Source organism: Pedobacter miscanthi, assembly GCF_032678605.1.
In the GTDB taxonomy this organism is placed as follows: Bacteria; Bacteroidota; Bacteroidia; order Sphingobacteriales; family Sphingobacteriaceae; genus Pedobacter; species Pedobacter miscanthi_A.
The window spans coordinates 1-115,343 of the sequence record NZ_JAVTSU010000008.1 but is presented as its reverse complement, the minus strand read 5'-3'; the positions used below and the strand labels follow the sequence as shown (position 1 = coordinate 115,343).

Sequence of the window (115,343 nt, the reverse complement as noted above, 5' to 3'; positions counted from 1 at the left end):
ATGTCCGGGCGATTTTATAGCAATGTAAATGAGCTTCACGAGGGGCTGTCTTCCCTTAAAGATTTGGGGTTTATAAAATATTCGGTTCCCTTGTCTATAAAAATAGCTTCTGGACGTCAGATTTTTACAACATAAACCAACACTTTAACGTGTTTATGCTGTTATCAATTATTGTTAATTAAATTATTATAGTCCTTTTCTGTATCAATATCAATTTTTCCCATTTCAAAATGGATGGAAACCGCATCATCAATATGTTTTTGAATTAGGCTTTTAGCACCAGATTGGCCATTTAATTTTAACAATTCCTCAAAATAGTTTTTGTTGAATAAAACGGGTGTCCCTAAGGTTTGCGCATAAGCACAAGTCACAATGTTTTTATGGCTCTTTTGCTTCGTTTGAACTAAAGTTTCGAATATTTCTGAGGAGATATGTACCTGATCTGCCACAGCTATAATTGCATTTTCAATTTCTAAATTTAGAATTAGAGCAGTTTTTAAGCCTGTAGCGATACTGGATGACATTCCCTTCTCCCATTCCTGATTATTCACATAAGTAATTTCAGGATGGTGCGAACTTTTTATAATCTCTGCTGCGTAAGCTCCAAGCACAACAATAACCGGTCTGAAGGTTGTTTTTAATGCTTCTTTAATTACAATATCGAGCAAAGTAAAGCCATTGTAAGTCAACAGTTGCTTGGGTTTCCCCAATCTGCTTGAATTACCTGCCGCCAATATAATAATAGCAGTGTGCATTAGTTTGTTTTTATTTCGTAAAAATGAATGGGATTTTTCTTTTCCCTAAGCAAACCTGCTGATGCACCCGAAAAAATCGTTTTTATTTCAGCGATAATCGAAATTGCAATTTCTTCGGCAGTTTCGGCACCAATATCAAGCCCTATCGGTCCGTATATCCTGGATTCCTCTTTAGGTTGATCTATTTCCTCCAGCATCCTGATTAGCTTGCTTTTAGGGCCTAAAGTGCCGATGTAGGGCGCATTGGTAGCTAAAAGCAGATTTAAAAGTTCAACGTCGTAATTGTAATTATGGGTCATCAATACAAAAGCAGTTTGTCCGTCGATTTCAATCTGGGGTAAAATTTTTTCAGGTTTTGCAATTAAAATTTGTCTGGCTTTAGGAAACCTTTGTAATGAGCAATGGGTATGCCGGCCATCGGCAACAATAATTTCCCAGCCTAAAATATCTGCCATTTCAACCAGGGGTTGTACATCGTTTCCGGCGCCTGCAATAACCAGCTGGATAGGAGGCGGTATAAATTCTAAAAACGCATCGAAGTCTTTACCATCAATGTGATAGGTTTCAAATCTGGATAACTTAAGCTTTAAAACATCAAAGGCATCATTTTTAATAGTACCCGAAATTTCATCCTGTATTTTTTCTAAAATATCTTTTGCCCTGAACAACATTATTGAGCCAGGCTGTTTTTTATGTTCAAGAGCGAAAAGTGTTACGATTACACAGTCTTCCCTTCGGCTGTTGGCCGCTTTTAATATTTCTATTGGATTGAGGTCATCATCAGCAAAAATAGGCTCGAAAAGGATGTGAACAATCCCATTGCAACCTAACTGAATGCCAAATTTTGCATCATCTTCATCTGTGGTATCGTAAGTTACGAGTTTATTTTCCCCCTGATGAATGGCGGCAAGGGCTTTACGAAGTGCATCTCCTTCCAAACAGCCACCACTAATGGCACCTGTTAACATACCATCCTCGGTAATAAGCATTCTGGCTCCTGGTCTCCTATAAGAAGATCCTTCAACTTTTACTACAGTTGCAAGAGCCGTTTTTCGGTTCTCTTTTATTGCACTCTGGTATGCTGCTATAATGTCGGCTATTTCTTTCATTAAATACCTTTTAAATATTACCCATATCAAAAGGGAGTTTTCTGATGCGTTTACCTGTGAGGTCGAATATCGCCTCGGTTAATGCCGGCGCAAATGGAGGTAATCCAGGCTCGCCAATCCCACCAGCATCAAAGTCGTTTTCCATAATATAGACTTCAATCGGTGGAATGTCTGTTATTCTTGGCATTTTATAATCATAAAAATTATGTTGTTCTACCAGGCCATCTTTGAACGTAATTTCATGGATGGTGGCAGCCCCAAGCCCCATTATAATGGCACCTTCAATCTGGGCGTGGATAATATCAGGGTTTACGTACCAGCCACAATCTACTACAGCCCATACCTGATCGATCTTTAATTTTTCGCCTTTCTTTTTCGATACTTTTACAACCTGGGCAACAGTAGTACCAAAACATTCGGTTATTGCAATCCCAAAACCTTTGTTTTTACCTCTGTTTTTCCAACCAGACACTTCTTCGATTTTATCGATTAGTTTTGTTGTGCGTTCCTCTTTCAGGTATTGCCGCCTGAATTCGAGCGGATCTTTACCAGCCTTGTGTGCCAGTTCATTCATAAAACTTTCGTATGCAAAGCCGTTTGTAGATGCATACACTGACCGCCAGAACATAGTAGGGATGGGTGTTTGGAACAGCACATCTGCAAAACTGATATTTTTAATGGTTTCAAAGTATGGTTTCAGCCATCCTTCAGAAGTGCTTCTGTTCGCCTTGCCATTATCTCCGGCACGGAAGTGGTCATTATTCTGACCGGCCATTCGAAACTTAACCGCACTAATATTATTGTTTTCAACTGTTCCCTGGCACCTGTAAGATATACCCGGCCGAAAAGGCCCTTGTGTAGCATCGTCTTCCCTGGTCCAGATTACCTGAACAGGTAATCCTATTGCTTTTGAGATCACAACGGCCTCATGAGGGTAGTCCATCAGCGCTTTTCGGCCAAAACCTCCACCAAGAAAAGTCATGTTTACAATAACCTTATCAAAGGCGATGCCCATTTTTTTACTGATATAGTCCTGAATCCAGTTGGGTGCCTGAACAGGTCCCCAGATTTCTACCGTATCGCCCCGGTGGTGCGCGATACAGTTCAGGGGTTCCATGGCACAATGCGATTGATACGGTGTTTCATAAACAACGTCCAAAATATCTTTTGCCTGGGCAATAATGCCATTGGGATCGCCCTGCGTTTTAAGTGGCCTTCCTTCGTCGGTATTTAATACTTCACGTTGTTTGCGGTAGATATCAGGCGTGTTTACATGTTCAAATCCGCTATCATCCCATTCTATCTTTAAAGCTTTTTTACCTTGTAGTGCTGCCCAGGTTGAAGTTGCAATTACGGCGATGCCTTCTCTTTCCATATCGTAAATCCCCATCGCAACTTTAATTACATTGATTACCCCGGCAACTTTACGGGCTGCAGAATCATCAAAGCTTTTAACCTTGCCACGCAAACGCGGATTGCGTTCAACGGCAGCGAAAACCATTCCGGGTATTCTTTTGTCAATTCCAAAGATGGCCTGCCCATTTGTTTTCATTGGCGTATCCTTGCGGTGCAGGGGTTTGCCAATTAATTTATAAGCGGAGCGGGGTTTTAGCGCCACATCTTTGGGGGCCTGTAGTTTTGCTGCATCAACCACAAGTTCTCCATAATGGAATTTTCTGCTTGTTGGTTTATGGATAATGTGGCCTGATTCTGCATAACATTCGCTGGTTGGTACCGACCATTTCGCCGCGGCAGCCATAATCAGTACCTCCCGGGCAGAGGCGCTTAGTTTTAAGAGGTTTTTATATGCACCACGGATGGTGGAGCTTCCTCCGGTTAACTGACTTCCGTATTTCTTTTCATTCCCCTGTGCAAACTGAATATCTACAGATGCAAGGTCAACTTCGAGTTCTTCTGCAATAATCTGGGCGATGGAATGATATACCCCCTGGCCCATCTCGGCACGGTGGCTTACCAGGGTGATATGCCCTGATGGCTTAATCAATATCCAGGCAGTAAGCGCTGTATAAACATCCGCAGCCACTGTTTCCTGCTCCGTCATCACCATGGCCATGGCAGCATCAGGCAGATATAGGCCTAGGAAAAAACCTGCACTACCTATTCCGGCCGTCTTTAAAAAATTTCTTCGCGAAACTTGTTGCGTGCTCATAATATTTTGTATTTGCTAAAAGAAGATGTGATTACTTTTTTGGCGCATAAGCGCCTGTCGTTAGCCAGGTTGTCCAGGCTTTTTTAAATTCTGCATGGCTCATTGGCGGTAAGGTTCTCCCTTCTCCCGGATTCCAGCCTGCCAGCACGAGTCCGTCATCTGCATGTTCGAGCAGCTTTTTTAAATCCTTATTTCCGTTTTGCTTAGGATCTACGAGTTGCCTGGCGAGCTGATACGGAGATCTTCCCTGAAAAACCATTTTCATATTGGCCGGTGGTAAATGCCAGTCCGGGTTGCCCGGAGGGCTATTTTTGCCCGGTATATTGGCGGGCTGGTGGCAGTTTGAGCATTTCATTGCATAAACACCTTTTCCATCAGTACCCCGCTGAGGGTTCATGGTATGCAGATGGCTGTCATCTCCCTGTAGGGGAATATTCCCTGATGGGTGACAATTCATACATCGGGGGCTCATGAGTACACGATACACTTTCTCAAAGGCTTTTACTGATGCAACACTATCTTTAACCAAAATAAGGTTGGTTGCGGGCTCATAACGTGTTTTATCATCGTGTAATGCAAAAGCCATAAGGCTTACCAGTGAAAGAATAATTCCCATTGTATAAAACATTCGCATAAGGCCGGTATTACCTTTTAATAAGTTATTTAGTCTTATCATTTTGCGGCCCCTCCTTTTTTAGAAAGTGCGGCAGCCATGTGAATGGCCTTCCGGATTCTCGGATAAGTTCCGCAGCGGCAAATATTTCCTGACATGGCCAGATCAATGTCTTCATCTGTTGGATTTGGTTTTTCTCTCAGTAATACCGCTGCAGACATGATCTGACCCGAGTGGCAATAGCCACATTGTGGTACATTGGCCTCATTCCAGGCTAGCTGTAAAGGATGATCGTTGTTTTTGGATAATCCTTCGATGGTAAGAATCTTTTGGCCCTGGGCGCGCGAAACCTTGGTTACACAAGATCTTACCGCTTCCCCGTTAAGGTGCACAACACAAGCGCCGCATTGTGCAACGCCACAGCCAAATTTAGTTCCGGTTAGACCAACCAGATCGCGGATGGCCCATAACAGGGGCATATCGGGATCTGCATCGATCTCAAAATTTTGATCATTGACGTTTAATGAAATCATGAGAATAATTTATGTTTTGTTACGTTTCCAGGCCCAGTAACAACCTGTATTTTGGTTCTGCTGAACAGTAAAACGATTCGTTTAATTTCCGTTACCTAATTTACAAATAAATCGCTTAAGTGTTTGTCAAGTAGTGATTTTGGTACACAATCAGTAATTAAGGTAATTGGTGCTTTCAATTTTACTACATCGCATAACCATCTTATTTGAAATTATTGAGTTAAATGGTATTCAAATTTTATTTTGTAGTTTTAGTAATATATATATTGCTTATTAAGATGTCTTTTTTGATTAATATCCGGTATGATTTGGTTAATAAACAGTCGTTTTTGAGTTTAGTATTTGTTAATTTCGTTTATGTAATTTTTGTAAATTCCTGTAATAGAGGTAGTTTTTGTGTTTTTAGGATAGTGGATGAAGGTTTGTTTTAATGGCGAACTATTTTATTGAAGGCCACTGAGCGGTAGGTGATTTTTTTGTTTTTCGGCTTAACATCAGGGTAAAGGTTAAGCAAATAGGCTATTGAACTTAATCCATCTCTAACAATAAAACAAAACTAATGAAAACAAACAAAAAAAATTACCTTGGCTTATTTGCCGCTACCTTACTCTGTATTTCAGTTTTTAGCTGTAAAAAACTGGTCAGCGAAAACATCCCGGAAACTGATATGAAAAAATCAGATCAAATGCACGAATTCAATTTCGGCGGAAACAAAATCCTCATCAAAGAAGATAAAGGGACTTATTATCTCTCAGATGATATCATCCTAACCGAACAGCAGTTTAACCTTTTAAAAGCCAATAATAACGCAGCGATGTCTACTACGGCAAGGGCATTAATTATGAATTCGCTGGTAAAACGGTGGACAAATTCAATTGTATATTACAGCCTCAGCAGTCTCGGTGCAGATACCGCCTCTTCATTAAAAGCAATGCAGTACATTACAAGGGTATCGCCACTTACTTTTGTGCAACGCACTTCTCAGGCAAATTACATCAATTTCGTAAAATCTACCGGAAACAGTTCTTCTGTAGGGATGGTTGGCGGAGCGCAAAACCTTAATTTATACAATTATAATACGCCTGGTATTATTATCCACGAAATATTTCACGCTTTGGGCGTAATGCATGAGCAATGCAGAACCGATCAGAGCAGCAATGTGGTTATTCACCCCGAAAATATTCCTGATGATAAAGAATTTAATTTTAACCAGGTTTCGGTAAGCAGTTACAGCAATTATGGCACCTTCGATTTCGAATCCATTATGATGTACGAGCCTTATGCCTTTTCGAGTAATGGCCAGCCTACCATTACTAAGCTTGATGGCTCTACCTATCAAACCAGTTATCCGGCGGCCAATATGTCGCCAACTGATATTGCAGGAATTAACCAGCTCTATACGGGCTTTACTTATACCGGTCTAGCGGCAAATGCCAATTATGAAATTGCTTTAGCGCTCGATAATACCAAACTGTTAAATGTGCCCAATAGTGCTACGGCCGATGGTACACAGGTAATTATCTATACCGATGGAAATTCGAACAATGCCAGGTGGAATGTAACCAAAAATGCCGATGGGTATTATACCCTTGCGCCTTTACATGCACTGAGCAAAGCACTTACCGTGGTTGGTAATGCTGTTGCAAACGGAACAAAACTGGAAATAAGAACCAATACCGGTGCTACTTCGCAGCAGTTTAATATCACACCAGAAGCAGGTGGTTATTATATTATATCACCACGCAGCGTGCCTTCGAAAAATGTAGATGTTCCGGGCAGTAATACGGCTAACGGCACCTTACTTAATATTTGGAGTTACGGCGGTGCAAACAACCAGAAATTTAAGTTTAATACTTTTTAGAAATAATCTTCGTTTAAACCTGTTTCATATCATGCCCCTAAAAAGTTAAATGCTTTAAGGGGCATTTTTATTTCGCCGAAAGGATATTATGGCGATCATAAGCGGCTGATATAGAATGATAATAGATTCTAACTATTTCGTTATAGAATTAAATGATTGTGATTAGTTAACCTGATTTTCTAAATTTATATAATTCCTGATTAACAGGAATGTTTAGCTTGTTATTAACAAAACATTATCAATATGGAAAAAGAATCAAATGACATCAGCAAATGCCCGTTTCATAACGGTAGCATGAAGAGCAATGTAGGTGGCGGTGGTACCAGAAACAACGATTGGTGGCCAAAACAGTTAAAATTGAACATTTTGCGTCAACATTCCTCCTTATCTAACCCAATGGATGGGGAATTTAATTATGCCGAGGCTTTTAAAAGCCTCGATCTGGATGCGCTGAAAGCAGACCTTCATGCCCTGATGACCGATTCGCAAGATTGGTGGCCAGCAGATTTTGGTCATTATGGTGGTTTGTTTATCCGTATGGCCTGGCATAGCGCCGGTACTTACCGCGTTGGTGATGGCAGGGGTGGGGCAGGAGCAGGCTTACAACGTTTCGCTCCGTTAAACAGCTGGCCTGATAATGTAAGTCTCGATAAAGCCAGGCGTTTGCTTTGGCCAGTTAAACAAAAATATGGACGTAAAATTTCATGGGCAGATTTATTGATCCTGACTGGAAATATCGCATTAGAATCGATGGGTTTTAAAACCTTTGGGTATGCTGGCGGAAGAGAAGATGTGTGGGAAGCGGATGAATCGGTATATTGGGGTTCGGAAACCACCTGGTTGGGCGGCGACCTTCGTTACGCACATGGTTCTGACGGTGCAGGTAAGGCACATGGTGTAGTGGTTACTGATGATGATGCTGATGGAGATATTCATTCGCGGAATCTGGAAAAACCCCTTGCTGCAGTACAAATGGGTTTAATTTATGTAAATCCTGAAGGACCGGACGGAAACCCTGATCCGATTCTTGCCGCAAAAGATATTCGTGATACTTTTGGCCGCATGGCGATGGATGATGAAGAAACCGTTGCGCTTATTGCGGGTGGCCATACTTTTGGTAAAACGCACGGTGCTGCCTCAGCAGATCATGTAGGTAAAGAACCTGAAGCTGCGGGTATCGAAAGCCAGGGTTTGGGTTGGAATAACAGTTACGCTTCTGGTAAAGGTACAGATGCCATTACCAGCGGATTAGAGGTAACCTGGACCACCACACCAACACAATGGAGTAATAATTTCTTCGAAAACCTGTTCGCTTTTGAATGGGAATTAACAAAAAGTCCGGCCGGTGCGCACCAGTGGGTCGCTAAAAATGCAGATGCCATTATTCCTGATCCATTTGACTCATCGAAAAAGCACCTGCCAACCATGTTAACTACCGATCTTTCTTTAAGATTGGATCCGGCATACGAAAAAATATCAAGACGTTTCTTGGAAAATCCAGATCAGTTTGCTGATGCCTTTGCACGGGCCTGGTTTAAATTAACCCACCGCGATATGGGGCCAATAGCCCGTTATCTGGGGCCTGATGTTCCACAGGAAGAATTGCTTTGGCAAGATCCTGTTCCGGCGGTTAATCATGCATTAATTAACGATAGTGATATTTCTGCCTTAAAAGAAAAAGTGCTGTCGAGTGGTTTAAGTATTGCCGAACTGGTTTCTACTGCCTGGGCTTCTGCTTCAACTTTCCGTGGTTCTGATAAACGAGGCGGTGCCAATGGTGCACGTATCCGTTTGGTGCCACAAAAAGATTGGGAAGTAAACAATCCTGCTCAATTGCAAAAAGTATTAAATGTGTTAGAAAAAATCCAGCAGGAATTTAACGGTTTGCAAGCCGATGGTAAAAAGGTATCGCTGGCCGATTTAATCGTACTGGCCGGTGCTGCTGCGGTAGAAAAGGCTGCCGGACATTCAATTACTGTTCCTTTTACACCAGGCAGGGCAGATGCTTCGCAAGAACAGACTGATGTAGAATCGTTCAGTTATTTAGAACCAGTTGCTGATGGGTTCCGCAATTACCGTAAATCGAAATCGCCGGTTTCAACAGAAGAATTTTTGATCGACAGGGCACAGCTGCTTAATTTAACCGCTCCCGAATTAACCGTGTTAGTGGGTGGTTTACGTGCTTTGGATACCAATTTCGATGGTTCTAAAAATGGTGTTTTAACAGATAAACCTGGTCAGTTAACCAATGCTTTCTTTGCGAATTTATTGGATATGGAAACCCAGTGGAAAGCCATTGCCGATGATAAGGAGTTGTATATTGGTAGCAGCCGTTCAACCGGACAGCCAAAATGGACTGCCACCCGTGCGGATCTTGTGTTTGGTTCAAATTCTGAATTAAGGGCAATTGCTGAGGTATATGCAAGTTCGGATGCACAACAAAAATTTGTAAAAGATTTTGTAGCCGCATGGAATAAAGTCATGAATGCAGATCGCTTTGATGTGAAATAATTTTAGCATAAATACGCTCATTTGATCTAATCGAATGGGCGTAATTTCGACTGTGGTCGAAATGTTTAATATTATTTAGGAAAGTCCATATTGACAGGTCCAATAGTAAGGTCGTCATTGCGAGGAACGAAGCAATCTTAAAGTACGCTAAATGCGATCGTTGTAAGATTGTTTCGTAAGGCGAAAAAGCCTTCTCGTAATGACGATTTATTGCAGAATATCGCCATACTAGAATGTTTTTGTTATTTATATTGACGATATAGCCTCCTTTTTGTATGGATTCAATTAAAATCAATACCTAATATCGCTCATTCGAATAAATCCCAGCGAGGTTTCCGACGCACAAACCATATCAACTTATCAGGATATCCTCAACAAACGCGAAACGGAAATAGAAACCTTAAATTTTGCGGTAGCTAATCTGGGTAGGCTTTCGGTCCAAGAGTTACCCATTACATCAATGCCCGGTGAAATGACGAAGCTTAAATCAGCACTTTTTAGGGCAAAATCATAATTAGAGATTTTTGATAAATCTTGATCCTCGTCATAAAATTTATCTGATTTTTTGAACTAAAATTAAAAACGGTCTTAAAATATGCATGACATAACCATGACGTATGATCTGTTCTGATTTTAAGAACTGATTTTTGTTCAAATTTTTTAAGATATGTAAAAGTAATCATACTGTAATGTTAGCCATACAGCTAAGTAATCTCCCGATCACGAAATTATATTTTTGATTTTGTGGTAAAATGGTTAATATTGAGTAGATAAATCGTTTTATCCATAACCAAATATAATGAAGAGCCCAGGTGCATTTACTCCCTTTTGTGCGGTGTATAACTGTGTAGTTTACATTGATGTATGTTTATCCTTTTCTAAAAATGTAATCCCTGGTTACATTGCCGTGTATTGCCCAAAGCCTTCTGATTAAATTATTGATGATTTCAGTCAATTGTTCTCTTTTTGAATAATTGATAAAACGTTTTACCCGTAATGGGGTGAATTATAAACTATTAACCAATCATTAACTAAAGCTAAACTAAATGAAAATCAATCTACTCAAGATTTCAGGGCTTTCTGTGCTTTTTCTGCTCAACAGTCCTGCATTTTCAATGAATCCGGTTACTGCCAAATTAAGGCATTTTACCGGGCCTGATGCGCCTTTCTGGCTCATTCAGAACCGGAAAGTAATCTCCGGAACCGTATTGGATGAAAAAAACATGCCCATTCCAGGGGTCGGCATTAAAAACATTACATCAGGTAAAACGGCAGTAACAGACGAGGCTGGTAAATTCAGTATTGAGGCCAATACAAAAGATGTACTCCGTTTTTCTTACGTAGGCTACGAGAACAAAGATGTTACCGTAGGTGAACAAAGTAGCATCAGCGTTAAAATGGCACCTGCTGAGGCCAGTAAACTGGATGATGTAGTGGTAATCGGTTACGGTACCGTGAAAAAGAGCGACCTTACTGGTTCGGTAGGTGTGGTAAAAGCGAGCGAGCTGCAGGAACGCCCTGCACCATCGTTAAACCAGGCACTGGCCGGTCGTATTGCGGGTGTGCAGGTAAATACCAACTCGGGTAGGCCAGGCGGACAAACGAACATCAAAATCAGGGGTTTCAGTTCCATCAACACCAGTAATAACCCACTTTATGTGGTAGATGGGGTAGCTTTACCGGTAACTACCCAAACACAGAACAGCAATGCCATCGATTTTATCAATCCTAGCGATATTGCATCGGTAGAGATATTAAAAGATGCGTCTTCAACGGCAATCTATGGTGCCAGGGGTGCAAATGGTGTAATTTTGATTACCACTAAAAAAGGCTCAACAAATTCGCAGCGCGTTACCTACGATGCTGATTTTGGCATTAATACCCTGGCGGCACATCATGTTAAAATGCTCGATGCCAATGAATATGTAAAAGTTCAGGATCTGGCTTACGATAACATTAAGGTGTACGATCCGGTAGGCTGGGCAGCAGGAAATTATGCCTCTACACCAGTTCCTAAGGCAGCAAGGATTGCATTACCACAGTTTTTTGATAGTAGTGGAAATCCATTGTACAATACCGATTGGTTAAAAGAATCTACCCAGAACAAACTTTCGCAAAACCACCAGTTAGGGTTCACAGGTGGAAACGAGAACAATACTTATGGTATTTTTGTAGGTTACCGTGATGACGAAGGACTTTTGTTAAATTCTTATTTAAAACGTTATTCGGGTAGGTTTAATTTCGAAAGTAAAATTAAACCGTGGTTAAAAGTTGGCGGTAATTTAAGCTATAACAACCAGGATGAGAATATTGTAGATCAGGGAACTGGCGGACTAAACTCCGTACGGATGATCACTGAAGCATTTCCTTTCCTGCCGATCAAATTAGCAGATGGCAAATGGGGCGATAATAAATTAATCCCATGGGCTGAAGGAGGTTCTAATCCGGTACACATTTTAACTGATCAGCGGTACGGTATGATCACCCAAACTTCTTTAGGAAGCGTTTATTCTACCATTAGTTTCAGTAAAGACCTCGAATTCCGTACCCAATTAGGTGCCAATATTGTTAGCCGTAACATCAATGAGTATAACGCCAAACAATTATATGGTATTTCGGATGGGCAGAACGGAACCGCAAACGTAACCAACGATAGAGAAACTTTCTGGTCGTTGGAGAACTATTTAACCTATAACAAACGTTTTGCCGAATCTCATGCCATTAATGCTTTATTGGGTATTTCGTGGCAGGCTACCAATTTCTTCAGCAACACCAGTCATGCCGAAAATTTTGTGACCGATTTTTACGAAAACAACAATATGGGTTCGGGCAGTAAGTCCATTACCGTAGGTTCGAGCCGTAACAGATCTGCTTTCAACTCTTATTTTGGAAGGGTAAACTATACCTTCCAGGATAAATACCTGTTTACCGTTACCGGTAGGGTAGATGGATCGTCGAAATTTGGCGATAACCATAAATTTGCATTTTTCCCTTCAGCTGCATTTGCCTGGAAAGCATCTGACGAAGATTTTCTTAAAGGAAACAAAACCATTTCTAACTTAAAATTAAGAACCAGTTATGGTTTAAGTGGTAACTCTGAACTTCCAGCGTACCAATCATTAGCCACTCTGGCAAACAACTCGGCTATTATTAACGATAGCAAAGTAACTGGTATCGGTATCGGCAGGTTGGCCAATCCGGATCTGGTTTGGGAAAAAACCGCACAGTTTGATGCTGGTTTGGAACTGGGTTTATTTAACAACCGCATTAATTTAGAAGCCGATCTTTATTACAGAAAAACAACCGATATGTTACTGGATGCCCCGGTACCACGTACAAGTGGTTTCTCGGTAATCAGGAAAAACGTGGGTTCGATGCAGAACAAAGGTTTAGATTTGGGCATTAACACCGTTAACATTCAAACAGATGATTTTACGTGGAAAACAACCTTTAACATCTCCCTTAACCGAAACAAGGTGCTTTCTTTGGCCACACCGGATGATATTTTTGGGGTAGGTAACCCGAATTTCACCAACCAAACGGGTATCATCAGGGTGGGAGAACCGGTAGGTTCATTCTGGGGATTGGTACGTTTAGGTACCTGGAGCGAGGCTGAAAGGGCTGAGGCTGCAAAATATGTGAGTTATCGTGGTGGTAAAACACTTTTGCCAGGCGATATTAAATACCTGGATGTTAATGGAGATCATGCCATTACCGATGCCGACCGTCAGATTATTGGTAACGGAACACCAAAAGGATGGGGATCATTTTCCAACTCTTTCCGTTATAAAAATTTAGACCTGATCGTTGAACTTCAATATTCTTATGGCAACGATGTACTGAACATGACGCATCACTCGGGTGAAGACAGACAGGTACAAGCCAATAGTTTTGCAAGTGTATTGGATGCCTGGACACCTCAGAACCAAAATACGCCGATTGCGGCCATCAGGGATCAATCAGCAGGTTATGTTACTAACGTAGATACACACTGGCTGGAAGATGGTTCTTTTATCCGCGGTAAAAACCTTTTGCTTGGTTACACCTTTAACAAAACACTCGTAGAAAAATTACGTTTAAACAGGCTACGTGTTTATGCCTCTGTTCAGAATTTCTTCCTGGCCACCAAATATACCGGTAACGATCCGGAGGTAACCACTTATGGGAATGTATTTGCGCAGGGCCAAACCTTTTTCGATTATCCAAAACCTACAACTTTCATGGTGGGCTTAAACATCGGATTATAATATTAACTAAAGAAAGGATATTAAAATGAAAATAAATATAAAAAATATCGCTGCCCTGTTATTGCTTGGTGGTGCCGTGATCGGGAATTCGGGTTGTAAGAAATTTTTGGATGAAACCGATCCTACCAATCTTTCGCCTAATAGTTTTTATACCTTGCCAGAACATGCCGAAGCAGGTATTGCGGCCGTTTATTCAGAAATCAGGTTTATCGGTAATGGTGCCGGTATTTTCTCGAACAACTGGCAGATGCTGGATGCCCCAACAGGGATTCAAACGACTGAAACAGCGCAGAACTCGGATCTGAACAACTTATATTCGTTAATTTATGATGGATCAAACCTGCATGTTAACCAAAACTGGAACGGCTTCTATAAAGTAATTGCCCAAACTAATTTGGTATTGGATAAAGTTCCGGGTATTAATCCGATGGATGCTGCACAGAAAAAAAGAATTTTGGGCGAAGCCTCTTTCATCAGGGCATGGGCTTATTTTTACCTGGTGCGTTTATGGGGCGATGTGCCGTTAATCACCAAACCAATCAGCAGCCCGAACGATCCTAATTTTGCCCCTTCAAGAACACCACAAGAACAGGTTTACAAACAAATTGTCGACGACCTGGTTTTGGCAGAAGCAGCGGGATTGCCTTACATGGATGGAAGCGGACGTGTTTCTACCGCGGCCATTAAATCAGAACTGGCTAAAGTTTATTTAACTATGGCTGGTCAGCCGCTAAACAAAGGTGCTGCCTATTACAGGTTAGCCGCTGATAAAGCAAAAGAAGTGCTTGATTATGCTACTGCAAATACGGGTAGTTTGAGTTTATTTCCCACTTATGGCGCCATACACGATGCCAAAAACGATAACAAATTAGAGCACCTTTTCGGGATTCAGTACAATGATGCGGCCGGTGCTGGCAACCCTTTACAATCGTCTTACCTGCCATTACACCAGCCATTGGTATCTAAAATCGACGGGATTGGAACATCTCTTCCAACACAGAGTTTTTACGGCTCATATGAAGCTGGCGATTTAAGGGCAAAAAACAGGGATGGTTATTTCTTTACCGATTATTATACCGATGGATTTAAACTGCCTTTGATTAACCGTGGTAAACCTTATATTTTTAAACACTTTGATGTCATTGCAAACGGTACATTGGGTGTAGAAGGTACCAGCAGGAGTGATTTAAATATTCCGCAGATCCGTTTTGCCGAAACCCTGCTCATTTATGCCGAAGCACAGAACAGGGCCGATGGTACGCCAAATATAGCAGCATACACGGCAGTAAATGCGGTTAGAAGAAGGGCGTTGTTAGGTGACCTTTCCGGTTTAAGTCAGACCCAGTTCGAAGAAGCAGTATGGAGAGAGCGCTGGCATGAACTATGTTACGAGGGTATTACCTGGTTCGATATGGTACGCCTTCGTAAAGTGTATAATGAGGACACCAATGGTTTCGATAATTTTGTTGGCCACATTAATAAAAGTGTAAACCAAGCTTTGCAAACCAAACATTTATTGTTCCCGATTCCTACACCAGAAATTAAGAACAATCCTAACTTAACCCCAAATCCGGGTTATTAGTAAATATTTTTCATGGTTGGTATCAAACTGACCATAAATAAATTTTCGTTAAAAACGGGTGCCTGGTATATTCGGGTACCCGTTTTTGTTTATAAGATCGTCCTTTAGATCCGATAGCTATTGCATGGAGTGTAGTCTCGACGAAGTCGGGAGAAAAATCTTAATGGTCGGTGTCTCACCGACCATATAAAGTTTGCCTCATCCTCTGTTTTCTCTGTGATATTTTCTTTGTGGGCGCTGTGGTAAAATATTATCGGCAGCACTTTGTAGGTTTGAGATTCTTCGCTGCGCTCAGAATGACAGCTTATAAAAATCGGTCGTCATTCCCGCGCCTGCGGGAATCTTAATGCAACCTGCAAAGCTTACCACGGCATTTTCCTAATGTTCGGTGTCTCAACAACCATCAATAACCTATATTTTCCCCAACTTTCCATTAATAAAAGCAAGTTCATCATTGCTGATCTCAAAGTCCATCGCTTTTGCATTCGATATCGCCTGCTCTTTATTTCTGGCTCCTGCAAGCACAACAGTAATGCCTTCCTGCAAGGTTGTCCAGCGTAGTACCAATTGTGCAACACTTGCATTTTTTGCTGCGGCGACCGGTGTTATATTTTCCAAGAATGATTTTACTTTTTCAAGGTCAAACTGAGTGAAATAGCCGTTACGGTGATCATTGGCTTTTAGTTTTTCATTATTGAAATATTTACCGGATAAAAGTCCTCTTTCCATCGGACTATAAGCAATAATACCCATATTATTTTTTAAGCTGTAAGGAATCAGGTCTTTTTGAATCGCCCTGTTCAGCATGCTGAATGATACCTGGTTTGATGCCGGCTGATGTATTTTTGCTGCATTTTCTAAAAGTGTTACATCAGCATTAGAAAGCCCTGCGGCAAGAATTTTTCCATCTTTAATTAACTGTGTTACTGCTTCCATGCTTTCTTCGATAGGCGTGGTTGAATCAGGCCAGTGCTGTTGCAAAAGGTCGATATAATCGGTGCCTAAACGTTTAAGGCTATTTTCTACTTCTTTAATAATGGATGCTTTGCTGGAGTAACGATAAACCGGTACAGCTTTTCCATTGTTTTCCGCATCAAAAAAATGTTCGCCTTTCCCGTTATTGCTTCCGTCCCAAACCAGGCCGAATTTGGTGAGCAACTGTATTTTAGTTCTGTCGTAGCCCTTAATCGCTTCACCAATTATTTCTTCACTCAAACCAAAGCCATAAAAGGGTGCAGTATCAACGGTGGTGATCCCATGATCTATTGATGCTTTAACAGCTTCGATAGAATCTTTTTTCTCATTTCCACCCCACATGTTGCCGCCAATGGCAAAAGCCCCGTACGAAATGGCTGATAATTTGAGCGTTGTATTTCCTAATTTTCTATATTCCATGATTTATGTGTTTTTGTGAGGACAAAATTTCGTAAATATGTACTATTATCAAAATAAGTTAAATAGGATTGAGGTATTATAATAATGATAGGTTCTGTTTTCGAGGAAAGAAAAGATTCTTCGCTGCGCTCAGAATGACAGCGAATAATAAAGCACTAATGCTTTCGTGGCTACCCTTCGACTACGCTATCAATGACAGATGCTAAAGAATGGTCGTTATTCCCGCGCCTACGGGAATCTTAATGCAACCTGCAACCCCTGCTAAGGCATTACGATTGCCAGTTGAGCTGACAATGACGATTCTACGCACTGTCATTAAACCTCCAATGTATTTGCAAAATTCTACGCGCTACCATTGCAATTTTCCGTGTTTCTGTGCTTCCGTGGCAACAATTACAGAAAACGAATGTAGTATGCCTTATCTGTGTGAATCTGTATTGTTTGTGGTTAAAAATTTCAAGAGAAATATTTGGCTGCGCTCAGTTAAATGAAATATTTGTGGCTTAAATATCTAAACCCTGAAATTAATTACATCGTTGTAAATTCAAACTGACGCGGTTTTTGGCCTTATCCGGATTATAGTTTTTTATATCTCGCCTCACTCGTTTTTATATTAGATAAATAAGTCTAACCAAATATCCTATGTTTAATAATCAACCAATATACCCATACGGTGGTATTATTCAACTTTTTTCTGGCTGAGGTGCCAATTTTTCGAGATTCATTTTGTCAATTTTATTTAGCTATAATTCATTCAATAATAAGGTTTTATCGCATATAACAATTGGCAGGTTCTTGTACTGATAAGAACTAAAAACAGAGAACCATTAACTAAACTAAACATATGAGTAAAATTTACAATCGAAGGGGTATATTATTATACCTCAAACGTACCTGTACGGGCAACGCAAAAATTTTGTCCATTTCATTCCTACTCCTTTTTACTGGTTTTAGTGCTTTTGCACAAAGCATCATTGTAGGTACCGTTAAAGACAATAAAGGGGTAACCTTGCCTGGCGTTAGCGTAAAGGTGAAAAATACACAGATTGGCACCCTTACTGATGTCCTGGGTAAATACACCATTAAAACTGAAAGTACAAATCAAACACTGGTGTTTACTTTCATTGGTTTCGCTACAAAGGAGGTTCTTGTAAATGGCCGCACAAGTGTTAACATTACCTTAGAAGATGCTTCGCAAGGGCTTAACGATGTAGTGGTAATTGGTTATGGTACGGCGCAGAAAAAAGACGTAACCGGTGCCGTTTCGAGTATTAAAGCTGCACAACTTGAAAATGAAAACCCAAACAGTGTTACCGATATCCTCCGTGGAAATATTCCGGGTTTAAACGTGGGTTTTAATAACAGCGCCAAAGGTGGGGGAGATCTCCTGGTACGTGGAAAAACCACCCTTACCGGTACCACCACGCCGCTAATTGTATTAGACGGGGTTATTTACATCGGTCAATTGTCTGATATTAATCCCAATGATATTGAATCGGTAGATGTACTGAAAGATGCCAGTTCACTGGCTGTTTATGGTGCCAAGGCAGCAACGGGGGTGGTAGCCATTACCACAAAAAAAGGTAAAACAGGTGCACCAACCATTAACGTAAATGTAAACTTTGGTATGGCTACCCTGGCCCAGGATCAGCAGGTATATGATGGTCCCGGTTTTTTAAACTGGCGTGCCGATGTACAGCGCAGTGGAGGGGTTAATCCGCCATATATTTACAACGATCCGAATAATCTACCAGAGGGCGTAACCTTAATGCAATGGTTAAACGGACAAACTAGCGCAAATCCGACCGATCTTTGGTTAAGCCGCCTTGGGTTATTGGCCAACGAGAAAGCAAATTATCTGGCCGGAAAAACAACAGATTGGTATAATATGCTTTTTGTTACCGGGCAGCGCCAAGATCATACCTTGAGCCTTAGCGGAAAAAAAGAAGAAGTTTCTTATTACATGTCTTTAGGCTACCTTAAAAATGAAAGTATTATTGCCGGTGGCGGTTTCAGCACTTTCCGTACCCGCTTAAATCTCGAAGGTAAAGCAGCAAAATTTTTAACCCTTGGCATGAACCTTCAATTTGCCGATCGTGACGAAGGTGCCATTGAAGCACAGTTTTCGCAATTGCCTGATTTATCTCCATATGGCGATTTTTATAATGCAGATGGCTCTTTACGAAGAATCCCGACTGATGATAACGGCCTTAATGCCCGTAATCCTTTTCTTGATCAGACATATAACTCAAGGCTTCAAAAACAAAGCACCTTATTCGGCAGCATTTATGCCAAAGTACAATTGCCCTTTGGTATTACCTATCAGGCCAATTTTAGTCCAGGTTTAGATCAGTACCGTACCTTTAACCACTTATCTTCAAAAAACCCAAATGTGGCTACTCCGGGTGGTTCGGCAACAAGGGCAACTGAAACGAGGTACAACTGGCAACTGGATAACCTCTTAAAGTGGAACAAAACTTTTGCTACTGATCATAATGTGGATGTAACCTTGTTGGTGAACGGCGAAAAATATTCTACCTGGTATACCCTTGCAGGTAACGAAGGTTTTGCCCCAACAGATGTGCTGGGTTATCACAATATCCAAAGCGGAAACAAACCAACCGTAAGTAGCGATGATAAAGTGTACACCGGAGATGCCCTATTAGCCAGGGTAAATTATTCGTATAAGGGCAGGTATGCTTTAACAGGTTCGATCCGAAGAGATGGTTATTCTGCTTTTGGAGCAGCTAAAAAACGGGCTAATTTTCCGGCTGCTGCGGTGGCCTGGACGGTAAGTGAAGAAAGTTTTTTGAAACCGGTTAAATGGATCGATTTCTTAAAACTTCGTTTATCATATGGTATCAACGGAAACAGGGAAATCAGGGATAATAATAATGTAATTGATCCTTATGTTGCCTTACAAACTTTGGATGGAGGTAAATACCAGGCGGTAAATAGCAGTGGCACGCCGATAGAGGTAAATACGGTAGTAAACAGTTCCAGACTGGCAAATCCAAATTTAGAATGGGAAAAAACCAAATCTTTAAACCTTGGTTTAGATTTCGGATTTTTGAACAACCGCATTAGTGGGTCGCTTGAGTTGTATGATAAGAAAACTTCAGACCTTCTGATAAGCCAAACATTGTCGTCTGCAGGTGGCTATGTAAATGTTAATGCCAATCTGGGCCGTGTAAACAACAAGGGTATTGAGTTTGGCATCACTACTAAAAATTTTACAGGAGGGAACATTACCTGGAGCAGTACAGCAAATTTTTCACTTAACCGTAATAAAATAGTGGCTTTGGCAACACCGAATGATGACCCTGGAAATGGCTGGTTTATCGGAAAAGATATCGATGTAATTTGGGAATATCAGATTTTAGGGGTTTGGCAGGAAAACGAAGTACCAGAAGCCAATAAATTTAATAAAGGCATTAAACCGGGCGATTTTAAATTATTGGATGTAGATGGTAATTATGTTTACAATGATGTTGATAAACAGTTTATCGGTTATAAAAGCCCAAGATTTAACTGGTCATTCCGAAATGATTTCAATATCTATAAAAATTTCGATTTTTCATTCCAGTTAATATCGAGCTGGGGGCAGTTAAGGGCCGATAACCAAACTAAAAACCAGCCTGGAAGTGTGGGTTTTGGTCGGTCGAGTTCATATGTAGTACCTTATTGGACCCCAAGCAACCCGATTAACGATTATGCCCGCCTAAACTCAGGTTTAAGTGGCGTAAGCTTTAATTCTTATCGCAAAAGTTCGTTCATCAGGTTAAATACCATTGCCCTTGCTTATAGCCTGCCAAAAGATTTTTTAGGAAAACTAAAGATACAGAGTGCAAAAATATATGCTAACGTAAGCAATGCAGGCGTATATGCACCCAATTGGAATCAATGGGATGCGCAAACGGCAGACAACAATGGAAACCCTGTTCCAACACCAAGAGTTTATACTTTCGGATTGAATGTTACCCTTTAAAAATGACGAAAATGAATATCACATATAAAAAAATAATTCCATTTGTTGCCCTCGTTGTGCTGTTGTCAGCAAATGGATGTAAAAAATCAAACCTCGATTCAGAATTACTATCGAAGTTGGAACCTCAAACAGCCTTAACAAGCGTTGCCGCCATGAAAGCTGCCATCGCTGGTATTGGAGCCAATGTACGCAAAGAATTTACAGGCGATATGGCCCCAATTGTTACCGAATCTATCTTTTCGGAGGTAGCTGTTGATGGAACTACCGATAAAAGTACACAAGCACAGGATATGGATACCAGGGTAACTCCCGACGCCAATTTGGATAACCCGGATTTTAACAGGATCGGTTTCTACTGGACAGAAGGTTTTAGAGGCGTACGGATGGCAAATACCGTAATAACCTATATTGATAATGTAACCTATAAAGATGAGGCAGAAAAAAATGCCATCCTTAGCGCCGCCTACTTTTACCGCGCCTATTACTATTACCGTTTGGTGCACCAGTTTGGCGATGTACCTTTAAATTTAAAAGATATTACTGCTCCAAAACTGGATTATTATTCAACCAGGCGCGATGTAATATTGAAAAAAATGCAGGAGGACCTTTTATTTGCCGAAAAATGGTTAAAGGATGGGGTAGACCGTGGCGATGTAACCAAAGGGGCCTGTAGCCATTTGCTTACTAAAATTAACCTTGCTTTGGGTGATTTTGATGCCGCCATTACCTCTGCCAACAATGTAATTAATAGCGGTACTTATAGCTTAATGCGAAACCGTTTCGGCAGCACGGCCGGCGATGCCACCAAAAATGTGGTGTGGGATCTGCACCGAATGGATAACAAAGCTATTGCAGCCAATCGTGAAGCATTGTTTCTCACCATTGATAGGGAAACTTTACAAGGTGCTACCGATCTTGGATCGCAGGTAATGCGAAACTGTGTGCCGGCATGGCATTTTGCCAATTTAAAAACGCCGTCGGGTGCTACGCAAGCCATTGTTGATGGGGTAAATGTAGAAATACCTTTAACGCTAATGTATGGGAGGGGTATTGGGCGCTATCGTGGCACAGCCTATAGCACCAAAAACATCTGGACAGATAATACCGATTACCGCCATGCACCAGGTATGTGGATGAACATGACTGATCTGGTATACAATAATCCTGCACTTAAAACTTCTGCTAACGCAACCGAAAAGGCATTATACGGTAAACCGCTGGTTGATATGACGCCTGCTAATGTAAACAACATGTTTTTAAATAAAGGGTTGGATACCATCCGCCACTTCTTCGGTTGGCCGCATTATAAAACATTTATCAACGCTACCAATGCACTTGCCGTTGATAAATACTGGACGCCACCAAGAGGTACCAATACCGACTGGTACATTTTCCGATTAGCCGAAACTTACCTGTTAAGGGCAGAAGCCTATTACTGGAAAGGCAATTTAGCATTGGCTATGGCCGATTTAAACCAGGTACGCTCCAGGGCAAACGCAACATTATTAACCGATGCTTCGGCCATTACCATCGGAACGATTTTGGATGAACGCGCAAGAGAACTTTATTATGAAGAACCGCGTAAAACCGAGCTTACCCGTATAGCTTATATTTTTGCTACTACCGGAAAACCTGCTTATAATGGTAAAACCTATAATATGGCATCGTTTTCTGATAATAATTTCTTTTACGACAGGATTATTGAGAAGAATGATTTTTACCGCAACAAAGTTCAAACTATAATGGGGGTAAACTTTAAAATTTCCCCTTACCATGTGCTTTGGCCTGTTCCGGGAGCGGCGCAACGTTTTAATACCGGTGGGCGAATTAATCAGAATAAAGGATATACCGGATACGAAAGCAATGTTCCGGCTTTAGATAAAATTCAATAACGCAATGTTGTTCAGTTGAGGGGTAAATCAATAAAGATGTCATCCTGAGGGATAATTTATGGTATAAAAATCAATATGAATGACAGAGGAACTCATGATGGCAATATTCCTCGATAAATCGTCATTGCGAGAAGGCATTTTCAGCCGGCAAGCAATCTTACAACGATCGCTACTAGCGTGCGCTTTAATATTGCTGCCCCGTAAAACGGGACAGCTTGTTCCTCGCAATGACGACCTTATTACTGAAGTAGCGCTTAGAATTTTGCAAATACATTGGAGGTTTAATGATGTGCTGGAACGGTTGCTTACTGTTCCGGCCATTTTAAAATCTCTGCCAGCTCTCCGCTCCCGTAACGCATCAATATCCCGTACCTATGGAAAATAAACCTGTTACATTAAAACTGATTGCAAAAGAACTCAAACTATCCATATCAACTGTTTCCAAATCTTTAAAAGATTATCCTCGGATAAAAGAGAGTACCAAACTCCGTGTAAAAGAACTCGCAGCACAATTAAATTTTACGCCCGATATTTCTGCATTAAGGCTAAGAGACCGGAAATCGCGCATTATAGGCATTATTTTGCCCAACCTGTCCGATCATTTTTTTACCCGTAGTATTTATGGTATGGAACAGCTGGCCACTACAAATGGTTATAATATCATCATTAGCCAATCGCACGATAATTTTGAAATGGAAGTGAGCGCTGCAGCCACACTTTTAGGCTCGAGGGTAGATGGTTTGATTGTGGCCATTTCAAAACAGACTTCTGAATTTACCCATTTAGACCAGTTTGAAAAAATCGGGATCCCTGTAGTGTATTATACCCGTAACCCTAGTTTTAACCTCAACTGCCACAAGGTTTTGGGAAACACCCATCAGGGCTGTTATATGGCAACAGAATATTTGATTAACAGGGGGCACAAAAAAGTGGCTTACCTCGGTGGGCCAAAAATGGTTAACTTTAGTCACGACCGCTTTTCTGGTTATATCAATGCCCTAAAGGATAACCATATCCCTTTTAATGCCGACCACGTAGCCTATACCGATTTTGATGATGAAAATACACTGGAAGCCATTAAAAACCTCTTCAGTGATCCCCAAAACGGGCCGACGGCTCTGGTGGCTTTTAAAGAAAAATTACTTTTTGATACCATCAAATTTTTAAGATCGGTTGAACATCCCGGGCATAAAAAATTGGAGTGTATTGGTTTTGGCAACGATCCGATTATTGCCTACCTCAGTTCACCCCCAATTGCATCGATAGAAGAAAACCCCGAATCGCTGGGCGAACAAGCTGTTGCTTTATTGGTTAAGCTCATTAATGGAGATATTGATGCCAAAGATTATAAAAAGGTTATTGTTAACTGCAATTTAAAGATTCATCAGCCGATGTAAGTTGTTGTAAATTAGTGTTGTTGGTTTTAGAAACAAATCATTATTTCAATCGTTGTAACATCGAAAAAACTGCATTTTCATGCTTTTAAGATTCTATTAGTCTGTTTAAATTTACGTTAATATGTAAGTTAGTATGTCAGATAACTGCTAACTAAAACGATAAAAAATTTCTTAACAAAAAAATGGTAATGAACTATCAAGGATAGGGCGTTGCGCTTCGCGAAAAAAACACTAACCAAATTTAAATCTAAAAAAATTACAATGAGTCAAAAAATGAATTCGATGCATTTTATTGCATCCCTATTGCTTGTACTTTCCCTAAGTATTTATGGTTGTCAGAAAAAAAATATAGAGGAGCCGGCTCCTGGAAGTCTTAGTTCTCCCGAAACACTTGCAGCTGCTAATCCGGTTGTATCAGCAGCAGTATACCCGAGCAATATTAACACCGGATTTACCCATGCAGACGGTGCTTACACTTATGGCGAAGCCAGTGCTGATTTTGGCGGAGCCAATTTAACAGGTTGGAACGAAAGTAGGGCCTATATTTCAGGCAACTGGGCAAGGGCTACACTTGCGCCTAATTCAGTATCAAATGGTTTAATTGCCGGTGCCGATATTTCTGACGGTTCTGCTTATGAAGCTACTTTTAAAGTACGTTTCCATAGCCAGTTCGATTGGAGCAGGGGTGGTAAAGTTGGTTTTGGTTTCCTGATCGGCGAAGGAAATACCGGTTGCGATATTGCCAGTGATGGTAACGGCGGAAGCTTACGTTTAATGTGGTACAATACCGGTAGCCGTGTATTTTTTCAACCTTACGTTTACCATCGGGATATGGCCGGCCCTTGCGGCGATACCTTCGGAAAATCTTATCCTTCGTCAGGCAGTCTGGTTAAAGGCGATACCTATACCGTCCACCTTTATGTAAAAAGTAATACCGGATCAAGCAAAAACGGCTGGGTACAGGTGCTCATTAACGGTACAACTGTTTTGGATCAATCCATCCGCTGGACAACCAACGATGCACAACGTTTGATTAACAGGTTATCATTCCACAATTTCAGGGGTGGAAAAGATGTAGCAGTATGGGGTTCGAGCCAAACCAGTTACATTTATTTTGATGACCTGGTAGTGAATAAGATCAATTAATTATAAGGGATTTCCCAAAAAGAATAATCGTCATTTCGACTGGAGCGCAGCGAAACGGAGAAATCTATGGATTAAATTGTAGATTTCTCCAATACGGTCGAAATGACGATACTATAAAACTGTTAAGGGATAATCTATACCCTTACCTCTTTACCACTTCAACTTTAACACTTTTATAAGTATTCTCCACAATTGTATTGCTAAAAGGAGCAACATTCTGTATTACCGGCGAAGGATACCTCTTCGTATCAAATTTACCTGTCCAGTCTGCATCCTTACTATCGCCAATTAATATGCCTGTTGCAGCATTTGATATTGCGTTGTTTTTTATTACACAATCGCTGGCAGCAATATAAAAACCGATTTCTTCTTTTCCTTTTGCCATTCCGTACATCAATCTGATGGCTGTTTGAATACCATCGATTTTATTGTTAATAACCTGGTGACCTGTACCGTTAATACGGATACCACCCGTACCACCTTTAAAAGTATTATCGGCAATGATGCAATCATGCCCACCACGCATCACGAGTTCTCCGTCGTTATCTTCAAAATAATTGTTAAGGTATTTATTGCCGCTGCTTTTGTTACTGATGACTTCATTTTCGCCATTGCAATGGACAAACTTGTTTTTGCGCACCGTAGTTTCTGGTTTCTGGTTGCCTAACAATACCGGATCCTGACCGATCTGAACACATTCACCCCCATTTCCATTTGCCCAGCTTACTTTATTTTTATCCCTGAAAATATTGTTTTCAATCAGCGTGAATTTTGGATAGCTATCTTTGGTGATTCTAACCTGCACATCCTGATTATCGATATTAGAGGTGAAACTACAGCCCTCAATCATGTTGTTGCTCCCACTACCCGAAATGATTACCAAAGGTGTAAATTGAGCTTTAACCTGGTTTGCAGAAAAATTACAATTCAATACCTGGCAGTTATTACTGGTACTCAGTTCTATCAATACACCTGTTTTACTTAAAATACAATTTTTAAAGTCGACACCCTTAATCAGTATGTAATCTCCGGATATATGGAATACAGGTTTGTTTACATTGCCTGAAAAAATAACCATTCCAGGTTTTTCTGCCCGGATAATGATCGGTTTTGCGGAAGTTGCATTAGTGTTGATGTTTAATGCCCAATCGGTATAATTTCCGTTTTTGATCTCAACTTCATCTCCGGCAAGTAATAAAGGTTGAATGGCTTTAAATTCCTGTTCTGAACCAACATGGTACACTTTGGCAGTTATTTTTTGTATAAAAATCAAGAAAAATAAAACGCAGATGGTTAGTTTCTGAATCATGGATAATGGTTTCCTCAAACATACTAAAGCAAAGGATGATATTGCATTAATAAATCGTTTTTATCAGCAATTTTACAGCATCTGAGCGCCTTATGGTATATTTTTACACTTATGAGTAGGATTGGCCTAAAAAAATAAAAGGTACGACAGGTCTTTTTTAATTTATTAGGCTTATTTTTGCGGCAATTATAGAACCATACAGGTTATTATTTATGCCTGTAAACCTCGACAATCATTAGAAAACAAATCATTATCAATGACAAACGACAAAAAAGAAATATTCGAAAGCGTAGCACAACGTTTAAAAATTGAAGGTTTTAATGTAGTAAACCGTGATGAAACCCGTCCGTGGGGTGGTTTCTTTGTAATAGACGAAGCGCAGGCACAACAATTTGCCGATACTTATTTTGATGGATTAAATGTTGAAGACCTTAAAATTGGTGGTAAATTAAGCCCGAAAATTTTAATCGTTGCCCCAAATACACGCCTTTCATGGCAATATCACCACCGCAGGGCCGAAATCTGGCAAGTGGTAACCGGTACCGTTGGTATTAAAACCAGCCAAACCGATGAAGAAGGTGAAGTGAAAAAATATGCACCGAAAGATCAGATTAAATTACAACAGGGCGAACGCCATCGTTTAATTGGTTTGGATGATTGGGGCGTTGTAGCAGAAATCTGGCAACATACCGATGCTTCAAACCCATCAGATGAAAGCGATATTGTACGTGTTCAGGACGATTTCGGCAGATAATAAAAAAATCAATAGAGAATCCTGTTCTGTTGCAATGGAACAGGATTCTTTTTATCTAAACGCTTAAAAATAAGCGCTTTTCTTTGCGCTAAAAAACTAAACGCCCTCAAAATTCGTTTATAAAGCATACACATCATACATGATTATCTTCATTTTTTTTCTTTGTCATTGGTTCCTATCCCTGTTTAGTCAAACCTTTTTTCTTCACCGTTACTCATCACATAAGATGTTTAAAATGGAGCTTTTTTGGGAGCGGTTTTTCTATCTGGTTTTACTGATTTCGCAAGGTTCATCATTTTTAAACCCAAGGGCTTATGCTATTCTGCACAGGATGCACCATGCTTACAGCGATACTGAGAAAGACCCGCATTCGCCACATTTTTTTAAGGATGTTTTCGGGATGATGATTGCTACGAAAAACATGTACATGAATTACCTGCAATTTAAAATACAGCCAGAACCAGCTTTTCAGGGTAATTACCCAGAATGGCCTATTGTTGATAAAATAGGAAATTCATGGGCCTGGAGAATTGCCTGTGGCTTGTTTTATATTGGTTTTTATATTGCTTTTGCCAACCATTGGTGGCTGTTTATCTTATTGCCAATCCATTTTTTAATGGGGCCTTTGCACGGTGCGATTGTAAACTGGTGCGGACACAAATACGGTTACTCGAACCACGATAACGACGATCATAGTAAAAACTCTTTACCATGGGATTTCTTGTTAATGGGCGAACTTTTTCAGAACAACCACCACAAAAAACCGAACAGCCCTAATTTCGCTACTAAATGGTGGGAATTTGATCCAACATACCCGGTAATGAAAGTTTTGCACTGGATGCGGATTATCAAAATCAGGAAGGTTTAATCAGAAAGTTTAAAGCTCAAATACTGAAGTTGAAATGTCAATGTTGCATTGATCAATTTGTCATCCTGTTGCGATAGGTATTGGATGCAATGACGGATCTTTTTTATCATTCTCTTCCTTATCCATGGTTTGTGTCCCGACACAGACCATTTTAGTTTAATAGCGAAAATCCTTTTTGTTTGCAGCAACCTCGAATACTGCACGACAGCACCTCAAAAAGATTGAAGCAAATGGCAGGGCTTTCGGAACCGAAACGAGCAGGAAGCTGCTTTTCAAAAAAAAAATCTTTAATTCTTTTTGCCACGAAACATAGAAAACACGGATAACTCAAGCTTTATCACCCTCTACCCAGTCGAAGGGCAATACTGATTAAGTTTAATAAATCCTTTTTGCTTATCTTCCCGTATATAAGGCAATCTGTTTTAAAAATTAAGCCCCAGCTGATGATCAATTTCCTTAAAATTATTTTCTCTGCATTATTTGTTTTTATGTGCTACAAAGTAATTACCACTTCGTTAGAAAGCAACCTGTTTGATCAATGGGATTTTCTGGGTAGCATACCCTGGATGCGTGCCACCCTTTGGGATTTTTACGCTAACATCTTCATTATTACCCTTTGGATGTTTTATAAAGAAAAAAGCATTATTCTTAAAATCTCTATTACCATTTTGTTCGTATGTTTAGGCAGCATAGCAACCTTAGCTTATGTTTTAGTGCATTTATTCAAACTAAAAGATGGCGAAGGTGTTAAAGAATTGCTGGTAAAAAGGTAGAAGGCAAAGGTGTAAGGCTGAAGGTAAACCTAAAGCGGAATGCATTTCCTTAAACCTTATGCCCTAAACCCTAAACCTTTTATGGATTATAAACATCTACTTTTCATCGCCCTCATTTCGCTTATTGCCTGTTGCTTTATAATGGCCATGGTTTGGCTCTGGGCAAAGAAAATTAAAAACGCAGGGGTGGTTGATGTTTTCTGGGCATTAAACTTTCCGGTAATTACACTGATCACTTTCTTTTTATCTGATGGCTACGATCCACGTAAAATTTTAATCTGCGGTATGTTTTTACTGGCCGAATTGCGGCTGGGTATCCACCTTTGGCAACGCGTTATTGGTCATTTAGAAGAAGAGGAGGGGCGCTACCAGCAACTCCGTAAAGAATGGGGCGATAAGGCTGAGCGGAATTTCTTTGTGTTTTTTCAGTTCCAGGCCATATCGAATGTGATTTTGGCGGTGCCGTTTTTTATCATCACCGCAAATCAATCGCAGGCCATTTCGATTTTAGAATTTATTGGTGCTTTGGTTTGGGTAATTGCTTTTTTTGGAGAGATGATTGCCGACCGGCAACTCGCTGCATTTAAAAAGGATCGCAGCAATAAAGGCAAAGTGTGCGATACCGGATTATGGCATTACAGTCGCCATCCAAACTATTTTTTCGAATGGTTAACCTGGATGGGCTATTTTATTTTTGCGCTCGCCTCACCATGGGGAATTTTGGCCATTATCAGTCCTGCGATAATTTTATATTTATTAACAAAAGTTACCGGAGTGCCAAACAATGAAGAACAAAACCTGCGGAGCAAACCCGTGGCTTATAAAAAATACCAGGAAACAACGAGTGCCTTTTTTCCGTGGCCTAAAAAGAAATAGTCAGGGGTCTGAAAGACCGGGGTTGGCTGCCAATTAATTTCCAGCATCATTAAAACTGTAAAATCAAAAATAAACAATCTGCCTTTAGGTATTTTGCGTATAAAACAACAATACCGGACCTCCGACTTCGGACTTCCGACCATCAAACTTCAAACTTTATGTGGTACGATAAACTTTTAGAAAACGATAAACTTCCGGATACTGCTTTGCGTATCGGCATCAGAAAATTATGTAAACAACGCTTAGATGATGAAACACTTGGCGATGAAGAGCTACAGCAAGAAAAATTTATGGACCTGGTTGCCGAATTAAAGCAATCGCCGATTGCCGTAAATACAGCCGATGCCAATGAACAACATTATGAATTGCCAACCGAATTTTTTCAGTATTGCTTAGGTAAAAATTTGAAATACAGCAGCGGTTACTGGAAACCAGGCGTAAAAGATCTTGATACTTCTGAAGATGATATGCTGGCCTTAACCTGCAAAAGGGCAGATTTGCAGAACGGACAGAATGTGTTGGAACTCGGCTGTGGTTGGGGATCACTTTCTTTGTATATGTCGGCCAAGTTTCCGGAGAGCACTTTTACCGTGGTCTCTAACTCGGCCACGCAAAAAATCTTTATCGATGAAACGGCGAAACAACGTGGTATACAGAATTTAACGGTTTTAACTGCCGATATGAACACTTTTACCATTGCCGACACCTTTGATCGGGTGGTTTCGGTAGAAATGTTTGAGCACATGCGCAATTACAAATTTTTACTCAATAAGGTTGCTTCCTTTTTAAAACCAGATGGCAAACTGTTTGTACATATTTTTACGCATAAAACCCTCGCTTATAAATTCGAGGTGATAGATGAAACCGATTGGATGAGTAAATACTTTTTTACCGGGGGCATTATGCCATCAAACCATTTGTTTTTCTACTTTAACGACGACCTGAAAATCGATAAACACTGGGTGGTAAACGGAACCAATTATGGCAAAACATCCGAAGCCTGGTTAAGCAATATGGATAAGCATAAAAAAGAGATCATGCCTATTTTAGAAAGTACTTATGGTCAAGATCAGGCGGTAAAATGGTGGGTGTACTGGCGCTTGTTCTACATGTCCTGCGCCGAATTGTTTAATTATAATAAGGGGAACGAATGGATGGTATGCCATTATTTGTTTCAAAAGGTTTAAGATAAAAGCGTAAGGTTTAGGGTTTGTGGGCACATCCGTCTCAAATCTAATATCTCATATCTCACATCTCAATTATCAAATCTATCAAAATGCAAAAACTCGCCATTATCGGCTCCGGAATAGCAGGCATGGGTTGTGCCCATAAGTTGCAGCACCAATACGACATTACCCTTTTCGAAGAACTCGATTATATCGGTGGGCATACCAATACCATTACGCTCGAAGAAGATGGGAAACCCATTTACCTGGATAGTGGCTTTATGGTTTTTAACTATCAAACCTATCCAAACCTGACAGAGATGTTTGCTGAAATAGATGCCCCGGTAATTAAAACCGATATGTCTTTCAGCGTGCAGTTTCTGCCAAAAAAATTAGAATACAGTGGTTCGAGTTTAAACCATCTTTTTGCACAGCGGAAAAACCTGTTCAATATTTCTTATTTAAAAATGTTGATGCAGATTAACCGTTTTAACAAACAAAGTGTAGAGATTTTGGATAAACCTGAATATCAGGATTACTCTATCGGGCGATTTTTTAAGGAATTTGGTTATAGCGACGATATGCTTTGGCAATACCTCATCCCGATGAGTGCAGCTGTTTGGAGCGCACCAATGGAACAGATTTTGGATTTTCCGGCGGTTACCCTCATTCGCTTCTTTCAAAATCATGGTTTTTTAGGCCTGGATACCCAGCATCAATGGTATACTTTGCAAAACGGAAGTCAGGCTTACCGTGAAAAATTAATCGCGCCATTCCGCGACAGGATAAAAATCAATAATAAAATTGTTGCCGTAAGGCGTTTGGAGAATGGTAAAGTTGAAGTAGAAAATCAAAAAGGGGAGAAATTCGAGTTCGATAAAGTAATTATGGCCAGTCATGCCGACCAGACTTTCGAGATTGTAAAGGATAAAACTGTTTTAGAAACCGAATTGCTTTCTAAATTCAAATATCAGTTAAATAAAGCTGTGGTACATACCGACGAAAAGCAGATGCCAGAAGCAAAACTAGCCTGGAGCAGCTGGAACTACCGGGTAGAAAAACAAGGCGACAGATTTTTGCCAAGTACCATTTATTGGATGAACAATTTGCAGGGCGTTTCTGAAAAGCAGAATTATTTTGTTTCTATTAACCCAACCGGAACGTTAAATCCTGAAAAGGTGATCAAGGAAATCGATTATCACCATCCTTTGTTTGATGTTCCGGCCATGCAGGCACAGGAACAATTATACAAACTAAACGAAACTGGCCCGATATATTATTGTGGAAGTTATTTTAAATATGGTTTTCATGAAGATGCATATAAAAGTGCGGTGGATTTGTGCAAGGGGCTGTAATGGAATATCTCTTTTAAAGTTACCGTCATTTCGAGCGGAGTGAAGCGTAGTCGAGAAATCTGTCTAGATAGATCTCTCCATTTCGCTGCGCTCCAATCGAGATGACGAATCGATGCAATACAACCAACAAAAAAATGTAAATTGTAGTAACAATGGAATTTAACTCAAACATATTCACCGCTAAAGTGATGCACCATCGCCTGGCGCCCAAAAGACATTCTTTTTGGTACAGGGTGTATATGTTCTACATTGATCTGGACGAGCTGGATTTGCTAACAAAAAAACTTCGCTGGTTCAGCAGGAATAAATTTAACCTTTTTTCTTTCCGTGATGCGGAGCACCTCCAGTTGCCAAAAGAGAATCCCGATAAAACCAAAAATACCCGCCAACACTTAGAAGATTATTTAAAACAGAATGGGGTAGACGGTGGCGGACTTAAAATAAAACTGTTGACCAACCTCAACGTTCTGGGCTATAATTTTAATCCCGTTTCGTTTTTTTATTGCTTCGATAAACAGGATAATCCCGTTTGTTGTGTGGCCGAAATCAGCAATACTTACCACGAAATGAAACTTTTTTTCTTCGGAAAAGATGAGCTGGATGGCGATACCTTTAAAAAAATCACCATTAAATATTTTTACGTTTCACCCTTTATCGATCACGATAATGCTTTCGATTTTAAATTAAAAGTGCCGGGTGATAAGCTTGATATTAAAATTGATGATCTTGATAAAGATGGTAACCGGTTTTTTATCAGTACCTTAATGGGAGAGGAAAAGCCATTAACTAATTCCAATATGCTGAGGTATTTTCTCTCTATACCCTTAATTCCCTTGCAGATAATGGGCATGATTCACTGGCAGGCCTTTAAACTTTGGATAAAAAAAATACCATTTCATCCGAAAGGCGAAAACCCTGAGCTGCAACGTAACGTATATAAACCCTATAAACCACAAATCAAATAGATCAAAGATTATGAATACGCTTACCGCTACCAGAACATCAACAGGTTTTTTCGAAAGGGTGGTGCTCAATGCACTGTCTAAAATGACATTGGGGAAATTAGAACTTTCACTGCCAAGCGGCGAAACTTTGATTTTTGGAAATGGTGAACATAAAATTGAAGCACATATTCAGGTTAATCATCCCGATTTCTTTAAATCTATTGCGCTTTATGGTGATATTGGCTTTGGCGAAGGTTACACGTCGGGCCTGTGGGATACCACAAACATTACCAATGTAATTAAATGGGTAATCCTGAATATCGAAAATGCCCCCTCAGTTACCGGGAGTAAAGTGAAATCCATTGCTTTGGGCATTTTCAAATGGGTTAATAAAATTTATCACGTACGCAGGGCCAATTCGCTGGCCGGATCGCAGAAAAATATTTCAGAACATTACGACCTGAACAATGATTTCTTCGCGACTTTTCTGGATAAAACCATGACTTATTCAAGCGGTTATTTTAATCCCGAAGATTTAACTTTAGAAGAATCGCAATATGCCAAATATGATCGCCTGGCGAAACAGTTAAAAATTAAAGCTACTGATCATGTTTTGGAAATCGGAAGTGGCTGGGGCGGAAATGCAATTTTTATGGCCAAAAATTATGGCTGTAAAGTTACTTCGGTTACCATTTCTAAAGAACAACAGAAGTTGGCCATGGAGCGTGTTAATGCCGAAGGATTGGCTGATAAAGTTTCGGTTATCATTCAGGATTACCGTAAAATTGAAGGTGCTTTTGATAAAATTGTTTCCATTGAAATGCTGGAGGCTGTTGGGCACCAATATTTGGAAACCTATTTTGAAAAATGCCAGGAACTTTTAAAACCGGATGGAATTTTTGCCTTTCAGGTGATTACCTCACCCGATTGCAGGTATGATAAATTAAGAAATGGTGTAGACTGGATTCAGAAACACATTTTCCCGGGATCACTTTTGCCTTCGGTAGGCGCAATGAACAAAGCCATAAATGAAACAGGCGATTTAACTCTTGTTGATTTAAAAGACATGGGCCTAGATTATGCACGCACACTTCATTTCTGGTTTATCGAATTTAATAAAAATCTCGATGAGGTAAAAGCACTTGGCTTTGACGAAACCTTTATCCGCAAATGGAACTATTACCTTAATTATTGCGAAGCAGCCTTTGCCATGCGGAATATTAATGTAATGCAGATGGTGTATTCAAGGCCGAATAATATTTCGAGGTAGAGGTGTAAGATGGATCATTGCGATTAGTCTGAAGTCCTGAGTCGATTAACCGGTTTAAACAATTAACCATTAGTTATGGACGATGGGTTATTAACCAATGCATTATTGACTGATGAACCAATCTATTTACCGATAAAACCACGTCATTCACCGAACAAATCATAGGGTTGGTGTAAAAAGTATAGCGTATAATTGTAACAAATTGCAAATTACGCAGACTAATTACAAAAAGACTAACTCTTGACATGAAAAAACTTTTACTATTAACCTTCATCCTTGGACTATTTTTTAAAGCACAGGCCCAATTTCCTGGTGGCTTTGGTGGTGGGGCTAAAAAATCTACTGTTACCGGACGTATTACAGCTACCATACTCGATTCATTAACTAAAAAACCGATTGATTACGCAACAGTATCATTGGTTGCCGTAAAAGATAATAAATCTGTAAATGGCGGTGTAACCGACGAAAAAGGAAAATTAACCTTACAAAATGTTTCGCCTGATGCTTATAAACTGATGATTGGCTTTATGGGTTACAAAACAAAAACTATTTTGGTTACCACAACACCGTCTAAACCGGATAATAGCATTGGAACCATTTATATTTCAGGATCGGAAAATACTTTAGCTGATGTTCAGGTTCAGGGAACCAAAGCGGTTATCGAAAATAAAATTGATAGAATGGTGTATAATGCCGAGGCTGATGGAACAAATGCCGGTGGCGATGCAACCGATGTGATGCGTAAGGTACCGATGTTATCGGTTGATATGAATGGTAATGTGCAGTTACGCGGTGGCGCAGTTCGTGTTTTAATTAATGGAAAACCTTCCGGAACCATGGCAAGCAGTGTTTCTGATGCCTTAAAAATGATCCCTGCAGAACAAATTAAAAGTGTTGAGGTGATTACCAGTCCGTCGGCTAAGTACGATGCAGAAGGTTCGGGTGGTATCATTAACATCATCACTAAAAAATCAAATGCACAAGGGGTGAGCGGTTCAGTAAATGCATCAGCAGGTACGCGTCAAAACAACGGAGCATTTAACATTACTGCAAAAACTGGTCGCTTGAGTGTAAATGCCAACCTGGGTACAAACCTTGCTTATGCACAAAATTCGAGGGTAGTTATCGTAAATAATACCACTGTAATAGATCCGGTTACCAATACTGTTACGCCTAATAATGTATCACAAGATGGTTATTCTAAATGGAGCCGTAAAGGTTACAATGGTAGCTTTGGTGCAGATTACGATTTTAATGCCTATAATAACATCAGCACAACGGTAAAAATGAACAGCTTTTCAAACGGTGGTCCTGGTGCAGCTAATTATATCATTAATGGTGCGCCTGCCAACAATATCAGCGATATGGATATGACTTTTAATAACCTTGACTGGAACGTTGATTACAAAAAGACAACTAAAAAAGAGGGCGAAGAATTTAGTATTTCAGGCCAGCTTTCTTCAGGCAGAACCCCATTGCACTTTAGTAATATTTTGTTTTCAGACCTATACCCTAACGGAGCGGCAACCTCAAGCTCAAATACCGGTAAAAACAAAGAATATACTGCTCAAACCGATTATACTTATCCATTTACCAAAAGCACTATTTTAGAGGTTGGTGTGAAAGGCATTTTCCGCGATATTTCGAGTACTTATGATAATGGTGGAGCACAGGATTTCGATTATAGCCAGAATGTGGCATCAGCATACGGGGTAATCAGTTTCGATTTGGCGAAAAAAATTAAGTTTAAAGGAGGTTTAAGGGGTGAGTACACAAAAATCGACTTCAATACCAGAGATAATGGAATAGAAACAAACGATTACCTGAATCTTTTTCCGAGTGCGATTATCTCAAAAACCCTGAAAGGAAATGCAACACTGAAATTGAGCTATAACAGAAGAGTTCAACGTCCTAGCCAATCTTATTTAAATCCATTCAGAAATACGAGTGATCAATTTAACATCATACAGGGTAATCCACAGTTGAACCCTGAATTAAGCGATAACTTTGAATTGGGTTATTCTACTTTTATCAAAGGATCGGTAATTAACGCTTCTGTTTTTTACCGCCGTACAGGTGGGGTAATCGAGAGCTCGATTTCTTCTACCAGAGATGGAAATACGAACAAAACTCTTACCTCATATTTAAATGTGGGCAGGGCGCAAACTTATGGTGTAAACGTTTTTGGATCTTACAACCCAAAGCCAAAATGGACTTTAATGAGTAACATTGGTTTAAATACTTATGAAGTATCAAATGCTGAAACAAATGTAAGTACAGGTACTTTCCTTAATTATAACATTTTTGCCCGCTCTGCTTATGGTTTCGGTAAAGGTTACAATTTTGAATTATTTGGTGTAGTAAATTCGCCAAGAAGAACCTATCAAGGTAAAACAGATGCAATGATTTTTTATGGTGCATCATTCAAAAAGGATATACTGAATAAAAAAGGCTCAATAGGTGTAAATACGCTGAATCCTTTTACAAAAGATCTTCATATCCAAACGGTGAACAACTCTGTTACGCCTACGGGAACAGTTTTTCAGAGTCAAAATATTTACTATCCGTTACGTTCCTTTGGTGTTAACTTCAGTTATTCGTTCGGTAAACTTAAATTCACCGAGAAGAAAAAAATCAAAAACGACGATATTAAACAAGATCAGCAACAAGGTGGTATGGGCGGCGTTCAACAGTAAAAACCCAATCCAAATATAAATTTTAAGTCTTTCCGGTAATCCGGAAAGGCTTTTTTGTTTTAATGGAGGTTGTTTAGCACTTAAATGATCTAAGGTGACTTGGTTGGTCACAAAAATGAAGCATGTTTTATTTGGTAAGTTTCATTGAAACCACCTTATTACTGATCCTCTCTATGTGATATACTGCCTGGTAAATTTGCAATTTTGTTGTCATCCGGTTTGCGTGTTTATGCGGGATAAGCATTTTGTAATGTAAAAAATACTTACAAATTGGCTTTGGGTAGCTTGTTTTGTGCGTTTTTATGACGCTAAAAACTTATATTGCATTTAACTAACAAATCATTACCCTAAATAATTCAGCTATGAGAAAAATCTTTACCTCACTCGTTTTTCTGTGCGTTTTACTCACTGGTTTCAATACTTTGGCCCAGGTAAAAACCATAACAGGAAAAATAACTGCTTCTGATGATGGTGGTCCGTTACCAGGGGTAAGTATAAAAATTAAGGGAACCACAACAGGTACTTCAACTGATGGGAATGGTAATTTTACTGTCCAGGTGCCTTCGCCCAGTGCCATATTGGTGATTAGCCTGATTGGTTATAAAACACAAGAGGTTACCGCTGGCAATAAAACCACTGTTAATGTAGCCCTGGCCTCAGATGCTCAGGAATTACAGGAAGTAACGATTTCGACTGCCTTAGGTATTACACGGCAGGTTAAATCTTTAGGTTATGCCGCACAAAGTGTTAGTAGCAGCGATTTAAACTATAACCACCAGCCCAACTTACTGAATGCATTGCAGGGAAAAGTTGCAGGTGCGACCATATCAAGTACTGGTGGCGGCCCTGGTCAGGGAGCAAGTATCCGGATCAGGGGTGTTAACTCTATCGATCCGAACATTTCCGGTGATCCTTTATACGTGATTGATGGGGTACAGATTGATAACTCTACTTCTACTGTTGGTGCCAATCCTGATGGAAGTGCATTTGGCTCAAGAGGGGTAACCAACCGGGCTTCAGATATCAATCCGGAAGACATTGAAACCATCAACATTTTAAAAGGTGGTGCAGCTACGGCGCTTTATGGCTTACGCGGCGCAAATGGTGTTGTGGTCATTACCACAAAAAGAGGCAAACAAAATGGCGTTAGTGTTAATTTCAACAGCAGCTACGGTTTTGACCAGGTATTGAAATCGCCTGCAGTACAAACTGAATATACGCAGGGTGTTTTAGGGGTTTATACCAATCCGCCAGGAGGTATAGGGCCAGCCTGGGGACCAACCATTGCCGAAGCGAAGCTGATCGATCCTACGCATCCTGATCAATTGTTTAATAACTACGACCGTGCTTTTGGCACCGGTCAGCAGGTTAAAAATTCCTTATCGGTTACCGGAGGAAGTGACGCCATTAAATTTTTCTCTTCCATTTCTCAGCTTTATCAAAAAGGGATGATGCCCAATACCGATAACAAGAATTTTTCAGGCAGGTTAAATACCGATTTCATCATCAGCCCGAAATTTAAAGCATCGGTTAATATGAATTTTACCAATTCTGGTGGTTATACTTACAGTGCAGACCGCTTTGGAGAAGGTTTGGCATACTGGTCGCCACGTTATGATGTTGCCGATTATCAGAATGCAGATGGATCGCAAAAATATATAGGAACAAACAACCCGATATGGGGTACCGCAAATAACAGGTTTAAAGGTGATGTTAACCGGTTTATCGGAGGGACAAGCTTGAGTTATGACCCTACAAAATGGCTTAATTTTTCTTACCGTTTAGGGGTAGATACTTACGGTGATAACCGTGTGCGTACTGCCCGTGGCCCAATGTATGCTACCGAGCCCGTGTACGATAATTTGCAGGGTTTTTATGGAGAGTACAATACCAAGTTCAGAACCATCAACAGTACCTTTGTAGCTACTTTTAGCACAAAACTAACCGATGATATTACGGGTACCTTAAGATTGGGGCAAGAACTTTACGATCGTAAGTCGAAAGAGATCGGTACCCTGGGCAGTATTTTGGGCGTTTACAATTTCTTCAATCTAGCTAACGCAGGTGTACTTACGCCAACCCAAACCCTGAAACAAAAAAGACTGATCGGTTATTTTGGAGAAGCCACTTTTGATTATAAAAATTACCTTTTCTTAACGGTAACCGGAAGAAACGATGTTACCTCAACACTGCCAAAAGCAAGCAGATCGTTTTTTTACCCTTCGGCAAGTTTAAGTTATGTATTCTCCGATCAGTTTAAATTACCTGCCGCCATTAGTCAGGCCAAGTTGCGTTTATCTTATGCCAGGATTGGTAAAGATGCCTCCGAATATTCAACTTTTACCGGATATACACCTTATATTCAACTACCAACCGGAACCGGCGGTTTAACCATAGCCCCTAATCTTGGTAATCCCGATCTCCGTCCCGAATTTACCAATACTTACGAGGCCGGTTTAGAAATGTCGTTCTTTAAAAATCGTTTAGGTTTTGATTTTACTTACTATTATTCATTAAGCAAAGATCAGATTATCCAGACACAGATTTCATCTGCAGTAGGTTATGTAACCAAATCAATCAATGCCGGCGATATTCGCAACAGGGGAGTAGAATTGGTGTTAAATGGTAAACCCATTGTATCAAAAGATTTCAGGTGGGATGTAAACGTTAACCTTTCGGCCAACAGAAACATGGTATTGAGTATGCCTAACGGAATTTCAGAAATTGTTTATGGCGCCGCAAGAGGGTATGGCAATGCCGGGGTAACCATGAAATTGATCCAGGGACAGCCTTATGGTAATATTTATGGCAGTTACTTTAACCGCTATTATGGTAGCACGCCAGAAGATCCTGTTGTACTCGATAAAAATCTTCCTTTGCTGATCAGTGCAAACGGATTTCCAAGCATTTCCGGTGGAAAACAAAAATTACTGGGTAATTCGCAGCCAAAATATATTATCGGCATGGGGAATACATTCAAGTACAAAAATTTTAGTCTAAATGTATTGTTCGATGCCCGTTTAGGATTCGAAAAATACAACTGGTTAGAAGATTTTTATTCGGCTTTCGGATTACCTGATTATACTACTGATAGAAGAACGGTGAAAGTGTTTGATGGTGTATTGGCCAATGGTCAAACGAACACAAAACCGGTTTATATGGGGCAGCGTTTTGGACCAGATGGAGTTGATTATGGCGAGGGTTACTATCGTATTTATTACCGTAACGTTTCAGAACCTTTTGTAAGTGATGCTTCATGGGTACGTTTACGCTCTGCCAGTTTAACTTATAACCTGCCCGAAAACTGGCTGCCTGCAAAATCGATCAAAAATGCTTCTCTATCCGTTACCGGAAATAATTTATGGCTTTGGACGAAATATTATGGTGTAGATCCAGAATCAAGCTCTTATGATTCAGGTAGTAATAACGATGGTTCTGCTGGTTTTACCTATCCATCAGCCCGTACAATCATGTTTACCCTTAATGTTGGTTTTTAAATAGAAATACGATGCAAAAAATTATAAAATATACATTGTGCTCAGCTTTAATTGCAACACTAGGTTTGCAAAGCTGTAAAGACAGTTATTTTGATTCACTGTCTGATAATCCCAATCAGGTTCCGGTAGCTACATTAAGCACTTTACTGGCCACATCTACCTACAAAGCTGGTAACAATAATTACTTTATCGGAAGTCTTGTTGCCCCATATGTACAATATATCGCCAACCCTACAGCAAATGGCTCCGCAGATACTTATCAGGCTATTGATTTTACTCCTACCTGGGATGCCCTTTATTTTGCCATGGCCGATGCCAATGAACTGAAAAAACTGGCTGTTGCGCAAAATTCCAGTGAATATAAAGGGGTAGCTGATGTGCTAATAGCGTATAATCTTACCTTAGTGAATGATCTTTGGGGTGATGTGCCATTTTCTCAAGCCTTTAACATCGATAACCTTACACCTAAGTACGATAAACAACAGGAGGTTTACAACCAGGCGATAGCACTTTTAGATGAGGCCATAGCAGAGCTTGCTAAAACAGATGCAGTGATTAAGCTGGCACCCACCAGCGATTTAATTTATGGTAAATCGACTACCGAAAGGGCAAACTGGTTAAAAATGGCTTATGCTTTAAAAGCCAGGTTGTTAAATAAAATCAGTAAAACCAGTGGCTACAATCCTACAGCAGTATTGGCAGCACTCAGCAATTCTTTTGCCGCAAATGGAGATGATGCCAGCATGGCTACTTTTAAAGAGCGTAATCCATGGGCCAATGTGGCTTTATCAAATTCGCAACAATCATTGGGTGGCTGGCTTTCTGAACAACTAATCGATGCTTTAAATGGTGCAACTTTTACAGTTTTTGATCCAAGGATTGAAAAAATTACTGACAAAACAGTAAATAACATTTATATCGGAACTGTAAATGGTGCAGGTAATAGGTTGCCGGGGGCAAATACAACAAAGGATGAATGTTATATCTCGCGAAACTCTCCATGGACCAGCGATACTTCACCAATATTCATCGTTACTTTTGCTGAACTTAAATTTATAGAAGCCGAAGCCTATTTCAATACCGACAAAACCAAGGCTTATGCGGCATACCTTGCCGGTATAAGTGCCAATATGGATAAGTTTCAGGTTACTGCAGCAAACCGTGATGCGTATCTGGCAAATCCTGTGGTTAACGTTGGTGCCGCAGCCTTAACCAAAGACCTGATTTTTAAAGAAAAATATATTGCCACCTACTTAAATCCTGAAGCCTGGAATGATGCCCGTCGTTTCGATTACAAGTATAAAGACTTTGGAATGCCTGCTAATGCTGCCCTACCAACGTTCATTCGCCGTTTAGATTATACCCAGGGAGAAAGAAGTAAAAATGGCAACAATGTTCCTGTTGATGTACCAAGAACAACTAAATTGTGGTGGGATCAGTAAGATAAAGCAAATGGCGTTTGGCGAAAAGCGTTTTATACACCTTTCGCCAAGCGCTATTCGCTAACCGCCAAAACCCTGAAGGAATGAAAAAATCGCTACTTGTCCTTTTTATTTTACTTTCTACCGCCAAAATATTCGCGCAGTCTTTTAGTTTAAAATCTGTTTTATCCTATCCTTTTCCAACACAATTAGTGGCATCTCAGGTAGGTGCTAAAATTGCCTGGGCAGCAAACGAACAGGGGAAAAGAAATATTTATATAGCAGAAGCACCTAATTATGAAGCGGTAAAAATCACCAATTATACCGAAGACGACGGACAGGAGTTAACGAGCTTATCTATTTCAGCTGATGGCAAATGGATTGTATTTGTCCGTGGCGGAGATCATGGCGGACGAGATGGCGGCCCTGTTAATGCAAGTTCATCGCCAATTGCACCTAAAGTACAGGTGTTTTCCGTTCCTTATGTTGGAGGAAAAGCCGTGCTGATTGGTGAAGGAGATAATCCGGTAATTTCGCCGGATAGCAAAGAAGTGCTGTTTATGAAAAGCGGTCAGGTGATGATGAGTCCGGTAGACGGAACATCGGCAGCCAAAAATTTATTTTATGCCAAAGGAGTAAACGGAGCCTGTAAATGGTCGCCGGATGGGAAAAAGATTGCATTTGTTTCCAACCGCGTTGATCATTCCTTTTTAGGGATTTATACCGACCAGCAAACCCCTATTAAATGGCTTTTGCCCTCTTTTTCTAAAGATAATACGCCGGTATGGTCGCCGGATGGGAATGATATTGCTTTTATAAGAATGCCTGGTATTGGCGGCGAAACCGACTCCATTTTAACTAAAAAGCATCAACCCTGGGCCATTTGGACCGTTAACGTAAATACCGAAAAAGGAAAACAGATCTGGAAAGCACCTGAAACCTTACGTGGCTCATTCCCTTCAATCGATGGGGGAGCGAATTTGTTATGGGCTGATGGAAAGATCATTTTTAGCTCCTATGAAGACGGTTGGCCGCATGTTTACGCCATCAATCCAGATGGATCAAAACGATTGTTGCTAACGCCTGGTAATTTTGCTGTTGAGAACGTTAAGTTAAGTGGTGATAAGAAAACACTGGTTTTTGCAGCCAATACAGGTAAAGATACCGACGATCTGGATAGGAGGCACATTTATAAAGTTTCTGTAGCTGAGGCTAATATGCAGCCCTTAACTTTTGGTAAAGGCATAGAAGCATATCCGGTTATTGCAGGCGATAATCAGACTTTTTTCTGTCTGAGTTCTACCGCTGAAAGGCCGCTTTTGCCCGCGATGATTAATACTAAAAAAACGTTAAAACTGATCGGCGAATCGCTAATACCCGAAGATTTCCCAATAAAAGATATGGTTATTCCAAAACAGGTGAGCTTTAAAGCTGCTGACGGAAGTACCGTTTATGGCCAGCTGTTTTCACCCAAAAAAGCGGTTAAAAATCAACCTGCCATAGTATATGTTCACGGTGGACCGCAACGGCAAATGTTTTTGGGCTGGAACCCGATGGATTATTATTCGATAGATTATGCCTTAAACCAATACCTGGTTAACCTGGGCTTTACCGTACTGTCAGTAAATTACCGGTTAGGAATTGGTTATGGTTACGAATTTCATAAACCAGTACATGCTGGTGCACAGGGTGCTTCAGAATATCAGGATATTAAAGCTGCGGGTGAGTGGCTGTCCAGGCAGGCTAATGTTAACAAAGATAAAATCGGGATTTATGGCGGTTCTTATGGCGGATATTTAACCGCGCTTGCACTTGGAAAGGATTCTAAATTGTTTGCTGCAGGGGTTGATATTCATGGCGTAAATAACCGGTTTACAACTGTAGATCAGGAAGGCCGAAAACCAGCACCTGATGCTCTGCTTGCTGCAAAAGTAGCAGAAGAATCATCACCAGTAAGTTATGTAAACACTTGGACTTCGCCCACATTGATTATTCATGCTGATGATGATCGAAATGTTGCTTTTAACCAAAGTGTTGATCTGGTTAAACGTTTTGAGGATAAAAAATTTGATTTTGAATTTCTGGCCATTCCTGATGATACCCACCATTGGATGAAATTCTCGAATGGTTTAAAAGTAAGCGAAGCAACTGCTGATTTTTTGAAAAGAAAGTTGATGGATAAGAAATAGTTTTGATTAGTCCTTTTTAGAGGGGCATTTCGGCTGCGTTTCACTTCGCTCGAAATGACGGTAACTTACAGGGAGCTGTCCCTCGCATTGACGATCTTTTGCAGTTACTCTAAATCATGATTACCCCTTTTTAATCCGCTTCAAAATCATTAAACTCAATGGGTTGAAAGAATACCCGGAGATGTTATTTTGCAGCATCACTACCGATTGATCGTAGAATAGCGGTACAACAGGCGAATAATCCATCACCATCTGGTCCATTTTGCGGTACATTTCAAAGCGTTTTTCGTCATCCGTTTCATAATAGCTTTTCTCAAAAAGCTGATCAAATTCCTTGCTGTAAAATGCAGTATAATTCGGCCCGTAAGGCACTTTATTTTTGGAATAGAACATCGAGAGGAAATTTTCCCCATCGCCATAATCCGCCAGCCATGAACCGCGGAAAAAGTTAACATGGTTTTTCGACATCAAATCTCTTAAACTGGCACTCGGACTTACATCTATTTTCACCTTGATACCTATCGCAGTTAATTCGCCCTGGATAAATTCAATCAGGTCTTTATAAGTGGTGGTGGTGTTTAAGGTTACCTCTGCCATACCTTTACCTTCTGGAAAACCTGCTTCTGCCAAAAGCTGAGCTGCTTTTCTAGGATTATAGGCATATCCTTGTACGGCCAAACTATCAAAACCTGGCATGCCTTTGGGAATAAAGCCTGAAGTTGCCGCAACACCGATCCCGTTGCGGAGATATTTGATCAGGCGGTCGCGGTCGATGGAATAATTAATCGCCTGCCTGATTTTTTTCTGGCGTAATGGAGAGTTTTTTACGATAGACAGGTTCGTATCAACCAGGATCCCAACATATTCCGTACAGAGGTACGGACTTTTAGTCAGGGTGAATTTTCCTTTATATTTTGAGGTCATTTTACCGCTTTTGGTGAGAATATCATCACGATAGCTTCCATCAACATTGTAATAAAAATCAAGATCTTTTTTCAGAAAACTCATGAAACCACTTTGTTTATCCGTAATGAATGTGGCTTTTACTGCATCAAGATAAGGTAAAGCTTTTCCTTTTACATCTTTTTCAAAATAATGCGGGTTTTTTAATAAGACTAATATTTCGCCTTCCTTCCAGTATTTAAAAGTAAATGGACCAGTACCAATCGGATGACTTCTGAAATCCTTGCCATAATGTTCTACCACTTCTTTGGGTACTACGGAGCAATATTGAGTGGTAAGTAAACTCATAAAAGGTGGAAAAGGACGCACCAGTTTAATCTGGAAAGTAGAATCGTTTAAGGCAATAAAGTTGTTTTTGTCCTTTACTTTATCACTAAAAATCCATCCGCCCGATGAGGCTACTTTTGGATCAATCAGCCTGTAAAAACTATACACAAAATCGCTCGCAATAACTTTTCTGCCTTTTCCATTTTTAAATATCGGATCGTCGTGAAAATATACATCGTTACGAAGGTTAAAAGTGTAGATAAGCGCATCTTCCGAAACCTGCCAGCTTTTGGCAATACATGCGACAGTTTGTAAAGAGGAATCGATCTGTACCAAACCGTTAAAAATCTGGTTGGTCATCCAGATGGCATTCTGGTTACGGGCAAAAGCTGGATCAATAGAGGTTAAGCCCTGGTCGAGGTTAATATTGAATACTTTTTTATCTTTATGGTCATCATTTTCCTTGCATGAAAAAGATAAGGTGACACAAAAAAACCAAAATATATACTTAAATGAGTCTCGCATCGATCAGGAATGTTATTTTTGCACAAATTAATAAATTTAATGCAGATGTCTTTTTTAAACGATTTATTTATTGGCCTCGATGCTGCTAAACAGGAAGAACTACAGGAACGTTTAGATTTAGTGGAGCATAAGATTAAATTTATGGATAAAATGCCGGTGGCCTGTTTAGATACCGGTAATAATCCGGGTTATCTTTTATCAGAAGAAATTGCGTTGGCAGGTGGTATGCTGGAAACGGACATTTTAAGCGCTGTTTTTATTGTTTATTATCAGCCCGGCAAAACCCTTACCGATTTAATGCGTGAAGTACCTGCCGCATTAGACACGGACTGGCAGGCCGTAAAAAACAACCGTATTATCTTGTTAAACGACGATGTGGAACGGGAAAGAACAGCCGAAAATGCGGTTTCGTTAATTGAAGATATTGCCGAGATGTTACACCCGGGCTCGTTTATTTTTGGCCATGAAGGTGATAAGTGGATCAGGTTTGGAGCTTAAATGAGATTTGAGATGTTAGGTTGTAGACATGAGATGTAAACGGGCGGAAAAACGAAATTCAAAACTTGCGCTCGTTTGGAAACGAGCGTTAGCTAAACCCTTTAAATGTTTTCATAAAGGGCTTGCGCTCGTTTCCAACGAGTGCATAAATAGTAATACGATTTTATCGTTATTAAACGATAAGCTATTCAATGCCCGTTAAAAACGATCGTTAGCCGCGGGGATGGCGTTAAATGAATTTTAATCTGCCGGATAGGTTTTCAAATTTCCAACCTTCAAACCTCCCTTATCTGGTATTCCTCTATTTTCCGATAAAGTGTGGTTAAACCGATCCCCAGTAACCTCGAAGTTTCAGTTTTATTTCCCTTGGTATGGATAAGCACCTTTTGAATGTGTTGTTTTTCGATCTGTTGCAGGTTATAATCGTTTTCTATGGGTGCAAATTCGAAAAATTCTGGTGGAAGGGCAGTTGCGCTCAGCGTATCACCATCTGATAGAATGACCAAACGTTCGATTACATTTTTAAGCTCCCGGATATTGCCTTTCCAACTGTGGTCGCTTAATATGGACAGTATTTTATCATCCAATTTTGGAGTCGAATGGTTTACCTTATCTGCAAATTCTTTCAGGTAATGTTTTGCCAGCGCGGGGATATCGGCTTTACGTTCGCGGAGTGGGGGTAAAATAATGGTAAAAACCGAAAGCCGGTAATACAGATCCGACCTGAATTTTCCAGATGCTGCATCTGCTTTTAAATCCTTATTCGTAGCCGCTAAAATCCGTACGTTTACCTGTTGCGTTAAGGTATCGCCTACTTTTATAAAGGTCTGGCTTTCCAATACGCGTAATAATTTTGCTTGTAAATCGAGGCTCATTTCGCCGATTTCATCGAGCAGCAAGGTACCGCCATTGGCTTCTTCCAACAAACCTTTTTTATCTTTATTGGCTCCTGTAAAAGCCCCTGCTTTGTATCCGAATAATTCGCTTTCCAGTAAATCTGGACTAAAACCGCTGCAGTTTAAGGCAACAAAAGGCTTTGCAGCTCTCGGACTTTCGTAATGAATGGATTGCGCGAAAACTTCTTTTCCTGTTCCTGTTTCTCCTAACAAGAGTACGGTAGTATCGGTTGCACTTACTTTTTTAGCTAAGTCGATGGCTTCCTTTAAGGCTTTCGATTGTCCTATAATGGTTTCGAAACTATGTTTCTTAGCGATTTTGCTTTCCAGGTCAGAAATCCTGCGCTGCAGGTTTGATTTATCCATTGCTTTATATAAAAGCGGAATAATTTTATCGTTATCATCACCTTTAACCAGGTAATCAAAACCACCATTTTTAATGGCTAAAACGCCATCTGCAATGGTTCCGTAAGCGGTAAGATTGATCACTTCTACGTAAGGCTTTAGCGCTTTAATCTCTTTAACCAGTGCAACACCATTTACATCGGGCAGTTTTACATCACTGATTACAATGCTTACATCGTTATTCTTGAGTAATTTAAGTCCTTCTTTTCCAGTACCTGCCTGCAAGGTTTTAAAACCTTCAAGTTCTATAATCCTGGAAAGTAAACTGCTGATTTTCTTTTCATCATCGATGATGAGTACCATGCCATTCATAGGTAAAAATTATGCTGCAATATTAAGTATAAATATACCGAGGCAGATAAAATTCAGATAAAAAACTACTGAGGAGTTAACTGGTTGTGGATTTTCCCCGATATATGTCCTCGCAGAACAAAACGATGTTAAAACTATTGGCCTGTGACACAGACCACAGATGGAGAATTTCCTCTTTCCGTTAGGGCACAGATTGTGGAATGTGGGTTTAGGGCTCCCAACCCCAACACCACTCTCCAAACTAAATTGTACCTTTTTCGTTTCCGTGGCGTTAATTAAAAGCTTTTTGAGCATATTTGATGTGCAAAACAAATGCTATGTTTAAAAGATTAACTGCAATATTCATATTATGCTTTCCTGCAATATTTTGCGCGGCCCAACAGGTACGTCCCGCAAAAGCTGCTGAGATTTATAGAGAACTGAAAACTTTAAAACACCTTCCAAAGGTTTTATATTTAGCTGCACACCCAGATGATGAGAATACTGGTTTATTGTCGTGGCTGATTAACGACCAGAACGTAGAAACAGGCTATTTATCGCTTACCAGGGGAGATGGTGGACAAAATCTTTTGGGTACCGAACAGGGTGCAGCTTTGGGACTGATCAGAACGCACGAGCTTTTGGAGGCCCGCAGGTTAGATGGCGCCCAGCAGTTTTTTACCCGCGCCATTGATTTTGGTTTCTCTAAAAATACCAACGATACCTTTAAACAATGGGATGCTGATAGCATTACCGCTGATGTGGTTTGGGTGATCAGAAAATTCAGACCAGATGTAATTATCTGCCGTTTTCCACCTACCGCTGCTGCTGGCCATGGTCAGCATGCCGCTTCTGCTGTAGTTGCAGAAAAAGCTTTTAAAGCCGCAGCCGATAAAAATATGTTCCCTAACCAGCTTAAATACGTTTCAGTTTGGCAGCCTAAAAGACTCCTTTGGAATACCTTTAGGTTTGGTTCAGTAAATACCACTGCCGAAAATCAGTTGAAAGTTACTGTTGGCCAGTATGATGCACAATTGGGCATGGGTTATGGCGAATTAGCTGGTTTAAGCAGAAGTTTACACAAAAGCCAGGGCGCAGGAACGCAATCTGTAGCTGGCGTACGTTCAGAGTATTTCACCAATGTTTTAGGTGATCCTGCCAAGAGAACGTTATTTGATGGAATAAACCTTAACTGGTCGGAAAAAGGGATTGGCGATATCGATGAACTGATTGATATTGTGCTGTTATCTTTCAATTACAATCAGCCCGATAAAAGCCTGCATGGATTATTGATGCTGAGAAAGAAAATCGCGGAGTTACAGGATGCACCACTCAGAAAAGATAAGCTTGCTGCTATTGACCGTATTATTTTAAGTTGTGCGGGTTTTATGGGTGAAGTGGTCACCAACCAACCCGAAGCCATAGCAGGCAATGGCTATAACTTCCGCTTAAATTTAATTGCAAGATCGGCTACTCCGGTAAAGGTAGAAAGTGTTAATTGGATAAATCAAACCGATAACCTGAACAGAAACCTGTCTAACGATTCGCTGATTACCATAGAACGTAAAATTCAGATTCCTGCCGATGCAGCGCTCACCGAACCTTATTGGTTAGCTAAACCTGCAAAAGATGCTGCTACTTTCAGTGTAGTCAACGATACTTTAATCGGTTTGCCAGAAATGCAGTCGCCCATTAATGTGTTGTTATCGTTAAAGATTGAAGGTGAAAAATTTATGGTGAGTTTACCTTTATCCTATAAAAAATTAGATCCTGTTAAAGGTGATATTGTAGAAGCCCTTAGGGTTATCCCACCACTCGACTTAAGTTTTGCCGAGCCCGTTTATTTCGCAAAAGAAAAAGAAGCCTTAAATGTTACGCTTCGTTTAAAGGCAAATAAAAACATCAATTATGGCAAGGTAAGTTTCAAAATTGGTAACCAGTTAGTGAAAACTTTCCAGGGGATCAATCTTGCTGAAAACACCATTACCACCAAAGATTTCCAGCTTTCGGTTGAAGATCTGGCAAAAATAAAAACCAGTCAGAATAAACTCGAAGCTGTTTTCTCTTCTGAGGCGAATGAATATTCAAAAGGGCAGGTACTCATTCAATACCCACATTTGCCAACCTTGCAATATTTTGTTCCGGCTGCTACCTGGTTAATTAAAGGTGATGTGAAAATATTGGCTAAAAAAATCGGATATATTGAAGGTGCTGGCGATTTAATCCCTGAGTTTTTACGTCAGGCTGGTTTACAGGTGGATGTACTATCTGAAGCCGATATCCTAAACACTGCAAAATTGGCAAGTTACGATGCCGTGGTAACCGGAGTTAGGGTAATTAATACCGAAAAACGCATTAAAAACTGGCAAACAGCTTTACGCAGTTATGTAGAAAACGGTGGAACCATCGTAATGCAATACAATACTACGCAGGATATGGCTTTACAGGATTTCGGCATTTATCCATTTACCGTTGGAGGCAAAAGGGTAACCGAAGAAAACGCTGAAGTTAAATTTCTAAACCCTAGCCATAAACTTTTAAACTACCCGAATAAAATTACGGCCGATGATTTTAAAGGCTGGGTACAAGAACGTGGCGCTTATTTTCCTGATCAATGGGATGCTAAATACGAGCCACTTTTCGAAATGCACGATACGGGTGAAGAACCGCTTCAGGGATCAACGCTTTACGCAAAATATGGCAAAGGAAATTTTATTTACACACCTTTAGCCTTTTTCAGACAGTTGCCTGCTGGTAACGTTGGTGCAGCCAGGTTATTTTTTAACTTTTTGTCTGCTGGGAAGTGATGAAAAATCAATTTAAAAAATGGAATACCTGGTATGTACTACTCGCACTGGCGCTGGTATTCCAAATTGTGTTTTATTACCTTTTTACTAAATTCTGGGCATGAGTAATATCGATTGGGCAGTATTGATATTTACTTTGCTTGCTGTGGTAACTTATGGCGTTTTTATCGGTCGTGGGCAAAAAAGCAATGCATCTTACTTAAAAGCCGATAATAAAATGCCCTGGTACATTGTGCTGCTGGGTATTATGGCTACACAGGCCAGCGCCATTACTTTTTTGTCGGCGCCAGGGCAGGCCTATACCGATGGCATGCGTTTCGTGCAATATTATTTCGGTTTGCCTTTGGCAATGATTGTGATCTGCATTACCTTCATCCCGATTTTTCAACGGTTGAATGTTTATACGGCTTACGAATATTTAGAGAACCGTTTTGATAAAAAAACAAGGGTACTAACCTCACTGCTCTTTCTTTTTTCGCGTGGTTTATCAACGGGGATCAGTATTTATGCCCCTAGCATCATCCTTTCCAGTGTTTTAAACTGGAACATCTATTTAACCAATGTTTTAACAGGTGGAATATTATTGATTTATACCTACGTTGGTGGTGCCAAAGCTATTGCCCATACACAGAAATTGCAGTTTTTAATTATTTTAGGTACAATGGCTTTTGCCGGATACCTTTTAGTGCAGAACATGCCCAACGGGATCGGTTTTAAAGATGCGCTTTATCTCGCAGGCAAATCGGGCAAATTGAATGTAATTACTACCGAATTCGACTGGAAAGATAAATACAACATCTGGAGTGGATTGATCGGCGGATTTTTTCTTGCACTTTCCTATTTCGGAACCGACCAGAGCCAGGTTGGCCGGTACATTACCGCAAAAGACAATACCAATGCAAAAATGGGCCTGCTTTTAAACGGATTGGTTAAAATCCCAATGCAGTTTGCCATCTTACTGATCGGTGCCTTATTATTCGCTTTTTTCTCTTTAAAACCTGCGCCCATATATTTTAATGAGCGTTCTTACCAATATTTAAAAGAAACACAACCTCAGCAGGCAGCTGCTTTCGAAAAAGAGCATAATGCATTAGAACAGAAATTCAGTCAGCAATCAAAACATATTCTTGAAGAAAAAGAAAAACAATCACCCGCGTTAAATACTTCGATAGCAGATTTTCGGTCGACCCAAAAGCAGGTGAAAGAGCTGCATGGCAAGGTAGAGGCCGCCATTAACAAATCAAATTACAATGCCGAAAAAACGGATACCAATTATATCTTTTTATACTTTGTAAAAAACACCTTACCAATGGGGATGGTCGGACTGCTTTTTGCCGTGATTTTTTTGGCCAGCTGGGGTTCAATTTCTGCAGCGCTCAATTCTTTGGCTGCCTGTTCCTTAAAAGATGTGCACCTCATTTTTAATAAAAAAGAAGTGGATGACGAAACCGAATTGAAATATAGTAGACTACACACTTTGGCCTGGGGCATTTTCTCTATTGCCGTTGCCATGTTTGCCACACAGATGGGATCGCTGATTGAAGCTGTAAACGTGTTGGGGTCACTTTTTTATGGCCCAATACTGGGGATTTTCCTGGTGGCCTTTTATTTTAAAAAGATAAACGGACCATTGGTGTTTATTGCCGCAATCCTCTCCGAAATTGCTGTTATCGCGGTATACGAATTTGATATCGTTTCCTTTCTTTGGTTAAACGTAATCGGAGCCTTTGCGGTAATTATATTTTCAGCGCTAGGTCTTTTATTTTATCAGCCTAAAAACACCGTTTCCAGATAGTTTATTTTACTTCAGGAAGATAATTGACATTTAGCTCCCTGTCCAAAATTCGATACCTTTATTTTTACCAATTAAAATAAATTACGCGAAATATGAACGAAGCCTGGGTTGATAGATGGAACGACCGTTACAGTACAGAGGAGTTTGCTTATGGCGAACAACCAAATCACTATTTAAAAACAGAATTAGAAAAGCTTAACCCCGGTAAAATACTCTTTCCTGCAGAAGGCGAAGGCCGAAATGCTGTTTTTGCTGCCAAACTGGGTTGGGATGTCTCAGCCTTTGATATCAGCATTGAAGGTAAAAATAAAGCACTCCAGTTGGCAGAAACTAACCAGGTAAGCATCGATTACCAGGTTGGAGAATTGGAAACCTTAAATTATAAGCCTGAACAATTTGATACCATCGCCCTGATTTATGCGCACTTTCCGGCAGCAATTAAATCATCTTACCATAAAACCTTTAGTAATTATTTAAAGAAAGGTGGTGTAATTATTTTTGAAGCTTTTAGTAAAAATCACCTTGGTTACCTGGCGGAAAATGAGAAAGTTGGCGGGCCAAAAGAAATCGACATGCTGTTTTCTATTGATGAAATAAAATCAGACTTTCCTGATTATGAAGTCATCACTTTAGAAGAAAAGGAGATTGAACTGAGCGAAGGTTTGTTCCATAACGGGCAGGGTTCGGTAATCAGATTTGTAGGTAAGAAGAAATAAAAAATACCTGTGAAATAATAAAACCATTTAAGCGTTTTTAGACACTGGGATTATAGTTTTATTCAACCTAAAGCCATAAATTCGTAAAATCAAAAAACAACAAAAACAGATAAATATAATTCTATGAAAACGATGATTAAATCAATCGCGTTGCTATTTACAGCAATTACCGTTTCTGTAAGTGCAATGGCTCAAGATGCTCAGCCTAAACCTAGTCCCGCAGCTACAGCAACAGGAAAAGTGAAAGCTGCAACCATCACCATTAACTACAGCAGCCCTGCTGTAAAAGGACGTAAAATCTGGGGAGGCTTGGAAGCTTTCGACAAAGTATGGCGTGCCGGTGCAAATGAAGCTACAACTTTCGAAACCGATAAAGATATCGTGGTAGAAGGTAAACCTTTGGCAGCTGGTAAATACAGCTTCTTTTTAATCCCTAAAGAAAGCGGAACATGGACGGCAATTTTTAACAAAGAACCTAAACAATGGGGTGCTTACAAATACGAAGAAGCTAAAGATGCTTTGCGCGTTGAAGTTAAAACCAAAGCATTAAAAGCTACACAAGAGCGTTTGGTTTACAAAATAACCAAAAGTGGTTTCTCTTTGGATTGGGATAAAATCTCAGTTCCGGTGACCATTAAATAATAAAGAAATAATTTATTTAAAGCCGTTACGATGTAAAATCGGGACGGCTTTTTTTATGCCTTATTTTTTTGGAAAATGAAGGGGCAGTATTTCTTGTAGGTCTGCAGTCCCGCCAGCTGCTATAGTCCCGATGATTGTATTGTTAGTCGGGATTTGCAATCCCGTCTTAGAAACTTAGGATTTCTAATCCTAACAAACGGTTAAAACCTGGGAACCAGGGGTTGGATACCAGTCCTGACCAGCAACCTTTGTAAAGAACCTAACACATAATATCAACTTCATGTTAAAATGTTATTTTAGGCCGAATTACAATCAAGCATCCTATAATGAAGTTTTCCATTAAATTATTGGCCTTACTGCCGTTTATTTCATTAAACGTTTTAGCACAACAAAAAACACAGAATTTTTCCATTAAAACCGCAAAACCTGTAGATCAGGTGAATGTTTTTTTAGGCTCTTCTGCCGATCACGGGCAAATGTCGCCAGCGGCTTCTGCACCTTTTAGCATGTTAAGCATTGGTCCGCAAACTTATCCAAAAACGCATACCGGCTACGAATACTTGGCGAAGAAATTTGAAGGCTTCACCCATAACCGTTTTGAGGGGGTAGGTTGCCAGGGATCAGGTGGCAATATTTTTATTAAACCGTTTTTAGGTAGCGATCCGGCACAGTCGGAATTGATCAAAGTTTCTGAAAAGGCAAGCCCAGGTTATTACGAAGTTGGTTTCGGGAATAAAATCAAAGCAAGTTTTACCGTTTTGGGTAAAGCCGGAAAACATGCCTACCAGTTTCCAAAAGGAGAAAAAGGTTTTTACCTCGATTTAGGCTATGCATTTAACGGTGCTTTTGTCGCCGAATCACACGATGTAAATGGAAATGCCGTAAGTGGCTGGGTTACCTCAAAAACAACTTGTGGTGCCGGTAAATATAAAATATTCTACTACCTCGAAATTGCTGATAACGTATCATGGAAAGTAATCGATGATCATAAACTGATCGCAACATTGAAAAACGATCTGGCTTCAACAGGCATTAACATCGCACTTTCTTCCGTAAGTGCAGCCGCGGCGAAAGCTTCAATCAATAAAAATCCTTTCAATGCTGTAAAAGAACAAAGTAAAGCCGATTGGAATGCAAATCTTTCTAAAATAGCCGTAAATGGTGATTTGGAAAGTGCAAAACTGTTTTATTCCCTTTTGTACCGCACTATGCAGTCGCCTTATGTGATTTCAGAAGAGGATGGAACCTACCGTAATACCAAAGGTGAAATTAAAAAAGATAAGGAAATCCGCTATAATGGTTGGGCAATATGGGACAATTACCGTACACAGTTGCCCCTGCTTTCACTAATTGAACAGGATAAATACACTGGAATGATTACCTCCATTGCCGATCTTTATCATTCGGGTAAAAAAGATTACGCCGGGCAAAATGAGCCTTCCAATACGGTACGTTCTGAGCATGCCATAGTGGTATTGCTGGATGCCTACCGGAAAGGTTATCCGGTAGATTTTAATGAAATTGCCGATTCTTTGGTGAAAGAAATAAATGGTCTCGATTATAAATCGCCGGATAAAGCCTTAGAATCAAGTTATGATAACTGGGCACTTTCTGAAATCTTCAAGGTTTTAAATAACAGGGAGAAATCGGATTTTTACCTGGATAAAGCACTGGAGTATAAAAAATACTGGAATAAAGATTTTAAGGATATGACTAAAAATGATGTAGACCGCATGCAGGCCCGTGGGTTATACCAGGGAACCATATGGCAGTACCGCTGGTTTGTTCCTTACGATTTTAAAGGCTTGATGGAGTTGGACGGTGGAGAAGAATCATATCTGGCCAAACTGGATGAGTTTTTTGCCCGTGATTTATATAACCACGCCAATGAGCCCGATTTGCAAGTGCCTTTGATGTACAATGTAACCAAATCAGGTTATAAATCGCAATATTGGATGCATCAATTGGCCGCCGATACTGTGATTCAGAATTATTTTAACGATAACAGCCGTGGGATTGGAAGTTACATCGGTAAAATTTACAGAAACCAGCCTCATGCTTACCTGCGCACTATGGATGATGATGCCGGGGCGATGAGTGCCTGGTATGTATTTGCAGCAAGCGGGTTTTCGCCTGCTTGCGTGGGTTGGCCGGTATATTACCTCAATGTGCCATTATTTCCTTCGTTAAGTTATCATTTGCCAAAAGGAAAAATATTCACCATCGAAACGGAGAATTTTAGCCTCAAAAACAAATACATCAAGGCTGTTTTTCTTAACGGGAAACCATTTAAGAGAAATTACATTACCCAGGATGAAATTAATGCAGGAGGGGTATTAAAAATCGTTGCTTCAGCCGTTCCGGTTAAAATTTCGGATACAGAGAACTGGATTTCGCGCCTTGAAAAATAATTTTATAAAAAATAGTGTAAAAGGGCAAACTTATTTTATTTAATCATGTTATCCTAGTATAAATTTAAGATCATGGCACCTTTAAAATTAAGCGAAGAACAAAATGCAACACTAGGCAACAAAAACACCTTAGAATCAGTTAATGAACAACCTTTAGAGCTTCATCCGGAAGCATATAAGGTAAAAGGTCCGTCACCTGATAAGATGAAGACGGTATCGTCATCATTAAGGAATTATGCCCACGGTTTATACGGTTTGTTGTAAAAAATGCCCTCAAAAAAAAATCTCATCATACCAGATTATACAAAGCAGTTAAGGATAAAAACTTGACTGCTTTTTTATGTAAGTTAGTTAGCCAAAATTAATTACAATTTTAACCTATGAAACAGAGTGCAGGAATCTTACTTTTCAAAAAAACAGGCGAAAGTCTCGAGTTTTTTCTTGTGCATCCTGGCGGACCATTTTTTGTAAGGAAAGACGAAGGTTTTTGGACCGTACCTAAAGGAGAACCGGATGGAGAGGAGCAACCTTTAATTGCAGCTATCCGTGAATTTGAAGAAGAAACAGGAAAAACTTTATCGGGTGAGTTTATCGAACTAACCCCTATTGTTCAAAAAGGTGGCAAAAAAGTGTTATGCTGGGCAATAGCCGGCGATCTGGATCCCGAAAACCTGGTAAGTAATACTTTTGAAATAGAATGGCCACCCCGCTCGGGTAAAATGCAAAGTTTTGCCGAAATAGATAAGGCTGCATGGTTTAATTACAACCAGGCAGTTAAATACATTAACGAAAAGCAAATAGCCTTTCTTGATGAATTGATAGCTAAGCTAAGCCGTTAATATAAAGTGTGAAATTTCTTTTTCTGCTCCATTAACAATCATCGAAAGCTGGTGGTCTCCCAAATGAAATTTTCTTGTCGTAATCAATACAAATTTCTGCTTACGTATAATGTTAACCATTTGACCTGAGGGATAAATGCGTTCCGAAATTTTATATACCTTTTTGGTATTCTGGCCATTTTGCTTCTTATAATAAATGGCATATTCCAGTCGTACCCGCTGTTCAACAGGATTTTCATTCGTAATTGAAAATGAAAATTCCAGACTTTCACCAATTTTAATCTCTGGCGTTAGAATTTTAAAATCCGTTAACAAAATTCCTTTATCATCTAAACCATAATGTTTAAGAATATCGGCATGACCTTGTTTAAGTAAAGTGCGACTCCCGTGTTTTATAATGGCATCTGTTTCGCTACCTAAACCCGACCATTTTTTTGCTATATCCACCACCACCTGCGGATGATCTTTCGCAATATCGTTTAAGCTGTTGGCTACACTGCGCCTTACGTATTCAGATGGATCTGTTTTAAGGTTTTCTAAGATGGGCAAAATAGAACCTGGGTCTTTTTTAAGAAAAGGAATACCCATTGCCCATGGTAAACGCGGTCTGCTGCCCTCGCTGGCCAATCTCCGTACTTTATAGCTTTCGTGTTGCGACCATTGCTGCATCCTTAAAATCATCTCCTTTTCGTATTTCAAAATAAAAGGGCGTACCGCAAATTCACAGCTCACAAACTGAGTTACTAATTCTAATGCTTCAACAGAGGTTTCAAAATCATTGATGCCGTATGTTTCGATGTAATCCGGCAGGAACATGAAAGCTAAACCATCTTCGCCAATCCCCTGCATCCTCAACTGTGCAATTGTTTTATTGATCAGTTCGATGGTTTTTGGATAATCTTCAGGTAAGAAACCGTGTAAAACCCTTGAGGTATGTTTCATCCGTTCTTTCAGTTCTTTCGATTCAAAATCCTTACTAAAAATTTCTTTAATGAATCTTTGTTTATCAAAGCCCGGGATGGTGACTGTTAAAACTTTGGTTAAGCGATCGTAAAATGCAGGAGAATATAAGTTTTTAAGCAGGCTGGCCATATGCTGGGTAATTTTTAGTCGGAATCACGATATACAATTCCGCTAATTTACTAATATTGTTAGTATTTGAGGTGCGTTACTCAAAATAATTATTTACAATGTCATTTTTACCAATTGTTCAATAATTTCAGCTTTTTCTTTGGCACATTTGTTATCATAAAAACTACGGAATGAATACGACAAAAATAGGCTGGATCGGCTTGGGCAACATGGGGATCCCAATGGCCGAACAATTGATAAAAGCAGATTATAGCGTTGCGGTTTATAACAGAAGTAAAGCTAAAGAAACCTCATTAAAAGAAATGGGTGCATTAGTTGCCGCAACACCGAAAGATCTGATCAGCCAAACAGCCGTATTGGTACTCATGGTATCGGATGACGTTGCAATTGATCAGATTTTTAATGGAGCGGATGGACTTTTCAGTGCGGATATTTCAGATAAGATCATCATCAACATGAGTACCGTTTCTCCGGCAATTTCAAAAGAGATGGCGGTATTATGCAAAGAAAAGGGTGGTTACTATTTAGATGCTCCAGTTTCTGGAAGTGTAAAACAGGCAGAAACAGGTCAGTTGGTGATTATGGTTGGTGGCGATATCACTGCTTTTGAACAAGTAAAACCAATACTCGAAAAAATGGGTAAAATGGCGGTGCGTTTGGGCGATACCGGTGCGGGTAATGTTGCAAAATTAGCAATCAATTCGTTATTGGCCTTGTATACACAGGGTTTGGCAGAAACGGTAACCTTTGCCAATCAACAAGGCATTGAAACCGTAGACCTGCTAAATTTGATTAACAATGGCGCTATAGCCAATATTTTTACCAAAATTAAAGGTGATGCCATCATAGCAGATAACTATAAGCCAGCTTTTGCCCTTAAACATATCGTAAAAGATTTAAATTTAGCTAAAGCCATTGGACTTGCTTCTCCTTTAGCTAAAACCGCACTTACTACTTTTGAGGCTGCATCTGAAAAATATGGAGAGGAAGATTTAATTGCAGTGATTAAACAGATAAAAGGGTAGAAAGATAAGTATCCTCAAAACAACGTCATTTCGAATGTTAATTTTTGGTATAAAAAGCCAATATAAACGGCAGAAAATTTCTATATGGAAATATTCTGCCGTAAATCGTTATTGCTGAGAAGATTTTTTTATCCGGCAGTCTGTCCAATTTTCGGTGAAGCAATCTTAATCTATGGGTTATAAGGATTGTAAGATTGCTTTCCCGAAATTCGGGATTTCCTCCTCGTAATGACTACTTTTTTATGGTGATTTCTTTAAATTTTCAAGCCGCCAAAAGTGCTGATCATAATAATCGCCAATACAATTAAGGTAATTACCACGTAAAGTTTATCTTTTTCCAGGATAAAGGCGAACAGCGAGAATACAATCCTCATGATTGGGGTAATGATCAATAACAATACGCCAAACTGGATAATAGCCATGGGCTTAAAAGTAAAAAGCCCCATAAAAATGCCTTCGAAAGTGATAAAATTGCTTTCCTCACCTTTAAAGAGATGGTAATCAGGCCTGGCTTGTGTACCATTTTGTGCCAAAAAAAGTATGCCGCCCAGTAAAACAACCAAACTGGCGGTAATTACCCCAAACCTTAACAGTTTGCCTACAATTTTTTCTACGTCGCGATCTTGTATCAGATGTGTTGAGATGATGTTTTTCATTTTTCTTAACTTAAAATTTGTGATGGTAACCATTGTAAATCATTTCCAGCGCCACGAAAGTGATGGCGATGCAAAAAATAATCCTTAAGGTTGAAGGGTTGATGCGGGTAAGCAATTTAGCGCCTGTAAAGGCTCCACCCAATACACCAAGTACCACAGGGAACGCGATACCCGGATCCATATAGCCCCTTTGCAGGTATACCACTGCACTTGCCGCTGCGGTAACGCCAATCATGAAATTACTGGTGGTGGTACTTACCTTAAATGGGATTTTCATGGCCGTATCCATGGCCAGTACTTTTAATGCTCCTGAACCTATGCCCAACAAGCCCGACATTACACCGGCCACCGTCATAATCGAAAAACCAGCCCCAACATTTTTAAGTTTATATTCAACTGTGCCTGCTTGCGTAGGGTAACTGCTGTTGAGTTTCAATAGGGCAGAAAGTTTGCTGCCTTCTGTTAAAGCCTCCTGGTTCTTTTTTCTTAAGGTCATTGCCGCAGAAAATAAAAGTACCGCACCAAAAAGAATAGCAATGGTATTGGTTGGCGTATATACAGCAATTAGAGCACCTATTACGGCTCCAACTGTAGTGGCGATTTCTAAAAACATGCCCAGCCTGATATTAGTAATCCCTTCTTTAATATAGGCACTTGCCGCACCCGATGAATTGGCAATGGATGCCAGCAGAGCAGCACCGATAGCATAACGGATATCAACATGGAAAACAAGGGTAAGCAAAGGAATTACGACTACGCCGCCGCCAAGTCCGGTTAACGAACCTACCAGGCCTGCAAGGTATGCCCCAAGGATTAAAATCAGGGTGAAAGTTAAAATTGACATGATTTGATATTTTAATGATTGTTGTTCAATATGGTGTTGGTAATTTCGTGTGCAGCATCAGCATTGCGGTTATTTATAGCATCAAATAATGCCTGGTGTAAATGGTGGCTCATGGCAAAATGAGTGATGCCGGACGGTGCCCTTTTGGAGAAAAAATCGCGGATAATCACGGTGAAACTTTCATAAAGATCGCTTAATACCCCGTTTCCGGAAGCCCGGGCAATGGCCAGGTGAAATTCGATGTCGGCATTCGTACACGCCAGCCTCGATTCGTTTTCGATAGCCAGTTTTCGCTTTTCAAGCGCCTCACCAATGGTTTTTATGTCTGCATCAGTTCGGTTAAGCGTAGCTAAACGAACAATCTCTTGTTCAAGCAAGGCCCTAACCTGGTTAATTTCCTCAAAATCAGAACTGCGTAATCGTTGTTCAATAGGTTCGGTCGGAATGGCGTTAACCTTTGTTCCAAAACCCTGCTGAACAGTAAGGATTCCGGATAAAGTCAACAATTTAATAGCCTCCCTAATGGTAGAACGACCTACACCATATAATTCCATTAATGCTGGCTCAGAAGGAATTTTTTCTCCCACTTTAAATTTGCCTTCTTTAATGTTGTTCCTGATTTTGTTCGATATCTGCTCAAAAAGCCTGCTTTCCTGATTCATGGTTTTTAATTAACAGTACAAACATACGATGTTTTAATTAAACATCATATGTTTTGTGTCCGGCAAATATCATTTTAAACTGATCTGGAGTTTAAATCTGATCACTTGTTTTTCAAAATCATCTTTTTAGGATTTTGAAAACTTGCTATTTTTACTTAATTTGTTTTTTAAGTGCTTCATCCGGCATCGGTTAGCATTAAATTATTAACAGGCGATTTTTAAACATCCCTATTATATTTGATTAAACTATGGCTATAATCTCAAAGATCAGATCCATCTTTAAACGTACTGTCGAATTCCTTTCCCCATCAGATAAATTACCTCGCATTGCCGGGAAGTTGATCGTTGCTTTTGTGGTTGTATTTCTATCAGTGATGCATGTGGTATACCTGTATCAGCATATTAACCCTTTATACCTCATTGCTTACCTGTTATTTTATATCGCCTGCGGAGTTATCATTTCTATTCTGATCGTTTGGTTATTAAAGCTGATTCCCCGTATCCCTTCAACTTATCAGGTGGCCATTATATTTGGTTATCTGGCTGCTTTTTATTTTTTCCATCTTCCTTCAACTTATGGCTGGTTCTTAATCTTGGCCATGGTCATTTTACCTGTACTGATTTTAACGGGAATTTACCAATGGAAAAAAGGAAATTTGTTTCCATTAGAAAATGCGAAACGGATTTTCTGGTTTGCTGTACTGATCGTTTCTTCACTTGCCTTCGTTTCAGGACTTGCCATTTTCTTGAACCAGGGGAGTAAACCAAAGGATATTGTAAATTATAAACTTAAAGGAGAATTACCAAAAGCACTCGACTTACCCGATCCATCTTTAAAAGGGCCTTACAAAACTTTTTTTATGACTTATGGCAGTGGAAAAGATAAGTGGCGGAAAGAATTCGGTAAAGATGTGGGGGTAAAAACAACCAGCATAGATGGATCACGTTTACTGACTTCGTGGACAGGCGTTTCTGGAAAACTCAGGACGTTGTATTTTGGTTTTGATCAGAAATCTTTACCTATGAATGCGCTGGTTTGGTATCCACGTAAAAAAAAGGGACCCTTGCCTGTGGTGATGATCATTCATGGAAACCATTTGGGGCAGCAGCCTTCCGATCCCGGTTATGCTTTTTTAGGGGAGTTGTTGGCCAGTCGTGGTTATATGGTGGTTTCGGTTGATGAAAATTTCCTGAACCTCTCTCTAACCGATCTGGACGTATTTGGTGGTGGCTTAAAAACCGAAAACGCGGCCAGGGCATGGCTACTTTTAAAACATCTTGAACTTTTGCGTAAGTGGAACAATAGTCCGGGCAATACTTTTTATAAAAAGCTGGATATGAATAAAATTGCCATCATTGGTCATTCAAGAGGAGGAGAAGCGGTAACCCATGCAGCGGTATTTAATAAACTTAATCATTATCCCGATGATGCCCGTGAGCGGTTTAACTTTAATTTTAACATTGGTGCGGTTATAGCCATTGCCCCTGTTGATGGTCAGTATAAACCTGGTGGTACTTTAACAGTTGCAAAGGATATTAATTATTTTGTGATTCAGGGTGCACTGGATATGGATATGCAGACTTATGGTGGTTTGGCCACAATGAAACGCATTCAGTTTTCTCCTGGTTTCAGTGGTTTTAAGGCTGGACTTTATTTAAGTGCGGCCAATCATGGTCAGTTTAACACTGTATGGGGGCGGAGGGATGATACAGGGCCAGGTATTAATAGGTTTAACCTAAAACAGTTGATGGGTGAGCAGGAGCAGCAAAAAATATTAAGCATTTATATCAGTTCATTTTTAGAGGCAACCATTAATGGTAAAATAGGATATCAACCACTCTTTATGGATGCCAGGTTTGGTAGGAACTGGCTCCCTAAAAAGATTTATATGAATCAGTTTGAGCCGGCGCAAAAAACATTACTGGCCGATTTTGATGAAGACGTGAATGTTAATTCTGCAACCATTAGTGGCGGGCAGATTACCACAAGTGGTTTGAGGGAATGGAAAGAGCAGCAGAATAAATTTTTATGGGGTATGCAGGTTACCAAAGCTGCTTATTTAGGATGGGATAGCTTAAAAACCAAACATCAGCATGGTTTTTTCTCACTTAAACTTTCCAATCCGCTTTCGTTATCTGGCAAAATGTTGAGTTTTTCGCTCGCTAGTGGAAAGGAAAATGCTGATGGCCATGCAAAACCGATTGATTTTACGATTCTTTTGGAAGACGGTAAAAAACACCAGCTCACTTTTTCTTTAAGTAGCTGTAGCCTGCTGCAGCCGCAAGTAGCTAAAAACCTAAGTAAATTTGATGTTTTTAACGATTATCCCAATTCGGAAGCTGTGCCGGATTTTTTCTATTTCGATATTGATAAACTTTTAGGCGCTGAAACAAAATTCGAGATTAAAGACCTTAAAGAAATTAAGTTTATTTTTAATAAAACGCGGTCAGGAGATATCATTCTAGACGATCTTTCATTGGTGGATAAACCATAACTTCAACGCTATATCTTTTGCTGTTGAATAAAATCTTTTTCATGTTATCCAACAGCAAATAAGGTTAATCGAGGTAACTCTCTCTGAATAATGATGGCCATTGATTGCTGGATAGATTACCACTATATACAGGGCCCGACTGCAGGTTCTGTCCTGATTTTAATGTTGAATCCATTTCAAGGTAAGACATTAACAGCTTTGCAGGTATCCGTTCGTACAGGCCGGGATAAATACGTTTAAATAAACGGGTCTTGTTTTCTATATTCTGCAGCCTGAAGAAGATATTCCTGTTGTTAACATCAGTCAATGCGTTACGGAGAAAATAAGAATGAAATAGAGCGTCTAGTGCAGGATACCAGGCGCAGCCTTCTTCAAATTCATATTTATCTATAATCAGCACGGTTGAATGCTCGATGGCCAGGATATTAAAAGTGTGCTCTATATAACTAAAATCATCACTAATATAGGTACTGCCCGTTCTGCCCAGCCATATGTTGGCTTGTTTTTGGTTTTCATCAGTAATATAGCCATTTACTAAGCCTTTAGCTACATATATAATTTTCCCATTTGCAGCCAGGTTGTTGGTTTCAAAAAGAGTGTCTCCCTGGTGGATGTTTTGAAAAGTAGTATGCCGGTACAAAAAACGGAGGGCCGCCCTATCTTTCTTTCTGTCTAACAGTAGAAGAAAAACCTCTAAAAAACATTTAGTATAACCTAATTTCATCTTATTTAATTAATTGAGGTAACATATTTCATTTGTTCAGTATTGTAATACGGTAATCTTCAATCCCATGCTCGGGATTTTCGGCTAACATTCATGTTCTAAATTGTTTTAGCATAGCCGCTGCTTAAAATATTATGTTGATCTTTCACTAAAATCAGTTATCGCTAAATTCTATATCTAAAATCAATTTTCCTCTGATTTTGATCAGTGCCTATCTTGATCTTTCTCATGTGTAATTTCTATCTGTAAGAATAGATGTTATGGCTATTCATCATTGATTTCGAAAAGGTAGCAGGCGCTAATTTTTCATCATAATCAATGAGTTAATGTCAAGTACAATAATGTTATTGCCGTCCTTTTCAATCAGCCCTTCTTTGGCAAAATCGCCTAATACACGGCTCAGGGTTTCGGTTGCAATGCCCACCAAACAGGCCAGGTCGTATCTGGGAAGAATAAACCTGCCGTTTTCAGCATCATGTCCATGTTTGGTTAGTTCAATAATGGCCTTTGCAATCCGTTTGCGTACCGAATAATAAGCAATATCCAATAGTTTCTCATCGCGTACATTTAGGGTTTGGGCCAGGTCTTTTGCAAAAACACTGAATATTTCTGGGTAGTCGGTAATTAAATGCTGCACTTCGGCAAAAGGAATGGTTAGTATTTCGCTGCTATCAATGGCTTCGGCAATTTCCTTGTTTTCGGTACCCAGTAATGTTCCCTGCAGCCCAAAATATTCGTGAGGGCCATAAATACCGGTAATCAATACATTGCCGGCCGTATCGGCTACATAAGTTTTTATTTTTCCCGATAAAATGTAATGCAAGCCCAGTGCCCGTGGTTCTCCCCTATAATACAGTACCTGATTTTTCTTGAAATGCCTGGGTAAACTTCCTTCAAACCTTGAGCGTAACCACAAAATATCGTCTCTGCTGCTTTGTATATTTCTTAGCTGTATGTGTTGTTTTAAAAACAATTCGTGCTGCAGCCGTTTCTTTTTGAGCCTAACTTCTACCTGGTTAAGCAGTTCCCCGTCATCAAAAGGGGGCATTAAGTAGCCATCGGCACCCAACTCCATCACCCTGCGCGCCAGGTCGTAATCTTTATTGTTTAATACCATGATAAAGCTGATTCCTGCCGTTTCCATAAATTTGTTCACTACGCGTAGCATCCCAAATCCATCTATTTCTGGTACGTTTATTCCTGAAATAATTACATCTACGGGATTTTTTCTGATCATGTCAATCGCCTGTTTACCGCCATCTATCGATTTTACATTGTATTTTCCGATGGTGAGTATTTCGGTGATTTTTACCCTTAAATCAAAATCCTCCAGTACGACCAAGATTTTAGATCCCTCCATTTAAATTTTATATTTAATCCTAAAGTCAGTAATTTCCTTCTGGATAAGTAAAAAAGGCTTTACACCTTATTTCCGGACCTTGTTTTTGCATTTTAAAAGCTTCTGTTCGGGATTAAACATAGACCGCTTAAAAAATGAGATACAATTGTCGACGGTAAGGACTATGGTAAAATTGAGCGTAACTTTGTTTAAGTCCTTCATTTTTCGAATAAAACGGGATGAGATTGATAAGTGAGGAGATATTGTTGTATAGCAAACTAAAAACCTTCATTTATGATTGTTTAAATAAAACAGCCTCCAAAATAGGATGCTTTGTTTAAAAACATCCGGCTGGAAGAATATTTTGATTTCGCCGTGGAATAAATAAATCGACCTGTTAAAAAAACGGCGTATTTTTTTAACCGAAGTTTCTGAGAAAAGCATTTCTTAAAAGTTTGTATAGGAATTAATAGACAAATATCCAATAAAAATCAGCATAAATATGCATAATTAGATTGATAATTGTCAAATTAATTATTGATTGTAGTCAAAAGGAGTAAGCTTTGTATACTTAAGTAATCACAGAAGGAAAGCTTTTTTAGCGATTAATATGATTTTATGTCGCACGAAATTTGCCTGGCTGATAAAAGTTAATGTTTTTTTGCTTTTGATTGTATAAAATTTCTGTGTTGGTGGTAGGATTTGATTGTATTTAATACATTGTTAATCAGCGTTTTATTTTTTTTTATCGAAAATAACAAACCTAATATTTGTATCGTACGAAAAATATCGTACCTTTGGGGTATGAAAAATATACAAATTGAAAATAGCCTGCCCGAACCTACTAAAGCTGAACTAGAAATTCTTCAGGTATTGTGGGAATTTGGGCCGTCGACCGTTCGGTTTGTAAACGATAAGCTGAATGAACAAAGGGAGGTTAATTATACCTCTACTTTAAAGCAAATGCAGATTTTAACTGAAAAAGGAATTTTAAAGCGTGATGAAAGCCAAATGAAACACATTTATATTCCGGTAGAGGCAGAAGAGAAAACCAAAGTTCAGTTGTTAGACCGTTTTGTAAATACGTTATATAAAGGCTCAGCTTCGCAGTTAATGATGCAGCTTTTGGGTAATGAGAAAACATCGAAACAGGAAATTGAAGAGATTAAGCGGCTATTGGATGGCATGGACTAATTGATAACCAGATATTAAATAACTAGAATAATGGAATTTAAATTAACTCATCTTTTACCTGAAAACTGGCTTCATGCCCTGGGTGCTACCTTATTTCACTCGCTATGGCTTGGTGTAATTTTAGCTTTGCTGGCTGGTTTGGTGATGTTTAGCACACGTAAGGCGAGTGCAACGTTGCGTTATAACTTGCTTACAGCATGTTTGGGTTTATTTGTTATTGCAATAGGTTTTACTTTTTATATAGCCCTTCAGAATCCAGTTTATCCTGCGCAATCGCAGGTGATTCATCAAAAAGGCATTAATCTGCCCCAGGCAATAACAGATCGGCAGGCGGTTGCAAACGTACAGCACGATGTATATTCGGGCCTAAACAATTTACTTAATTTGTGGAATGCTTATGCTTACCAGATCGTACTGGTATGGTTCCTGATGATCTGTGGAAAAAGTATCCAACTGGTGGTTGGCCTTAATGGCGTGCATTATTTGCGCAATAACAAAACCTATGCTGCCGGTAAAAAATGGGACGAAAAATTAGCCGAGCTTGCTCGAAAACTAGGTTTAACGCAGCAGGTTAAGGTGGTGCAATCGGGTATTGCGCAGGTACCCATGGTGGTAGGGCACTTTAAGCCTTTAATCCTGATCCCTTTAGGCTTACTCAATGGTTTATCCAATGCAGAGGTAGAGGCCATTCTCTCTCACGAACTGGCTCACATTAAACGTAAAGATTACCTGGTAAACGTATTACAAAGTTTTATAGAAATCGTTTTCTTCTTTAACCCGGCGGTACTTTGGCTATCGCAATTAATAAAAACAGAACGCGAACATTGCTGCGATGATTTGGCCATCGCCTGTGTAAACGATCGCAAAAATTATGTTCAGGCCCTTATCGTGTGCCAGGAATTTAAGCAGCGTGCACCTGCTTATGCCATGGCGGTTACGGGCAGGAAAGGTAGCCTGCTACATAGAGTAAGCAGGATGTTATTTAACACCAATTCAACTTTAAACAAAATGGAAAAAACAATATTAACCATCGCCCTGGTATCGGTAGTGGTTTGTACTGCTGCGTTTAAGAGCGTAGGTAGTGCAAAAACAGTTACCAAAAAAGAAATAAGCACTTCGGTACAAGTTGTACAGGATACAACTAAAAAAACTAAACCGGCTGAGGGAAAATCAGCAGATCAACTGGAAAAAGAAATCAGTGCGAAAATGGACCATCAATTAAAACAGTTGGATGAAAAGCAAAAGCAGCAAGAAACCAAGGAAGACTTAAAAGCCCGGCAAGCTGATGAAAGAATGAGGAAAGATGATGCTAAGCGTGCAAGAGAAGATGCTAAACAAGCTGTTATAGATAGCAGACAAGCTGTTATAGATAGCAAACAAGCCGAATTAGATGGTAAACAAGCTGCTGCAGATGCTAAAATTGCAGAAGCTGACTCAAAACAAGCTATTGCTGATTCAAAACAGGCAATTGATGATGCAAAACAGGCTGCTGAAAATGCAAAGGAATATAGAAAATGGGCAAAAGAATATAAATCTCAAGGATATGGAACAGTTCCGAAAATCCCACGTCCGCCGAGAGCTCCAAAGGCTGCTATAGCAGTACCAGCTACACCTCCAACTCCGCCTACTCCGCCAACACCTCCGGTTTATAACGAAGGGGCAAGTACCAGGACTGGTTCGCAGCGTACGGTTACCTCAAAAACGGTTACCAATGGCGATGGTCATGATTACACAAGCGAAATTAACCAGGAACTGATGAAAGATGGTATCATCAGCAGTACCAATAAACTATCTTACAAACTCAATAAAGATGAACTGGTTGTAAATGGCGTAAAACAAAATACCACTGTTCAGCAAAAATACAAAAAGAGATTTCTGAAAAATGACAGCCATTCGCTGATGTATAACTTTCTGATCGAAAACAACAAAAACTAAATCTAAAAGCGCTAATCCAATCCCAACCATCATGAAGTTTACAATCATGGCTTTTTTAGCCTTTTGGATGAATATTGCCCTTACTTTTGCTCAAGCCCAACCTCCATCCAGAATTTATGGTCGTGTATTGGATGCTGAAGGAAAGAACATTGAATTTGCTACTGTAGCCCTGCTTAAAGATTCGTTATTGTTTAAAACTACTTTCACCGAGAAAGATGGTACGTTCAGTTTTGATAAGCTGGCTTTTGGAAAATACCTCATTAAAATATCGGTAGTTGGATCGCCTGTTTATAAAACGGATACATTATTATTGAACGCCGGCCATATTGTTATTGCGCTAAAGGATATCAAAATGGCTACAGGAGCAACCAATTTAAAAGAGGTAAATATTTCAGGACAAAAAGCTTTTGTAGAACGGAAAATAGACCGCACGGTGGTTAATGTTGATGCGCTGATTTCTAATGCAGGAACTACTGCTTTGGATGTACTGAGTAAATCGCCGGGCGTAAGTGTAGATCAGAACGGGGCTATTTCCCTTAAAGGCAAAAACGGGGTGGCCATTTTTATTGATGATAAGCCAACTTATTTATCGGGTTCCGACCTGGATAATTACCTGCGTTCGCTGCCTTCTTCATCGCTTGATCAGATTGAATTGATGACTAACCCACCTGCAAAATACGATGCTGCAGGAAATGGCGGTGTGATTAATATCAAAACCAAAAAAACCAAAACCGGGGGATTTAACGGCGGAATTAATCTAAGCTTAAATCAAGGCCAACTCACCAGATCGAACAATAGTTTTAATTTTAATTACCGTAAGGATAAAATCAATGTTTTTGGAAATTTAAGTTATAACCTCAATAATAGTTTTACAGATTTAGACCTGAATAGGAAATACAAAAATGATGATGGTAGTGCCAAATCCTACTTTAATCAGAATTCTTATTTCCGTAGGAATGGTAATACGTTTAATTTAAAAACAGGACTTGATTATTATGCTTCTGACAAAACCACCTGGGGTATCGTGCTTACGGGCATGAACCGGATTTCTAAACAGGTAAACAACAATACCAGTAACTTATCCAACGCATCAATGCAGCTCGATTCGATAATCAGGGCAGAAAATATCGACCAGATTAAATATCAGAATGCAGGAGTAAATTTAAATTACAGGCATAAGTTTAAGCAGGCAGGACGAGAGCTGACATTTGATGCAGATTACCTGCTTTACCGTAACCGGACGGATCAGACTTATTATAATTTCAGTTACCTTCCAAGCGGAACTTTAAAATACCAGGACATTTTAACCGGTAATTTGCCTTCAAATATTGATATCTATACTGCGAAAATAGATTATTCTCATCCGCTGGAAAATAAGTGGAAACTGGATGCAGGTGCAAAAACGGCCTATACAAAAACCGATAATATTGCCGATTATTTTAATACGGCAGGTGGGAAAACGAATGTAGATTACGAAAAAAGCAATCACTTTTTATATGAAGAAAATATTAATGCCGCTTATTTAAACATGAGCAGGGAGGGAAAAAGGTTTTCGCTGCAGGTTGGTTTAAGGTATGAAAATACAATTTCTAACGGTCACCAGTTGGGAAACCTAATTAAACCCGATTCGAGTTTTAAAAGAACGTATAACAGTTTGTTTCCAACGGTTTATTTTTCTTATAAACTGGATTCTGCAGGGAATAATGAGTTAGGCTTAAATTATGGTCGCAGAATAGAGAGGCCATATTACCAGGATCTTAACCCTTTCTTTTCTCCACTAGATAAGTTTACGTACTATGTAGGTAATCCTTTCTTAAAACCATCGTTTACGCAGAGTTTAGAACTATCACATACTTATAAAAATAAAATTACCACCACTTTGGGTTACGGTTGGGTGAGGGATGAGGTAAATGAAACCATCGAGATTGTAAATGGAACATATTACAGCAGACCGGCGAATGTGGGCAAAACAACGGTAGCCAATATTTCGGTAAATGCAGAAATCGATTTAACGAAATGGGTAAAACTGAATGCCTATGTGGAGTACGCAAAAATAGTTTCGAAAACAGATTTTTACACCGGTTTTCTGGTTACTCATGGTAGTTATTTAAAAGCAAGTCCGAATTTGCTATTTAAAATTAGTCCTACCTGGAATGCAGAGGTAAATATGCGTTATCAGAGTAAACTATCTAATGTACAGTTTTTCTTAGGCGAAGTGCACGAATTTGGTGCAGCGGTACAGAAAAAACTTTCAGCAAAAAGCACCTTAAAATTAACAGCGAACGATATTTTCAGAACCCGGGTATATAATGGCGTAATTAATAACCTGGCAAATACAGAAGCGAACTGGGTTAACCGTCAAGATTCGCGGTCGGTTTTGGTGAGCTACAGTTACCGTTTTGGTAAGGCATTTTCTACACCAGCTAAACATGAATCATCGGGCGCAGATGCGGAAAAAAACAGGGTGAAGAATTAATTAAATAGTGAGGGCAGGTAAGTTTAATTCGAAAAATAAGACAAAATCTAGGGCAATCAATTTCCGTGTTCTCTGAGTCTCCGTGGCAAAAAAATAAGAATGGTTCGTGGGGACACGAACCATGGCTGTATAAATTGTGTCGTCATTGCGAGAAGGCTTTTTCAGCCGACGAAGCAATCTTTATAACTGGGAGAATAATCAGAAAGATTGCTTCGTCGTTCCTCCTCGCAATGACGATTTTTCGATTTTAAACAAATTGGTTCAACACCAGCACACCAATAAGCCCTAATACAGAAACCAGGCTTTCCATCATTGTCCAGGTGCGAAAGGTTTCTTTGAGGCTCAGGTTGAAATATTCCTTAAACATCCAGAAACCGGTATCGTTTACATGCGAAAACATCAAACTTCCGGCACCCACTGATAAAACCATTAACTCTGGTGGGGCGCCTGGGCCAATTAAAGGCAATACCATTCCGGATGCCGTTAGGGCTGCCACAGTAGCTGAACCTAAAGTTACGCGGAGTGATGCGGTAATTAACCATGCAAGTAATAAAGGTGATAAATTTAACCCTCCGGTAAGCTGTTTTACAGTTTCGCCCATGCCACTATCGATCAGGATTTGCTTAAAAGCGCCACCTGCGGCAATAATTAAAATAATCATGGCGATACTTTTAACCCCCTCGGCGCAAGACTCCATGGCTTTTGCAATGTTCGTTTTTTGAACAACTAAAGCAATAGCAACCGAAATTAAAAGTGCTGCGGTAGGATCGGCCAGGAAAACGAATAAGGGTTTGCCGGTGTAATCTATTTTAAAACTGCTGCCTATCGTTCCGGCAATGATTAAAAACACGGGTAATAGCGCAGTAATAAAACTCCTGGTTGCTGATGGCAGGTTTTCATCTTCATCGATTTTGAAATCCTGAAGACCTGTAGTTTGATCGCGTTTAATAATGAGCCTTGGGAAATAAATTCCCGCAATAATGGCTATCGGAATGCTTAAACACAGGCCATAAATTAATGTTTTGCCTATATCCGCGTGGAAAATTCCGGCTAAAGCCACCGGACCTGGATGTGGCGGTAAAAAGCCATGTGTTACGGAAAGTGCCGTAGCCATTGGGATACCGATATAAAGTTTTGAAATGCCTGTGGCGGCCGAAATGGCAAATACCAATGGGATTAACACCACAAAACCTGCATTGTAAAATAAAGGTATGCCAACCAGTAAACCGGTTAATAACACTGCCCACTGGATATTTTTTTTACCAAAAGCCCTGATTAGGATAAAAACGATCTTTTTTGCCGAACCACTATCTTCAATCAATTTTCCCATCATGGCACCAAGCGCTAGTACCATCACCATACTGCCCAGCGTACTGCCAATTCCGTTGCTGATGGATGCCATTACCTTTGTAGCGGGCATTCCCAGTAATAGCCCGGTTATAATGGCTACGGCAATTAGGGCTATCATTGGATTGATCTTTTTTAAAATCAAAATGAATAACAGGAGGATACCGAAAAGAAGAATAAGTAACGACATTTGGTTAGGTATTAGGTTAATGTTTTTTACCACAGATAAACACAGATGTTATACCTGTATTCATGATTTTTATGGCTAGTTTAGTTTTAGCGCATCACGGTTATTTTTTAACGGTAATGGTTCTTCCGGTAACGAGGTTAAATTCGTAAATCCGGTATAGGCCATCATCGCTAATCTCTATATTTTCTACCAGTCCTGTTTTGCTGAAGGTGTCGGTTACCATATCGCCGATTTTTACATCCTGAAGAATATCGCTTGGCGTATCGTTGTTTAATCTGATCATAAAAGTAAAAGTATCGATTATTCGTAAAACATGTCAGTTTTTTTAAACCAGTGTATTGAATTTTGATTCGATGTGGTTTCTGGCTTCTTTTTGAAATTCTTCTGGTGTCTGTTGCGTCTGTTTTTTAAAGAAACGACTGAAGTAGGGCCTGTCTGAAAACCCCAGTTCGTAAGCAATTTCCTTTATGGTTTGCTCACTATGGATAATTTTTCGTTTCGCTTCCAGTATAATGCGGTCGTGGATGATTTGCATGCCGGTTTTGTTCAGTTTTTCTTTTAAAATCTGGTTTAGTCTTTTAGAACTGATTCCGATTTTCCCCGCGTAGAAATCTGTATTTCTAACCTGCTGATAATTGCTTTCGAGTAACATCAGAAATTCGTAAACCCTTTTTTGTTGTACATCATGGCTGGTAAATTCATGCTCCTTTACCTGAATCAGTTTCAATAAAAATACCTTTAACAATGCTTTGGTGATGATAAAAGTATTACCCGCCTTCTGGTATTCATCTTCAATCAACTTGTAAATATTGCTTAATTCGGCTGCCGTTCCCTGATTTAGCCTTAAGCAGGAAAACTCACCCTGAACATTGAAAATCTTAAACAGATCGAGTAAAAATTCTTTCTCTTCTCCTTCCAGCACCGATCTTTTAAAAGAGATTAACACCCCATTTTTGCCAGCTTTGTTAAGCTGATGTACACGGTAGGGTGGAATAAGGTAAATCCAATCGCCCTTGCTATCAAATTCTGAATGTTGCAGGGCATGTAAAGGCTCCTCATTTTTAAGCCACACAATTTCAAAGAATTCTTTTCTGCCCGGATCGTTAAGGTAGCTGGGAGGACAGTTGCTTAAATCGCGGATATAAATAATAGCCCTTTCTAACTGGGTGCTTTCGGTTGATAAACTCATGATGGTTAAAGTTAAAAACTTAATTTTTTAGCGGTTGGATTAATTGATAATTATGGTGGACTATTCGGAAACAGTGCTTTTATTATGGCTAATGCATGACTTTTACCTGTGTAGATTTCCTGATTGTCCCATATAAGTGGCTGAATGTGTAACCCTTATTTTAACAGGCGACTATACCTTTGAGCCATTAAAGTAAAAGCAGAAATGGAATTAAAAGCATCAGCAGGAATGGTCAATAATCAATCACTAACGAATGAGCTGGATAACCAGCAATTGGCCTGGGACCTGCAAATGAACCTGGACCGAATTATTGAGGAAAACACCCAATTGGCCAAAAAGATACAGCTTGATCAGCTTATTCCTTTCATCTATCACATCCAGCAGGCAAAGCGGATTTTTGTTATAGCGGCTGGGCGTTCGGGTTTTGCCATGCAATCAGCCGCGATGCGTTTAATGCATCTTGGACTAACGGTATATTATGTTGGCGACACGACCAGTCCGGCTATTGAACCTGGCGATTTATTAATTGCGGCATCTGGTTCAGGAACAACAGGATCTATTGTAAAGGCCGCAGAAAAATCGATGAAAGCAGGGGCAAATGTAGTGGGCATTACCACCAATGCTGAATCGTTTTTGGCAAAATGGTGCAACCACATGGTTTTGGTTCCCGCTGCCGGGAAGGAAGACCACAGCAAAAAAATATCTACGCAATATGCCGGCAGCCTTTTTGAACAATTTCTGCTCCTGCTTAACGATGCTGTTTTTCAGTCACTCTGGAAATTAAGTGCTCAACCTGCAGAAGAACTGTGGAAAAGACATGCAAATCTCGAATAACAAATCATTTAATTATATATCAATACCATCATGGCAAAATTACAAGTAGCAATAGATTTATTAACAACAGAAGAAGCATTGGCGTTAGCAGCAAAAGTTGCACCCTATGTAGATATTATAGAATTGGGAACACCATTGATTAAAAATATGGGTTCGACAGTAATTACTGCAATGAAAGCAGCACATCCTGATAAACTGGTTTTTGCAGATTTAAAAACGGCAGATGCGGGTGAATTAGAAGCTGATATCGCTTTTAAAGCAGGAGCTGACCTCGTTACCGTAATGGGTGCGGCAGGAAACGCAACCATTATTGGAGCCGTTAAAGCCGCAAAAGCGCATGGTAAAGGCGTGGTTGTAGATACCATTGGTTATCCTGACCGTGTTAAAAGGGCTCAGGAAGTTATTGCTTTAGGCGTTGAGTTTGTAGAACTGCATGCTGGTTTAGATGAACAATGGACTGCAGGTTATTCTATTCAGGTTTTAATTGATGAGGCAGCAAGGGCTGGTGTTCCGGTTTCTGTTGCCGGCGGTGTAAATATTGCTAACATTGCCGCTGTAATAAAAGCTGGTGCAATAGTGGCTGTTGCAGGTGCTGCCATATATGGTGCCGAAGATCCTGCTGCTGCTGCAAAAGCGCTCCGCGAAGCAATTGATGCTGTATAGGACAAATTTCATTAACTTAGGTTTTTAACCACAGATGCACACAGATAAACACGGATTTTTATATCTGTGTGCATCCTTTTTATCTGTAGTTAAATTAATGAGATTAGATGTTAAAGCCAGTTTCGCTAATCGCTCTCCGTTTAACCCTCCGTCCTCAATATCTTTAATGGTGGCTGATTTAGAATGCTTCTGGTACTTAATACACCTGTAATTACTACCAGTAATACAATTGAGCCAAACAATAACAGCGTTGGCACCAATGGCGGAACAAATGTAGCATCAAAAGTAAACTTTGCCATTGCCCAGCTTCCACCAATGGCTAAAATTAAGCCCGCAGCAGCGGCAAAAGCCCCTAAAAAGAAATATTCTATCGCGTTGATGGCCAGGATTTGTTTTCTGCTAGCGCCCATGGTACGCAGTAAGATACTTTCCTTGATGCGTTGGTTTTTACTGGTTAATACCGAAGAGATTAAAACAATCCAACCGGTAACCATGCTAAAGCCCGCCATAAACTGGATCACAAAACCGATTTTGCTCAATAATTCATCTAATAATTTTAAAACAAGATCTAAATCGATTACAGATACATTCGGGAATTTCTGCACCACTTCACCCTGGAAACGGGCAGAAACTTCACCAGATGGAACCTTGGTCATCAATACATGAAACTGTGGTGCCTCTTCTAATACTCCTGATGGAAAAACCACCCTGAAATTGGTCTGCATCCGGCCCCAGTTTACTTCCCTCAAACTGCCCACAACCGTTGGGATCATCATTCCTTGCACATTGAAAAGGATTTTATCATTGAGTTCTACATTAATCTGTTGCGCAAAACGCTGATCCAATGAGATGTAAACCGTTTCATTTGGTTTTATTTTTCCGATCCATTTACCTGATGTGATCTTTTCTGCAGCAGTTAAAGTATCCTGATAAGTAGCCCTGATCTCGTTGCGGTAAGCCCTTCTGTTATTCGTATCTGCACTGGCTTTCTTTCCGTTAATTTCTTCAATTCGCATCGTAATTACAGGTACCTGATTCATTAAAGGCAGTTTAAAAGCTTTCGTTAAACTGTCTAAGCCTTCTTTTTGTGTATTCTGAATATCGAACATCACCATATTGGGCTGGTTGGCGCCCGATGAAAGGGTAACCCGGCTCATTAATATGCCTTGCACAAAAAATAAGGTGCAAATAAATGCAGTAGATAAACCGATGGAAACCGTGAGCATTAAGGTTTGGTTATTCGGACGATAAAGGTTTGCAAAACCCTGTCGCCATAAATAGCTCGATGAGTTTGGCAAGAGTTTCCTTACCAGGAACATCAGTAATCTGGAGAGTACAATCAGCAATATAAAGGCGATACCAATGCTTAGGGTAAAAGCCAGTGTTTGTACCCAGGTTTTCATTTGTAAATGGGTAAAACCGGTAATAAAGGCTACCATAAGCAGGTATACGAGCCAGGTTAAAGGATCTTTTGTCCTACCAACTTTTTCAAAAGATACCCTGATCGCATTTAACGGCGAAATCTTTCGTACGGATAAGAGTGAAGGGAGGGCAAAAAGGATGGAAATAATGAGGCCCAGTAAAATACCCTGACCAACTGCGAACCATGAAACCTGCATGGTGATTTCAACGGGTAAAAAATCTTTTAACACCAGGGGCAACAGGAACTGTACACCTGTGCCTAAAATAGCGCCAAGGATAGAAGCAATTAAGCCGATAAAAAACACCTGAATGAGGTAAATTAAAAAAGCATGTCTTGATTTTAAACCTAAGCACCGCAAAGTAGCAATGGCACTTAGTTTCTCCTGAATATACACATGGATGGCACTGCCCACGCCAACACAGCCCAACAGTAATGCAATAAATCCAGATAAGGCCAGGAAACGGTTTACATCTTTAAAGGATCTTCCCGTCTGCTCTTTCCGTGATTCTACCGTATCAGCTTCGAAACCTTCTTTTTCAAATCTTGCATCCTGTTTTTTAACCCAGGCATCAATACCCGATGGATCGTTATACCTGAAATAAAATTTATTGTTAATCCGGCTCCCGGTTTTAATGAGGTTGGTTTTATCCAGTAATTTTAGTGGAATATATACCGTTGGAGCGATGCTGGAGCCGATGCCGGTTTGTCCGGGAGCTTTGGTTAAAGTGCCCAGGATTTTAAAATTAAGATCGCCGATTTTTACCGAATCGCCAACCTTGGCATTGTACTGCAACATTAAAGTTTGATCAACCAAAGCATTTCTTCCCGACTGGAAATTCTTGGCTGCAGCCAATGGAATGGTCTCTATGGTGCCGTAATAAGGATAATTGCCTTCAAGTGCTTTCATCTGCACTAAACGACTGCCTCCACCTTTCTGGAAATAGATCATCGAAGCAAATGTTTTTTCCTGCGAGCGTTCGTTACCTAAGGTATCGAGCATTTTCTGCATCGCTTTGCTTACGCCTTTGCGGCTATCCAGCACCAAATCGGCACCGGTAAGCTCTTTCGCCTGTGCATCAATATCTCTTTGCAGGTTATCTTTAAACGAATAAACGGCCACGAGTGCAGCAATACCCAAAACAATAGAAGAGATAAAAAGAAATAAACGTGCACGGTTTTTCCGGCTATCACGCCAGGCCATTTTAAACAGCCACGAGAATTTAATACGTTGTTTCGGCAGGCTGTTAGGCATAAGTAGGATTTTCGTCTGAAATGATTACGCCACCTTTAATTTTAATATTTCTTGAAGTTTTGGCTGCAAGTTCAAGGTCGTGTGTTACAATGATCAGGGTTGTTCCGGCATCTTTATTTAAATCGAAAAGTAGTTTAATTACTTTTTCGCTTGTTTCTGCATCGAGGTTCCCGGTTGGCTCATCGGCAAAAAGAATGGCCGGTTGGTTAGAAAATGCCCTTGCGAGTGAAACCCTTTGTTGTTCGCCACCCGATAACTGGATTGGGTAGTGATGTGACCGATCGGCAAGGCCAACTTTATCCAGTAGTGTTAAGGCATGTGTTTTGATGTTTTTTGCACCCCTCAATTCTAAAGGCACCATCACGTTTTCGAGTGCGGTTAAAGTAGGCAAAAGCTGAAAATTCTGAAAAATGAAACCTACATATTGATTTCTCACCGCAGCGCGTTCATCTTCATTTAGTTTTTCTAAGGCGATACCACTCAGTTCTACTGTGCCGCTACTTGCCCGGTCTAAACCTGCACATAAGCCAAGCAGGGTGGTTTTACCGCTTCCGGATGGACCTGTAATGGCCACCGTCGATCCGGCTTCGATAGAAAAATTGATGTTATCCAAAACAGTGAGCTCCCGCCCGGCACTTTGGTAAATTTTGCTTACATTTCGGATGTTCAATATGCTTTCCAATAGCTGATTTTTTTAGGGTTTGCGTATAGATTTTTGCCAAACATAACACGGCGATGCCTGTTAAGATAATGGTTTAACGATAATTAGATATACTTTTATTAGATATGTTACGAAAACGATTAATGGGCCTATTTGTTTTGAGCCTGATCCTCTTAAGCTGTGGAAACCAGCAAAGTAAAAGCAATAAGGATAAAACTTTAGATTCGGCTGACCATAAGGCGTCTGTTTCAACAGCTAAAAAGAAAAATATCCTCTTTTTTGGTACCAGTTTAACAGCAGGTTACGGGCTAGATCCAACAGAAGCCTATCCGGCCTTGATCCAGAATCGGGTTGATTCTTTAAAAATGCCTTACAATGTAATTAATGGCGGCTTAAGTGGCGAAACTTCTGCCGGTGGCAAAGGAAGGATAGATTGGTTGCTTAAACAACCTGTTGATGTTTTTGTGCTCGAACTCGGTGCCAATGATGGTTTACGGGGATTACCGGTAGCACAAACGATCAAAAACCTACAGGATATTATTGACAGGGTAAAAGCCAAGTATCCTAATGTAAAATTGGTAATGGCGGGTATGCAGGTGCCACCGAATATGGGCGCTAAATATGCTTCGGATTTTAAAAACATATTCCCTGATCTGGCGAAAAAAAATCAAATGGCACTGATTCCATTTCTTTTGGATAAAGTGGGTGGAATTCCTAAATTAAACCAGGCCGATGGTATACACCCAACAGCAGAAGGGGATAAGATTTTGGCAGAAAATGTTTGGGTAGTATTGAAGGGATTGTTATAATTTTCTCGTTTCTTTAACCACAGAGGACATAAAGAGAAAAGCGCCGAGGACACAGAATTTGGGTGGGTATACTAATTTTCGCTTTATTTTGAGCAATTAGATTTATTCATAAACATTAATGGCGATGACTTATTACAATATCGTCATTGCGAGGTACGAAGCAATCCTACAACTGTGGGTTGATATTTTATTAACTCAATCTTATAAATAGCGATTGCATTAAGATTGCTTCGTACCTCGCAATGACGAAGTTTCTATAAAAATGGAAGGATTAGCGTTATACTTTTCACTCCTGCCTAAAACTTTTAAGCGTTCCGTTATTGTTAAACTGGATATCGTAGCGTTCGCGGCTGCCATTAATCGATCTGGGGTTCCAGCGCATACCATTATCCCAAATGGTAATATAGGCATCAGATGTTGGCTTTGCCCCTTCAACCTGAGCGGCTTTTACATTATAATTTTTTATTACCTGTTGTGCATCTGCAAAATGTATTTCACTTAAAGGAAATGTTCTGCGTTCCATGTTCCTGGCTATCACTGGTTCTGGTTCCGACCATTTACCATCTTTATAATGATATTTATCTACATATTTAGGATTGCCCGGATGCTGTAATGCCAGGTTGATCGAACCATCCTCATAGAAATGAATCGATTCATATACTATAATTTCTTTATTTCGATACTGCGGCAATTTTTTTAGTTTGTTTTCTGCCTGTTCGAGTTCTTTAGCGCTTAATAATCGTTTTTTAGCTTTTATTGCCGGTATTTCTATCCCAATGTTTGTTTTTGCTCCTTGCGGGAGTTTCATTTCTTTTAAAAAATCATTTACCCTTTTCTGTATTTTCTCAGCCGCCACAGGGTCTTTCTGTTGTTTTAACAATTCAATATCATGAAACATTTCTTTTGCTTTCAGCTCCATTTCAGGCGTATTAACGGTGTCGCCATTTATCACTATCGTTTTCTCCTGTCGGCGCTGTACAGAAGTAGTTGTACTGGTTTTAGTGGTTCCTGTATACTCACCATTTGTACCGAAGTGATTTTCCTTATTATATTTTTTAACCAGCGAATCGTTGGGATGAAAGGTTTCATCTACACTTTGGGTAATTTGCCTGCAGCTCAAAGTAAGCAGGCTGAAGAGTACAATGAGGCTATAAAAATGCTTTATGTTTTTCATCAGAATTCTCCTTCAACTTGATTTAAATCTTTTTCAAAAGCAGCTTGCTGCGGATCCTCTTTGAGGTAAAAAATAGAAACATATTCCTGCCTGGTGATATCCAGGTCGAGCAGATTTACAATTTTTTTGATATTTATCCTGTGTTTTTGGTTAAACTGATCTGCAAATTCGAGTTCGAAATTGATCATGGGTTGCTCGTTGATGTAGGTTCCGGTTTGGTAGGCTTTTAACAGTCGGGCATTAGTCTGCGTACCTCTAAATTTAATCAGGAAAAATTTATCAGGTTTGCCGATAAACTTTCTGAGGATAAAAGCTCCGAAAGTGCGGTAAAGTAGCAGTGTAAACGCACAGGTTAATAAAGGATGGCCAATACTCATAAAACGCCAGCCCATGCCCTCACTTTCCGAATAATAAGAATAAACATAATAAGCAATAACAATTGCGGCAAAGCTTAGCCAGGCCAGGTTAGTAAGCGCAACGATTATTTTTCTGATACCTACTTCTGTAGTGGCAAAAATAAAATAAGGGGCATTTTTTACCTCTTTATCTAACAAAATACCAGTGGTTTTACCCACTTCATAACGGCGTTCGTATGGTTTTGCATCATTTACCTCAGTTTTTTGTGTAACAGTGCTGCCCACCAGGTTTTTAAACTGCAGGGTAAGTTCATAGGTATCGTAAGCTGCTCCCGGTTTCGAAATTTTTGCCGATTTTAATATTTTAGCCTCTCGCGGTTCGCCGGTAGTTTTAAGTTTTTCGATGTTCCGTTTAATCAAAAAGGTACGGATTATCCATTTCCGGTAATAACCAATCAACAACACGGTCCAGAAAAATATAGATATGGCAAGCAACGAAAGCGAATACCACGGATTGCTGTCCGTTAGGTTGGGCATGTTCTCGCTTTTGATGTTGTAATATAACAACATGGGGAATGGGATAGCGAAAAAAAACATGTAAATGCTCCAGAATATCGAAAGTCCTTTGCTGATGTTGTGATTCATTATTGCTTATTTAATTTAATTATTTTGTATTGTTCAAAACTCTGGTCCATAGCAGAAATAGATGATTTTTGGATCGCTTGCGGGTAAACCCAGTAATGATCGTAACTCTTTTTAGGTCATGGGATGGATGTTAGGTTTCTCAGTTTATCATACGCTATGGTGAATTATTTTTTCAATTTCCGTTAAAATCTCTGTTTCAAATCCCTCTTGTCTTATCTGGCTTTTGCGGTTAGTACCAAATGGCTGACTAATGGCGAAGCTTTTACCATATTTATTCTGTTTATGCGATAAGGCATAATGCAGCAGTCCATCTTCTTGTATGTGAAGGATAAAAACATCTTCAAAAGGCATAATTTTACGGGTAAATAATCCAGGGATTTTTTTGTACACCTGCCGCGTGTACTGATCGAAAATATAGGTAACATTAAAATGGAAGATAAAATCATAGAGCGCCGTAAATGCTGATACCAAACCAACGGCCATTACGCACCATTGAATATCACGGTAGAGATGGAGCATAGGCGTTACCACAAATATCCCTGCAGCAAGGAGCGCAAAAAACAAAATCTTGCTTTTATAATCTCGTTCAGGTTGAAAACTCATTCTTCCATTTTCTAATTTTAGGTTATATCCATTCATAATTAGTGATGCGATTTTAATGCTGTGGCAAGCCCATTATTGTACTTATTTCATCGCTAAGTCTTTGCAGGGGTTTTGCGGTAAATAAAGTTTGTGCCAGTAAAATATGCCTGATTTTATTGCCTTTTCTCATTACCATAATGGCCTGAATACTTACGGTAATGAAATAACTTTTTTGTTTTGAGATGAGAAAATGGTCAAAATCATCAAAGCTATAACTCACCGGCGTGCTGAAGAAAAAACGTTTACGCTGTATCTCACGGTTGTGCTGATCGAAAGCAATAATGCCTGTTGTACGCAAGATGCCCAATAGGCCTATAAGGGCGAAGAATGTAACGTATAAAAAGGTTGCCCTGCTGGTGCTGTAGAGCGATATGGCTATTATGGCCGCAACACAACCAAAAGTAATTGTGTAAAAAAGTCCTTTTTGTACTTTTAGCTTATAAGTATTGCCTTCTTGTTTGAAATATTTAAATGTTTGCATGTTGGTTTAATTGCTTGAAAGTGAATTTGATATTCTGTAATGTCGATCATTCTTTTTAGTCTTCATTAAAATACTGTCCAAACCATTTTTCGAAATTTTCTTTGTGTTTTTCCTGTGCGGTTTTAATTAATTCGTCAGGCTCTTCAATCTGGTTGAGGCGATAATCGCCTTTCATCCATTTTAAATACTGATTCAGGTCTTCACGCTCTTCGTAGCTGTTTTTATCCTTGTAAAAATAGGCCTGGTCAAAATCAACCCAAATTTCGGCATCGTAAGTAAGCAGGTGCAAAAGTTGTAAAATGTTTTCCGCAACAACATGAACACCGCCTTCATCTCCAAAAACCACTATAGGCATCTGGTTTAAAGGTTGATTACTTGCATCGTTCCATATCGTATAAAAGGAACCCGAACCGTTTGCCTGTGCAAAAGGGATTAATCGGTTTAAAAAGTTTTCATCCCCGCTCCAGCTCTGTAGTCCTGATTTATCATCGATTAAAACACCAAAACCCTGGCTGTAATTTTCGAAAGAAGAAATATTGTTCTGAAAGTAAATTAGTTTTTCAAGTTCAACAGGGATTTCACTTAAACCTAAATTTTCTTTAAAATCTGTTATGTTTATCATAGGTAGGTTATTTATTATAGAATTATTGAATGAAAGAATGAGTGGAACAGCAACAACTAAAAAGGCATCTTTTTTACTTCAATGCCATTATCATTCGCGTAGGCCTCAGCAATGTCCCAAAGCTTATTGTATTTCTGTACAAAAGCATCATAACTTTTATTATCCATTTCGGTTATGGCAAAATTAATATCGATTTCCGGGGCGTGGCCATCAATCATCTTTGCAACCTTCAAGTGATCGCTTTCATAGCTTTTTAGGACAAAGGCATAAAGATCAAACGCCGCATCAATCATCGGTTTTGTTTTTTTGGTGGGCTTTAGATCTTTAATCTTTTTTACATTAGCCACTACTGTTGCGATGGAGTTATTTCGAAGATACTTCTCACAGGTATTAAAATCTGGCGTATTTGCGCCTCCATTAATATATCTTAAATAAGTATTGAAATACTGCCCGCCAAAACGCGATATGGAGTTGGTATTCAACGCTACCCGGTCAAAATATTCTTCTGGTGTGGTAAAAAAAAATTCGCATGCGGTGATGGTTAAAACCATCACCATTAGCATGACATTTTTGAAATTGAGGCGCATAAACATCTTTTTTAATATTTGCCGGCAAAGGAAGATTTGTCTTCGAACATTTTACCAATAAGTGGAACAGGCTTTAGCGCACCATTTGCTGCATTGATGATGCCCATAATCCATAAAATGATAAATACAAAACCGATTAAACCTAAAAACGATAGGCTCGGTATCAGCGTAGCCACAATGTTTAAAACCACACTGAAGATAATATTCACAATGGCCAGGCCTAACGATTGTCTTAAATGATATTTAAGCAGTGCATCAGCTTTGTCTTTTCCAATAAAATAAGCAATTAACCAACCGATAATGGTGATGTAAGAAATGATAGCAAGAGATTTGTTGTTCATGATTTATGTTTTAGGGTGAAAAATTATTTGATTCAAAGTTGAGGTTAATCAGCAGGTTTTTAGAGATTCTGCTGCCTACAGAGCATCTACAGTATTTTAAAAAAGCGTCTACAATGTATCTACATATTTTTTTAAGTGTTTGATTTTTAAGTTTTTGTATCATTTATTTATTTTTGTTTTTCGTCTACAACTTTATTCAAGATCCAATCTTTATGTTAATTTTACGATATGAAGCATCTGATTCTTAAAGGTATATTACTTCTAATCACCATTACCATCGTTAACCTTAGCGTTGGTGCGCAAACCTTATTGGATAGTACAGCGCTTGATAAACTAAGTGAAAAAGATAAACCAGCACTGCTTACCCAACTGGCAGAGCGAAGCAGGATTAACGGCGATTATAATGCCGCCATAGCCAGGGCCAGGGAGAGTGCGTCGCTGGCATTAAAAACAAAAAATTTTAACGAAGCCACAAAGGCATATACGGTACAGGTAAGTGTGTATGCTACTACTAAACAGTTTGCATTATCAAAAAATGTAAGCGATACCGCTTTATCACTTGCCCAACAATCGCGGGCGCCCATTGCACTGGCTTACGCCTACTACGCACAGGCGCAGTTTTACAATGCCATTGATAATACCGAGGAAGTAACCAGATACTGCCAGTTGGCGCTTAAATCGTTAGGTAAAAGAAACGACCCTTATCTAAGTGCCAAATTATATTATCAGTTATATATGCTTAACTCGCGGAGGGATGATGTTGGAAATGTAAATAAATATGCCCGCGCAGCTGCCGCAAACGCCTTAAAAACCAATGATTATAACCTGTTGGGGAATTGTTATATCGCTTTGTCAGTTGCTGCCGATTATAACTATGCCAGCACCAAAAATGAGGCCTTGCGTGATAGCATTATTTATTATTTAAATAAAACGCAAAGCCTTTACCAGCAATATCCTAAATATGTTGCGCGGAAAACCTATGGTATTTCCTGTATCAATAGTGCCGATTATTACCTGCGTTACTTCTCCGATACCGATCAGCAGGCAAAAGCCAATGCCATCCGTTATGCCAGTTTGGCCAACGAAGTAATGAAAGGTGCAATAAACGGCGAAGAAATCAGGGCAAGCAGCCTGGGTATTTTAAGTGAATATGCCAAAAGGGATAAAAACTTCGTAATGCAAGAAGGTTATTTACAAGAGGCTTACAGCGTAATTAAAAGTAAAAAAGTGCCTTACTATTCTACCATGATCACTGTGGTAACCGCCCTGTCGAATTTTTACGAGGAGCAGGGGAATTATGAAAAGGCACTTGAATTCCAGAAAAAAGCTACGGAATATAACAATAAATTTTTTGATGAAAAACGTACGCTAAATGCCCAGAAACTAGAGGTGCAGTACGAAGCTGAAAAAAAAAACAATGAGGTGAAGCTGTTAAAGCAAAGTGAAAAATATGCCCGACAGCAAAAATACCTTTACATCGGTATTGCCATTGCTTCGTTGCTGGGACTGATATTTATGTTTCGTTCTTACCATTTCAGGTTGAGGTATTCGCTGCAGCGTGAAAAACAGCTGAACTTGGAAAAAAAGGACTCTGAATTGCAAATGATGCTCGAAAAAGAAGAAAAAGCCAGGTTAAAGGCCGAACAGCAATTGTTGGAAAGTCAGCAGCAACAGCTACAAAAAGAAGTAATGGCAAGCCAGCTACAACTGGAGCATAAAAAGGAAATGCTTTTCCAGATTAAAGAAAAGCTGGCTGATTCGAACCAGTTAAATATCAATAAGATATGGAATGAGGAATTACTTTTGGATAATGATTTTGAAGTGGCAAAATTTCAAATCCAGCAGGTACACCCAGAGTTTTTCTCTTTGCTTAACCAACGGGCGGTGCAGAAACTCACCGCACTGGATCTTAAATTATGTGCCTACCTGCATTTAAAAATGGATACCAAAAAAATTGCCCAGTTGATGCACGTGGAGGCTAAAAGTGTACGCATGAGTCGTTATCGCATTAAACAAAAACTTGGGCTTGGCAAAGAGGACGATCTGAATGTGTTTCTGCAGAATATGGGATAAGTTTTGAGTTGAGAGCGTCAAAAGTCTAAAAACTGACCTGTTAAAGTTGAAGCCTGTATTATCGCTGTTTTTTCACTTCCAGGTTCTTGTAAAATCCATCTGATTCATTACCTGCCCAAAATCCTATTTTTCCCTGTTGTACCTTGTTTAAAGGAATAATAGCCATACAAACCTTGGTATCATTTTGTACAAATACACTTATCAGGTTGTTTTTAATCTCTAGCGTAACATGGAACCAGTTATTCGGATCTATTTTAGAAGCTATAGCCGATTCATATTTATCCGGAAAGTTTTCGCGTAAGTACGGCCAATCGTCATCTGGTAGCGAGATGTATTGAACAGCATGTTTTTTTCTTACCGGGTCGGCAGCAAGGAAATTAAAGGGGCGGAAGTAAACTGCCTGATAGGTTGAGTCATTAACGCCCGAAAATGCAAATCCAACGAAACTTTCCTGTAGTACATCCTTTCCTTTAATATCGAAATCAATGGTGCCCGTTTCAAAATCAGCATTTTTGATCCAAACCACGCCCGGGCCAGGTTTAGCGCTGATGTATACTGTTTTATTGGTTTTTCCATCAGCAATCAGTTTAAAATTACGTACGGCACTCTCCAATGGGTTTCCAGTTTCAAAATCGATTTTTGTGCTTTGTGCGAAAGTAATTGTAGCAAATAAGAAACTCAGGATACTTGTCAATACAAATTTAATCATGGTAAAAGATAGTTAGGTGTGCTGTAGGATTATTGGCTTAGCTTATTGTTACAATTCTTTTGGTTATTTCTGAATTACAGAAATTCGCTTTTGTTTAATTTATAAAATAGGGTGATTATACGGTGTTTTAATACATAAAAATGTAGTTATTTCGGATAGTATATGCCTGTCCCATCTAAAGGTAATATTAACCAAATACAAACATAAACTGCTCAAAAATGAAAACATTAAAACTGGAAGAAAGATTAGATGAAGTATGGAAACACTGCCAACGGGGATTAGTTTATCCTTCACCTTTCGCTATTTTTACCACCTTTTGGACAAAAACACGTATATCCCGAGCACAGTTGGCCGATTTGATGGCTTCTGTAAGAAAAGAAATCAATACCAGTGCCGAACTTAAAGATCGGAATACCTCTGTAATCCTGGGTGTTTCTTTTAAAAACTGGGTAGCCATCTGCAAAAGCGATGATTTGTCACTGCCTAAAGGGATGCAGCTTAATTTTCCAACTGAGGCAGATCCTTATACTTCTGATGTTTTTGATGCATCAAAAGGAGTATTTGATGATACCGAAGGCGATATCTGGTTCCACATCAAAAGCGACAGTAAAAATGCCTGCGAAGTGGTATTGGAACGCATTGTAAACTCACTAAAAGAAGTTACCAAACATTATTTCGCGCAGGATGCTGCTTCAAAATCAAACCATAAAGATGGCAACAAGGGGAAAGTGCTGGGCTGTCGCTTTTCAGAAAACCTGAACAATCCTTCTGATCCCATTACCATTGCCAAACATACCCTGATTGGGGGAGAAGACATCGATCACCTGGGTGGTTCATTTGTGCTGGCTCAGCGTTTTGTGATCAACTGGAACCAGATTAATATGATGACAGAAGATCAGATTGAAGACCTGATTGGCCGTAAAACCGATGATACCATCATTCCAGACCGTGATTCGCGTAGCCACATTAAATCAGCAAGAATCCAGGATGAACACGGTAATACTACGCCAATATTGCGTTTAGGTTTGCCTTTTGGTCGCGCTAAACAATCGTCCATCGGTTTCAGGGCACCAAAATCGGTGACTGTTTCTGATGAAGAGGGCATCTATTTTGCGGGTTTCGCCAAACAAGCATCCAGTCTCGAAAATATCATGAGCAACCAGATTGGCGGGGATAAAGGTTTTATGAACGACCGTTTGTTCAATCACCTTAAATCCGATTTAGGTGGATTTTTCTATATCCCAAGCATCAATGACCTTGGCCTGGATCAACATCCTGATTACAGCAATAATTTTGCCTTTGTGGATAAAGGCGACTGGTCGAGATTCCCGGGGGTAGATTGGTCGCGTTTAGACCGCCATTACCAGGATGCATCCGAAAACGGACTGATGTATTACAACCACCAAAATTACCTGTTTACCATGTCGACTGGCATTAACCGGCATAACCATTTCTTTAAAGTACCCACCAACAGAATTCTGAGCCTGATGGAAAATATTTTTTCTTTATGGCAGGATAACTGGTATTTCAATCGTAAACAGGAAGAAATTAAAGAAGATCTTCAATACTATATCAACGCCTATAAAGGAAGCGATAAGCCTGCCGACATTATGAAAGAATCGATCATGGTGAGGAAAGGATGGGCAGTTAGGATGAGTTTACAGCTCTTCAGTTCGCCCGAATATGGTTTCAGGGGACGTAAAATCCGCTTCCCTGATGGAAGTTTACATGCTTATTCTGCCTTTATCGAAGCGAAAGGCGAGTGTGTATATGGCTCGGATACTTACCGGATTTCGCCGGAAGAAATCATTGTTGGCGCCATGCCAAACTTGTCGTTAGGTGAGGGGCGTTATGTGATGAAATACCTTTCGGAAACTGAACGCATGGATGGCTTTTTAAGCAATCTTAGTGAAGCTTCTGGCGTGGGCCACGTAATTCCGCATTATGAAAAAGCCATACAAAAAGGCTTGAAACAGATGAAGGAAGAGGTATTGGCCTACGAACAAAAAGCAACGACTAAAGCACTTCAGGATTTTTATCGTTCTTCTTATCTTTCATTAGAAGGAATTACCGAATATATTCTTAACTACGAAAAATTAGCGAGGGAAACTGCTGATAAAATGGCAAAAGGGCAAGAATGGGAGCGGGGTAACCTGCTGGCCATTGCCGGGCGCATGAAAAAACTGGCTACCGATAAACCCGAAACTTTTGTTGAAGCCGTACAGTTTATTTTTACCCTGCACACTTGTTTGCACCTGAATGGTGAACCTACCGCTATCGGCAGGATGGATCAGCTGTTGCAGCCTTTTTACGAAAAAGGTGAGGTATCGGAAGATGAAGCACAGGAAATTATTGATGCTTTTTACATTAAGCTCGATGAAAAAGTGCAGCAGAACCGGATCTTTATGGAAGATCATCAGCCTTTTGGTAACCTGGCGATGGGTGGTGCTTCTGGTCCATACCCGCAAGGCGCTTCATTAGGGCAATGGATTCAGCAAATTACTGTAGGCGGTACCATCGCTGATGGTACGGTAGATTTTGCCTCATCAAAACCTGCTTACAACGATGTAACCAAACTTTTTATCCGCGCTTCGGGCAGACTGCCTTTAAATGCGCCATGTTTATCGTTGCGTACCCGTAAGGATATTCCAAAAGAAATTCTTGAAGAAGCGGCACACGCCATTCTTTCAGGTGGGGCACACCCGATATTGCTTAACGACGAAAAAATTATCGAAGGCCTTTACCGCAGTGGCGACGATGTAGGGGGAAGCCTTGGCTCAGATCATAAAAACTGGAATTCTGCAGTAAGCATGCAATCGGCACAGAATTATGCTTGCGATGGTTGTTATGAGCCTCAATTTCCTGGTGAAAACTGGTTCTCATTGGGTGGGTTTTCTACTTTGCAGCCTTTGGAGTGTGCTTTAAATCAGGGCAGGACTTATTCTTCTGCAGGGCAGTCGTATCTTTTGGGGCAAAATATATCGCTCAATTCTAAACCGGCCGACCAGATCAAAAATTTTGATGAACTGGTGGAAATCTATTTCCAGCATTTCGAACTGCTAAATCGTAAGGCTTTTAACGGACAGCTGATGGGCTTTGGAGCCAATACCAAATTCTGCCCTTCGCCAATACTAAATGTGTTAATGGACGACTGTTTGGGCCGGGGCCTTGATTTCTACAGCGGCGGTACTAAATACAACATCTACGGACCATGTTACATTTCTTTAAGTTCGGCCATTAATTCATTGTATGCCATTAAAACCATGGTATTTGATGATAAAAATGCGGTAACCACCCTGCCTGAACTGCTAGAATGTTTATGTTGCGATTGGGGTTACAAAATGACAGAACCTTTTATCAGCACTTTGGCAGGCGAATCGCGTATTGCCAGCCGTTCCGATCGTTTTAAACGCTTAAGGGAAATTGCACTCAGCTTACCACGTTACGGTCGCGGTCATGAGGAAATCGATACTTTCGGAAATACGATAGTAGAAGGTATTGCGAGGATTTCGGTAGAAACTTTTACCAAACCGCTACCGCAGATGTACAGTGCATTGCAAAACCTGGCGGCACGTTACGGTACGGAAGAACATCCTTTCGGGATCCAGATCCAGCCAGGCGTAGGTACTTTCGAAAATCATGTTGAAATGGGCGCCTGGAATGGGGCCAGTGCCGATGGACGTAGATTGGGTACGGCAGTAGCTTCCGATTTAAGTTCGGCGCCAAGCCCGATGGATTTACCGATCGACCATCAATACGCTGGTTTTGAAACCTCTTTAGCTGGATTTGAAGGTAAAGGTACGGACCTGATGACGGATGGTGCCCCAACGGATTATAACATCGACGAAAATTATCCTGCAGATAAAATCGTTAAGGTAATGCAGCAATTTGCAGAAGGTCATTCTTCAAACATCTTAACCATTACCGTAGCCAGTCCTGATACTTATGGCCAGGCAGTAGGCTCGCCAGAACAGTTCAATCTGCTACGTGTACGTACAGGTGGCTGGTCTAATTTCTTTACTTCGGTGTTCCCGCTTACGCAGGATCAGCACCGCAGAAGGCCGGTTTCTACACCAGCCGTGCCAGAGAAGAGGGAGGGAGATATTAGTAAATGCCCGTTCCATCATAAAATGGCGGAAGGGTAGGAGCAAAAATAATAAACCGCCTGTAAGAGATTACGGGCGGTTTTGTTAAATCACGTTGGTCGTGATTGTAATCCCATCTGATGAACCAAAAATTTATAATCCTTATTCTAGCGCAAGTTTAAGCACCCAGCCTTGATAAAGGCCTGACTTTCGCTTTCGTTAAACATACTAACCATCCACATTATAAAAATCTAAAACCCTTGGAGAAATCCTCAAATCGGGACGAAACACCATCATGAGTTTTGTAGAAGAAACCCTTCTGTCATTTATATCGATTTTATGCAATAAATTATCCTTCAGGATTGATAGCCTGCAAGGATATATGCCATTGGGCGCAAAATCTTTGAACATGTTCATTGAAAAAGGAATTAAAATTCATTTCTGATAACCGAATATTAGCGATTTTTTACAAATTGCAATTTTTTACTACCATTAGATGAGAACTGACCTGAATAATGAGCTGGCTACCAAGCCACACTATCCCATATTAGACGGCCTTCGCGGTATTGCAGCCATAATTGTGGTAACCTTTCACCTTACTGAACCATTGGGAACCGGGCATTTAGATATCCTTGTTAATCATGGTTACCTGGCGGTAGACTTTTTCTTTTTATTATCGGGTTTTGTAATGGGTTATGCCTACGACGACAGGTGGCAAAAAATGTCAGTCGGCAATTTTTTTAAACGCCGTATGATACGTCTTCAACCTATGGTGGTTTTGGGAATGACGCTCGGCGCTATCGGGTTCTATTTTACGGATTCTACACTGTGGCCACTTATTCACACTATTCCTGTTTGGAAGATGTTGTTGGTGATGCTGATCGGTTATACCATTCTTCCGGTACCCGTATCACTTGATATACGCGGCTGGGAAGAGATGCATCCACTTAACAGTGTAGGCTGGTCGTTGTTTTTCGAATACATTGCCAATATTCTTTATGCCGTCTGGATCAGGAAATTTTCCAAAACAGCATTAAGCATACTGGTGGTTATTGCTGCTATCGCACTCGCACACCTGGCCATTACAAACGGCGACCTTAGTGGTGGGTGGACATTAAATGTAGAGCAGGTACGCATTGGCTTAACCCGTACCATGTTTCCTTTCTTTGCAGGCTTGTTACTTGCACGTGTAGCGAAACCAACCCAAATTAAAAACGCCTTTTTATGGTGCAGCCTTTTAGTTGCTGTTGTACTTTATATGCCACGCATTGGCGGTGCTGAACATCTTTGGGTGAACGGGATTTATGAAGCGGTTTGCATCATCATTGTTTTCCCGCTCATCGTATATATGGGGGCAAGTGGTGTGATGAAAACGCAGAGAGAGAACAGGATATGCAAATTTTTAGGTGATATATCCTATCCGCTTTACCTGGTACATTACCCGTTGGTTTATTTTTATGTTGCCTGGATCAGCAATCATAAAGGGTTAACAATTGTGCAGGCCTGGCCTTATGCATTACTTATTTTAGTAGGTGGCATTGTTTTGGCCTATGCTACATTAAAGTGGTATGACGAACCGGTTCGCAAATGGTTGCGTAAAAAACTGGCCTAAACTCGGTATCGAAAGATAATAACTTGAGTTTTTTACCACAGATGGAAACCGATAAACAAAGATTTTAATATCTTATCTGTGTCTATCCTTTTTATCTGTGGTTAATTTTCTTTTGTTTTTTTAACAATGCAACTTAATCGCTCAGCTACCGTTGTGTCGCCTTCAATTTTGATTACAGGGCAATTAAGATCTTCCAGCCAATTTTCGTGAATCCCGATATTCCGTCCTGGAAAAGAGCGGTCTTCATATTTAGATGCCCATTCTATAAATTCAAGAAATAGTTGATGCCGCTGCGGATCATCATAAATGCGGTTTCCATAACGTTCTATTTCCCTGTTTACCAAACGTTCCATCCTGATTTCTTTTGGGAGGTACAGGAAAACGACAAGGTCGAACATTTGTTTCCATTCTTCACCCCAGCTTACCAAAGAGCCACCCACAATGTAATTTTCTGACCGGCTTAACTCATCCTTGAGCATTTGGTTGCGCAATAAAGGTTCTCTTTTTACGGTATACGGTATGGCAGATTTCTCCCAGAAAAAGCTGTCGGTATCGAAATATGGGATATTGAGTTGCTTAGATAAAGCTTCGCCCAGTGTGGTAGAGCCTGCGCAGGATGCACCAAGGATATGGATTTTCATGGTACAAAGATATTGCAAATTGATTAGGGGTAAAAAAACAGTTCGCTTCGAATGAGCGGATAAAATTTGGTTCATGAGCCGGATCGTTAAAGACCCGGCTCATTTTGTTACTGCTTTTCTCTACGGGTGGGGCGACAAAGTCTTATCAAAATTCCAAAACTCGTAAGAATGGCGAAAGCACCGACTAGTACATTAAATTTTTCGATCATATTGGTTTAGTTTGTTAATTCCAAATTATAACTTTTGCGTTACAAAAGAAATAGCTGAGCATAAAACAGGAGAAAAAATTATTAACATTTTAGGTGCCAGGTAAAAAAAAGTGACTATCCATATGCTTTAGGCTGGTTTTTAATGTGAAATACCATCCGCCATCTGATTTTCAGGCTGTTTTTATTATAGAAACTCCTTCCTGCTATTTGCAAGTTAAGAACCTGTTAGCATTGGTTAAGAAATAGTTGTTTACAAATACTGAATATAGTTTACTTTGATTTGTCTATTAACAGCAAAAACAAAACAAAATTATTAAAGAAAAGATTTGTATTTCAATTCATTAAATCCCTTAATTATTGAGCAAACACGTTGTTAAATTTCCCTCAAAATCGAGCCAGAAGAACAAAATAAATATTAATCCCGGTATGTACAGTTTAAATCTTTGATTCATCCTTAGGTAGAATACGATTTCATTTTTCAGAACCCATACTTCATTCTGGTTGCGCTTGTGCAACTGGAATTAGTAAAAAAATGATTTTTCGAATCCATCTATAAATTCAAATTCCACTAATCACTAAATACAACAAACTAAAAACTATTAATTATGAAGTTAAATCTCTACAAAAGAAGAATAGAGAGGAACATCAGCAGAATTGCTATTTTGTTACTCTCAATAATCTTTTGCAACGTTCGGGCCAGTTCGGCAGATGGCGGAAAATTACTCCTTTCAACAACCGTGGTCAAAAACCAGCAAAAGGCCATTATTGTTAAAGGAACGGTAAAAGAAAAAGCTAACGGAAAAACCATGCCCGGCGTTAGCGTATCTGTTAAAGGAACTTCAACTACGGTATCTACAGATGCAAACGGCCAGTATCAAATCTCAGCACCCGAAAACGGTACCCTGGTGTTTAGATTTATTGGCTTTAAAAACATGGAAACAGCTGTAGATGGAAGAGCCCGGATAGATGTTTCCTTAACCGAAGATGCTGCACAGCTTAATGAAGTAAATGTAGTTTCTACCGGTTACCAGGTTTTAGACCGGAAATTATTTACCGGGTCGGCAACACTGGTTAAGGCATCAGATGCACAGCGTAATGGTGTGCCAGATGTGAGCAGGATGTTAGAAGGACAGGTTGCAGGGGTAAGTGTGCAGAATGTTTCGGGTACATTCGGGGCAGCTCCAAAAATTCGTGTAAGGGGTGCAACCTCACTTTCTGGCGATAATAAACCACTTTGGGTAGTAGATGGGATTATTTTAGAGGATGTGGTTAACATTTCTAACGATGCCCTATCAACAGGTGATGCCAATACGCTGATTGGTTCATCCGTGGCAGGTTTAAACCCTGATGATATTGAAAGTTTCAGCATTTTAAAAGATGCTGCAGCTACCGCGCAGTATGGTGCCCGTGCCATGAACGGTGTTATTGTAATTACAACCAAAAAAGGCCATGCCACAGAAGGTGCACCTAAAATTTCGTACACCGGGAACTATACCACTTATTTAAAACCGCAATATTCCAGTTTCGATATCATGAACTCTGCAGAGCAGGTTGGGGTATTAACAGAATTGGATAACAAAGGCTTTTTTAACCATGCATCTGCGTCAAGAGGTGCTGATGGTGGTATTTTCTCTAAATATTACAACTCCTTATATGATTATGATGAGGCAACACAAACCTTTAAAACCAGAAATGATATTGCCACGCGTAAAGCATTTTTACAAAGATATGCAGAGGCCAATACCGATTGGTTTGATCTTTTGTTTAAAAACTCGCTGCTACAGGAACATTCGATAAGCATAAACGGCGGAACAGAAAAATTCCAGACCTATGCCTCGAGCTCTTATCTGCACGATAGTGGCCAAACCATTGGTAATGGTGTTGATCGTTATACGGGCAATTTTAGGGCTAATGTAAAAATTAGCAATAAATTAAGTGCAGAAGTGCTTGTAAACGGCTCAATCCGCGATCAGAAAGCGCCCGGAACGTTAAACCGTAACTCAGATCCGGTTTATGGTACTTACTCGAGGGATTTTGATATCAATCCTTATTCTTACTCTTTAAATACCAGCCGTGCGCTAACCGCTTTTGATCAGGATGGAAACAGAGAGTATTTTACCAAAAATTATGCACCCTTTAATATCTTAACAGAGCTGGAAAATAACTATTTAAAGTTAGGCCAGATCGATTTAAAAGTGCAGGGTGGCGTTAAATATCAGATCATCCCTTCATTAAAATATTCTATTGATGGTGCTTACCGTTTTGCCAAAACCGAACGCCAAACCTATATTCTGGAAGGTGCTAACCTTTCTATGGCCTATCGTGCAAATCAGGATGCAACCACCATCGGGTCTAACAAATATTTGTACAGCGATCCTGATCAGCCTTATGCAGCGCCAACCGTGGTATTGCCTGATGGAGGTTTTTATAATACCCAAACCGATAACCTTAAAAACTTTTATTTCCGCCAGAACCTGGAATTCGATAAAACCTTTAATGTAGACCACAGGTTAAACGTTTTCGGCTCTATGGAAGTTCGTTACATCGATCGTCAGGCCGAAAATTTTGATGGCGTAGGTTATCAGTATGAAAATGGTGGCGTAGTTAACCCTAGCTATAAGTATTTTAAATTTGCACAAGAATCAGGCTTTCCTTATTACGGAATGGCCACCTATAGAGACCGATTTTCTGCCTTTTCTTTAAGGGCAGCTTACTCATACAAAGATAAATACAGCTTTAATGCCACCACCCGTTACGATGGATCCAATTTGCTAGGCAGTAGCAGAAGAGCAAGATGGTTACCAACCTGGAACGTTTCAGGAGCATGGAATATTGATCAGGAATCTTTCTGGCCTAAAAATAACATCTTAAGTTCTGCCAGGATCAGGGCAACCTATGGTTTAGTGGCCAATTTGGGTAATGCCAATAACTCATCTGCGCTTTTCTATAATCAGATTACCAGAAGACCATATGAAAATGAAAAGGAAACGGCTACTTATATTTCCAGTTTAGAAAACTCAGAACTTACCTGGGAGAAGTTAAAGGAATTTAACATAGGTGCCGATTTAACAATGCTTAACGATCAACTTAACGTGACGGTAGATCTTTATAAAAGAAATATTTATGACCTGATCGGCAGCATCCGTACATCAGGCATTGGTGGCCAGTTTACTAAGAATGCCAATTATGCCGATATGAGTGCCAAAGGTTTAGAATTTACGGTTGCCGGCAATCCGATTAAAGGAAATGATTTTAAATGGAGAACCCAGTTTAATTTTGCCTTCAATAAAAACGAAATTACCAACCTGCAGGTAAGTCCGAATATATTTAGTTTAATTGATGCAGATGGTGGTGCACTTATGGGTTATGCACAAAGAGGACTTTTTTCGCTTCAGTTTGCTGGTTTAGATCATAATAATGGTTATCCATACTATATCGATCAAAACGGCCAAAGAAATTCGAACGTAGATTTACAAAGTACAAAAACGGCATATTTGAAATATGAAGGCCCTGTTGATCCTACATTTACAGGGGGTTTTTATAACCAGTTTCGTTATAAAGCCTTTACCTTATCGGCACTGTTTACCTTTGCAACCGGCAACAAGGTGCGTTTAGGAAATGTTTACTCCGCTACCTATCCTGATTTTTATGCCATGTCTAAAGATTTGCTTAACCGTTGGATTAAACCTGGAGATGAAATGTTTACCAATGTTCCGGCTTTGTTAGATTCATATCAAACGGGTACACAGGTTACAAATGCCGCTGGCAATACCATTTCTGCAGTATATCCTTACAATTTATATAATTTCTCATCAGAAAGGGTTGCCAGTGGAGATTTCATCAGGTTCAAACAAATTTCACTGGGATACGAACTTCCAAAAGAATTTTTGAGCAAACTGAAAATTGCCTCGGCGCAAATTTCATTCGTAGGCAATAACCTCGCACTGTTATATTCAGATAAGAGGCTTAACGGACAGGATCCGGAATTTTTTGCCTCAGGAGGGGTAGCCTTGCCAATACCAAAACAATATACTTTATCACTTAAAGTTGGTTTTTAAAAAAGAATAACGATGAAATTAAATCATACCAAAAAATTATTTGTTGCACTAGTAGCATTGCTTACCACACAATCGTGCAATAAATTTTTAGATACAGAACCCGATAACAGGACTGAAATTAATACGGTTGCCAAATTATCTCAATTGGTTACGACAGCCTACCCTGATCGCGATTACCTATATTTTACCGAAGCCGCTTCTGATAATTCGGAAGATAAAGGAAATGGCGTTGGCGATTTAACCAATGTAATCTCAACCCCTTATGCCTGGCAGGATTTTATCGGTAGCGATACCGGTTCGCCAACCGCTTATTGGAATGCCTGTTATCAAGCTATTGCGGCTGCCAATCAGGCGCTCGAATCAATAGAAAAAAATAACTTCGGAAACGCTGCCTTACCTTACAAAGGCGAAGCTTTAGTGGCCAGGGCATATGCGCATTTTATGCTGGTTAACTTTTTTGCCAAAGTTTACGAAATTAACGGAGCCAATGATTCACCCGGCATACCGTATGTAACCCAGTCCGAAACCAAGGTAATCCAGAATTATGAAAGAGGAACGGTAGCGTCAACCTATCAGAAAATAGAAGCCGATTTAAAAGCAGGAATCGTTTTGTTAAATGGAAGTGCCTACGATGTTCCGAAATATCATTTTACCCCTGCAGCAGCCAGCGCATTTGCCTCCCGTTTCTATTTATTTAAAGGCGAATGGCAAAAAGTTGTCGATTTTGCAACTGCTTCGGTACCTGCAGGCGATTTTCTAAACAATATCAGGCCAATTAATACCACTTTAAGGGCCTATGGTACTGCAGAGTATAATCTGGCTTTTACACGCTCCGATCAAAAATACAACCTGTTGCTGGCCACTACTTATTCACTATTTCAAAGACAGAACACACCAAGGCAGGGTTATGGACAAAACCTGGTTAAAATGTTTGGTATAAACTACAATTTCACCGGGAAAGCTACCGGACATAAAATCCTTTTTAACGCCGTACCCAATTACACTACCTATAAATATAAAGAGCTGTTTTTTAGAACAACACCAAATGCACCAAGTGGTGTGCCATACATTATGATGCCACTTTTTACAACTGACGAGGCATTAATGAATAGGGCAGAAGCTTATGCCGAATTAGGTCAGCTAGATAATGCGGTAAAGGATATTAACACTTTTTATAGCACCAGGATTTTAGCTTACAGCCCTGCAACTGATGCAGCAACAGCTGCTAGATTAGCTACTTTTTATAATCTTCCTGATCAGAAACAGGCGGTGATTAAAACCGTTTTAGAGACCAAGAAATTTGAATTTCTACAAGAAGGTGTCAGGTGGCTGGATATCATTAGGAGAGGTTTAACTGTGGTGCACAATAAGTACGACAGCAACAACGATCAAACATTTGTAGAGTTAAAAGCTGGTGATAACCGCAGGGTTTTCCAGATTCCAGAAGAGGCTAAGCTTTCGGGTGTGCCATTAAATCCAAGATAATTAAATTAATAAAGTCATGAAAAGTAATTTAATCAAAACTTTCTTAGCACTGTTTCTTTTTACCGTGGTACTCTCATGTAAAAAAGAAGCACCTTTAAATGCTGAAAATAGTACAATAAACCTTGATAATCCAATTGCCAATACCGAATTGGATCAATGGTTAAAAACCACGTTTTTGGATGAATACAATATCGATGTGGTTTACCGTTACAACAGGTTTTTACATGGTAACGATAAAGATATTGCAGCCGTAAACGTAGATAAGGTAAGGCCACAAATGGAAAATATCCTACAGGGTTTTATTTTACCATACCGGAAAATTGCAGGAGCTACCTTTATTAAAAGGTTGGTGCCAAAACAATTTGTGCTTTACGGGTCTCCATCTTATAATACCGATGGATCGGCAATTGCTGCAACAGCATCGGCAGGTAGAAACATTACCATGTATAATGTGAACAATTTCGATGTAAACAGTGCTGCTGCCAATTTCGATAAACTGAGAACAATCCATCACGAGTTTACGCACACTTTAAACCAGATTGTGCTTATGCCCGCAGATTTTCAAACGATCACAAAGTCTACTTATCTGGCTACCTGGACAACCACGCCTGATGCAACCGCAAGGACAAATGGTTATGTAACCAGTTACGCATCGAGCTCGCCTGGAGAAGATTTTGCAGAAACGGTTGCTTATTTATTGGTAAATGGCCAGGCCTGGTTCGATTTAAGGGCTGCTGGTGCCGGCGCAGTGGGCAAGGCGGCTTTAAAAGCGAAAGAAGCCAGTGTGGTGCAGTATTTTACGGTTAATTTAGGCGTCGATTTTAGGGCCTTACAGCGCGAAATACAAGGGATTGTTAGAGACGGATACAAATATGTACCAACCAGTTTTGGCTATTTTGTAGGGCAAGATTTAGGTGCTACCGCAGATAAAGCCATATTAAGAACCGTAACTGTTAACTTAGAAGATGCACTATATACCAAGTATGGTATTTCTACTGAATTTGCAACTGCTTACAATAATTTTAAAGCACAGGTGGCTGCTAACCCGGCATTTTATGCTTATCACGTAGATAACATACAATTTCGATTCGAAAGTGCAACCTCTATGGTCGTTAGATTGGCCTTTACCGGAACACAAAATATAGGTCCAACGCAGTATAGTGGCGATTTTTCCTTTTCTTTTACGTCTAACTCTAATACCGGGGAGCTGGTGTTTACCAAAATTGCACAAGGTACAGGTACAACATTTAGCAATGCAACCCAATTTCTTACGGCGTTTGCCAATACTTTGCAACCTTACCTAACGGGAAAAACCTTTATTGCTGATTGGATACCTAAAACTGTATCGACCACTGATTTTAATACTTTCGGCGGCTTTTACGTAAAAGGTACCCCAACAAATTATTTTTACGGCCAATTTGCATATTAAAATTATGAAGAAATTATTATTCCTATATATAGGTCTGCTAAGTTTAGCAGGCTGTAAAAAATCAGATTTTGAGTCTAACTTCGAGCAATCGCCAGAAGAAAGGTATCAGCAAGAGCTTGTAAAAGTGAATACCGCTTTAACCGGAGCCAGCAACGGCTGGGTGGCTAATTTATCTACCCAGGCCGGCGGCGGTTATGCATTTTACATGACCTTTGATGGTACCAAACAAGAAGTTAAAATGTATGGAGATTTAAATGATAATACCGCTACCAAGATCGGAACCTCTACTTACAGGGTGAAGGCCGATGTAGGCGCTACTTTAATTTTTGATACCTACAACTATATCAACTGGCTACAGGATCCGAATCCTGCTGCATTTGGTGGCGATAGGGCTACCGGTTTTAAAAGCGATGTAGAGTTTACTTTCGACCATATCACTGCCGATAGCCTGGTGATGATCGGGAAAAAGTATAAACAAAAATTATCTATGGTAAAAGCAACAGCTGCACAAAAAGCTGTTTATGATGCTGGTGGTTATAAAGCCGTAATAGATAACTTTAAGAGCTTTTTTGTGGCTAAAAACCCTTATATAGAAATTACCGCAGGCGGTAAAATGATTAAGGTGGCAATCTCATTAAATACTTCAAACACGGTACTATCGGGTAAAAGAGTTACCTTTTTAAATGTTGGTGAAGATGGTGTGTCAACATCTGTTATTGGGAAATATTCTACAACCCTCGATGGAATCAACATTTTAAATGATGGTTTAGTTTATCAGGGAATAAGATTTGTAAAGTTTGCATTAAAAGATGCTACAACCATTGTTCTCTATGATAATACTGGAAAAGAGTATGCCATCAAATATAGTACAATACCAATCTTTCCGTTATTTCAGCTATTTGGCAAGGTTTATACCAGTCTTTCATTGGTAAATGCAACAACTTATCCGGGATGGGGCGCCGATTATGTAACCAGAAGGGCCACTGCAGCCAGAGAAATGCTGGTAACCAATAAGTATGGACTTACCCTGGCGGAGATGTATTACACGTTTAATTTTGTAACCAAAACAATGGTATTAAAGGTAAATCAACCACAAAATGGTAACCTCTTCGTTGCAAACATTACTTACGGTTTTACTAAAAGTGATGCAGGCGTATTTAAATTTACCTATCAAACGGCTGATACCAATGGTGCTGATATTTATCCAAACCTGGCGGCATTGTTGGCGCAACGTTTAAATGTTGATGATTTTACCATCGATTATGTTGTACATCCAACAACGGGTGAAGTATTGGGGCAATTTAAAAGTGTGCAGAATCCTACTTTTACTTTTTCGGGTTCGCTTCAATAATATTAACTTAAATCACGCTCTTATCACAAAATGGATCTTCTTTTTTAAAGAAGGTCCATTTTTTTATTGGTGTTTTTTAGGTACTGATCTGCAAATAAAACAATATGTTTTGTTGTAAACTTATGTATAGTTATACTAAACTATTGTTTTTGTCGTTTGTAAGGTTTTCTGTATTTAAAATGAGCGCTAATCAAATACCCGATAATCTTTTCCTTTTTCGATAAATTTTTCTGCGTAACAATTAAAGTTAATTATGCCTTAAAACAATCTATACCTATTATATACCAACAAATTACCTTAATGAAAACAAAAACTAATCCATTAAAGAGGCTCACGGTGCTCAGTTTAGTGTTATTAACATTCGGATGTTCTAAAAAAGAGCTGGAACCGGTAGAAACAGGCCCAGTTACACCAACTTATTCTTTTACAGGCACTACTGCCGATGAACTGATGTTTGAAGATGGCGAGGCCATGTCGGTGATGACCAGCGAAAACAGGCGGTTCGATATCAGCAAGGTATTGCGGGTAACAGCTGTTAACAATACCACCATCGAAGTAGCAAATTTTGCCCCGGTTGATATTACAGATGCCACCATCCTGGCAACAATTAAGGGCCAGCCCCAAAAAATCCAGCTATTTCATATCGGAACTATTAAAGGGCACCGGGTGAAACAAATTCCATATCCATTTATCACCGGGCAGACCGAATACCTGGATGTTAACAATAAAAAAGTAGATCTCTCTGCTTATAAAACCATTGGGATTAGTGCTGCTGAAATCAGTTTTGAATTTACCGGTAATACCCCTTTGATAGAGAAACTTAAAAAGTTGAACATCATGAAATGGCAGCCTAAAATGCATGATTTCGATCCTCAGAATTTAGACAATAACTGGCTGGACGAACCCACAGCAAAAGAATTTAGGATGTTTACCGGTTTTATGATCAACTTTGCCTACATGTACACGGACGACACCATGCGTAACCGTATTGTAAATGAATATGTGATCGGCAATGATGGCGTAACACCCCTTACTACCGCCGAAAAGGAAGCAGACTGGATTAAGGCACAAACACGTACCAAAATCAATTGCGGTTTAACCGATACCCGTAAAGTTACCGGTTTGGGTGGAGGAAGCACTTTTGGAATTCCGGATTGGGTTACTTTAAATTTTATGACGAATAGCTATACCACACCCTTTCACGAAATGGGACACGTGTTGGGCTACAACCACAGCTCATCAATGACCTATCCTCAAAATAAGCATGGCAACGTGCCAGTATTTATGGCCAGGCAAGATGAAATGAATTTAGCCGGAGATTTTCCGGTAAGGTTAGCTAATTATTATAAACCTGATGACATCCCTGCACCTAAAAAAAGCACTACTGCTGTTGTAGAAACTGCTAAAATTGGTGAAATATGTATTCAATAATTAAATAATCAATGACTGCCATTAATAGATGCTAAAGAACAGTCGTCCTTTCGAACAGAGTGCAGCGCAGTCGAGAAATCTATGTAGATCGTAGCTCTAGACTGCGCTTCGCTTCAGTCGAGATGACGAATTATCTACCTGTCATCAACCCTTCGATATATTTGAAAAATTCTGACCTCTACCATTAACAGATGCTGAAAAACAGGCGTCATTCCCGAGCAGGCGGGAATCTCAATGCAACTGCAAATCCTACTTAGGCATTACGGTTGCCAATCAAGTTGGGAATGACGATGCCTCGCAGCGCATACTTTTAACATTTGTCGCAACTCCCCCCTTAAGATGTCTGGAATGTGCCTGAATTTGCTGTGGTTTAATGTTAATTTTGATTAATATTTACTTAAAAATCATTTATCTATGTTCCACATCAAGCCACACATCTGGTTCGGCCAGGATAAAGCTAAAGAAGCAGCCGAATTCTATGCATCATTAATGCCCGGTTCTACCTTAAACTATGTAAGTCATTTCGATATGCCCGGAGGCGGTAAGTGCGAAACTGTAGAATTTACAGTAGCAGGACAGCCTTTTTTGGGAATCAGTGCTGGGAATGGATTAACTATCAGCCCCGCAATATCTTTTATGATCAATTTTGATCCCTCACGCGATCCGGATGCAGCTAAACATTTAGATGAAGTTTGGAACAAACTATTGCCGGATGGAGAGGTGATGATGCCCTTAGATCGCTATCCTTTTAGCAAACGATATGGTTGGATAAGCGATAAATATGGCATTTCCTGGCAATTGATCCTCAGTGATCCGGCAGGTGAAGAAAGACCGGTGATTGTTCCATCATTGCTATACACTGGCAACGTTGCCGGAAAAGCCAATGAAGCCATCGACTTTTATTGTTCGGTATTTAAAGATGGCAAAAGGGGTACTACAGCCCCGCGCCCTGAAGATATGGGCCTTGATAAGGCAGGAACACTGATGTATGCCGATTTTTTCATCAACAATACCTGGCTGGCGGCGATGGATAGCGCACATCCGCATGGCTTTGGCTTCAATGATGCAGTATCCTTACTGATTACCTGCGAAACACAAGAAGAAATCGATTATTACTGGTCGGCCCTTACCGCAGAAGGAGAAGAGGGACAATGTGGCTGGCTGAAAGATAAATATGGTGTATCATGGCAGGTAGCCTCTACCATCATGTTCGAAGCGCTTAAAAATGGCAATACTGAACAGATTGCACGCGTTACACAGGCTTTTATGACCATGAAAAAGGTTGATACTGCGGCGCTACAAAAGACTTATAACGGCTAAAATTTCAATTAAAAAAAAGCTGTTATCCCATAAGATAACAGCCCTTTTTTGTTATAAATAAAATCAATTATTTGATGTCTTTTTTTATCTTATTGGCTGTTTTTTTGCCCGGAAGATAAATTTGTAAACCAAATGAGAGATTCAAATTGTTTTGGGTGGTAGCGCTGCCAAAGCCAACCAAACCATTGTATTTTAACAATGTTTCGAGGCCAATATTAGGCGTAACAAAATAAGCAAATCCAGGGCCAACACTTAAGTTCAAGCCATTGGTATTTCCAGCACCATTACTTACGTTAACCCCACCTATACCTGCAGTTGCTTCAGCAAAAAAAAAACGCCCGTGTTGCAGTATTTCTACACTTTTACCTGTATAATAGCGGCCTAAAGCGCCAACACCATAAGTGGTTGTAGTACTCGAGTTTTTAGCTATTTCTAAACCGAAGTTTACATAACCACCTACGGCGATATTATCATGAATAAACCAGGCTGCTTTTGGAGTAATGTCTACACTAAAAACATGAGGTGCATCAAGCCCAAGATTGATATTCGTCAGATTTCCACCAATCATTACATTTTCTTTTTGAATCTGTGCATGAGCAGTAAAGATTGTTGCTGTTGATAAAATGATAAAAGTTAAAAATTTTTTCATAATGTATTTATGTTAGTGATTAATATAAGGTAAATTCTACTCTTCTGTTTTGCTGGCGGCCAGCTGCAGTTTTGTTAGTGGTAATTGGTTGGTCAGGTCCATAACCTGTGGCTTCAATTCTTGATGCATTTGCTCCTTGTGCCACTAAGTATGCTTTTACTGATTCGGCCCTGTTTTTAGATAAACCCAGGTTTAACGCCCTGCTACCAGTATTGTCGGTATGGCCAGCTAATTTTAAGCTGAAATTTTTCTCTATCAATAAGGCCGCAACGCGATTTAAAGAGGCGAATGATTTAGCGCGAATAGTTGATTTACCCAAATCAAATTCTAAGTTAGAAATGGCATCTTTAACCACTTTGCGGTCTGCTTCGGTAATTACTGTAGTTTCTTTGATCACCCCACGCTGCACTTTAATTGGGCAACCAGAACCGTCAACCACTGTACCTGATACCGATGCAGGGCATTTGTCAAATTTGTTTGCAACGCCATCATTATCATCATCACCAAGGTCTTTAGCATATTGCGCTCTATCGCGTTCTCCATTTTGTTCTGCAGTTGATAACGCTTTTCTTAATTCAGCACTTTCTTCAGCACTTTGTTTGCGTAAATCAGCAACTGCACTGTAGTTTTGTAACTGAGAATTTTCTTTGCTTCCTAAAACAAACTCCAAACCCAGGTGAGAATAAGAGAATCTGTTTTCGTTGTAAGCACTTTTAACTGTTGGTGAAGATTTGATAAAGTTAATGTCGTAACCTAAATCGATATTAATTCCTTTAGTTACACCAAATTTAAATCCAACCCCTGTTGGAATGAACCAGCCTTCTCTACCTTTAAATACTTCAGTAGGCCCCGCTTGTGAATCTGATGACATATAACCAGCACAAGCTTTTACGTATGGAATTAACACTGCGTTTTCAGTATTTAAACTAAAATTTGCAATGTTTAATACTGCTGTTAATGCCCCCGACTGCATAAACCAATTCATTTGACCCCTTTTCGCCAATTCTCTAAAATGCAAACAAGCAAAACTTTATAACAAGTTTATTTCCGGTGAGATGGGGTCAATGCACTCTGGTTTATCTACAACAATGTCTGAATTAATAAATAATTGCAATAGTTGGAATTACAATTTTTGTTCACTATTTTTGATTGTCCACGTAACGTGGACAATCAAAAATAGTGAACATGGAACAGCATCTTATAGAAACTTTAACAAAACTGGAAGCGAATACAGGATTCAAGTGGAATTATAAAAACGCCGGAAACGACTTGGATGGTACAGTAGATATTTTAATTAACAACAATAAAGAGCATTTTACCGTTGAGCTTAAAAAAGAGCTTCGTGAGTACCAGCTGCCAAAACTCATATATTACAAACAGATATATAAGCCGCTAATGGTAATTGCGGAAAGAATCTTCCCTGCGATGAAAGAAAAACTGCGTAACGCAGAGATAAATTATCTGGATGGTGCCGGCAATATTTACATCAGGACAAAACGTGTTACAATCTGGCTAGACGGGTTCAAACATGAAGAGCCGGAAAAACCTGTAACAAACAGAGCATTTACCAAAACAGGGCTGAAAATGGTATTCTATCTAATGTTGCATAGAGAGGCCATAAATATGCCCCAGAGGATATTGGCCAATGCAACAGGGGTAGCTTTAGGCAACGTAAAAAACGTAATTAGCGGCTTGGAAGAAGCAGGTTATGTATTGCAAATTGGCCAGAAGAGACAAGTATTGCAAAATAAAAGAGCACTGTTAGAAAGATGGATTGCAGGTTACGGAGAAACACTGAAGCCTAGCCTGCATATAGGAAATTTCAAGCTGCCAACCGGGCGTCCATTGGAATATTTTAACAATAATTTGATAGAACCTGGAAAAACGATATGGGGCGGCGAGCCTGCTGGAGAATGGTTGACGGGTTACCTTAACCCTGAGATATGGACGATTTATACAGTCGAGAAAAGAAATCAGGCAATGGTGAAGTGGAGGCTGATTCCTGCTACAGAGGGACCAATACAGGCCTATGATAAATTCTGGCAGGATGACGCGGCTGATGTTCACCCTTATGCTCCTGAGCTATTGGTATATGCTGACCTTCTGCTTACTGGAGACCCCAGGTGCATAGAAACGGCAAGAATGATTTACGATAAACATTTGAAAGATGAATTTGGAGAATATTAAAGATGGAGAGTTAAAAGAGGTTTTTGATGCCCTGGAAGATACATTTAAAGATAACGCAATCGACTTTTACATGATTGGGGCGATAGCTAGAAATATATGGTACGCTAAGGGAGATGAAAAATTCCGCACTACAAAGGATGTAGATTTTGCGGTGATGATCGCCAGCAGGGAGGATTATCAAAAGGTTAGGGATGATCTTTTCAAAAAAGGATATACCGAAAGCAGTACCAATGCATTCGTGGTGATATCACCGACTGGATTGCAGGTTGATTTGTTGCCTTTTGGCGCAATCGAAATCGACGAAGAGGTAAAGTTTGAAGGTCAGGGTTTAACCAGCATCAAAGTGAATGGCTTCCAAGAGGTATATAGCATGGGTACTGAAGATGTTACCCTGGATACCGGGCATCAATTTAAAATAGCAACCCTACCAGCGATAGTGCTGCTTAAGTTCATTGCCTATGATGATCGACCTGAGTTGCGCTTTAAAGACGCCAGGGATATCATAAATATCATCGAGCACTATTTTAATCTTCAAAGCGACTTTATTTATGAGAATCATGCGGATCTTTTTGGGGGTGAAGACGAAGATATTACACTAGAGGAAATCTCTGGGAAGGTTATCGGTAGGGAGATAAAAAAGATGATCAAAGAAAATGCTGGTTTGGGTGCTAGGTTGAACAGAATCATCTTGGAACATCTGGGGCTGATGGAAAAAAGCGCATTGATCAGAAATATGGTAAATGAAAGTGGAAAAAAAGATGTCGAAGAGATCGTAGCAATACTAAAAGTGATGTTGAACCATCTTAAAGATTAAGAAATGGATACAAAGATGAGAGTGTAAAATAAACTGTATCTAAAGTTAGTAATTTTAACTTTTGACACAGTTTATTTTACACTCTCCCGGAAATTACATTTGAATTAAATCATTAATTATCTTGCAATTACAGATTTGGCACAATGTGGGTATTTCAGGGAAAATGGCCGCTCGTTCCGTTTTCAAAGTGACGGTGCATTCCGCTTCAAACTGGTTCTCCGTCACTTTTGGTAAATCGTTTAGCTTTTGAAGTAGTTTTCATTACTGGCTGGCTGCCTGATTGACCTTTTGTACAGATGAAAACCAGTTATCCTGCAATTGTTGTGTATTTCTTCGCTGACCTAAGTGCGGGGATCACCCCCCGCACTCGGCTTCAAAACCGGACGTGCCACTTTCATGGCATCCGGCTCCTCAACTATTTGGTGCTTATCATTCATACCTCTCCCGTGAATTTGGTGATGACAATGTGTGTGCAGTAAGACTAGATTTATTATTGCATTATTGTTGTGATTCTTATCTTTATGATGATTTTCGATTTGGTCGTCACTTTTAAAGAATAATTTGCAGTATCCGCATTTTCCTTTTTGTCGTTTAAGTAGTTCTGCGGTTCTTTTGCTGATCGTTGCGTAGCGACCTAGCCTTGTTGCCCAGTAAATGAAGTCCCCATCATACGGACTTCTTGTGCCTTTGACCTTAACATAGTTCCTGAATGTCCACTCATAATGCTTTCTGAGCACATGCCCTTGTATGGTTTTGAACGTCCATTTATCCTTCCCATGGGTGCGGAAGTATTTGGCTTTTATCCATTTCCGTCCCTTTTTGGGATGTCTGTGTAACGCCCATTTCCATAATTTACGGAAAGTTATAGTACTCATTTTGCTGAATGCGGCACTGGAAGCGGAGTACTGGTAATAATTCGCCCAGCCGCTGATGATCGGGTTCAACGTTTTAATCAACGCTTCCTGTCTCACCGGCCGCATTTTTCTAATGGTGGTTTTTAGCTTCAAGGAATGCCTTTTCAGGGCATCTCCGTTTGGCTTGATCATTAGGGTATATCCTTTTTTATTATTCGTTTTTGGATATTGACGGATGTTAAAGCCCAGAAAGTTGAAGCCCGGATCTGTTCCTTCATGTTGGCCTAGCGTGTGGCACAACCTCGTTTTTGAGGGCTTCAGTTCCAACCCTACATTGCCTAACCATTGTGAGATATACACTTTTGCTTTCAGCACAATGTCTCTGCATTTGTGAATCACGATAAAGTCATCGGCATAGCGGATGATAGATATGGTATCCTGCCATTTTCCGGTTATCCCTTTCCTGTGAAGTTTACAATATTCCATCAGGTCACGCCTTAGGTATTGTCTGGTATCCTCTTCCATTCCGTGCAGTGCGATATTGGCAAGCAAGGGTGAGATTCCAGATCCTTGCGGTGTGCCGCTTTCATTGGATTTCGGAGGGAAACCTTTATCCACAATACCCGCTTTAAGCCATGCTTTAATGATTCTGGTAATTTTAGGGCAGGTATCTACTTTCTTCAGTAGTTGCTGATGGTTGATGTTGTCAAAACATCCGGCTATATCGGCATCCAAAACGTATGCCTGTTTTCTAAAGGCTGCGCCATATATAGCCCTGATCGCATCGTGACATGATCTGCCAGGCCTGAACCCATAGCTATCAGGCTCGAACCTTGCTTCCCATTCCGGCTCTAAGGCCATTTTGAGCAATGTCTGTTTTGCTCTGGTCGATATTGTGGGAATACCGAGTGGCCGTTTTTCACTTTTACCGGGTTTGTCTATCCAGACTCTCCTGATTGGCGTGGCCTTTTCGCTGAGCTTTAAGTCATTAGCCAGTTTGTTACGCTGTACAGGTGTAAGAGAAGCGACACCATCTACTCCGGGCGTATTCTTGCCCTTGTTGTCCTGTGTTACTCTTCTAACGGCTAGCAATTTCGCTTGTTTTGAAGCTAATAATAATCTTTGCAGGTGTCTTACTCCCTTTTTGTTGTCGTTTAAAGAGGCTCGATAAATCCGTTTTTGCAGCTTAAAAACAGCCCGTTCGGTTGTATTCCAATCGATCTTTGACCATTCACATTCATACCTTAACTTTTCAGTTTGGTTCATAACTTATTTACTGCTACTTACAACTCTATCTTCCAAATAATCGTGTTTCCGTCAGCTTATCCCAAACATTACTTTGGGCATTTGCTTCTGAAACAATCCCTCCCCATACACGTCGCATGCGGCTGACTGCCTACTCAGAGTCTTAACTTTGAGAGCGGGTATGGTGGTTACTCCGTTCCATAATCCTGTTTTGCGTTGAACTTAGATTCCTGCTGTTCACCGGGAATTGACTGGTATCAATCTGAACTTTGATACTTTCAGATTAGTCTGGTATTCCGCACCTTTTGGTGATAGCGTAATCAGTCCCTTTCGCTATTTCGCCATTACGATGATTCAGACACAGGTTTCTCTCGTAATCTTATTCAACTTTGCTCGATGGGGTTCCAGATCGGACTTCCGGTTACCATCTTTTAACCCATGCTTGCATAGATATGATCGTCAGGCCATACCCATGTGAGTTATGCTTTCATCCCGATACCCGGGAGATTGGAATTGCACCAATACAGAACTACAGTTAAACGCATCACTGCGTTCTACACTTTCCTGCTGTCTCAGCAGTTCCGGTGTAAACGGATCGCAGACCAAAAGTGACGGAGAACCACTATTTGCGAAATCTCCAACCTGGCGGGTAACATGGTTTTTATAATGCTCAATCAATGCGGTCGCCCTTGGTAATAATGGTATTCGGGAGGGGATATTCGTCTTCTGTCTTTTGATCGAAATCCAATATTCACCGTCTACACCAAGTACGATGTCAGTTTCCCGTAATTGCTTTACGTCAATGTAAGAAAGACTTGTAAAACAGCAGAAAAGAAATATGTCCCTAACTTGTTCCAGCCTCTCGCTTACCATCGGCTTACGGGCAATCATCTCAATTTCCTCTTCGTTCAGGCCATACTCTCTCGACTGGCTTACCTTATTTTTGTAATTCAAAAATGGATTAAAGGACATCCATTCGTTAGAAAGGCATATTCTGATAATCTTACCGAAATTCTTCATATACTTTACTGCGGAGTTGTTGTTGCATTTCCTGACTGACCGCAAATAAAAATCATACTCGGTAATAAACTCATGGTTCACCTTTTTAAGCTCTACGTCACTAACAGAATACTTCCATTGCAAAAAATCCTCAGTGTGTTTAAGGGAAGTGCGGTATCTTTGAGCTGTGCCTTTGGTATACTCGGTCCCTACCAGAACTTCCATCTTACGGTTATGCTCCGTGAAGGCCCAGATCAATGTAGTCTGTTTCTCTTCTTTTCCCTGAAACTTGTCGCGGATGGCTTCAGCAGTGATCAGGTTGCCGCCTAGGGTAAGCTGACGGTGCGCTTCATAGACCTTCATGTGCAGGTCCGTTAGGTAGACGTTCAGGGACCTTGCATCCTCTTTTTTTCCATTGATCCGACCAGTGGCAACAATCCATTTCTCGGGTTCGCAGGATCTTCCTGTAGTGATTTCGGATCTTTTACCATCAACAGTAATCCTCATGTAGATGGCTATAGGGCCGTTTTGATAATTTTTTGACTTCTTCAAATAGAAGAGCAAGCTGAAATTGGTTTTCATAATGTCTTACATTAATGGTTAACAAATTTAGCTTTGCAGTATTCAAAAGTCAAGATGTGTATTTTTTGAACATCTTTACGGTCAGTGTTTTATAACTAATTCGGTGAGTCATTTCAATTTTTCGTTGTACTCACCGAATCACGGATCAATACCAAAACTTGTGGAATAGTTATTTTTAAGCATACAGTTGAGTTAGTCTGTATAGGAAAAACTTTACGCATTTCACACCGCGGAATTGAGACCTAAATGCTTTGATTTTGGCATTGAATGATTCGGCAGAAGCATTTGTGGATCTGTTATCAAAATAGTTGAGAATAGTAGGATAGTGTTCTGAATTGACCTTGCAATGGTATTGAAAGCTTTAAAGGTGGACTGTCGTACTTTTTCATGCCATTTAGCTAATTTGGCCAGTCCAAATACTTTCTCAGTGGTTTTATCAAATATATGGCTGAGTTCCATACTCAACGAATGAGCTACTTTGAGATCTGGATATCTATCGAATAGTAAATCCGCTCGTTCCTTCTGACTTGGTGTCCAGTCAAAAGCTTTTTTATACAATACATATCTGCTTCTTGCAAGAAGCTGTTCAGCATATCACCATTACTAAATACTTCAGCCCGAAATACTTTATTGGTTTTTTTAGCGATTTCGATCGCATCGTTTTCCATAACAATTGCATCCCAGCGATGCTTGATCCTAATTTCCTGTACAGCTTCTGTAGCTAATTTCTGAACATGAAAACGATCGGTGACCCTTACCGCCACAGGGAAACATTTCTTGGCAATGAGTTCCATGTTTCCAGCCATATCCAGTGTAATTTCAGAAACTTTTCTGCGCTCTTTCTCCGGTATCTTATGCAGCACTGCTATAACCGTTTCAGCTTTGGTACCTGCAACAATAGCTACAATCGCCCCTTTTCTGCCTTTTGCTGCTTTGTTGGTGATGATGGTATAAAGCTCACCATGAGATAGGCTGGTCTCATCTATTGATAGATGCCGGCCGAGGTTCTCTGGATAGAGAAGCCACTTATCGGCGTGGCTCTTTTGTTCCCAGGATTTAAATTCACTCAGATAGTCCCGGTAATGACGGAGAAGTTTTCTTCCATCCACACAATAAAACTTACTGATCGTATGGATATCATTCGGAGCGGTATTGATTGATCTCTTTTAAAAAAGCCGCGAATTCCCCTGTCATTCGCGTTCCTTTCTCTATTAAAGTCCAATTACGATAAATCAATTCGTTACTCTGGGTGTTGATCCATCGACGGCGTTTGATATGATAAAAAACCTTGTGGCCCCGTATAGGAAAATCTTGGACGGTAATCTCAGGAAAGAAACCCTGGAATGTACTTTTATAGATTCAAGTTCTGACTGAAGGTTATTAATTTCCTCAAGGTGAATATGAAAAGTGTCTGGATCTTCAACGACACCGGTAATAGTAAAGTTTGCTAGTATAAAGTCTGGTAGAAATAAATTGAGTAAAGAGGCTGCAGGAGAAGTCATGTAAAGTGAAAATAGTAAAATGCAAAGCTATTTGTTTTTACCTTCCTCCACAAGTTTTGGTATTGATCCAAGGTAGATTGATTTTGTGTAGAGCCGGAAACAAAAAACGCCTTAAACAAATAGTTTAAAGCGTTTTGACGTATTTTGATTATACATGGCGGAGAGTGGGGGAACTGAACCCCAGCTTAAAATCTCGCTATATATGGTTTAAAAGACTTTTATGATAACTGACTCACCGAATCACTCACCGACCTTTTTTAACTGCAAATGCTATATAGATAAAGATAGAAATTTTATGCTTAAATTAAAGGATAATTAATAAATGATGTCAATAACATCGCCTAAAATACTACTACTACTACTCAGATAATCTGGTAAATCTTACCTTGAAAGGGAGTGGCGTCGAACCTTATTGTTTAATAATTTGATTATCAGTTTTTTATTTTTTTGCTTTCGTACCAGGTACTCAACTCGAAGGTATTGAATTTAAAAAATGTTTTTTAAGCAGAAATTTATTGTTTACAGTAATTTATTTGGGAAAAAGTATTATCTCCTATTATATAATATAACTTAAGGAGCCAAATTGTTAATCAAGTTTAATCTCCTAAAATATAACTTGGGTTAATAGAATACAACTATCGGTTTTAATAAAAAATCAGCAAAGGATTCTCATTTAATTTACGTATCATTTTTGAAAAAACATTGCATAGTAAAGATGTTGCTAGATGATTTTATACGATCGGTTAGCGTTCCAGATTACACTCTATTCTCTAATAATAATTCATATTTCACTCTTATTTAGAATTGATATAAATAATATTGCTATATTTGTTCTATCCCATGATTAATATTAACTAACCGGAAAATGATTGTAAAGGCAAGAATAGAGCATCAGAAAGATTTTCTGTTCATGGAAGAAATTCCAGATACGTATGTTCCCGATCACCGATTATCCGAAAAGTCAATTACCATAAAAGATGCCCCGGTGGGTATCAAAAATTATCAGCTTTCAACAAATGGTCTGTTTTTGGTGCATTCGGAAATGAAATTCGATGGTCCGGCCCGCATCCTCACCGAG

Annotated in this window: 83 protein-coding genes and 2 pseudogenes; 49 read left to right on the top strand and 36 right to left on the bottom strand. The window is 39.8% G+C overall.

The genetic code is table 11. The annotated features are described in order from the left end of the window. Window positions 1-164: 164 nt before the first annotated feature. From R2R28_RS13480 to R2R28_RS13460, 5 genes are read right to left on the bottom strand one after another with little or no spacing between them, the layout of a single operon-like run. The gene (locus tag R2R28_RS13480) at window positions 165-755 is read right to left on the bottom strand and encodes a nucleotidyltransferase family protein (protein ID WP_316826211.1); all 591 of its coding nucleotides are present in this window, start codon (window positions 753-755) and stop codon (window positions 165-167) included. Next, on the bottom strand, window positions 755-1,864 hold the full coding sequence (locus R2R28_RS13475; protein ID WP_316826210.1) for an XdhC family protein: 1,110 nt from the start codon (window positions 1,862-1,864) through the stop codon (window positions 755-757). The genes R2R28_RS13480 and R2R28_RS13475 overlap by 1 nt, the downstream gene beginning before the upstream one ends. A 10-nt stretch (window positions 1,865-1,874) precedes the next feature. After that, window positions 1,875-4,034, bottom strand: coding sequence for a molybdopterin cofactor-binding domain-containing protein (locus tag R2R28_RS13470; RefSeq protein ID WP_316826209.1), 2,160 nt, complete (start codon window positions 4,032-4,034; stop codon window positions 1,875-1,877). Window positions 4,035-4,065: 31 nt separating this feature from the next. Then, window positions 4,066-4,710, bottom strand: a complete 645-nt coding sequence (locus R2R28_RS13465; protein ID WP_316826208.1) for a hypothetical protein — start codon at window positions 4,708-4,710, stop codon at window positions 4,066-4,068. Continuing rightward, entirely contained in the window at window positions 4,707-5,180 is a 474-nt protein-coding gene (locus R2R28_RS13460; RefSeq protein WP_316826207.1) for a (2Fe-2S)-binding protein, read from the bottom strand. The genes R2R28_RS13465 and R2R28_RS13460 overlap by 4 nt, the downstream gene beginning before the upstream one ends. A 559-nt stretch (window positions 5,181-5,739) precedes the next feature. Between R2R28_RS13460 and R2R28_RS13455 the strand changes: the two genes are divergently transcribed. From R2R28_RS13455 to R2R28_RS13440, 5 genes are all read left to right on the top strand, one after another. Next, a complete protein-coding gene (locus R2R28_RS13455; protein ID WP_316826206.1) occupies window positions 5,740-7,041 on the top strand; it encodes a M12 family metallopeptidase in 1,302 nt (433 codons plus the stop codon). 243 nt (window positions 7,042-7,284) lie between these two features. Continuing rightward, the gene (gene katG / locus R2R28_RS13450; RefSeq protein WP_316826205.1) at window positions 7,285-9,552 is read left to right on the top strand and encodes a catalase/peroxidase HPI; all 2,268 of its coding nucleotides are present in this window, start codon (window positions 7,285-7,287) and stop codon (window positions 9,550-9,552) included. Between the two features lie 301 nt (window positions 9,553-9,853). Next, window positions 9,854-10,066 (top strand): ketopantoate reductase C-terminal domain-containing protein, encoded by a 213-nt coding sequence (locus R2R28_RS29165; RefSeq protein WP_410479176.1) that lies wholly within the window; start codon window positions 9,854-9,856, stop codon window positions 10,064-10,066. 532 nt (window positions 10,067-10,598) lie between these two features. Then, the gene (locus R2R28_RS13445) at window positions 10,599-13,799 is read left to right on the top strand and encodes a TonB-dependent receptor (protein WP_316826204.1); all 3,201 of its coding nucleotides are present in this window, start codon (window positions 10,599-10,601) and stop codon (window positions 13,797-13,799) included. 25 nt (window positions 13,800-13,824) lie between these two features. Next, window positions 13,825-15,381 carry a RagB/SusD family nutrient uptake outer membrane protein gene (locus R2R28_RS13440; protein WP_316826203.1) on the top strand — a complete coding sequence of 519 codons (1,557 nt, stop codon included), beginning with the start codon at window positions 13,825-13,827 and terminating at the stop codon, window positions 15,379-15,381. A gap of 411 nt (window positions 15,382-15,792) precedes the next feature. Here the strand turns inward: R2R28_RS13440 and R2R28_RS13435 are convergent, their stop codons facing one another. Next, window positions 15,793-16,776: an aldo/keto reductase gene (locus R2R28_RS13435; RefSeq protein ID WP_316826202.1), complete on the bottom strand. Its 984-nt coding sequence runs from the start codon at window positions 16,774-16,776 to the stop codon at window positions 15,793-15,795. Window positions 16,777-17,620: 844 nt separating this feature from the next. Between R2R28_RS13435 and R2R28_RS13430 the strand changes: the two genes are divergently transcribed. The 4 genes from R2R28_RS13430 to R2R28_RS13415 all read left to right on the top strand — a co-directional run bounded on the left by R2R28_RS13430 (window position 17,621) and on the right by R2R28_RS13415 (window position 25,199). After that, a complete protein-coding gene (locus tag R2R28_RS13430) occupies window positions 17,621-20,764 on the top strand; it encodes a SusC/RagA family TonB-linked outer membrane protein (RefSeq protein ID WP_316826201.1) in 3,144 nt (1,047 codons plus the stop codon). A gap of 11 nt (window positions 20,765-20,775) precedes the next feature. Further along, on the top strand, window positions 20,776-22,656 hold the full coding sequence (locus R2R28_RS13425; protein ID WP_316826200.1) for a RagB/SusD family nutrient uptake outer membrane protein: 1,881 nt from the start codon (window positions 20,776-20,778) through the stop codon (window positions 22,654-22,656). 374 nt (window positions 22,657-23,030) lie between these two features. Further along, a complete protein-coding gene (locus tag R2R28_RS13420; protein ID WP_316826199.1) occupies window positions 23,031-24,053 on the top strand; it encodes a LacI family DNA-binding transcriptional regulator in 1,023 nt (340 codons plus the stop codon). Window positions 24,054-24,314: 261 nt separating this feature from the next. Beyond that, complete coding sequence (locus tag R2R28_RS13415; protein ID WP_316826198.1) at window positions 24,315-25,199, top strand: polysaccharide lyase; 885 nt, start codon at window positions 24,315-24,317, stop codon at window positions 25,197-25,199. A 142-nt stretch (window positions 25,200-25,341) separates the two neighbouring features. Here R2R28_RS13415 and R2R28_RS13410 read toward each other — a convergent pair whose 3' ends face one another. Then, window positions 25,342-26,508, bottom strand: coding sequence for a chondroitinase-B domain-containing protein (locus R2R28_RS13410; protein ID WP_316826197.1), 1,167 nt, complete (start codon window positions 26,506-26,508; stop codon window positions 25,342-25,344). Between the two features lie 256 nt (window positions 26,509-26,764). On the opposite strand from R2R28_RS13410, the gene R2R28_RS13405 reads away from it, so the two are divergent. The 12 genes from R2R28_RS13405 to R2R28_RS13350 all read left to right on the top strand — a co-directional run bounded on the left by R2R28_RS13405 (window position 26,765) and on the right by R2R28_RS13350 (window position 44,317). Beyond that, a complete protein-coding gene (locus R2R28_RS13405) occupies window positions 26,765-27,262 on the top strand; it encodes a phosphoheptose isomerase (protein ID WP_183761882.1) in 498 nt (165 codons plus the stop codon). A 139-nt stretch (window positions 27,263-27,401) separates the two neighbouring features. Further along, window positions 27,402-28,130, top strand: coding sequence for an acyl-CoA desaturase (locus R2R28_RS13400; RefSeq protein ID WP_316826196.1), 729 nt, complete (start codon window positions 27,402-27,404; stop codon window positions 28,128-28,130). Window positions 28,131-28,519: 389 nt separating this feature from the next. After that, window positions 28,520-28,903 carry a DUF1475 family protein gene (locus tag R2R28_RS13395; protein WP_316826195.1) on the top strand — a complete coding sequence of 128 codons (384 nt, stop codon included), beginning with the start codon at window positions 28,520-28,522 and terminating at the stop codon, window positions 28,901-28,903. Between the two features lie 39 nt (window positions 28,904-28,942). Further along, on the top strand, window positions 28,943-29,779 hold the full coding sequence (locus R2R28_RS13390) for a DUF1295 domain-containing protein (RefSeq protein WP_316826194.1): 837 nt from the start codon (window positions 28,943-28,945) through the stop codon (window positions 29,777-29,779). 158 nt (window positions 29,780-29,937) lie between these two features. Next, window positions 29,938-30,966 carry a cyclopropane-fatty-acyl-phospholipid synthase family protein gene (locus R2R28_RS13385; RefSeq protein WP_316826193.1) on the top strand — a complete coding sequence of 343 codons (1,029 nt, stop codon included), beginning with the start codon at window positions 29,938-29,940 and terminating at the stop codon, window positions 30,964-30,966. An 89-nt stretch (window positions 30,967-31,055) separates the two neighbouring features. Next, the gene (locus tag R2R28_RS13380; RefSeq protein ID WP_316826192.1) at window positions 31,056-32,300 is read left to right on the top strand and encodes an NAD(P)/FAD-dependent oxidoreductase; all 1,245 of its coding nucleotides are present in this window, start codon (window positions 31,056-31,058) and stop codon (window positions 32,298-32,300) included. Window positions 32,301-32,452: 152 nt separating this feature from the next. Further along, a complete protein-coding gene (locus tag R2R28_RS13375) occupies window positions 32,453-33,265 on the top strand; it encodes a DUF1365 domain-containing protein (RefSeq protein WP_316826191.1) in 813 nt (270 codons plus the stop codon). A 10-nt stretch (window positions 33,266-33,275) separates the two neighbouring features. After that, entirely contained in the window at window positions 33,276-34,514 is a 1,239-nt protein-coding gene (locus tag R2R28_RS13370) for a cyclopropane-fatty-acyl-phospholipid synthase family protein (protein WP_316826190.1), read from the top strand. A gap of 245 nt (window positions 34,515-34,759) precedes the next feature. Then, window positions 34,760-37,210 carry an outer membrane beta-barrel family protein gene (locus R2R28_RS13365; RefSeq protein WP_316826189.1) on the top strand — a complete coding sequence of 817 codons (2,451 nt, stop codon included), beginning with the start codon at window positions 34,760-34,762 and terminating at the stop codon, window positions 37,208-37,210. Between the two features lie 362 nt (window positions 37,211-37,572). Then, complete coding sequence (locus R2R28_RS13360) at window positions 37,573-40,707, top strand: SusC/RagA family TonB-linked outer membrane protein (RefSeq protein ID WP_316826188.1); 3,135 nt, start codon at window positions 37,573-37,575, stop codon at window positions 40,705-40,707. 11 nt (window positions 40,708-40,718) lie between these two features. Next, window positions 40,719-42,149 carry a SusD/RagB family nutrient-binding outer membrane lipoprotein gene (locus R2R28_RS13355; RefSeq protein ID WP_316826187.1) on the top strand — a complete coding sequence of 477 codons (1,431 nt, stop codon included), beginning with the start codon at window positions 40,719-40,721 and terminating at the stop codon, window positions 42,147-42,149. An 83-nt stretch (window positions 42,150-42,232) separates the two neighbouring features. Continuing rightward, entirely contained in the window at window positions 42,233-44,317 is a 2,085-nt protein-coding gene (locus R2R28_RS13350) for a S9 family peptidase (protein ID WP_316826186.1), read from the top strand. 120 nt (window positions 44,318-44,437) lie between these two features. Here the strand turns inward: R2R28_RS13350 and R2R28_RS13345 are convergent, their stop codons facing one another. Further along, on the bottom strand, window positions 44,438-46,072 hold the full coding sequence (locus R2R28_RS13345) for an ABC transporter substrate-binding protein (RefSeq protein WP_316826185.1): 1,635 nt from the start codon (window positions 46,070-46,072) through the stop codon (window positions 44,438-44,440). Between the two features lie 45 nt (window positions 46,073-46,117). Between R2R28_RS13345 and R2R28_RS13340 the strand changes: the two genes are divergently transcribed. After that, entirely contained in the window at window positions 46,118-46,570 is a 453-nt protein-coding gene (locus R2R28_RS13340) for a hypothetical protein (RefSeq protein ID WP_316826184.1), read from the top strand. 275 nt (window positions 46,571-46,845) lie between these two features. Here the strand turns inward: R2R28_RS13340 and R2R28_RS13335 are convergent, their stop codons facing one another. Then, on the bottom strand, window positions 46,846-48,183 hold the full coding sequence (locus R2R28_RS13335; protein WP_316826183.1) for a sigma-54 dependent transcriptional regulator: 1,338 nt from the start codon (window positions 48,181-48,183) through the stop codon (window positions 46,846-46,848). Between the two features lie 317 nt (window positions 48,184-48,500). Here R2R28_RS13335 and R2R28_RS13330 point away from each other — a divergent pair, with 317 nt between their 5' ends. The 7 genes from R2R28_RS13330 (at window position 48,501) to R2R28_RS13300 (ending at window position 57,372) form a co-directional block, all read left to right on the top strand. Beyond that, the gene (locus R2R28_RS13330; RefSeq protein ID WP_316826182.1) at window positions 48,501-50,969 is read left to right on the top strand and encodes a PIG-L family deacetylase; all 2,469 of its coding nucleotides are present in this window, start codon (window positions 48,501-48,503) and stop codon (window positions 50,967-50,969) included. 100 nt (window positions 50,970-51,069) lie between these two features. Continuing rightward, on the top strand, window positions 51,070-52,764 hold the full coding sequence (locus R2R28_RS13325; RefSeq protein ID WP_316826181.1) for a sodium:solute symporter: 1,695 nt from the start codon (window positions 51,070-51,072) through the stop codon (window positions 52,762-52,764). A 92-nt stretch (window positions 52,765-52,856) separates the two neighbouring features. After that, window positions 52,857-53,480 (top strand): class I SAM-dependent methyltransferase, encoded by a 624-nt coding sequence (locus tag R2R28_RS13320; RefSeq protein WP_316826180.1) that lies wholly within the window; start codon window positions 52,857-52,859, stop codon window positions 53,478-53,480. A 123-nt stretch (window positions 53,481-53,603) separates the two neighbouring features. Further along, window positions 53,604-54,122: a DUF2911 domain-containing protein gene (locus R2R28_RS13315; protein ID WP_316826179.1), complete on the top strand. Its 519-nt coding sequence runs from the start codon at window positions 53,604-53,606 to the stop codon at window positions 54,120-54,122. Window positions 54,123-54,448: 326 nt separating this feature from the next. Further along, a complete protein-coding gene (locus R2R28_RS13310; protein ID WP_316826178.1) occupies window positions 54,449-56,533 on the top strand; it encodes a glycoside hydrolase domain-containing protein in 2,085 nt (694 codons plus the stop codon). Window positions 56,534-56,605: 72 nt separating this feature from the next. Continuing rightward, a complete protein-coding gene (locus R2R28_RS13305) occupies window positions 56,606-56,797 on the top strand; it encodes a hypothetical protein (RefSeq protein WP_316826177.1) in 192 nt (63 codons plus the stop codon). A 116-nt stretch (window positions 56,798-56,913) separates the two neighbouring features. After that, window positions 56,914-57,372 (top strand): NUDIX hydrolase, encoded by a 459-nt coding sequence (locus tag R2R28_RS13300; protein WP_316826176.1) that lies wholly within the window; start codon window positions 56,914-56,916, stop codon window positions 57,370-57,372. On the opposite strand, the gene R2R28_RS13295 is transcribed toward R2R28_RS13300, so the two are convergent. Then, entirely contained in the window at window positions 57,361-58,464 is a 1,104-nt protein-coding gene (locus tag R2R28_RS13295) for a DNA alkylation repair protein (RefSeq protein ID WP_316826175.1), read from the bottom strand. The genes R2R28_RS13300 and R2R28_RS13295 overlap by 12 nt on opposite strands. Window positions 58,465-58,634: 170 nt before the next feature. Here R2R28_RS13295 and R2R28_RS13290 point away from each other — a divergent pair, with 170 nt between their 5' ends. Next, window positions 58,635-59,489, top strand: coding sequence for an NAD(P)-dependent oxidoreductase (locus R2R28_RS13290; protein WP_316826174.1), 855 nt, complete (start codon window positions 58,635-58,637; stop codon window positions 59,487-59,489). A gap of 254 nt (window positions 59,490-59,743) precedes the next feature. Here R2R28_RS13290 and R2R28_RS13285 read toward each other — a convergent pair whose 3' ends face one another. The 3 genes from R2R28_RS13285 to R2R28_RS13275 are packed head-to-tail and all read right to left on the bottom strand — an operon-like array spanning window position 59,744 to window position 61,651. After that, window positions 59,744-60,145 (bottom strand): DUF1634 domain-containing protein, encoded by a 402-nt coding sequence (locus R2R28_RS13285; protein WP_316826173.1) that lies wholly within the window; start codon window positions 60,143-60,145, stop codon window positions 59,744-59,746. Between the two features lie 10 nt (window positions 60,146-60,155). Continuing rightward, entirely contained in the window at window positions 60,156-60,989 is an 834-nt protein-coding gene (locus R2R28_RS13280) for a sulfite exporter TauE/SafE family protein (RefSeq protein ID WP_316826172.1), read from the bottom strand. 11 nt (window positions 60,990-61,000) lie between these two features. Next, on the bottom strand, window positions 61,001-61,651 hold the full coding sequence (locus tag R2R28_RS13275; RefSeq protein WP_316826171.1) for a FadR/GntR family transcriptional regulator: 651 nt from the start codon (window positions 61,649-61,651) through the stop codon (window positions 61,001-61,003). A gap of 248 nt (window positions 61,652-61,899) precedes the next feature. Here R2R28_RS13275 and R2R28_RS13270 point away from each other — a divergent pair, with 248 nt between their 5' ends. Continuing rightward, window positions 61,900-64,146 (top strand): chlorophyllase/cutinase-like alpha/beta fold protein, encoded by a 2,247-nt coding sequence (locus tag R2R28_RS13270; RefSeq protein WP_316826170.1) that lies wholly within the window; start codon window positions 61,900-61,902, stop codon window positions 64,144-64,146. A gap of 64 nt (window positions 64,147-64,210) precedes the next feature. Here R2R28_RS13270 and R2R28_RS13265 read toward each other — a convergent pair whose 3' ends face one another. Together R2R28_RS13265 and R2R28_RS13260 are read right to left on the bottom strand one after the other, a co-directional pair. Then, the gene (locus R2R28_RS13265; protein WP_316826169.1) at window positions 64,211-64,870 is read right to left on the bottom strand and encodes a hypothetical protein; all 660 of its coding nucleotides are present in this window, start codon (window positions 64,868-64,870) and stop codon (window positions 64,211-64,213) included. Between the two features lie 298 nt (window positions 64,871-65,168). Beyond that, on the bottom strand, window positions 65,169-66,230 hold the full coding sequence (locus R2R28_RS13260; RefSeq protein WP_316826168.1) for a response regulator: 1,062 nt from the start codon (window positions 66,228-66,230) through the stop codon (window positions 65,169-65,171). 783 nt (window positions 66,231-67,013) lie between these two features. Between R2R28_RS13260 and R2R28_RS13255 the strand changes: the two genes are divergently transcribed. From R2R28_RS13255 to R2R28_RS13245, 3 genes are read left to right on the top strand one after another with little or no spacing between them, the layout of a single operon-like run. After that, window positions 67,014-67,403, top strand: a complete 390-nt coding sequence (locus R2R28_RS13255) for a BlaI/MecI/CopY family transcriptional regulator (RefSeq protein WP_316826167.1) — start codon at window positions 67,014-67,016, stop codon at window positions 67,401-67,403. A 30-nt stretch (window positions 67,404-67,433) separates the two neighbouring features. Further along, window positions 67,434-69,338, top strand: a complete 1,905-nt coding sequence (locus tag R2R28_RS13250) for a M56 family metallopeptidase (protein ID WP_316826166.1) — start codon at window positions 67,434-67,436, stop codon at window positions 69,336-69,338. Between the two features lie 31 nt (window positions 69,339-69,369). After that, on the top strand, window positions 69,370-71,814 hold the full coding sequence (locus tag R2R28_RS13245; RefSeq protein ID WP_316826165.1) for a TonB-dependent receptor domain-containing protein: 2,445 nt from the start codon (window positions 69,370-69,372) through the stop codon (window positions 71,812-71,814). 247 nt (window positions 71,815-72,061) lie between these two features. On the opposite strand, the gene R2R28_RS13240 is transcribed toward R2R28_RS13245, so the two are convergent. The 3 genes from R2R28_RS13240 to R2R28_RS13230 form a co-directional block, all read right to left on the bottom strand. Beyond that, window positions 72,062-73,351, bottom strand: coding sequence for a gluconate:H+ symporter (locus R2R28_RS13240; protein ID WP_316826164.1), 1,290 nt, complete (start codon window positions 73,349-73,351; stop codon window positions 72,062-72,064). 100 nt (window positions 73,352-73,451) lie between these two features. Continuing rightward, on the bottom strand, window positions 73,452-73,634 hold the full coding sequence (locus tag R2R28_RS13235; RefSeq protein ID WP_316826163.1) for a hypothetical protein: 183 nt from the start codon (window positions 73,632-73,634) through the stop codon (window positions 73,452-73,454). A gap of 42 nt (window positions 73,635-73,676) precedes the next feature. Next, window positions 73,677-74,540: a helix-turn-helix domain-containing protein gene (locus R2R28_RS13230; RefSeq protein WP_316826162.1), complete on the bottom strand. Its 864-nt coding sequence runs from the start codon at window positions 74,538-74,540 to the stop codon at window positions 73,677-73,679. Between the two features lie 204 nt (window positions 74,541-74,744). Between R2R28_RS13230 and hxlB the strand changes: the two genes are divergently transcribed. Both hxlB and hxlA read left to right on the top strand, forming a co-directional pair. Continuing rightward, window positions 74,745-75,374 carry a 6-phospho-3-hexuloisomerase gene (gene hxlB, locus R2R28_RS13225; RefSeq protein WP_316826161.1) on the top strand — a complete coding sequence of 210 codons (630 nt, stop codon included), beginning with the start codon at window positions 74,745-74,747 and terminating at the stop codon, window positions 75,372-75,374. A gap of 30 nt (window positions 75,375-75,404) precedes the next feature. After that, entirely contained in the window at window positions 75,405-76,037 is a 633-nt protein-coding gene (hxlA, locus tag R2R28_RS13220) for a 3-hexulose-6-phosphate synthase (protein ID WP_316826160.1), read from the top strand. A gap of 140 nt (window positions 76,038-76,177) precedes the next feature. On the opposite strand, the gene R2R28_RS13215 is transcribed toward hxlA, so the two are convergent. Both R2R28_RS13215 and R2R28_RS13210 read right to left on the bottom strand, forming a co-directional pair. Beyond that, complete coding sequence (locus tag R2R28_RS13215; protein WP_316826159.1) at window positions 76,178-78,712, bottom strand: ABC transporter permease; 2,535 nt, start codon at window positions 78,710-78,712, stop codon at window positions 76,178-76,180. Next, window positions 78,705-79,394, bottom strand: coding sequence for an ABC transporter ATP-binding protein (locus R2R28_RS13210; RefSeq protein ID WP_316826158.1), 690 nt, complete (start codon window positions 79,392-79,394; stop codon window positions 78,705-78,707). Before R2R28_RS13210 ends, R2R28_RS13215 begins: the two co-directional genes overlap by 8 nt. 104 nt (window positions 79,395-79,498) lie before the next feature. Between R2R28_RS13210 and R2R28_RS13205 the strand changes: the two genes are divergently transcribed. Beyond that, window positions 79,499-80,182 (top strand): arylesterase, encoded by a 684-nt coding sequence (locus tag R2R28_RS13205; protein WP_316826157.1) that lies wholly within the window; start codon window positions 79,499-79,501, stop codon window positions 80,180-80,182. 286 nt (window positions 80,183-80,468) lie between these two features. Here R2R28_RS13205 and R2R28_RS13200 read toward each other — a convergent pair whose 3' ends face one another. The 7 genes from R2R28_RS13200 to R2R28_RS13170 all read right to left on the bottom strand — a co-directional run bounded on the left by R2R28_RS13200 (window position 80,469) and on the right by R2R28_RS13170 (window position 85,030). Beyond that, window positions 80,469-81,356: a hypothetical protein gene (locus tag R2R28_RS13200; RefSeq protein WP_316826156.1), complete on the bottom strand. Its 888-nt coding sequence runs from the start codon at window positions 81,354-81,356 to the stop codon at window positions 80,469-80,471. Then, entirely contained in the window at window positions 81,356-82,357 is a 1,002-nt protein-coding gene (locus tag R2R28_RS13195; protein WP_316826155.1) for a hypothetical protein, read from the bottom strand. The genes R2R28_RS13200 and R2R28_RS13195 overlap by 1 nt, the downstream gene beginning before the upstream one ends. Before the next feature lie 147 nt (window positions 82,358-82,504). After that, entirely contained in the window at window positions 82,505-82,996 is a 492-nt protein-coding gene (locus R2R28_RS13190; protein WP_316826154.1) for a hypothetical protein, read from the bottom strand. Between the two features lie 16 nt (window positions 82,997-83,012). Continuing rightward, window positions 83,013-83,480 (bottom strand): hypothetical protein, encoded by a 468-nt coding sequence (locus R2R28_RS13185; RefSeq protein ID WP_316826153.1) that lies wholly within the window; start codon window positions 83,478-83,480, stop codon window positions 83,013-83,015. A 55-nt stretch (window positions 83,481-83,535) separates the two neighbouring features. After that, window positions 83,536-84,102, bottom strand: a complete 567-nt coding sequence (locus R2R28_RS13180; protein ID WP_316826152.1) for a hypothetical protein — start codon at window positions 84,100-84,102, stop codon at window positions 83,536-83,538. A 56-nt stretch (window positions 84,103-84,158) separates the two neighbouring features. Beyond that, window positions 84,159-84,689 carry a hypothetical protein gene (locus R2R28_RS13175; protein WP_316826151.1) on the bottom strand — a complete coding sequence of 177 codons (531 nt, stop codon included), beginning with the start codon at window positions 84,687-84,689 and terminating at the stop codon, window positions 84,159-84,161. 11 nt (window positions 84,690-84,700) lie between these two features. After that, window positions 84,701-85,030, bottom strand: coding sequence for a DUF4870 domain-containing protein (locus tag R2R28_RS13170; RefSeq protein ID WP_316826150.1), 330 nt, complete (start codon window positions 85,028-85,030; stop codon window positions 84,701-84,703). Between the two features lie 228 nt (window positions 85,031-85,258). Between R2R28_RS13170 and R2R28_RS13165 the strand changes: the two genes are divergently transcribed. Continuing rightward, window positions 85,259-87,103 carry a hypothetical protein gene (locus R2R28_RS13165; protein ID WP_316826149.1) on the top strand — a complete coding sequence of 615 codons (1,845 nt, stop codon included), beginning with the start codon at window positions 85,259-85,261 and terminating at the stop codon, window positions 87,101-87,103. 58 nt (window positions 87,104-87,161) lie between these two features. On the opposite strand, the gene R2R28_RS13160 is transcribed toward R2R28_RS13165, so the two are convergent. Continuing rightward, window positions 87,162-87,812, bottom strand: a complete 651-nt coding sequence (locus R2R28_RS13160; protein ID WP_316826148.1) for a hypothetical protein — start codon at window positions 87,810-87,812, stop codon at window positions 87,162-87,164. A gap of 218 nt (window positions 87,813-88,030) precedes the next feature. Between R2R28_RS13160 and R2R28_RS13155 the strand changes: the two genes are divergently transcribed. Then, on the top strand, window positions 88,031-91,957 hold the full coding sequence (locus tag R2R28_RS13155) for a Dyp-type peroxidase (protein ID WP_316826147.1): 3,927 nt from the start codon (window positions 88,031-88,033) through the stop codon (window positions 91,955-91,957). A gap of 168 nt (window positions 91,958-92,125) precedes the next feature. On the opposite strand, the gene R2R28_RS13150 is transcribed toward R2R28_RS13155, so the two are convergent. Beyond that, window positions 92,126-92,314, bottom strand: coding sequence for a hypothetical protein (locus tag R2R28_RS13150; protein WP_316826146.1), 189 nt, complete (start codon window positions 92,312-92,314; stop codon window positions 92,126-92,128). Window positions 92,315-92,393: 79 nt separating this feature from the next. On the opposite strand from R2R28_RS13150, the gene R2R28_RS13145 reads away from it, so the two are divergent. Next, window positions 92,394-93,509, top strand: a complete 1,116-nt coding sequence (locus R2R28_RS13145) for an acyltransferase (protein WP_316826145.1) — start codon at window positions 92,394-92,396, stop codon at window positions 93,507-93,509. A 101-nt stretch (window positions 93,510-93,610) separates the two neighbouring features. Here the strand turns inward: R2R28_RS13145 and R2R28_RS13140 are convergent, their stop codons facing one another. After that, on the bottom strand, window positions 93,611-94,150 hold the full coding sequence (locus R2R28_RS13140; RefSeq protein WP_316826144.1) for an AAA family ATPase: 540 nt from the start codon (window positions 94,148-94,150) through the stop codon (window positions 93,611-93,613). Between the two features lie 814 nt (window positions 94,151-94,964). Here R2R28_RS13140 and R2R28_RS13135 point away from each other — a divergent pair. The 6 genes from R2R28_RS13135 (at window position 94,965) to R2R28_RS13110 (ending at window position 105,433) form a co-directional block, all read left to right on the top strand. Then, a complete protein-coding gene (locus R2R28_RS13135; RefSeq protein ID WP_316826143.1) occupies window positions 94,965-98,417 on the top strand; it encodes a SusC/RagA family TonB-linked outer membrane protein in 3,453 nt (1,150 codons plus the stop codon). Between the two features lie 12 nt (window positions 98,418-98,429). Continuing rightward, on the top strand, window positions 98,430-99,902 hold the full coding sequence (locus R2R28_RS13130; protein WP_316826142.1) for a RagB/SusD family nutrient uptake outer membrane protein: 1,473 nt from the start codon (window positions 98,430-98,432) through the stop codon (window positions 99,900-99,902). Between the two features lie 16 nt (window positions 99,903-99,918). Beyond that, on the top strand, window positions 99,919-101,331 hold the full coding sequence (locus R2R28_RS13125) for a substrate import-associated zinc metallohydrolase lipoprotein (protein WP_316826141.1): 1,413 nt from the start codon (window positions 99,919-99,921) through the stop codon (window positions 101,329-101,331). Window positions 101,332-101,335: 4 nt separating this feature from the next. Beyond that, window positions 101,336-102,682: a DUF4302 domain-containing protein gene (locus R2R28_RS13120; RefSeq protein WP_316826140.1), complete on the top strand. Its 1,347-nt coding sequence runs from the start codon at window positions 101,336-101,338 to the stop codon at window positions 102,680-102,682. A 300-nt stretch (window positions 102,683-102,982) separates the two neighbouring features. Beyond that, entirely contained in the window at window positions 102,983-104,113 is a 1,131-nt protein-coding gene (locus R2R28_RS13115; RefSeq protein ID WP_316826139.1) for a hypothetical protein, read from the top strand. Between the two features lie 414 nt (window positions 104,114-104,527). Beyond that, window positions 104,528-105,433, top strand: a complete 906-nt coding sequence (locus R2R28_RS13110; protein ID WP_316826138.1) for a VOC family protein — start codon at window positions 104,528-104,530, stop codon at window positions 105,431-105,433. 67 nt (window positions 105,434-105,500) lie between these two features. On the opposite strand, the gene R2R28_RS13105 is transcribed toward R2R28_RS13110, so the two are convergent. Next, window positions 105,501-106,082 carry a hypothetical protein gene (locus tag R2R28_RS13105; RefSeq protein WP_316826137.1) on the bottom strand — a complete coding sequence of 194 codons (582 nt, stop codon included), beginning with the start codon at window positions 106,080-106,082 and terminating at the stop codon, window positions 105,501-105,503. 19 nt (window positions 106,083-106,101) lie between these two features. Then, window positions 106,102-107,067 carry an OmpA family protein gene (locus R2R28_RS13100; protein ID WP_316826136.1) on the bottom strand — a complete coding sequence of 322 codons (966 nt, stop codon included), beginning with the start codon at window positions 107,065-107,067 and terminating at the stop codon, window positions 106,102-106,104. 200 nt (window positions 107,068-107,267) lie between these two features. Here R2R28_RS13100 and R2R28_RS13095 point away from each other — a divergent pair, with 200 nt between their 5' ends. Beyond that, window positions 107,268-108,269 carry a type IV toxin-antitoxin system AbiEi family antitoxin gene (locus R2R28_RS13095; protein ID WP_316826357.1) on the top strand — a complete coding sequence of 334 codons (1,002 nt, stop codon included), beginning with the start codon at window positions 107,268-107,270 and terminating at the stop codon, window positions 108,267-108,269. Continuing rightward, window positions 108,250-109,083, top strand: coding sequence for a nucleotidyl transferase AbiEii/AbiGii toxin family protein (locus R2R28_RS13090; protein WP_316826135.1), 834 nt, complete (start codon window positions 108,250-108,252; stop codon window positions 109,081-109,083). The genes R2R28_RS13095 and R2R28_RS13090 overlap by 20 nt, the downstream gene beginning before the upstream one ends. Before the next feature lie 341 nt (window positions 109,084-109,424). On the opposite strand, the gene ltrA is transcribed toward R2R28_RS13090, so the two are convergent. The 4 genes and pseudogenes from ltrA to R2R28_RS13070 form a co-directional block, all read right to left on the bottom strand. After that, complete coding sequence (gene ltrA / locus R2R28_RS13085; RefSeq protein WP_316826134.1) at window positions 109,425-111,203, bottom strand: group II intron reverse transcriptase/maturase; 1,779 nt, start codon at window positions 111,201-111,203, stop codon at window positions 109,425-109,427. Window positions 111,204-111,641: 438 nt separating this feature from the next. Further along, window positions 111,642-112,763, bottom strand: coding sequence for a site-specific integrase (locus tag R2R28_RS13080; RefSeq protein WP_316826133.1), 1,122 nt, complete (start codon window positions 112,761-112,763; stop codon window positions 111,642-111,644). A gap of 175 nt (window positions 112,764-112,938) precedes the next feature. Next, window positions 112,939-113,321: pseudogene (locus tag R2R28_RS13075) on the bottom strand (transposase). Then, a complete protein-coding gene (locus R2R28_RS13070; protein ID WP_316826132.1) occupies window positions 113,237-113,872 on the bottom strand; it encodes a transposase in 636 nt (211 codons plus the stop codon). Before R2R28_RS13070 ends, R2R28_RS13075 begins: the two are co-directional and overlap by 85 nt. 1,258 nt (window positions 113,873-115,130) lie before the next feature. On the opposite strand from R2R28_RS13070, the pseudogene R2R28_RS13065 reads away from it, so the two are divergent. Continuing rightward, window positions 115,131-115,343: pseudogene (locus R2R28_RS13065) on the top strand (AraC family transcriptional regulator); the annotation flags it as partial.

What these genes read in the sequence shown, in the direction of transcription:
- R2R28_RS13480 (WP_316826211.1), bottom strand. Translation starts at nt 755, where the DNA reads ATGCACACTGCTATTATTATATTGGCGGCAGGTAATTCAAGCAGATTG.
- R2R28_RS13475 (WP_316826210.1), bottom strand. Translation starts at nt 1,864, where the DNA reads ATGAAAGAAATAGCCGACATTATAGCAGCATACCAGAGTGCAATAAAA.
- R2R28_RS13470 (WP_316826209.1), bottom strand. Translation starts at nt 4,034, where the DNA reads ATGAGCACGCAACAAGTTTCGCGAAGAAATTTTTTAAAGACGGCCGGA.
- R2R28_RS13465 (WP_316826208.1), bottom strand. Translation starts at nt 4,710, where the DNA reads ATGATAAGACTAAATAACTTATTAAAAGGTAATACCGGCCTTATGCGA.
- R2R28_RS13460 (WP_316826207.1), bottom strand. Translation starts at nt 5,180, where the DNA reads ATGATTTCATTAAACGTCAATGATCAAAATTTTGAGATCGATGCAGAT.
- R2R28_RS13455 (WP_316826206.1), top strand. Translation starts at nt 5,740, where the DNA reads ATGAAAACAAACAAAAAAAATTACCTTGGCTTATTTGCCGCTACCTTA.
- katG (WP_316826205.1), top strand. Translation starts at nt 7,285, where the DNA reads ATGGAAAAAGAATCAAATGACATCAGCAAATGCCCGTTTCATAACGGT.
- R2R28_RS13445 (WP_316826204.1), top strand. Translation starts at nt 10,599, where the DNA reads ATGAAAATCAATCTACTCAAGATTTCAGGGCTTTCTGTGCTTTTTCTG.
- R2R28_RS13440 (WP_316826203.1), top strand. Translation starts at nt 13,825, where the DNA reads ATGAAAATAAATATAAAAAATATCGCTGCCCTGTTATTGCTTGGTGGT.
- R2R28_RS13435 (WP_316826202.1), bottom strand. Translation starts at nt 16,776, where the DNA reads ATGGAATATAGAAAATTAGGAAATACAACGCTCAAATTATCAGCCATT.
- R2R28_RS13430 (WP_316826201.1), top strand. Translation starts at nt 17,621, where the DNA reads ATGAGTAAAATTTACAATCGAAGGGGTATATTATTATACCTCAAACGT.
- R2R28_RS13425 (WP_316826200.1), top strand. Translation starts at nt 20,776, where the DNA reads ATGAATATCACATATAAAAAAATAATTCCATTTGTTGCCCTCGTTGTG.
- R2R28_RS13420 (WP_316826199.1), top strand. Translation starts at nt 23,031, where the DNA reads ATGGAAAATAAACCTGTTACATTAAAACTGATTGCAAAAGAACTCAAA.
- R2R28_RS13415 (WP_316826198.1), top strand. Translation starts at nt 24,315, where the DNA reads ATGAGTCAAAAAATGAATTCGATGCATTTTATTGCATCCCTATTGCTT.
- R2R28_RS13410 (WP_316826197.1), bottom strand. Translation starts at nt 26,508, where the DNA reads ATGATTCAGAAACTAACCATCTGCGTTTTATTTTTCTTGATTTTTATA.
- R2R28_RS13405 (WP_183761882.1), top strand. Translation starts at nt 26,765, where the DNA reads ATGACAAACGACAAAAAAGAAATATTCGAAAGCGTAGCACAACGTTTA.
- R2R28_RS13400 (WP_316826196.1), top strand. Translation starts at nt 27,402, where the DNA reads ATGATTATCTTCATTTTTTTTCTTTGTCATTGGTTCCTATCCCTGTTT.
- R2R28_RS13390 (WP_316826194.1), top strand. Translation starts at nt 28,943, where the DNA reads ATGCATTTCCTTAAACCTTATGCCCTAAACCCTAAACCTTTTATGGAT.
- R2R28_RS13385 (WP_316826193.1), top strand. Translation starts at nt 29,938, where the DNA reads ATGTGGTACGATAAACTTTTAGAAAACGATAAACTTCCGGATACTGCT.
- R2R28_RS13380 (WP_316826192.1), top strand. Translation starts at nt 31,056, where the DNA reads ATGCAAAAACTCGCCATTATCGGCTCCGGAATAGCAGGCATGGGTTGT.
- R2R28_RS13375 (WP_316826191.1), top strand. Translation starts at nt 32,453, where the DNA reads ATGGAATTTAACTCAAACATATTCACCGCTAAAGTGATGCACCATCGC.
- R2R28_RS13370 (WP_316826190.1), top strand. Translation starts at nt 33,276, where the DNA reads ATGAATACGCTTACCGCTACCAGAACATCAACAGGTTTTTTCGAAAGG.
- R2R28_RS13365 (WP_316826189.1), top strand. Translation starts at nt 34,760, where the DNA reads ATGAAAAAACTTTTACTATTAACCTTCATCCTTGGACTATTTTTTAAA.
- R2R28_RS13360 (WP_316826188.1), top strand. Translation starts at nt 37,573, where the DNA reads ATGAGAAAAATCTTTACCTCACTCGTTTTTCTGTGCGTTTTACTCACT.
- R2R28_RS13355 (WP_316826187.1), top strand. Translation starts at nt 40,719, where the DNA reads ATGCAAAAAATTATAAAATATACATTGTGCTCAGCTTTAATTGCAACA.
- R2R28_RS13350 (WP_316826186.1), top strand. Translation starts at nt 42,233, where the DNA reads ATGAAAAAATCGCTACTTGTCCTTTTTATTTTACTTTCTACCGCCAAA.
- R2R28_RS13345 (WP_316826185.1), bottom strand. Translation starts at nt 46,072, where the DNA reads ATGCGAGACTCATTTAAGTATATATTTTGGTTTTTTTGTGTCACCTTA.
- R2R28_RS13340 (WP_316826184.1), top strand. Translation starts at nt 46,118, where the DNA reads ATGTCTTTTTTAAACGATTTATTTATTGGCCTCGATGCTGCTAAACAG.
- R2R28_RS13335 (WP_316826183.1), bottom strand. Translation starts at nt 48,183, where the DNA reads ATGAATGGCATGGTACTCATCATCGATGATGAAAAGAAAATCAGCAGT.
- R2R28_RS13330 (WP_316826182.1), top strand. Translation starts at nt 48,501, where the DNA reads ATGTTTAAAAGATTAACTGCAATATTCATATTATGCTTTCCTGCAATA.
- R2R28_RS13325 (WP_316826181.1), top strand. Translation starts at nt 51,070, where the DNA reads ATGAGTAATATCGATTGGGCAGTATTGATATTTACTTTGCTTGCTGTG.
- R2R28_RS13320 (WP_316826180.1), top strand. Translation starts at nt 52,857, where the DNA reads ATGAACGAAGCCTGGGTTGATAGATGGAACGACCGTTACAGTACAGAG.
- R2R28_RS13315 (WP_316826179.1), top strand. Translation starts at nt 53,604, where the DNA reads ATGAAAACGATGATTAAATCAATCGCGTTGCTATTTACAGCAATTACC.
- R2R28_RS13310 (WP_316826178.1), top strand. Translation starts at nt 54,449, where the DNA reads ATGAAGTTTTCCATTAAATTATTGGCCTTACTGCCGTTTATTTCATTA.
- R2R28_RS13305 (WP_316826177.1), top strand. Translation starts at nt 56,606, where the DNA reads ATGGCACCTTTAAAATTAAGCGAAGAACAAAATGCAACACTAGGCAAC.
- R2R28_RS13300 (WP_316826176.1), top strand. Translation starts at nt 56,914, where the DNA reads ATGAAACAGAGTGCAGGAATCTTACTTTTCAAAAAAACAGGCGAAAGT.
- R2R28_RS13295 (WP_316826175.1), bottom strand. Translation starts at nt 58,464, where the DNA reads ATGGCCAGCCTGCTTAAAAACTTATATTCTCCTGCATTTTACGATCGC.
- R2R28_RS13290 (WP_316826174.1), top strand. Translation starts at nt 58,635, where the DNA reads ATGAATACGACAAAAATAGGCTGGATCGGCTTGGGCAACATGGGGATC.
- R2R28_RS13285 (WP_316826173.1), bottom strand. Translation starts at nt 60,145, where the DNA reads ATGAAAAACATCATCTCAACACATCTGATACAAGATCGCGACGTAGAA.
- R2R28_RS13280 (WP_316826172.1), bottom strand. Translation starts at nt 60,989, where the DNA reads ATGTCAATTTTAACTTTCACCCTGATTTTAATCCTTGGGGCATACCTT.
- R2R28_RS13275 (WP_316826171.1), bottom strand. Translation starts at nt 61,651, where the DNA reads ATGAATCAGGAAAGCAGGCTTTTTGAGCAGATATCGAACAAAATCAGG.
- R2R28_RS13270 (WP_316826170.1), top strand. Translation starts at nt 61,900, where the DNA reads ATGGCTATAATCTCAAAGATCAGATCCATCTTTAAACGTACTGTCGAA.
- R2R28_RS13265 (WP_316826169.1), bottom strand. Translation starts at nt 64,870, where the DNA reads ATGAAATTAGGTTATACTAAATGTTTTTTAGAGGTTTTTCTTCTACTG.
- R2R28_RS13260 (WP_316826168.1), bottom strand. Translation starts at nt 66,230, where the DNA reads ATGGAGGGATCTAAAATCTTGGTCGTACTGGAGGATTTTGATTTAAGG.
- R2R28_RS13255 (WP_316826167.1), top strand. Translation starts at nt 67,014, where the DNA reads ATGAAAAATATACAAATTGAAAATAGCCTGCCCGAACCTACTAAAGCT.
- R2R28_RS13250 (WP_316826166.1), top strand. Translation starts at nt 67,434, where the DNA reads ATGGAATTTAAATTAACTCATCTTTTACCTGAAAACTGGCTTCATGCC.
- R2R28_RS13245 (WP_316826165.1), top strand. Translation starts at nt 69,370, where the DNA reads ATGAAGTTTACAATCATGGCTTTTTTAGCCTTTTGGATGAATATTGCC.
- R2R28_RS13240 (WP_316826164.1), bottom strand. Translation starts at nt 73,351, where the DNA reads ATGTCGTTACTTATTCTTCTTTTCGGTATCCTCCTGTTATTCATTTTG.
- R2R28_RS13235 (WP_316826163.1), bottom strand. Translation starts at nt 73,634, where the DNA reads ATGATCAGATTAAACAACGATACGCCAAGCGATATTCTTCAGGATGTA.
- R2R28_RS13230 (WP_316826162.1), bottom strand. Translation starts at nt 74,540, where the DNA reads ATGAGTTTATCAACCGAAAGCACCCAGTTAGAAAGGGCTATTATTTAT.
- hxlB (WP_316826161.1), top strand. Translation starts at nt 74,745, where the DNA reads ATGGAATTAAAAGCATCAGCAGGAATGGTCAATAATCAATCACTAACG.
- hxlA (WP_316826160.1), top strand. Translation starts at nt 75,405, where the DNA reads ATGGCAAAATTACAAGTAGCAATAGATTTATTAACAACAGAAGAAGCA.
- R2R28_RS13215 (WP_316826159.1), bottom strand. Translation starts at nt 78,712, where the DNA reads ATGCCTAACAGCCTGCCGAAACAACGTATTAAATTCTCGTGGCTGTTT.
- R2R28_RS13205 (WP_316826157.1), top strand. Translation starts at nt 79,499, where the DNA reads ATGTTACGAAAACGATTAATGGGCCTATTTGTTTTGAGCCTGATCCTC.
- R2R28_RS13200 (WP_316826156.1), bottom strand. Translation starts at nt 81,356, where the DNA reads ATGAAAAACATAAAGCATTTTTATAGCCTCATTGTACTCTTCAGCCTG.
- R2R28_RS13195 (WP_316826155.1), bottom strand. Translation starts at nt 82,357, where the DNA reads ATGAATCACAACATCAGCAAAGGACTTTCGATATTCTGGAGCATTTAC.
- R2R28_RS13190 (WP_316826154.1), bottom strand. Translation starts at nt 82,996, where the DNA reads ATGAATGGATATAACCTAAAATTAGAAAATGGAAGAATGAGTTTTCAA.
- R2R28_RS13185 (WP_316826153.1), bottom strand. Translation starts at nt 83,480, where the DNA reads ATGCAAACATTTAAATATTTCAAACAAGAAGGCAATACTTATAAGCTA.
- R2R28_RS13180 (WP_316826152.1), bottom strand. Translation starts at nt 84,102, where the DNA reads ATGATAAACATAACAGATTTTAAAGAAAATTTAGGTTTAAGTGAAATC.
- R2R28_RS13175 (WP_316826151.1), bottom strand. Translation starts at nt 84,689, where the DNA reads ATGCGCCTCAATTTCAAAAATGTCATGCTAATGGTGATGGTTTTAACC.
- R2R28_RS13170 (WP_316826150.1), bottom strand. Translation starts at nt 85,030, where the DNA reads ATGAACAACAAATCTCTTGCTATCATTTCTTACATCACCATTATCGGT.
- R2R28_RS13165 (WP_316826149.1), top strand. Translation starts at nt 85,259, where the DNA reads ATGAAGCATCTGATTCTTAAAGGTATATTACTTCTAATCACCATTACC.
- R2R28_RS13160 (WP_316826148.1), bottom strand. Translation starts at nt 87,812, where the DNA reads ATGATTAAATTTGTATTGACAAGTATCCTGAGTTTCTTATTTGCTACA.
- R2R28_RS13155 (WP_316826147.1), top strand. Translation starts at nt 88,031, where the DNA reads ATGAAAACATTAAAACTGGAAGAAAGATTAGATGAAGTATGGAAACAC.
- R2R28_RS13150 (WP_316826146.1), bottom strand. Translation starts at nt 92,314, where the DNA reads ATGAACATGTTCAAAGATTTTGCGCCCAATGGCATATATCCTTGCAGG.
- R2R28_RS13145 (WP_316826145.1), top strand. Translation starts at nt 92,394, where the DNA reads ATGAGAACTGACCTGAATAATGAGCTGGCTACCAAGCCACACTATCCC.
- R2R28_RS13140 (WP_316826144.1), bottom strand. Translation starts at nt 94,150, where the DNA reads ATGAAAATCCATATCCTTGGTGCATCCTGCGCAGGCTCTACCACACTG.
- R2R28_RS13135 (WP_316826143.1), top strand. Translation starts at nt 94,965, where the DNA reads ATGAAGTTAAATCTCTACAAAAGAAGAATAGAGAGGAACATCAGCAGA.
- R2R28_RS13130 (WP_316826142.1), top strand. Translation starts at nt 98,430, where the DNA reads ATGAAATTAAATCATACCAAAAAATTATTTGTTGCACTAGTAGCATTG.
- R2R28_RS13125 (WP_316826141.1), top strand. Translation starts at nt 99,919, where the DNA reads ATGAAAAGTAATTTAATCAAAACTTTCTTAGCACTGTTTCTTTTTACC.
- R2R28_RS13120 (WP_316826140.1), top strand. Translation starts at nt 101,336, where the DNA reads ATGAAGAAATTATTATTCCTATATATAGGTCTGCTAAGTTTAGCAGGC.
- R2R28_RS13115 (WP_316826139.1), top strand. Translation starts at nt 102,983, where the DNA reads ATGAAAACAAAAACTAATCCATTAAAGAGGCTCACGGTGCTCAGTTTA.
- R2R28_RS13110 (WP_316826138.1), top strand. Translation starts at nt 104,528, where the DNA reads ATGTTCCACATCAAGCCACACATCTGGTTCGGCCAGGATAAAGCTAAA.
- R2R28_RS13105 (WP_316826137.1), bottom strand. Translation starts at nt 106,082, where the DNA reads ATGAAAAAATTTTTAACTTTTATCATTTTATCAACAGCAACAATCTTT.
- R2R28_RS13100 (WP_316826136.1), bottom strand. Translation starts at nt 107,067, where the DNA reads ATGAATTGGTTTATGCAGTCGGGGGCATTAACAGCAGTATTAAACATT.
- R2R28_RS13095 (WP_316826357.1), top strand. Translation starts at nt 107,268, where the DNA reads ATGGAACAGCATCTTATAGAAACTTTAACAAAACTGGAAGCGAATACA.
- R2R28_RS13090 (WP_316826135.1), top strand. Translation starts at nt 108,250, where the DNA reads ATGAATTTGGAGAATATTAAAGATGGAGAGTTAAAAGAGGTTTTTGAT.
- ltrA (WP_316826134.1), bottom strand. Translation starts at nt 111,203, where the DNA reads ATGAACCAAACTGAAAAGTTAAGGTATGAATGTGAATGGTCAAAGATC.
- R2R28_RS13080 (WP_316826133.1), bottom strand. Translation starts at nt 112,763, where the DNA reads ATGAAAACCAATTTCAGCTTGCTCTTCTATTTGAAGAAGTCAAAAAAT.